The following is a 112,642-nucleotide window of genomic DNA, read 5'->3' as shown; positions in this document are numbered from 1 at the left end:
CACCAACACCGGCAAGACCTCGCTGCTGCGCACGCTGACGCGTGACACCCGCTTCGGCGAAGTCGCCGACAGCCCCGGCACCACCCGCCACGTCGAAGGCGCGCGCCTGCGGCTGGAAGGACGGGCCGTGCTGGAATGGTTCGACACGCCAGGCATGGAAGACAGCATCTCGCTGCTGGAGTACCTGGAAAAGCTGGACAGCCCGCAAGAGCGCCTGGACGGCCCCGCGCGCATCCGCCGCTTTCTCGACACGCCCGCCGCGCATGGCCGCTATGAGCAGGAGGCGCGCGTGCTGGCCAAGATGCTGGACTGCGACGCCGCGCTGTACGTCATCGACGCGCGCGATCCGGTGCTGGGTAAGCACCGCGACGAACTCGCCATCCTGGCCGCTTGTGGCCGGCCCCTGCTGCCGGTGCTGAACTTCGTCAACGCACCCGCGCACCGCGCCGATGAATGGCGCGCCGCCATGGCGCGGCTGGGGCTGCATGCCGTGGTGGAGTTCGACACCGTCGCGCCGCCGCTGGATGGCGAGCAGCAACTCTACGCCAAGCTCGGCGTGCTGCTGGACCGCCACGCCGCCGCGCTGGCCCGACTGTCCGCCAGCCTGGCCGAGCAGCGTCGGACGCGTCGTGGCTCGGCCTACGAACTGCTGGCCGACCTGTTGGTGGACGTAGCCGCCTTGCACGTCGCCAGCGCCAGCGACGAAGCGGCGCTCACGGCCGCCTCAAGCAAACTGCGCGACCAGGTGCGCCAACGCGAACAGACCTGCGTCAACGCCTTGCTGGCGCTCTACAACTTCCGCGCAGCCGATTTCACCGACGATGCGCTGCCCTTGCAGGGCGAGCGCTGGGGCATGGACCTGTTCCATCCCCAGGCGCTAAAGGACATGGGCGTGCAGGTAGGCATGGGCGCCGCCGCGGGCGCCATGGCCGGCGCGGCGGTGGACCTGTTCAGCGCGGGCTTGAGCCTGGGCACCGGCATGCTGATCGGCGCCGCCGCGGGCGGCCTGTGGCAAGGCGTGGAAAAGCTGGGCAAGCGCGTGGCCGGCAAGCTGCGCGGCTGGCGCGAGATCAGCGTCGACGACGCGGTGCTGCGGCTTTTGGCCTTGCGCCAGCGGCAACTTATCGAAGCGCTTGAGCGCCGCGGCCACGCCGCACGCGAGCCATTGAGGCTAGATCATCCGGAGGATGAAGCCTGGCGCAAGGGACCCTTGCCCGAGGCGCTGAAGGAAGCCCGCAGCCGGCCCGAATGGTCGGCCCTGGGCGAGCCCTACGAAGACAGCGACCGCCGCAAGCGCGTGGTGCGCGAATTGGCGAAAACCCTTGCCGACGCGCCGCCGCCCGGCGCCTGAAGGCGGAACCGCCCGCCTGCGCCGCACGCACCATTCCACGCAGCCGGCAAGCAAGTACTAACCCCAATCCAAACCGATTGACGCTTAAACGAATGGGTCTATAACATTCGTTCTGCATCGGCGCGGGTCCGTCCCCGTCATGATAATCACAAGGGGTTGGGTCTATCGTGAAGTCGAAGTCCTGCGCAGTGATTCCCGGCAGCGCCATCACAGGCGGCCCGCGTGCGGTTCGCGCTGCGTATCGCCAGACCCCAATCCGTCTTTCGTCGTAAGCAGCAACGCCATGCCCCGGTTCCCCATGGGGCCGGGGCCCTGTCACTTCTGTCGCGCTATCCGCGCACCACACGGAGCATGAGGGCTATGCGTACTTTTCCCCACCTGAAGCAAGCTGCGCTCGCGGCTGCCGTCGCCGCCTCTTTGGCATTCAGCGCCGGCGCGGCCGCCAAGACCTTACACTGGTCCTACCAAGGCGATGCGACGTCCATGGATCCGATGGCCCTGAACGAAACGTTCACGCTGGGCTTCCAGGGCAACATCTACGAAACGCTGGCCGGCTACGACGGCAACCTGAAGCTGACGCCGCTGCTGGCGGAAAGCTGGGAAAACCCCGAACCCAACAAATGGGTGTTCAAACTGCGCAAGGGCGTGAAGTTCCATGACGGCTCGCCGTTCACGGCCGACGACGTCATCTTCTCCTGGAAGCGCAGCCTGACCCCGGGCTCCGACATGAAGGGCTATGGCGCCAAGGCGTCCGACATCAAGAAGGTGGACGACTACACCATCGAAGTCATCACGCCCACGCCCAACCCCATCCTGCCGCGCGAATGGGTGTTCCTGTACATCATGAGCAAGTCGTGGTCGGAAAAGAACAAGACCACCGAAGCCACCAACGTCAAGGGCGACAACCAGGGCAACTACGCCAACCTGAACGCCAACGGCACCGGCCCCTTCATGCTGACCTCGCGCCAGCCCGACGTGAAGACCGTGCTCAAGCGCTACGACGGCTACTGGAACAAGAACATCAAGACCAACGTCGACGAGGTCATCTTCCAGCCGATCACGCAGGAAGCGACACGCGTGGCCGCGCTGATCTCCGGCGAAATGGACCTGGTGCAGCCGGTGCCCGTGCAGGACTGGAAGCGGCTCGAAGACGCCAAGGGCGTCAAGCCGCTGACCGCACCCGAAGCGCGCGCCATCTTCATCGGCATGGACCAGGACCGCGACGAACTGCTCTTCTCGGACGTGAAGGGCAAGAATCCCTTCAAGGATCCCAAGGTGCGCGAAGCCGTTGTGCTGGCCGTGGACACCAAGGCCATCAACGAGAAGATCATGCGCGGCGCGGCCAAGCCGCTGGGCTCGCTCATCGCCACCGCCATCAACGGCTATGACGAATCCTTCGGCGCGCCGTACAAGCCGGATCCCGAACGCGCCAAGAAGCTGCTGGCCGAAGCCGGCTATCCCAAGGGCTTCACGGTCACCATGGACTGCCCGAACGACCGTTACGTCAACGACGAAAAGGTCTGCCAGGCCGTGGCCGGCATGTTGGCCCGCGTAGGCATCAAGATCAACCTGCTGGCGCAGACCAAGTCCAAGTACTTCGGCAAGATCCTGCTGCAGGCCGGCAACCAGACCAGCATGTACATGCTGGGCTGGACGCCCAGCTCCACCGACGCGCACAACACGCTGCTGAACCTGACCTCCTGCCGCAATGCCAAGACGGCCGCGGGCCAGTTCAACCTGGGCGGCTACTGCAACAAGAAGGTCGACGAGCTCACCGACAAGATCGGCGTCGAAACCGACCAGGCCAAGCGCAACGCCATGATCAAGGAAGCCTTCGAGATCGTGCGCAACGACTATGGCTACCTGCCCCTGCATCAGCAGCCCATGTCCTGGGGCGTGAAGGACAACATCAAGGTCATCCAGCGCGCCGACGACGTGCTCGACCTGCGCGACGTCGTCCTGCCGTAAGCGGCCAGCGACGCGCGAGCCCCGGGCGGCGCATGCCGCCCGGGCGCGCCCGGCCCAGCCCCGGCTCCCGCCATCCGCGGGACTCGCGGCCCGGCGTTATCTGAAACCGAGGGCTCCCGATAATGCTTTCCTTTATTGCGCAACGGCTTATCCAGTCGGTGCTGGTGATGTTGACGGTGGCGCTGATCGCGTTCGCCATGTTCCGCTATGTGGGCGACCCGATAGCCAGCATGGTGGGCCAGGACACCACCCCTGAACAACGCGTGCAACTGCGCGAACAGCTGGGCCTGGACGACCCGTTCGTGGTGCAGTACGCGCACTTCGTCGCCAACGCCGTACGCGGCGACTTCGGCATGTCGTACCGCCATCGCCGGCCGGTCAGCGAGCTGCTCGAAGAGCGCATGCCAGCCACGCTGGAACTGTCCTTCGTGTCCGCCGTGATGGCGCTGGCCCTGGGCATACCCATGGGCATCTATACCGCCCTCAAGCGCCACGGCGTGCTGTCCAAGGCCTTCATGGCGATCTCTCTGGCCGGCATCTCGCTGCCCACCTTCCTGATCGGCATCCTGCTCATCCTGTTCTTCGGCGTGCAGCTGCGATGGCTGCCCAGCTTCGGACGCGGCGACGTGGTCAGCCTGGGATGGTGGACCACGGGCTTCCTGACCAAATCAGGCTGGCTGGCGCTGATCATGCCCGCCATCACGCTGGCGCTGTTCCAGATGACGCTGATCATGCGGCTGGTGCGCGCCGAAATGCTGGAAGTGCTGCGCGCCGACTTCATCAAGTTCGCGCGCGCCCGCGGCCTGCCGGAACGGCTGATCAATTTCCGCCACGCGCTGAAGAACACCATGGTGCCGGTCATCACGATTACCGGGCTGCAACTGGGCTCCATCATCGCCTTCGCCATCATCACGGAAACCGTGTTCCAGTGGCCCGGCATGGGTCTGCTGTTCATCCAGGCCATCAGCATGGTGGACATCCCCGTCATGGCGGCCTACCTGGTGCTGATCGCCTTCATGTTCGTGGTCATCAACCTGGTCGTGGACCTGCTGTACTTCGCCGTGGACCCGCGTCTGCGCGTGCAGAGCAAGTAAAGGACTCATCATGATTGCTCGCATCGCTCCCTTCTTCGCCCGCGCGGCCGACAGCGACCTCTGGCACAGCTTCAAGCGTTCGCCCGGCGCCATCATCGCCGCGATCGTCACGCTGGCCATCCTGCTGGGCGCGCTGTTCGCGCCCGTGGTCGCGCCGCACAACCCCTTCGACCTGGCGTCCCTGAGCATCATGGACGCCAACACGCCGCCATCCTGGGAAGAGGGCGGCAGCCCCGACTTCCTGCTGGGCACCGACGACCAGGGCCGCGACATCCTGTCGGCGGTGCTGTACGGCTCGCGCGTGTCATTGCTGGTGGGCTTCGCTTCCGTGCTGTTTTCGATGGTGCTGGGCGTGACGCTCGGCCTCATCAGCGGCTATGCCGGCGGCCGCGTGGACAGCTTCATCATGCGCATCGCCGACGTGCAGCTGTCGTTTCCGGCCATCCTGGTGGCGCTGCTGATCGACGGCGTGGCGCGCGGCCTGCTGCCGCGCGACATGCACGACCAGCTTGCGCTGTATGTGCTGATCTTCGCCATCGGCATCTCTGGCTGGGTGCAATACGCGCGTACCGTGCGCGGCTCCACGCTGGTGGAGCGCAACAAGGAATACGTGCAGGCGGCGCGCCTCATCGGCATCGGCCCGTTCACCATCCTGCGCCGCCACATCCTGCCCAACGTGATGGGACCGGTGCTAGTCATCGCCACCATCCACCTGGCCATCGCCATCATCACCGAAGCCACGCTCTCGTTCCTGGGCGTGGGCGTGCCGCCCACGGCGCCGTCGCTGGGCACGCTGATCCGCATCGGCAACAGCTACCTGTTCTCGGGCATGTGGTGGATCTCCATCTTCCCCGGCATCGCGCTGGTGGCGCTGGTGCTGTCGGTCAACCTGCTGGGCGACTGGCTGCGCGACGCGCTCAACCCCAAGCTGCGCTGAGGATGCCATGGCCCTGTTGAACATCGAAGACATCCGCATCGAATTCCCCAGCCGCCGCGGCACGCTGGTGGCCGTGGACGGCGTCTCGCTATCCCTGGAAAAAGGCGAAATCCTGGGCGTGGTCGGCGAGTCCGGCGCCGGCAAGTCCACCATAGGCAATGCCGTGATCGGCCTGCTGGAAGCGCCCGGCCGGCTCGCCGGCGGCGCCGTGCTGCTCAACGGCGAACGCATCGACACGCTGAACCCGGCGCAGAAGCGCAAGGTGCGCGGCCGCCGCATCGGCATGATCTTCCAGGATCCGCTGACCTCGCTGGACCCGCTGCAGACGGTGGAAAGCCAGCTGGTGGAAACCATGCAGGTACACCTGGACCTGTCCCACGCCGAGGCGCAGAAGCGCGCGGTGCAATTGCTGGCGCAGGTCGGCATCGACCAGCCAGAACTGCGCGTCAAGCAGTACCCGCACCAGTTCTCCGGCGGCATGCGGCAACGCGTGGTGATCGCGCTGGCGCTGTGCTGCGAGCCCGAAGTCATCATCGCCGACGAACCCACCACCGCGCTCGACGTGTCGATCCAGGCGCAGATCCTGGAACTGCTCAAGAAACTGTGCCGCGAAGAGCAGGTAGGCATGATCATCATCACGCACGACATGGGCGTGATCGCCGACGTGACGGACCGCGTGGCGGTGCTGTACCACGGCAAGCTGGTTGAACAGGGCCCCACCTCCAAGATCCTGGGCGACCCCGACCATCCCTACACGCGCAGCCTGATCTCGGCGGTGCCGCGTCCCGACATCAAGCTGCGGCGCTTTCCGCTGGTGACCTACATCGAGGACGTGAAAAAGCCAACGCAGCCGCTGGATCTGGCCACGCACTGGCTGGGACAGCGCCGCGACTTCGGCGCGCGTAGCGGCGGCCCGCTGGTGCAGGTCAACGACTTGAGCATGCGCTTCGTGCTGAAGAGCGCGCTGCTCAAGCGCAACCAACGCACGCTGGACGCCGTCAAGCGCGTCAATTTCTCCATCGGCGAAGGCGAAGTCTTCGGCTTGGTGGGCGAGTCCGGTTCCGGCAAGTCCACGGTGGCGCGGCTGATCTCCGGCCTTTATACGCCCAGCGAAGGCTCGGTCAATTTCGGCGGCACCGACCTGACCGCGCTCAAGGGCGAAAAGCAGCTGAACCCGTTCCGCCGGCAGATTCAAATGATCTTCCAGGACCCGTTCTCTTCGCTCAATCCGCGCATGCGGGTGCTGGACATCGTGGCCGAGCCGATCCGCTTCCACAAGCTGGCGGCCAGCGAGGCGGAAGCGCGCCGCATCGTCGCTGACCTGCTGGACGTGGTCGGCCTGGGCGACCGCGCCGCCGAGCGCTTTCCGCACGAGTTCTCGGGCGGACAGCGCCAGCGCATCTGCATCGCGCGCGCGCTGGCCACGCGCCCCCGCTTCCTGATCTGCGACGAGCCGACCTCGGCGCTGGACGTGTCCATCCAGGCGCAGATCCTGAACCTGCTGAAGGACCTGCAAGAGGAACTGGGGCTGACCATGCTGTTCATCAGCCATGACCTGCCGGTGATCCGCCAGATGTGCGACCGCGTGGGCGTGATGCGCTACGGCGAACTGCTGGAAGTAGCCAACACCGAAGACCTCTTCGAACGTCCGCAGCATCCCTACAGCCAACACCTGCTTGGCCTCATGCCCCGCCTGCAATCCATGTCCCGCGAGGGACTGGATGTGGCGGGGTAGCGCCAGGCGCAACCCGGAGCGAGACATGACGGCGACACGACAGACCCTGTTCATAGGTGGCCAGGTTTTCGACGGCAAGGGCAAGCTGCTGCCCAATCACGGCGTGCTGGTCGAAGGCCGGCACGTGGCGCGCGTGGCGCCGGCCGGCGAATTCTCCGGCTACGCCGGCGCGACCGTGCGCACCGACGGCATGACCCTGATGCCCAGCCTGGCCGACTGTCACGTCCACCTGGTCTACACCGGCGGCGCCGACCCCAACGCACAACTGAGCAAGCAGGGCCCGGCGCAGATCACGCTGACGGCGCTGGAGAACGCCCAGGCCAGCCTGCGCGGCGGCGTCACCGCGCTGCGCGATTGCGGCGGCAAGGACTATCTGGAATTCGGCGTGCGCGACGCCATCGCGCGCGGCGTGTTCCCGGGCCCCACGATCAAGGCCTCGGGCCGCATCATCTGCATGACGGGCGGCCACGGCAACCGCATCGGCCGCGTCGCCGACGGCTGCGAGGATGTCGTCAAGGCCGTGCGCGAACAGGTTCATGCCGGCTGCGACTTGGTCAAGATCATGGCCACCGGCGGCGTCATGACGCCGGGCGTCAGCCCCATGGACGCGCACTACAGCTTCGACGAAATGAAGGCCGGCGTGCACGAGGCCAAGCGCTTCCGCAAGAGCACCGCCAGCCATGCGCAAGGCACGCTGGGCATCCTGAATGCCGTGCGCGCCGGCATCGATTCGATCGAGCACGGCATCTTCATGGATGACGAGTGCCTGCGCGAGATGCTGGACGCCCAGACCTATCTGGTGCCGACCATTGCCGCGGTCCGCAACATCGTCGCCAACGCCGACAACGGCATCCCCGCCTACGCGGTCGAGAAAGCACGGGCGGTGGAACAGCGCCATCGCGAGTCGTTCCAGATGTACTACAAGGCGGGCGGGCGCATCGCGTTGGGCACGGATGCCGGCACGCCGTTCAACCTGCACGGCGAGAACGCCATGGAGCTCGCCTACATGGTGGAGTTCGGCATGACGCCCATGGATGCGTTGATCGCTGGCACCTCGCGCGGCCATGACCTGATGGGCATGGACCAGCACGGCGCCATCGCTGACGGCAACGTGGCCGATCTGCTGCTGGTGCAGGGCGACCCTACCGAAGACATCATGAAGGCGGCCGACAAACGCTTCCATGTGGCCGTGCTGCGCAACGGCGAGGTGGCGGCGGGCGCCTTGCCGCTCTGAACCGCGACGGGCCTGCCGCGCGAGCCCGAAGCCGGCAATGAAAAAGGCCGCCGCGCCCAGGGCGCGGCGGCCTTCGATGCTAGCGGATGAGCTTGATGCGTCCGGCTTAGCGGGCGCCGCCCATCGCGCCGCTCATGACCATCATCAGGAACTGCTCAACCGGCATCTTCTTGCCGTTGAAGTCGACCTGGCCGTCGGCGTAGTTCAGGTAGGTCACGATGTTGTTGTTTTCAACCTTGGCCATGCCCATGGCGGTAGCCATGGTGCCGACCATTTCAGCCTGGCCCTTGGCGGTCTGCTGAGCCTGCTCGGCCGGCACGCCGCGCACCTGGGGTTCGATGGCCATCAGGTCGCTCAGGTTGCCCTTGGACAGCACCAGCTTGGCGTTGAGCTTGCGGATCGCCTGCTTCAGCGTGTCGGCAAACTCGCCGTCCAGCGATGCCGGCTTGGCCATGTCCAGGTCCAGGTTGAAGGTCGACGTGCCGTTGGCGGTACGCACTTCCAGCGGCGACACAGCCAGCGTCGGGTTGCCGGCCAGCAGCAAGTCGACGTTGGTCTTGACGACCTGCATTTCTTCGTCCGTGAACTGGGGCGACTGCTCTTCGCCCTTGCTCTGCATCATGCGGCGCGAAGCGGCTTCATAAACGTCGTTCAGCGCCTTGAAGGCCTTCGAATCCAGCTTCTGCGCGTCCAGCACCAGCTTCACGCCGGCCATGTCCTTTTCCTGCACGTTGATCATGCCGAAATCCATGGCCATCTTCACGCCCATGAGCGAGTTGGCTTCGGTCATGTCGACGGTGATGGCGGTGTCCTTGAGCTGGACCGGCGGCTTTTCCTTGGACGTGATGGTCCAGTTCTTGAGCGCGACCTTCTGGCTGCCCACGTACATGTCGTTCGAGGCCGGCGTCATGTCGCTGGTCAGGGTCAGGCCGGTCATGGCCATGCTGACGATGTCGCTTTCTTCGGACTCGCCTGCCAGCGTCAGGCTGTCGGCCTTCAGCGCGACCGTGCCGTGCTTGCTGCCGGTGGCGTAGGTCACGTCGCCCTTCATGCCCGAGAACTTCAGGCTGTTGGCGTCCTTGGCGAACTCGACGGGAGCCATGTCGAAGTTGCCGGTGATGTTCTTGGCATAGCTGACGCTATAGGCGCCGGACAGCGGCACCGCGCCCTTGGCGGCGGCGAACCATTCCTTGACCAGGGGCGTCTCTTCGAGCTGGAAGCGGCTGGCAACCATAGCCGGCGCGAACGAACCGGACTTCAGGTTCGACAGCGGGAAAGGACCATGATCCAGGTGCTCGACGAACACGATTTCGTGTTCGATGGCCGGCTTGCCATCGGCGGCGGGCTCGGTGACCTTCACGCGATAGCGCTCGGTGGACGTGAACACGCCGCGCTCGAACGAAACCAGCTCAACTACGGGGGTCACACCCCATTTTTCGCCGACCTTCTTCAGTTCAAGGTTGGCCTGCTCGATCGATTGCTTGACGAAAGCCTCGGCCTTCTGGCCCGTATACCAAGCCGTGCCGGTCCACACTGCGCCCAGCGCGACGACTACGCCCACTATTGCCGATTTTTTCATTGCGATCCTTTATTCTTCAAATGGATGAAAGCGGACGGATTATAGGGATTGCAGCCTAGGGAAAACACTTATTTAGTGCAAAGGCGCTGCAATGTGTTGCTTATTGATACAGAACCGTCCCGGCCAGCAGGTGCTGCAACGCCACATCAGCTACAATCCGCCAGTGCGTTTTGCCAATCTGCGCACGTCCGCTAGGCCCTTCGCTGCCAAGCTTCGCCCATCAGGGCGCTTCCCTTTCTCCTTTATTCGTCCGCCTGGATTGGAGTCTCTCAACTTGAGCGACGGGCTGCCGCTGGAGTTGTTTTGACTACCTCTACCCCTTTTGCCGACCTCGGGCTGGCTGATTCCCTGTTGCGCGCCATTGCCGAAACCGGCTACACCGCACCCACGCCCATTCAAGCCCAGGCCATTCCCCAGGTTCTCAAGGGTGGCGACCTGCTCGCCGCCGCCCAGACCGGCACCGGCAAGACCGCCGGCTTCACGCTGCCCATCCTGCACCTGCTGATGCAGAAAAAGCCCGAGCTGCGCAAGCCCGGCCGCCCGCGCTGCCTGATCCTGACCCCGACGCGTGAATTGACCGCGCAGGTCGAAGAATCGGTGCAGACCTACGGCAAGTACACCCCGCTGAACTCCATGGTGATGTTCGGCGGCGTCAATATCAATCCCCAGATCTCCGCGCTGCGCAAGCCGCTGGACATCCTGGTGGCCACCCCCGGCCGCCTGCTGGACCACTGCGGCCAGAAGACCGTGGACCTGTCCGGCGTCGAGATCCTGGTGCTGGATGAAGCCGACCGCATGCTGGACATGGGCTTCATCCGCGACATCCGCAAGATCCTCGCGCTGCTGCCCAAGCAACGTCAGAACCTGCTGTTCTCGGCCACCTTCTCCGACGAGATCCGCACCCTGGCGCGCGGCGTGCTGAACAACCCGGGCGAAGTCTCGGTCACCCCGCGCAACACCGCCACCGAGCTGGTCACCCAGACGGTGCACATGGTGGAACAGCACCACAAGCGCGACCTCATCAGCCACATCATCCGCGAAAGCGGCTGGCACCAGGTGCTGGTGTTCACCCGCACCAAGCACGGCGCCAACCGCCTGGCCGAAAAGCTGGTCAAGGACGGCCTGACCGCCGCCGCCATCCACGGCAACAAGAGCCAATCGGCCCGCACCCGCGCGCTGGCCGGCTTCAAGGACAGCACCGTGACGGTGCTGGTGGCGACCGACATCGCCGCCCGCGGCCTGGACATCGACCAGCTGCCCCAGGTGGTCAACTTCGAACTGCCCAATGTGCCTGAAGACTACGTGCACCGCATCGGCCGCACCGGCCGCGCTGGCGCCACCGGCGCCGCGGTCTCGCTGGTCGACAACAGCGAAATCAAGCTGCTGAAGGACATCGAGCGCCTGATCAAGAAGACCATCGAGCGCAAGCCCGTGGAAGGCTGGACCCCGCCCGCCACCAGCGCCGCGGCTTTCGACCGCCAGGAACGCGATGAAGACAACCGCAGTCCGCGCGGCGGCGGCGGCCGCAATGGCGGCCGTGGCGGCAACGGCAATGGCGGCCGCTCGCGTCCGGCACAAGGCCAGGGCCAGCCGCGCGCCGCGGCAGGCGGCCGCGCTCCCGCTCCGGCCCGCGCTGGCGGTGAAGGCCGCGCCAGCCACGGCTCGCGCGACGGCAAGCCTGCCGACCGTCCGGCCCACGCCGGCCGCAACGAGGGCCGCCCGCAGCAGAACCATCGCCGTCCGGAAGGCTCCGGCCGCCCCGCAGGCAACGGCGGCTCCGGACGCCCCTCGGGCGCGCCGCGCGCTGCGCTGCTGAGCAAGTAATATCACCGCAACCGCCACCCACGGACCCGCGCCATGCCCTTATCTACCTGGTTGACGTTCTTCCTGGCCTCCTGGGCCATTTCGTTCTCGCCTGGCGCGGGAGCGATCTCGGCGATGTCCTCCGGCCTGAAATACGGCTTCGCGCGCGGCTACTGGAACACGGCCGGCCTGATCATGGGCATCCTGTTCCAGTTCGTGGTGGTGGCGGTAGGCCTGGGCGCCGTGCTGGCCACGTCCGAAATGGCCTTCAACGTAGTCAAGTACCTGGGCGTGGCCTACCTGATCTATCTGGGCGTGCGCCAGATCCGCACGGATGCCGCGCCGGTCACGGTGGACTCCGGCGACCCCAAGGCCGCCACGATCCGTGAACTGGTGCTGCGCGGCTTCCTGATCAACACCATGAACCCCAAGGGCACGGTGTTCCTGCTGGCCGTGGTGCCGCAGTTCGTGGATACCGCGCTGCCGCTGACGCAGCAATATGCAGCGATCGCCGCCACGCTGGCCTTCACCGACCTGGTGGCCATGGGCGTGTACACGCTGCTGGCGGCGCGCGTGCTGCGCCTGCTTCGCAGCGCCAAGCACATCCGCTGGATGAACCGGACCTTCGGCTCGCTGTTCATCCTGGCTGGCGTATTCCTGGCGTCGTTCCGCCGCCATTCCTGAATCCCATGCGCGGGGCATGCGCCGGCGACGGCGCATGCCCCGCGCGTTTTCATGCCCGATACCGGACCGCGCCGGGCCCAAAAGCGGCGCCAAGTAAAATCCTTCCGATCATGAACATCCCTCACGAAGTAGCGCGGCGCCGTACGTTCGCCATCATTTCCCACCCCGACGCGGGCAAGACGACACTGACCGAAAAGCTGTTGCTGTTCGCAGGCGCGATCCAGATCGCCGGCAGCGTCAAGGCGCGCAAGGCTTCGCGCCATGCCTCGTCCGACTGGATGGAAATCGAAAAGCAGCGCGGCATTTCCGTGGCGTCCTCGGTGATGCAGATGGAATACCGCGATTGCGTCATCAACCTGCTCGACACCCCGGGCCACGCGGACTTCTCCGAAGACACGTACCGGGTGCTGACGGCAGTGGACGCGGCCCTCATGGTGATCGACGCCGCCAACGGCGTCGAACCGCAGACCATCCGCCTGCTGCAGGTCTGCCGCGCGCGCAACACGCCCATCATCACGTTCATCAACAAGATGGACCGCGAAGTGCGCGAGCCGCTCGAACTGCTGTCCGAAATCGAAGGCCACCTGGGCATGGACGCCGTGCCGTTCTCGTGGCCGGTCGGCATGGGCAAGGCCTTCGGCGGGGTGTTCGACATCCGCCAGGACCGCATGCGCGTGTTCCGCCCCGGGCAGGAGCGCCGCTCGGACAAGGACGACTTCATCGAAGGCTTGAGCAATCCCGAAATCGCCCGCCGTTTCGGCTCGGCTTTCGAGCAGGCCAGCGGCGAGATCGAACTCATCAATGAAGCCGCTCCTGCCTTCGACCGCGAGCAGTTCCTGGCCGGCAAGCAGACGCCGGTGTTCTTCGGCTCCGCCATCAACAACTTCGGCGTGCAGGAAGTGCTGGACGCGCTGGTCGAACAGGCGCCGCCTCCGGGTCCGCGCGTCTCCATGCAGCGCCTGGTGCAGCCCGTGGAACCCAAGTTCACCGGCGTGGTGTTCAAGGTGCAGGCCAACATGGATCCGGCGCACCGCGACCGCGTCGCGTTCGTGCGCGTCAGCTCCGGCCGCTTCGAGCGCGGTATGCGCCTGAAAGTCGCGCGCACCAACAAGGAAATGCGCCCCAACAACGTGGTGTCGTTCCTGTCGCAGCGGCGCGAGTTGCTGGACGAGGCCTATGCCGGCGACGTCATCGGCATTCCCAACCACGGCGTGCTGCAACTGGGCGACGTGCTGACCGAAGGCGAGACGCTGCAGTTCACCGGCCTGCCGTTCTTCGCCCCCGAGCTGTTCCAGGCCGTGGAAGTGAAGGATCCGCTGCGCACCAAGCAGCTGCGCACCGGCCTCACCCAATTGGGCGAGGAAGGCGCCATTCAGGTGTTCCGTCCCGAGGCTGCCGGCGGCTCCCTGCTGCTGGGCGCGGTCGGCCAGCTGCAGTTCGAAGTGGTCGCCCATCGCCTGAAGACCGAGTACGGCGTGGACGCCCGGATGCTGCCGTCCCGCTACACAATGGCACGTTGGATTACGTCTGAAAACCCCAAGGCGCTGCGCAAGTTCATGGATGCCAATGCCGCCCATATCGCCTATGATGTTGTGGATGCGGCGGCGTTTTTGATCGGTTCTCCCGCGCAGTTGCGCGTGGCCGAGGAACTGTATCCCGATGTGAAATTCCATGCCATGCGGGAGCACGGCGGCAAGGTTTTCGGAGACAAAGCGTAGACCCGTTCGGGTTCCGCACGGCAGATGAGGGTAGCAATGTCTTGGCGTTTTTTATTCGCAACGCTCCTGATCGCGCTTGGCGCGTCGGCCTGGGGCGGAATTCAACTGGGTGATTGGCTGGTGGCGCATGCGCCGGTGGCCGCGCCTGCTCCTGGCCAGGATGCCTCGGCATCCCAGCAGCCCGTACTGGACGCCAATGGCCGTCCTTATGTGGCCCAGCCCCCGCAACCGCGCATCGACGGCACCTTGGGCGTGCCCGACAAGCCGTCCGACCGCGAATGGCAGGTCAACACCGTCTCGCTGTTCGATAGCGTCAGCGATCCCGCGGTGAAGATCTCGCGCGACCGCATCAGCCCGGACCAGGCCCGCGAGATCGCGGCGGCCTCGCACGTGCCGCTGCCTTCGGGCGCCTCGGACGTCAGCACGCTGGACCTGCAAGCGCCGGGCACCTCCACGGCCATCAACGGCGGCCAGGTCCAGGCTGGCGGCTATGGCACCCCGCAGATGGTGCAGGCGCCTCCGCCGCCCCCGAACACCGCGCAAGCGCCCGGCGCCCTGGGCTGGCAGGACGCGCTCAAGCGCGAGCTCGCGCAATGCGCCACGCAAGGTTTCTTCGAGCGCCCCTCGTGCTCCTGGGCCGCGCGCAACAAGTACTGCGGTCCCAACCGCGCCTGGGGCACCATGGCCGAGTGTCCGGCCCGTCCGCAGTAAATAACTGGGCCTGCGATGCAGGCCCGGCAGTACCAAAGAAAATGGCGCCCCGCGGGGCGCCATTTTTCATGACCGGAACATTACTCCGGCACGGACATCTGGCTTTGCAGGTAGTTCTGGATGCCGACCTTGTCGATCAGGTCGATCTGCGTTTCCAGGTAGTCGATGTGCTCTTCGGTATCGTCCAGGATGTCCTGGAACAGATCGCGCGAAACATAGTCGCGGACCGATTCGCAATGCGCGATCGCTTCCTTCACGGTCGCCTGGGCGCCTTGCTCCAGCTTCAGGTCACAGGCCAGCAATTCCGGCACGTCTTCGCCGATCAGCAGCTTGTGCAGGTCTTGCAGGTTGGGCAGGCCGTCCAGCATGAAGATGCGCGCGATCAGACGATCCGCATGCTTCATTTCGCCGATGGATTCTTCGTACTCGTGCTTGCCCAGCTTATCGAAGCCCCAATGGTTCAGCATGCGGGCATGCAGGAAATACTGGTTGATGGCCGTCAGTTCATTGGTCAGTTGCTTGTTCAGAAACTGGATGACGGTTTTGTCGCCTTTCATGATGGACTCCTTGCAGTCAGGCGCGACGCAGATGCATCGCGACAAAGGAGCGCACGATGCCGCGCGTACGCAACCCCGGCAGACTACCACCAGGCGCGGGGCCGCGCCTAGCCTTGCGCTGCATTTGGTAAACCGCTTTAGGAGCGCTACAAGAAAGCGACAAGCTAATGAGAATGAGTATGCGTGCGTGATGCCTTGCATGCCTGCATCAACACCCGCGCGGCCTGACGACGCGCCGCGCACCGGAATTCGCCGACGACGCCGCGCAATCACATGCGGCTACGCGCCCTCGGGCTGCACGAAACACGCCGGCAAGCGGCCGGCGTCGATTCGTTGCGGATCGGCAACCCCGGCCACGGTTGCACGCTAATCGGCGCGCCGCGTGGCCAGCCAGATGCCGAATGCGATGGGGACGATACCCAGCAGGTCCAGCCACGACACGTGCTCGCCCAGCACCAGCCATCCGAACAGCAGCCCGAGCGGGGGCATCAGGAAGTGCAGCGCGCTGGCCGCCGTGGCGCTTGCGCGCCCCAGGATCATGAACCATAGGTAGTAGCCGCCCATCGACACGGCGACGATCATGTAGGCCATGCTCCAGAACAGGCTCGCCGTCATGTGCGCATCGCCGATACTCTCGTACGTCAATGCAAAGGGCAGCATGACCATCGCGCCGGCCAGCGACTGTATGCCTGTTGAGGTCCACAGGCCCGAGGACGGCTTCAGGCGCTTGTAGAGCAGCGTGCCCGCGACCAGCGCCAGCAGGCCTCCCGTGACCAGCAGCGTGCCATGCAGATCCTCCTGCATGCCCGTCAGCCGCGAGCGCAGCACCAGCGCCACGCCCGCCAATCCCAGGCACAGCCCGAGCAGCTTGCGCCATCCCAGGCGTTCGCCCAGCACGGGCCCGGCCAGCACGCCGATGAGCAGCGGGTTGGTACTGATCAGCACCGCAGTGAACGCGGACGACACGGTCGTCATGCCCGACCAGCTCAGGCCCAGGTACAGGGCATTGTTCAGCGCTCCCAGCAGGATCAGCGCAATCAAGTCGCGGCGCGCCGGCATTTTCCAGCCGCCGCTGGCCGCCGCAAGTCCGAGCATCAAGGCCCCCGCAATCAGGAAGCGGATAGTCAGCAAGGTCAGCGGCGGGCAGTCCCGCACCGCGATCTTGGCCGCAGCGAACGCCGAACTCCACAGAAAGCAGAACGCCGCGATGGGCGCCCAACTGATGCCTGGCGAGGCTTGGACTGGCAGGGCGGCGGCAGACAGAGTCGAGGAGACCTTCATGATGAATCCGAAAGTGGGGCGGCCAAGCCGCGGATGCAGCGGATGTAGGGATTCTGCGCGGGCCCCCATCCATTGACAAACTCTTTATTCGGATCGAAAGTATTTAAAAAATGAATGCTTGGAGGCGCCGATGCCAGACCTCGACCTTTTGCACAGCTTCGTCTCCGTCGTGGATGCGGGCGGCTTCACGGCTGCGGGCGAACGCGTGCATCGCAGCCAGTCCACCGTCAGCCAGCAAATCCGCAAGCTGGAAGAAACCTTGGAATGCGCCCTGTTCATCCGCGAGGGCCGTCAGGTCTCGCTGACCGAGGACGGCGAACGCCTGCTGGGTTATGCGCGACGGATGCTGGCCCTGTCGACCGAAGTCCGGGAAGCGGTCAGCGGGCGCAAGCGCGTGGACGTAATCCGGCTAGGCATCCCGGACGATTTCGCGGCCGACACGCTGACCATCCTGGTATCGGAGTTTGCACGGACCCGCCCCGGCGTGCGGCTATCGGTCCGCTGCGACCTGACCTCCGCGCTCACCCGCGCACTGGAACGGGGCGACCTGGACGTGGCGCTGCTCAAGCGCGAGCCCGGCGCGGGCCCCGCGTTGGCCGCCTGGCCCGAGCAACTGCATTGGATCGGCGCCCCAGGGGTGGAGGTTCCGCTGGCTGAGCCCGTGCCGCTGGTCGCATTTCCGCAGGGCTGCATCTACCGCAACCGCGCCATCCACGCCCTGGAAGCGGCCGGCCGCCACTGGCGCATCGCCTACGAAAGCCCGAACCTGATGGGCTTGCAGGCGGCATTGACGGGAGGATTGGGCGTGGCGCTGCTGGAGCGGCGCTGCCTCCTGCCGGACCACCAGATTATCGACGCGGAACTGCCCCCGGTGCCGCCGACCGAACTGGCGCTATGCCTGGCCGACACGGTACGCGAGCCCGCGCGCCAACTGGCGATGGCTATCCGGGAATTTTGCGGGAAAGAAGCAACGCGGCCCGCTGCATGACGGCAGCGAGCCGGAAAGAGACGACTGCCCTCAGGCGATGGCGACCAGGGGAATCGGGAAGCTGCTGTTGGCAGCAGGCGCGCCCGATTCGACCAGGGCGGCCGGAGGATTGACCGGAACGGCGATGGAGCGCACGTCGCACACGCTGGAGCAGCGGCCGCCCGGCAGGTATTCGGCGGCGGTGGCCGCACAGCAGCCGCAGCACGTGGCCACGCCCAGCTCGAATTGCAGGTCGGAAAGCGTCGTCGCACCCCCGTCCACGCTGGCGCGGACTTGGCGTTCGGTGATGGCATTACATACGCAAATGTACATGAGAATAATTATCGAAAATTATTCCGCTACTGGCAAGTCCCGCGCGCAAATAAATTTGCAACCAAAGTGTCACGCAAGTCTTTGAAATCAGGGACGAATTTCCGCAAGTCCGTCCCTGATTACTCAAGTACGATCAGCGGGCGGCCGCCTGCGCCTTGCGCAACGCCGCCGGGGCAATCCGCAGCGCTTCTCGATACTTTGCCACCGTCCTTCGGGCGATGACTATCCCCTGATCGGCCAGCTTTTGCATGATCTGGCTGTCGGACAAAGGCTTGGCCCGGTTCTCATCGGCCACCATCTGGCGGATGAAGGTCTGCACCGCCGTGGCCGAGGTGGCATCCCCGCCGTCCGTCGACACGCCCGTGCCGAAGAAGCGCTTGAGCTCCAATGTGCCAAACGGAGTGAGCATGTACTTCTGCGTTGTGGCCCGTGAAATAGTGGATTCGTGCAAGCCCAGTTCGCCGGCGATGTCCTTCAGGATGAGCGGCCGCATGGCGGCAGGTCCTTGGCTGAAGAAAGCCGTCTGGTGTTGCACGATGGCCTGGGCCACCCGCAGGATGGTGTCAAAGCGCTGCTCCACGTTGCGGATCATCCAGCGGGCCTGCTGCAACTGCGAGTGCAGCCCCGCATGCGCGGACTCCTTCTGGTTGCCCAACATCTGGGCGTACAACCCATTGATCTGCAGCTTGGGCACGGCGGCGCTGTTGAGGGTGACCTGCCAGCCGCCACGGGCCTTGCGCACGATGACGTCGGGCACGGCGTAGTCGGCCGCGGGCACGGTCCAGGCGCGCCCCGGACGCGGCTCCAGCCGCAGGATCAGGGAATGCGCCGAACGGAACGTGGCGTCGTCGCAGCCCACCGCCGCGCACAGGCGCGCAGCGTTGCCTGTCGCCAGCAGCGCGAGGTGTTGCGCGCAGATCTGCCGCGCACAGGCCAGCACCGCGGCATCCGCCGCTTCGGGCAATTGGCCCAGATCGGGGTTGCGCAGCTGCAACAACAGGCATTCGGCCATGTCGCGGGCGCCAATGCCGGGCGGGTCGAACGATTGCAGCAGCGACAGGGCCGCCTTCAGCTCGTCGATGTCCGGCTCCAGCTCGGCCGGCAACCAGCCCAGGATTTCTTCCAGCGGCGATCCCAGGTAGCCGTTCTCGTCCAGCTCGTCGATCAGCAGGCCCGCCAACGCGACGTCACGCGGCGCAGCGCGCGTCAGCATCAGTTGGCCCAGCAGGTGCTCGCGCAGCGTGTCCGGCCTTGCGGCCTCGGGCCGGCTGGAATCTTCGTCGGGGTAGACCCCGCCCGAGCCCGGCATTTCGTCCACCGGGGTCTCGCGTTCGGCGGCGGGTTCGTCGTCCTGCACGGAGGACTCGCGGTCGGACTCCGCCGGCGTCTCGGCCGACGGCGCTTCGTCCTGCCGCTCCAGCAGCGGGTTCTCCGCAAGCACTTGCGAGATCTCGGCTTCGAGATCGAGCGTGGACAGCTGCAACAATCGGATCGATTGCTGCAGTTGTGGCGTCAGCGTCAAATGCTGACCAGGTCGCAGTTCTAAAATTGGACGGGTCATAGGTACAATATTTTGCATGATGAATCTGACTTCGCCCGCAAGCGTCCGCCAGGACTGCCGCCTCATTGGCCAGACCCTGCTCAAACTGGCGCTTCCCCGCCTCATCGTGCGCGCGATCGTCATCGCCGTCGCCGTGGTTATCTGGTATCTGGCCGCCAACTGGATACTGAATTTCGGCCGCACCATGAACTACGAGTTCCTGCACTCCCTGGGGCAACCGACCATGGACATGGTGCAGAAGGTCAACCCCTACATCTGGTGGGCGGTGGCCGGCATCTGGACCCTGATCGTGTTCTTCACGCTGCGCGCCTGGCTGTCCGCCAGCCTGGCCTCCGGCAGCGCCACTCCCGTCGAAACCAGCGTGCTGGCCGACCTGGCGCCCAACCTGTCCGAGGAATCCCTGGGCGTGCTGCGCTGGACCTGGGGCGACCGCCAGGAGCCCTTCACGGTGGGCGACCTGCGCCGCTCCCTGTCTGAAATCCGCCACAACCGCGCCAGCAAGATCGCGATGGTCGCGGAGCAGGCCCGCGTCCTTGAATCGTCCGACCGCAAGCCGCGCGACCCGCGCGACGAAGTCCGCCACGAAGCGCGCAGTGAAGGACGCAGCGACCGCTACGTGGAACCGCGCATCGGCCCGGCCCGGTAAGCCCCCCCCTCACCATTGCCATAGCAGGCCGCCGACAGGCGGCCTGTTTGTTTCAGTCCCTCGCCGGCCAGGCAACGCTGTAACGCGACCCGGCCTTCCCCTATCCAACCCCATTTTTGCCGAATATTCTTCAGCAAAATACGCTGTCTCAAGCCCGCAACCCGCCTCGATACAAAAGCACATTCAGTTGCGCTGGCGAAGAAAATATGTTTGACTAGCAACCTATGGCCGCTCACCGCACCCCCTTCGCGATTGCCACCGGACGCTACGACGCTCCGGTTGCCGGCCTGCGCGCCCGTTTCTCCTCCTACGCGCTATCGCTATACCTACCGATCGGTTGCCGGGCCTAGTGTCCCCGTGGTAGCTCGGCAACCACGCTTGCCACACGCGATTTCCCCCTTTTATCTCTGAATCCTGCCGGTCAATCACGGCAAATCCTGGCACAAGACCGCCATCCGGTCGCGTAGCCGCCCAGGGAAGCATTCCCGGGATTCAAAAGAAACCGATCGAGGTGTAGTAATGATGCTTGCCAACCCCGCCACCAAATACGTCCCCTTCGCGCCCTTTACCCGCGACTTTTCCGAACGCACCTGGCCCAGCCGCCGCATCACCAAGGCGCCGATCTGGATGAGCACGGACTTGCGCGACGGCAACCAGGCGCTGATCGAACCAATGAGCGTGGAGCGCAAGGTCCGCTTCTTTGAACAGCTGGTGAAGATCGGCTTCAAGGAAATCGAAGTGGGCTTCCCGTCCGCCTCGCAGACCGACTTCGATTTCGTGCGCAAGCTCATCGACGAGAAGCGTATCCCGGACGATGTCACCATCATCGTGCTGACGCAGTCGCGCGAAGACCTGATCAGCCGCACGGTGGAATCCGCCGCCGGCGCCAAGCAAGCCATCGTCCACCTGTACAACGCCTGCGCACCGGCGTTCCGCAAGGTCGTGTTCAACATGAGCAAGGACGAGATCAAGAACATCGCCACCACCGGCACGCGCCTGGTGAAGCAGTACATGGCGCAGCACCCGGAAACGCAATGGCGCTACCAGTACTCGCCCGAAGTCTTCAGCACCACCGAACCCGAATTCGCGCTGGAAGTCTCCAACGCCGTGGCTGACGTATGGCAGCCCACGCCCGATTGCAAGATGGTGCTGAACCTGCCCGCCACCATCGAGGCCACCAGCCCCAATCTGTACGCCGACCAGATCGAATGGATGCACAAGAACCTGGCGCGCCGCGACAGCATCGTGCTCAGCGTGCACCCGCACAATGACCGCGGCACCGCCGTGGCCGCCGCCGAATTCGCCGTAATGGCCGGCGCCGACCGCATCGAAGGCTGCCTCTTCGGCAGCGGCGAGCGCACCGGCAACGTCGACCTCGTCACCTTGGCCTTGAACCTCTACACGCAAGGCGTGCACCCGGGCCTGGACTTCTCGGACATCGACGAAGTGCGCCGCTGCGCCGAATACTGCAACCAATTGCCGGTCCACCCGCGCCATCCGTACGCGGGCGACTTGGTCTTCACCGCATTCTCGGGCTCGCACCAGGACGCCATCAAGAAGGGTTTCGCGCAGCAGCAAGCCGACGCCGTCTGGGAAGTGCCGTACCTGCCGATCGACCCGGCCGACCTCGGCCGCAGCTACGACGCCGTCATCCGCGTGAATAGCCAATCGGGCAAGGGCGGCGTGTCCTACCTGCTCGAACAGGAACATGGCCTGGTGTTGCCGCGCCGCCTTCAGATCGAATTCAGCCGCGCCATCCAGCGCGTCACCGACGAGACCGGCCGCGAAGTCACGGCTGACGACGTGCACACGATCTTCAACCGCGAATACCTCGAACAGAAATCGCCGTGGAAGCTGGTACGCCACCGCATCGACGGCAATCCGTCGGCCGGCGAAGGCCAGCATTTCAGCATCGAAGCCGAACTCGAATACAACGGCGAGCGCCGCATCGTGACGGGCAAGGGCGATGGCGCCATCTCGGCCTTCGTGGCCGCGCTGGACGTGCCCGTGCGCATCATGGACTACCACGAGCACGCCATCGGCACCGGCACCGACACGCGCGCCGCTTCCTATGTGGAATTGCGCGTCGGCGAATCCAGCACCGGCTTCGGCGTGGGCATCGACCGCGACATCGTGACGGCCTCGTTCCAGGCCGTGCTGAGCGCCGTCAACCGCCATATCAATGCGGGCGCCGTGGCGGCAACCGAACAAGAAACGGCCGAAACGGCGTGATCCGCAACCCGGCGTAAGGAAACCGCCGAGACCGCGTGATCCGCAACCCGGCGTAAAAAAGCCAGCCTTACCGGGCTGGCTTTTTCTTTGAACGCCGCCGCGCCAACGCGGCTTCAGCCCGCGCGCGGGCGGCTGACGCTCAGCCGCGCGGCCACATGTCGGACGCGCCGATATCCGGCGCGGTGGCGGCCAGCAGCCGCTGGTGGACCCACGCCGCCATCGCCAGCGTCCGGTGGTCGCTGTAGCGCGCGCCGACCAGTTGCAGCCCAACGGGCAGGCCTTGCGGGCCAGTGGCGAACGGCAGACTCAGACTGGGATGGCCGAACACCGTCCAAGCGCGCGAGAACTGCGGATCGCCCGTGCCCAGGTCGGCGAACGGCGCCTCGCCGCTCGCGCTGGGCGCCAGCAGCACATCGTACTTGTCGAACCAGGCATCCACGCGCGCGCGGGATTCGGCGGCGCGCATCAGGTTCTTCTGGTGCTCTTCAGCAGTGATCCGCGAGCCCGCCTCCAGGATGGCCTGGATCTTGGGGCTGAGCTGCGCCGCATGCTCCAGGCGCTCGTAGGCCAGCGCCTGCGAGACTTCAAATGCCATGATGTCGGCATGCAGCTGCACCAGGACGCAATGCTCGGGCGGCAGCGGCACTTCCTCGACCACGGCGCCGGCGCGCGACAGGATGGCTGCTGCCTGCGCGTAGGCTTCCTTGGTTTCGGGCAGGGCATGCCGCCATTGCAGGCTGCGGTACATGCCGATGCGCGGCTTGCCGTCGTACGCCAGGTCTAGCATGCGGGGATCGCGCATCAGCACCGAAGCAAACAATGCCACGTCCGGCACCGAACGGGCAAAGCCGCCAATGGTGTCCAGCGACTCCGCCACGCTTTTGACGCCGGCGCGGGAAATGCTGCCAAAGGTCGGCTTGAAGCCCACGATGCCGCAATAAGACGCGGGGCGGATGATGGAGGCCGCGGTCTGCGTGCCCAACGCGAAGGGCACCATGTCGTCGGCCACCGCCGCGGCCGAGCCGCTGGATGAGCCGCCAGGCGAGTAGGCCTCGTTGCGCGGGTTGCGCGTGGGGCCTGCCTGATAGGTAGCGAATTCGGTCGTCACGGTCTTGCCGACGACGATTGCGCCCGCGCCCCGGCATAACGCCACCGAGGCCGCATCCAGGCCCGGATGGTGACGTTCATAGATGGGCGAGCCGTAACGCGTGGGCAGGTCGACGGTGTCGAACAAGTCTTTCACGCCCATCGGCAAGCCATGCAACACGCCCTGCAGCGCGCCGCGGTCCAACGCCTGCGCGCGGTCGAGCGCGGCCTGCTTTTGCAGCGCGGTCCACGCATGGATGGTGCTTTCGCGTTGTTCGATGCGCGCAAAGCAGGCGCGCACCAGTTGCTCTGCGGTCAATTCGCGCCGTTGCAGCTTGCGCGCGGCTTCCAGCGCGCCAAGTCTGTTCAAGGCAGTAGACATGGTCCTTTCCTCTTTACCGGTACCGCGCGTCTCGCGCGGCAGCAAAATACGCACCCGGTCCCCTTTGACCGAGGATCCGCCTTGTGCACGGCGTCTTGCCGCACAGTCCGGATGGACCGACTCTTGCCATTGTGCGCGCTGCGTCAATTGGGATAAACACCGAAAAAAGCCGTTTTTCCCCGGGAAAATCGCATGCCGCGCCATGGCGATTTGTTGTTGCGTCGGCATCAGCATAGCGCAAACCCGTGCAATACAAAGGTCATATTTGTCGAGTAAGATGAAATCGTTTTCAGAAAACCCGGCAGCAATCCCGCCATGGCCTCGCGCTCGTCGCCCCGCTTTTCCATCATTGAAGTGGCCCGCAAGGCCGGGGTTTCCCCGGCGACGGTTTCGCGCGCGTTCAACCAGCCCGAGATCGTGCATCCCGACACGCTCGCGCATATCCGCAACGTCGCCAAACGCGCGGGCTTCCGGCCCAATCGCGTCGGCCGCAGCCTGCGCTCGGGCAGCACGCGCACCATCGGCCTGATACTGCCCACGCTATCCAACCCCGTGTTCGCCGAGTGCTTCGAAGGCGCGGAACGGCGCGCGCGGGAATCGGGCTACAGCGTCATGCTGACCGCCACCGGCTACGATCCGGCGGTGGAATCCGCGGCGGTCCAGGGCCTGATGGACCACCAGGTCGATGGCCTGATCCTGACGGTCGCGGACGCCGCCAAGAGCGCCACGCTGGACGACCTGGACCACGCCGGCATTCCCTACGTGCTGGTCTACAACGAGTCCGGCGCCCATCCCTTCGCGTCGGTCGACAATCGCGCGGCCGCCAGCGACATGGTGGCCCACCTGGCCGCGCTGGGCCATCGCCGCATCGCCCTGGTGACGGGCCCGCTGACCGCCTCGGACCGCGCCCGCCGCCGGCTGACAGGAGCGCGCGCCTGCGCCAAGCGCCTGGGCCTGGACGCCATCCAGCACATCTCCATGAGCTCGCACACGGGCAGCGATCTGGACGCCCTGAAGGCCGCCCTGCGCGGCAAGCAGGCGCCCACCGCCTTGTTCTGTTCCAACGACCTGCTGGCCACCGCCGTCATTGCGGACCTGGTGGGCCTGGGCCTGTCCGTGCCTGCCGACATTTCGGTTTGCGGATTCGACGGCATGCGCTTCGGCGCCTTGCTGACGCCGCCCCTGACCACCGTGGCCCAGCCTAGTGACGGCATAGGCGAAACCGCCTGCTCGAACCTGCTGGCGCAGATCCAGGGCCAGCCGCCGCATTCCGACCGTCTGCCGCATTGCATCGTGGTCGGCGGCACCGCCGCGCCGGTGCGCCGCTAAGGCCCTTTCCTACAACAATCCTTCATCAGTACACGCGTCATGCTCATCGCACAAATCACCGACCTGCACATGCGCACCCCCGGCGACAAGGCCTACGGCATCATCGATCCGGCGGCCTTCCTGGCGCCCGCGGTGCGCGCGCTCAACGCGTTGACCCCGCGCCCCGACTGCGTGCTGATCACGGGCGACCTGACCGATCTGGGCCGCCCGCACGAATACCAGGTGCTGCGCGAACATCTGCAGGCGCTGGAGATTCCCTACTTCCTGCTGCCCGGCAACCACGACGACCGCGCCCAGCTGCGCGCGGCCTTTCCGGACCACGGCTACCTGCAAGGCGGGGGCCCGTTCATCCAATACGCCATCGAAACCTATCCGCTGCGCATGCTGGCGCTGGACACGGTGGTGCCCATGAAAAGCCATGGCGAGCTCTGCCAGGACCGCCTGGACTGGCTGGCCGCGCGCTTGGCCGAACAGCCCGAGCGGCCCACGCTGGTCCTGATGCACCATCCGCCGTTCCTGACCGGCATCGAACACATGGACGCCATCGGCCTGCTGGCCGGCGCGCCCGAACTCGAACGCATCGTGGCGCGCTTTCCCAACGTGGAGCGCGTGCTTTGCGGCCATCTGCACCGCACGATCTTCCAGCGCTTCGGCGGCACCATCGCCTCCACCTGTCCGGGCACCGCGCACCAGCTCGCCCTGGAATTGGGACCGCGGCCGACGCTGCAGTACATCATGGAACCGCCGGGCTACCAGCTGCATTGGTGGCAAGGGAAAAACCTGGTCACGCATCATGCGGTCATCGGGGATTACCCCGGCCCGTACCCATTCGCCTGAGGCCAAAGCTAGACTACGAAAGTTTGTTCTGCCATACATCCGTCATGTTTGCGCTGCACAATGAAAAGGTTTTCATAACAGGCAACAATGCGGATCTAACTATTAGATCTTCGAGACAGCATGTCATCCATCGTCCTGGATAACCTCACCAAACAGTACGGCAACGCCGCCGCGATCCATGGCGTGAGCTTTACGGTTCCCGCCGGCAGTTTCAAGGTCCTGCTGGGTCCGTCCGGCTGCGGCAAGTCCACCACGCTGCGCATGATCGCCGGGCTGGACACGCCGACCTCGGGCACCATCCACATCGGCGACCGCGACGTCACCCAATTGCCGCCCGCCAAGCGCCGCATCTCGATGGTGTTCCAGTCGTACGCGCTGTTTCCGCACCTGTCGGTGCGCGAGAACATTTTGTTCGGCCTCAAGGTTCGCAAGGAGCCGGCCCGCGACTACGACCGTCGCCTGCAGCGCGTGGCCGACCTGCTGGGCCTGAGCCATCTGCTGGACCGCAAGCCCTCGCAATTGTCCGGCGGACAGCAACAGCGCGTGGCATTGGGCCGCGCCGTGATTTCCGAAGCCCCGGTCTGTCTGATGGACGAACCGTTGTCCAACCTGGACGCGCAGCTGCGCCATGAAATGCGCCGCGAGATCCGCGCCCTGCAACAGGACCTGGGCATCACCATGGTCTACGTCACGCACGACCAGACCGAGGCCATGAGCATGGCCGACCAGGTGGTGCTGCTGCGTGGCGGCAAGATCGAACAGCACGACACGCCGGACGCACTGTATGCGCGGCCCGCCACCGAATTTGCGGCGCGCTTCATCGGCACGCCGCCCATGAACCTGATCGGCTTGGCTTCCCTGCAGGGCGCCACGGTCATCGCCGGCACGCATGGCCCCGCCATTGCCGGCGCCCCAGCGGGCGCCATGAAACTGGGCGTGCGTCCGGAGCACATCCGCATCGACCCCAACGGCATTGCGGCCAAGGTGGAAAGCGTGGAGTACTTCGGCGCGGACTCCATCGTGGTTTGCCGCGTGGGCGACACCAGCGGCGTGGCCGTGCGCGTGGGCGGCCATCTGCGCGCCAGCGCGGGCGAAACACTGGGCCTGTCCTGGCAGGACGGCCAGCAGCACTTCTTTGCCGCCGATTCGGCGGTCATCAACTCCGCCGGCCGCTAGGGCCCGTACACAGGAAAGGAAAACAACATGCGTCGCATCGTACTGAAAACCCTGGCCGCCAGCCTGGCCGCCGCCTGCCTGTCGCTGCCTGCGCAGGCGCAGAACAAGCCCGTCGAGGTGGAGTTCTATTACCCCGTCGCGGTCGGCGGCCCGATCACCAAGATCGTCGACGACATGGTGGCGGATTTCCAGAAGGAAAATCCCGACATCAAGATCAAGCCGATCTACGCCGGTTCGTACCAGGACTCGATCGCCAAGGCGCTGACCGCGCTCAAGGGCGGCACGCCGCCGCAACTGGCGGTGCTGCTGTCCACCGATATGTTCACGCTGATCGACGAGGACGCCATCGTGCCGATCGACAGCCTAGCCAAGAGCGACGCCGACAAGAAATGGCTGGGCGGCTTCTATGACGCCTTCATGCAGAACAGCCGCAGCGGCGGCCATACCTGGGGCGTGCCGTTCCAGCGTTCGACCATCGTCATGTACTACAACAAGAACCTGTTCAAGGCCGCCGGGCTGGACCCCGAGCGCGCGCCCGCGACCTGGGCCGAACTGGTCGAGTACGGCAAGAAGCTGACCAAGCAGGACGCGTCCGGCAACACCACGCAGTGGGGCATCGAGATCCCGTCGGGCGGCGCATTCGCCTACTGGCTGTTCCAGGCGCTGACCACGCCCAACGGCGCGATCCTGATGAACGAAGCCGGCAATGAGGTCTATCTGGACAAGCCGGCCGTGGTGGAAGCCGCGCAGTACTGGCGCGACCTGTCAGCCAAGCACAAGATCATGCCGACCGGCACGATCGATTGGGGCACCACGCCCAAGGACTTCCTGGAAAAGAAGGCCGCCATCGTCTGGACCACCACGGGCAATCTGACCAACATCCGCAAGAACGCCGACTTCCCGTTCGGCGTGGCCATGATGCCGCAGCAAAAGCGCGGCGGCAGCCCCACCGGCGGCGGCAACTTCTATATCTTCAAGAGCGGCACGCCGGCGCAGCAACAGGCCGCGCTGAAGTTCGCGCAATGGGTCACCACGCCAGAACGCGCCGCGGACTGGAGCATCGCCACGGGCTACGTGGCCGTGACCCCGGCCGCCTGGCAAACCGAAAAAATGAAAAAGTACGCGCAGGAAGTGCCGGCCGCCGCGGTCGCGCGCGACCAGCTGGAAGTCAGCGTGGCAGAGTTCTCCACGCATGAGAACCAGCGCGTCACCAAGACCCTGAACGACGCCCTGCAAGCCGCCCTGACCGGCTCCAAGACGCCGCAGCAGGCCTTGACCGACGCCCAGCGCGAGGCCGACCGCATACTGCGTCCCTACAAGTAATCCGACAAGCACGATGAGCCGCTCTTTAAACGCGCTTTATGGCTGGCTGCTATTGCTGCCAGCCATCGTGCTGCTCGCCGCTTTCACGCATTACCCGGCGGTGGCGACGCTATGGCACAGCTTTTTCTCTACCCCCAAGGGCGCGCGTCCCGCGCGCTTCGTGGGGCTGGACAACTACGCCGTCATGCGCGATGACCCGGTGTTCTGGCAGTCGCTCTGGAACAATCTGTGGTTCGCGCTGGGTACCATTCCCACGTCCATCGGCATCGCGCTGATCATGGCGCTATGGGTCAACCGCAACCTGAGCGGGCGCGGTTTCCTGCGCATGGCCTACTTCACGCCCACGGTGCTGCCCATGGTGGCGGTGGCCAACATCTGGCTGTTCTTCTACACGCCGCAGTACGGCCTGATCGCGCAGGTGATGCAGCTGTTCGGCTCGCCCGGCCCCAACTGGCTAGGCAACCGCGAGACCGCGCTGCCCGCGCTGATGCTGGTGACGGTCTGGAAGGAAGCCGGCTTCTTCATGATCTTCTACCTGGCCGCGCTACAAACAGTATCGCCGTCGCTGCGCGAGGCCGCGATGCTGGAAGGCGCGTCGCGCTGGCAGTATTTCCGCCGCATCCTGTGGCCGCTGCTGATGCCCACCACGCTCTTCGTGCTGATCAACGCCTTGATCAACGCGTTCCGGCTGGTGGACCACGTGGTGGTCATGACCCGCGGCGGGCCGGATAACGCCAGCACGCTGCTGCTGTACTACATCTACCAGGTGGGTTTCAGTTTCTGGGACACGGCTTACGCCGCCACGCTGACCGTCGTGTTGCTGGTGGTGCTGGCGCTGACCGCGCTGATCAAGTTCCGCTGGCTGGACCGCAGGACGCACTATCAATGAAAGACAAGCTCGATACCCTGGGCGCCTGGGCGCTCGGCCTGCTGTGGATCCTGCCCCTGGCCTATGCCATGTGGGCGGCGTTCCACCCGCCCGCCTACGCGACCCGCTTCGACCTGTTCGCGCCGCTGACGCTGGACAACTTCGTGCGCGCCTGGAATGCCGCGCCGTTCCCGCGCTACTTCCTCAACACCTTCCTGCTGGTCACCATGGTGCTGGCGGCGCAACTGGTGCTGTCGACGCTGGCCGGCTACGCCTTCGCGCGCTTCGAGTTCCGCGGCCGCGATTTCGTCTTCATGCTGGTGCTGCTGCAGCTGATGATCATGCCGGACGTGCTGCTGGTGGAAAACTACCGCTCCATGAGCCAGCTGGGCATCCGCGACACGGTGTTCGCCATCGGCCTGCCTTACTTCGCGTCGGCCTTCGGCATTTTCCTGCTGCGCCAGACCTTCAAGACGGTGCCGCGCGAACTGGAAGAGGCCGCCCGCATGGAGGGCGCCAACGCGCTACAGGTGCTGTGGAAGGTGTATGTGCCGCTGGCCAAGCCGATCTACGTGGCCTACGGGCTGGTGTCGGTCAGCCACCACTGGAACAACTTCCTGTGGCCGCTGATCATCACCAACTCGGTCGAATCGCGGCCGCTGACGGTGGGCCTGCAGGTGTTCTCGTCGACCGACCAGGGCATCGACTGGTCGGTCATCACGGCCGCCACGCTGATGTCGGCTGCGCCGCTGCTGATCGCCTTCCTGCTGTTCCAGCGCCAGTTCGTGCAGTCGTTCATGCGCGCGGGCATCCGCTAAGGGCCCGCGGCTTTCTCAATAGCCGACCGTCAACCCCGGCAGGTCCACGGTGATGCGCGGGCGCTCCAGCGCCAGCGCCAGGTGCTCGGCGAACTCGCGGGCCTCCTTTTCGTCGCTGGACAGGGTGTCATAGCCGAGCGCGTCGGCCACGCCCAGCACCTTGTCCAGCAGCAGGACCTTGCCGCTGGGGCGCAGCGGCTCGCAGCCCAGCGTTTCCCAGGCGCTGTCGAACCAGTCGCGCGCGTCGCTCTGGCGCTGCGGCGAGGGCTCGACGTTGGCCGAGAGGTCGACCGAACGGCGGGAGTCGAAAACAACGGTGATATCGCTGCGCATGGTGTGATTCCTTAAGGTGGCGTCAGGCGAGAAGCGTAGGCAAAAATCACCGGGCAGATTGTCCGCCCGGCGACATTGGGCTTGCCGGCTTACCAGCCGCGCGACACCTCCCAGGTGACTTCGGCATTTGCCGCCAGGGATTGGCGCATCATATCCAGCAGGGGGAAAGCGCGTTCCTTCAGGCCCACCATGCGTGCCATGGGCGATGCAGGCGCCTTGTCGTCGTCTTCTTCGTCGCTCTTGTCATGGGAACTCTGATAGTCGTCGATGGCGCGCTCGATGCCGCTGATGGCGGGTCCCAGCTGTTCCACGGTGAAAACGCCACGCTCCGGGATCTTGTCTCCGAAGGACTTGCCGGCCGCCTGCAACAGCGCGCCCGCATGGTCGGTCAGCATCAGAACCTCGGCCACGACCTTGGAATGAAAGGTGATCAGCATATTCCAGTCTCCCACATTGATTACTTACATACACTACCGCAACACCCGGGGGCTGCCAACTGGCCCGGGGCAGCAGGTCCGATGGCCGGGCGCCATCCGTCCCCCCAGACCCTCCGGCGCAAGGTTCCCGCCCTGGGCGCAGGCCGGTCCAATGGCCAAATCAAGCTATGATTCAGGAGATTCCCGTGACAGCGGGACCTGACGCGGCCATGAATGCGGCGCGCGCGGTCCGCCCGGCTACGCCGCCCCCTGTCCGCTCCGCCCGACAGGCCCGGCCTGTACGGGCGCGTCCGTCACTAACTCAGAACTTCTCCAGACGCCCATGCTCCTCGAGCAACAAAAACAGCTTATCTCCCTGATCCAGGCCGCCGTCGCGCAAAGCCTGCCCGACGCCGTGGCAAATGTGCTGCTGGAGCGCCCCAAGGTTGCCGCCCACGGCGACGTCGCCACCAACGTGGCCATGCAACTGGCCAAGCCGGCCCGCCGCAACCCGCGCGAACTGGCCCAGGCCATCGTCGACGCCCTGATGGCGCAGCCCGGCGCCGCCGGCCTGATCGAGTCCGCTGAAATCGCCGGGCCGGGTTTCATCAACCTGCGCATCACCGCCGCCGCGCGCCAGGCCGTCATCGCCGCCGTGGCCGAGCAGGGCGCCGCCTTCGGCCGCTCGCCCCGCAGCGGCGAGAAGATCCTGGTCGAGTTCGTGTCGGCCAACCCCACCGGTCCGCTGCACGTGGGCCATGCCCGCCAGGCCGCGTTGGGCGACGCCCTCTGCCGCCTGTACGACGCCATCGGCTGGGACGTCACCCGCGAGTTCTATTACAACGACGCCGGCAACCAGATCCACAACCTGGCCATCAGCGTGCAGGCCCGCGCCCGCGGCCTGACGACCGAATCGCCCGACTGGCCCGTCGACGGCTACAAGGGCGACTACATCGCCGACATCGCGCGTGACTTCCAGGCCGGCGCGACCGTCCACTCCGATGGGGTGGACGTCATCGCCACGGGCGACGTCGACAATCTGGACGACATCCGCGTCTTCGCCGTGGCCTACCTGCGTCGCGAGCAGGACCTGGACCTGCAGGCCTTCGGCCTGGCGTTCGACAACTACTACCTGGAAAGCTCGCTCTATACCTCCGGCCGGGTCGAAGCGACCGTCAAGGCGCTGGTCGCCGGCGGCCATACCTACGAGGAAGGCGGCGCGCTGTGGCTGCGCACCACCGAACTGGGCACGGGCGACGACAAAGACCGCGTCATGCGCAAAAGCGAAGGCGGCTACACCTACTTCGTGCCGGACGTGGCCTACCACAAGGCCAAATGGGAGCGGGGCTTCCATCGCGCCGTGAACATCCAGGGCAGCGACCACCACGGCACCGTGGCGCGCGTGCGCGCCGGCCTGCAGGCTCTGGAAGAGGGCATCCCCAAGGACTACCCGGCCTACGTGCTGCACAAGATGGTCAAGGTCATGCGCGGCGGCGAAGAGGTCAAGATCTCCAAGCGCGCCGGCAGCTACGTGACCATGCGCGACCTGATCGACTGGGTGGGCCGCGACGCCGTGCGCTACTTCCTGATCCAGCGCCGTGCCGACACCGAATTCGTGTTCGACGTGGACCTGGCGTTGTCCAAGAGCGACGAGAACCCGGTCTATTACATCCAGTACGCGCACGCCCGCATCTGCTCGGTGATCAACAATGCCGCCATGCCGGCCGCCGACGTGGCCCAGGCCGATGCCGCGCTGCTGACCGCCCCGACCGAATTCGCGCTGATGCAGCGCCTGGCCGAATTCCCCAACGTGGTGGCGCTGGCGGCGCAGGAACTGTCGCCGCACCATATCGCCTTCTGGCTGCGCGACTGCGCCTCGGACTTCCACGCCTGGTACGGCGCCGAGCGCGTGCTGATCGATGACACCGCCCTGAAACTGGCCCGCCTGCGCCTGGCCTCGACCACGCGCCAGGTGCTGGCCAACGGCCTCGAGCTGATGGGCGTGTCGGCGCCCGAGCGGATGTAACATCGGTTCATGGCAACCAAGCGCAAAACCACCACCCGCCGTTCCTCCGGCGAAAGCGGCAGCACCCTGTACGGCGCGCTGGCCGGCTTGCTCCTCGGCCTGATCGTGGCCGCCGTCGTCGCCTTCTACGTCACCAAGGCGCCCGTACCCTTCGTCGACCGGGCCAGCCGCCAGGGCGACAATGGCAAGCTGCCGGATCCGCGCCAGGCGCCGGACCCCAACGCCGGCCTGTACGGCCGCGACGGCGCCGCCGGCGTCCCGTCCACCGGCCCGACCGCCACGGCGCCCGCGCCGCTGCCGGGCGCAGGCGTGGCCACCGGCCCGGCCACGGGCCCCGCCCCCACCAAGGGCGACGACACCCCCGCCAAGCTGGACGACCTGGGCGCGCTGATTGCCACCCTGCCCACCTCCAAGGGGCCTGCCGTAGCCTCCGCCGCGCCGTCCGCCGCCCCCAGCCAGGCGCCCACGCCGATCTCCAAGGCCGCGCCCGCGCCGGCTCCCAAGCCGGCCGCCAGCGCGTCCGCGGCCAACGGCACGTACTACCTGCAGGCCGGCGCATTCCGTGGTGAAAACGACGCGGAATCCCTCAAGGCCCGCATCATCCTGCTGGGCCTGCCGGTGGCGGTGCAAAAGGCCGAAGTAAACGGCAAGGCCATCAACCGGGTCAGGGTGGGTCCCTTTGCCCGCCTGGACGACATGAACCGGGCCCGCGGCCGCCTGGGCGAGAACAAGATCGAAACCGCCGTGGTGCGCCAGTAATGCGCGCCGCCGCGCCCGCCAGCATTGAACTTATCCGGCCCCGGGCCTGTCTGTAACTTTTTACTCAGGAACCTCTCATCCATGCTGTCCCCCAAGATAATCCGCATCCTGGCCGCGGCCGCGCTGACCGCCACGGCTTTCTTCAGCCCGGCAAGCCACGCGCAAGGCGCGCAGCAATCCATCGCCATCAATCCACCGCTGCCGTCGGACACCCCGGGCAAGATCGAGGTCCTGGAATTCTTCGCCTACACCTGCCCGCACTGCGCCGCCATGGAGCCCATGGTTGAAGACTGGGCCAAGACCGCACCGCCGGACGTGGTGCTCAAGCAGGTTCCGATCGCTTTCAACGCCGGCATGAAGCCGCTGCAGCAGCTCTACTACACGCTGCTGGCCCTGGACCGCCCGGACCTGCACCCCAAGGTTTTCGCCGCCATCCACGGCGAACACAAGCGCCTGTTCGACAAGAAGGCGATGGGTGAATGGGCCGCGACCCAAGGCGTGGACCGCGAGAAGTTCGACTCGGTCTTCGATTCGTTCAGCGTGCAGACGCAGGTGCAGCGCGCCAACCAGCTGGCCGAGGCCTACCGCATCGACGGCACCCCGTCGTTCGCTGTCGGCGGCAAGTTCATGACCTCGCCCGTCATGGCCGGCAACAGCTACGAAGGCGCACTGAAGGAAGTGACCCGCCTGATCCCGCTGACGCGCAACTGATACTTTTCAGCCAGAATACGCAACGCCCCGAGCCGCCAGGCCGGGGCGTTTTTCTTTGCCGTTGGCGCCCGGGCCCGCGCTACACTTTCCGCACAACAATTCGCCGCGATAGCGGCACATAACGGGTGGAAGACAAATGAAGCAGCGATTCCCGCGCAGCCGCGCGATGCTGGGCCTGTGCCTGGCGCTGGCCGCCAGCCTGGCCCAGGCCAATGAAGCCGATGGCGTGAAGATCGGCGTACTCACGGACATGGCGGGCGTCACCGCCGACGCCACCGGCAAGGGCTCGGTCGAAGCCGCCCGCCTGGCCATCGAGGAAATGGGCGGCACCCTGCTGGGCAAGCCCATTTCGCTGGTATCGGGCGACCACCAGCATCGGCCCGACATCGGCAGCAGCATGGCGCGCAAGTGGTACGACACCGATGGCGTGGACGTGATCGTGGACGTGCCCAATTCCTCGGTGGCGCTGGCGGTGCAGGGCATCGCGCGCGACAAGAAAAAGCTGGTGCTGTTCTCCAGCCCCGGCACCACCGCGTTGACCCAGGCACAATGCTCGCCCTACGGCGTGCAATGGACCTACACCACCTACGCGCTCTCGCGCGGGACGGCGACCGCGGTGGTCAACGAAGGCAACAAACGCTGGTTCATCCTGGCGTCCGACTACGCCTTTGGCAAGCAGCTGGCGGCGGACACCGAAACCGTGGTCAAGGCCAACGGCGGCGAGGTCGTCGGCACCGTCTACCACCCGCTGAACGCCTCGGATTTCGCGTCCTTCCTGTTGCAGGCGCAAGCCTCCAAGGCACAGATCATCGCCATCGCCAACGCGGGCGGCGACACCATCTCGGCCATCAAGCAGGCGGCGGAATTCGGCATCGGCGGCGCGCAGCAGCTGGCCGCCATGCTGCTGCTGATCACGGACGTGCACAGCCTGGGCCTGCAGGCCGCGCAGAAAACCTATCTGACGGTTCCGTCCTACTGGGACATGAACGACGGCACGCGCGCCTTCGCCAAGAAGTTCGAGGCCCGCGTGGGGCGTCCGCCCACCTTCCTGCAGGCCGGCGTCTACGGATCGGTGCGCCATTACCTGCAAGCCGTGAAGGCCGCCGGCACGGTGGACGCCGATGCCGTCATGGCCAAGATGAAATCGCTGCCCATCGACGATCCCTTCAGCCTGAATGCGCGTATCCGCGAGGACGGCCTGGTGGTACGCGACATGATGCTGGCGCAGGTCAAGACGCCGGCGCAGTCCAAGGCGCCCTGGGACTACTACAACATCGTGCGCAACATCCCCGGCGCCACGCTGGCCTGGCCCTTGTCGGAAAGCCAATGCCCGCTGGTCAAACCATGACGCAAGCGGTTAGCCCGGCGGCAGTGACCCTGTCCGACTTCGGCAGCTTTTACGCGGGTGGCCGGCAGGTACGCATCGACGGCCAGCCACAGCGCGACATCGCGTTCACGCAGAGCGCGTCGCTGGCCTACGACCCCAACGGCCTGTACCACTTCGAGCAGGCCTACGTGCAGTACTTCATCCCGGCGCGGCTCGCGCATCCGCTGCCCATCGTGCTGTTGCATGGCGGCGGCATGACGGGCGCGATGTGGGAACAGACGCCGGATGGAAGGCCGGGCTGGATGCAGCATTTCCTGCGCCAGGGCCACGCGGTCTATGTCGTGGACAACGTCGAGCGCGGCCGTGCGGGCTGGGCGCCGTTCAAGGAAGTCTGGCCCGAGCCGCCCATCATCCGCAATGCCGAAGAGAGCTGGACGCTGTTCCGCTTCGGGCGCGCCGAGGACTACGCGGCGCGGCGCGCTTTCGAGGGCCAGCGCTTTCCGGTCGCCGTGTTCGACGACTTCATCCGCCATGCAGTGCCGCGCTGGCTGGGCAATAACGATGCGGCGTTGAGGGGGTTCTGCGCGGTGCTGGACCGCATCGGGCCGTGCCTGGTAATGGCGCACAGCCATGGCGGCGAGGTCGCCTACCGCGCGCTGCATGCGCGGCCGGATCTGGTGCGCGGCGTCATCGGCATCGAACCCTCGGGCTTCTCGCCCGAGGTTGCGGCCCAGGCCGTGGCGGACAAGCCATTCCTGTTCGTCTATGGCGACTACCTGGACGCCACGCCGCTGTGGGAAAAGCTGTGCATCACCGGACAGGCCTATGCCGATGAGCTGGCGCGCCAGGGCGCCCGCGTGCAGACCTGGCGCCTGGCCGACATGGGCATTGCCGGCAATTCGCACATGCCCATGATGGACGACAACAGCGACGACATCGCCGCGCGCATCGGCGTCTGGATACGCGGCACGGCCGCCTGAGGCGGCCTCGCCTCGCGCAGCTCAGCCCTGGACGGCCGCGGCCTTTTCCAGCGCCTGGGTCAGGTCGGCGATGATGTCGTCCGGCGATTCCAGGCCGATGTGCAGGCGCACCAGGGCGTTGTCGCCTTCGCCCCAATAGCGGTGCTTGGACAGGTCCTTGCCCGACACCAGCTGCACCAGGCTTTCGTAGCCGCCCCAGGAAAAGCCGATGCCGAACAGCGTCAACGAATCCACGAACACGCGCGCCGCCGCCGGCGACAGGCGCAGTTCGACGGACAGCATGCCGTTGGAGCCGGTGCAATCGCGCTGCCACAACGCGTGGCCGGGATCCTGCGGCCAGGCCGGGTGGAACAAGCGCACCGTCTCGGAACGGCTCTTGAAGAATTCGCACACCTGCAAGGCGTGGCGCGCATGCTGCGCCATGCGGATGGGCATGGTGCGCACGCCGCGCAGGGCCAGCCAGGCGTCATCCGCGCTGATGGAATAACCCATGGCGTACTGCGTGCGGTTGAGCTTGCGGGCGATCTCTTCGTCATTGGTGACGACGGCGCCCAGCATCAGGTCGGAGTGTCCGCCCACGTACTTGGTGCCTGCAATGACGGACACCTGCGCGCCCAGCGTCAGCGGGCGGTAGATGTAGCCCGAGCCCCAGGTATTGTCGGTGGCCAGCACCAGGCCACGACGCTGCGCGAAGGCGGCCATGGCGCCCATGTCCAGCATCTCGAACAGCAGGGATCCGGGCGACTCCACGTACAACAGCTTGGTGGTCGGACGCACCAACTCTTCCAGGTCCTCGCCGGCCGCGAAGTACGTGATCTCGATGTTCATACGCTTGAGCACCGCGTCGTCCAGCTCGCGCATCGGGCCATAGACGCAATCCGAGATCAGCGCGTGGTCGCCGGCCGAGCACAGCGCCATCATGACCATGGTCATGGCCGACAGGCCCGAGGACGCCAGGTAGCAGTGCGTGCCGCCTTCGAGCTGGGTGAAGACCTCTTCCAGCGCCGCATGCGTGTCCATACCCATGCGTCCGTAGGTGGAGGCGCGGCCGCCTGCCGCCTTGCTGCGCTGAGCCTTTTCAAGCGCGGCGAGGTTCTCGAAGCGCACCGTGCTGGCGCGCATCGGCGGCAGGGGCACCGGCGCCGTGCCGGTTTCGGGGTTGAACGGGGCGGTGCCTGCGTGCTGCAGAAGCGTATCGATGTGTTTGGTGGGCATCTTCAGTGGACTGCTTGCGTATGGACAGGGGCGGAATAAAGGCGATCAGGATGAACCATATCAGGCCAGGCGCGGCCTGTCCCTATCCGCCGATCCAGGTGACGGTTTCGGACTGCGAGGCGCGGCTGGTGCGGTAGCTGTTGGCGGGGTGCGCCGTATCCGCATAGCCGAAGGAAATGCCGCAGACCACGCGCCGGTCCGCGGCGATGCCGAGTTCCTCGCGCAGCACTTCCGGGTACATGGCCAGGGATGCCTGGGCTACCGTGGCCACGCCGTTGGCCTGGGCTGCCAGCAGGAAATTGGCCACATAGCCGCCGCAATCCATTGCGCCATATTCGCCCAGCGCCTCGTCGGTGGTGACGATGGCCACGTGCGGCGCGTCGAACAGTTGGAAATTGCGCATTTCCTGGCGGCGGTAGGCCTCGCGGTCGCCGCGCGCCACGCCGACCGCGCCATACAGCTGGAAGCCTGATTCGCGCCGTCGGGCCAGGTACTCGCCCTGGTATTCGCGCGGAAACGGAAAATCCGGCGTGAAGCCAGACTGTTCCGCGCGGCGTTGCAGCGCGCCGCGCAGGCGGTCCGTGCCCGCGCCTTCGGTGATCGTCACCTGCCAGGGCTGACAATTGCACCAGGAGGCGGTGCGCTGCGCCAGGGCCAGGACGCGTTCGATGGTGCCGCGCGCCACCGGCTCGGGCAGGAATGCGCGGCAGCTGTGGCGGGCCTGCAGCCACGCCTCGAGCGAGGCGTCGGGGCGCGCATCGGCGCCCTGCAAGGGTTCCGGGGATTGCGGCATGGCGGTGGGGGGCATGGCGGTTGTCTCTCCTGGTCGGCCCGGCTGGTCCCGCAAGGGACGCATGGGGCATGCATGATGGGCACGTCTTTGCCTTTATGATGCCACTTCCGGCCGCCTAGAGCCGGCCGAACCGTTCCAGGCGACCACTCATGCTGCCCATCGACACCCTGATCGCATTCTTCGGCATTGCCGTCCTGCTGGCCCTGACTCCGGGGCCGGACAATCTGTTCGTGCTGATGCAGTCCGCCATCTGGGGCCGCAAGGCCGGCATGTTCGTGGTGCTGGGGCTGTGCACGGGGCTGCTGGGGCATACAGCCGCCGTGGCCGTGGGACTGGCAGCCGTGTTTGCGGCCTCGCCCATGGCCTTCACCGTGCTCAAGCTGGCGGGCGCCGCCTACCTGGCCTATCTGGCGTGGCAGATCCTGCGCGCGCCGGTCGAATCCGAAGCCGGCAAGCGGCCCGAACCCATGCGGCCCGGTGCGCTGTACCGCCGCGGCATCGTGATGAACCTGACCAACCCCAAGGTGCTGCTGTTCTTCTTCGCCTTCCTGCCGCAGTTCACCTCGCCGGCGCTGGGTCCCGTGGGTTTGCAGACCATGCAGTTGGGCGCGGTCTTCATGGTCGTCACGCTGCTGGTGTTCGGCGCCATTGCGTTCTTCTCGGGCGCGTTCGGTGAACTGCTGCAGCGCTCGGTGACCGCCAAGCGCTGGCTGAACCGGATTGCCGCGTTGGTGTTCATCGGGCTGGCCGTGCGGTTGGCTACGGCCACGCGTTAGGCGGCGCGGCGGCCCATGCGCGCCGCCTTTCTGCCTGCCACGCTCAGACGGCCGAGAACCGCACGATGCCGTCCGCGCCCAGCGCGCGCTTGAGCTTGCCTTCGAAATACAGCGCATGCAGGTGCGCCAGCGCCTCGCCCATGGCGAAGGTCAGCTGGTGCAGGTCCAGCTTGCGCTTGAACAGCACCGGCACGATATCCGTGGTCGATTGCGGCTGGATGGCACAAGCTTCCAGCACTTCCGCCAGGCGGTCGCGATGGTGTTCATGCTGTTGCGCGATGCGCTCATGCAGGCCCTTGAAGGGCCGGCCGTGCGAGGGCAGCACCAAGGTGTCCCTGGGCAAGTCGGCGTAACCATCCAGCGAACGCAGGTACAGGGGCAGGGGATTGGCGTCGGGCTCGTAGTCGAACACGCTGACGTTGGTGGAAATGCGCGGTAGCACCATGTCGCCCGAGATCAGCACGCCGAGATCCGGTGAAAACAGCGAAGCGTGCTCAGGCGCATGCCCATAGCCCACGATCACGCGCCAATCGCGCCCGCCGATGCGCACGTCATCGCCGTGCATGATGCGGGTATAGCGCGCGGGCACGGCCGGCACCAGATTGGGGTAGTAGTTGGCGCGCTGCCGAATCTGCTCTTGCGCGTCCAGGTCGGTCAGGCCGTGGCGGGCGAAGTGGTCCACCGCCGATTGGCCGCCCGGGCCGCCGCCCGCGTCGCCGCGGCGCGAGGACCACAGCGAGGCCACCACGAAGTCCGTCATCGTCATCCACAAAGGAGCACTCCAGCGTTCGCACAGCCAGTGCGCCAGGCCGATGTGGTCGGGGTGCATGTGGGTGACGATGACGCGCAGCACCGGCAGGCCTTCCAGTTCGGTCTCGAACACGCGTTCCCACAACGTCTTCACTTCATCTCGCGTGATGCCGCAGTCGACGATGGTCCAGCCGTCGCGGCCGTCGATGTTGTCGCGCAGCAGCCAGAGGTTGATATGATCCAGCGCGAACGGCAGAGGCATCCTGATCCATTTGACCCCTTCCGCCACCACGTGCGAACGGCCGGGTTCGGGCTGGAAATCAGTCCAGGGATATTGCAGTTTCTGTTCGTTCGGGTTCATTGCCTCTCCTCCACGCTTGACGATCGGGTCAAGTCATCATAATTTACGTTTACGTAAACTGCCATATCTCGCATGTCCCCGTCAACCTGGACTATCTCAGAGCTCTCCCGCGAGTTCGACGTCACGCCCCGCACGATCCGCTTCTATGAAGACCAGGGGATCGTCAGCCCGGCGCGCGAAGGGCGCAACCGCATCTTCGGGCCGCGCGACCGCACGCGCCTGAAGCTGGCCCTGCGCGGCAAGCGCCTGGGCCTGCAATTGTCCGAGATCCTGACCCTGATCGACATGTATGACGGGCCGGGCGACACCGAGGTCCAGCTGCGCCAATACTTGAGCGTACTGGAACAGCACCGCAGCACCCTGGAACAGCAGCGCCGCGACATCGAGGATACCCTGCACGAAATTTCGCAGCAGGAACAGCAATGCCGCGATCTGCTCGCGCAGAAGCCCTAGGAACGTGGGCGTGGGCGCTTTGCAAACCCTTGCGCTGTTCATCCTGACGGCGCTGGCCGAGATCATCGGCTGCTATCTTCCTTACCTGTGGCTGCGCAAGGGCCACTCCATCTGGCTGCTCGCGCCCGCGGCGGCCAGCCTGGCGCTGTTTGCCTGGCTGCTGACGCTGCACCCCACGGCTTCGGGCCGCGTCTATGCGGCGTATGGCGGCGTGTACATCGGCATGGCGCTGCTGTGGCTGTGGGCCGTGGACGGCGTGCGCCCCAGCACGAGCGACTGGCTGGGCGTGGGCCTGTGCCTGGCTGGCATGCTGGTCATCATGTTCGGACCGCGCAGCGCGTAGGCCGCGGCGCGTCCAAGAAAGGCGCCGCGAAACGCCGCGGCCTTGGGACGGCTAAAAAAAACGCGCGTACCCCAGAGGGTCGCGCGTTTCTTGTTGGACAAGGCTTACTCAGCCTTGATATTGCCTTCCTTGATGACCCGCGCATTGTTCGCGAATTCCGCTTGCACCTGCTTGGCGAACGCGTCACCCACGGCCGTGCCCGGCTGCAGGTAGGACTTGGCCAGCAAGTCCTGGAACTCGGCGCTGGCGACGGCCTTGGCCAAGGCGGCCTGTAGCTGCTGCGCAACCGTGGCCGGCAGATTGGCGGGCGCGAACACGCCGAAGTTCGAGTAGTACTGCGCCTGCGGCATCTTCAGTTCGGCCATGGTGGGCACGTCCGGCCAGGCGGCCAGGCGTTCGGGCGCCATCACGGCCAGGGGCTTGAGCGCGCCGTTGGCAACGTGCGGCAGCACCACATCGCTGTTGACCACCAGCAGTTCGACCACGCCGCCCAGGCCGTCGGTCAGCGCCTGGCTGTTGCCGCGGTAGGGCACGTGCAACATCTTGGTGCCGGTCTGGGCCGTGACGGCCGACATGCCGATGTGGGCCACGGTGCCCTGGCCCGGCGTGCCGTAGCGCACGCCGTCCGGGTGCGACTTGGCATAGTCGATCAGGCCGGCGAAGTCCTTCACCGGCAGCGCCTTGGTGGCGACAATGGCGACGGGCGCCACGGCCACGCTGGCCACCGGCGTCAGGTCCTTCATCGGGTCGTAGTTGGTCTTGGCCAAATGCGGGAAGATCGTCAGCGGGCTGGTGGAGGCCAGCAGCAGGGTAGTGCCGTCCGGCTGCGCGCGCGCCACGAAGTCGGTGCCCACGGACGCGCCCGCGCCCGGCTTGTTCTCGACGATCACGGTTACGTTGCTTTCCTTGCGCAGCACGTCGCCCAGGCGGCGTCCGATCGCGTCGGCGCTGCCGCCGGCGGTGTAGGGCACCACCAGCGTGACGGGCTTGGCCGGCCAGTTCTGCGCCATCGCGCCGCTGGCCATGATTGCCAAGGCCGCCCCCGCGGCCTTGATCAGCAATGTCTTCTTTTTCATATCGTCCTAGTAATGTTGCGTGGCACTGCGTCAGATAAAACGAAAAGCATGAAGCACATCAGGCCAGATAGCGTTGCGCCAAGCGTACCCAGTACGACGCGCCAGCCGGAATCAGGGAATCGTTGAAGTCATAGCTGGCGTTGTGCAGCATGCAGGGCCCCAGGCCATGGCCCACCATGCGGTGCTCGCCGTCGCCGTTGCCCAGGAACACGTAGCAGCCAGGCTTTTCCTGCAGCAGGAAGGCAAAATCCTCGGAAGCCATGGCCGGCTCGATCACCAATGCCTTGTCCTGGCCCACCACCTCGCGCATGACTTCCATGCAGAACTCGGTCTCGGCCACGGTGTTCACCAGCGCCGGGTAGCGGCGCTCGAAGAACACGTCGGCCTCGCAGCCGTGCGCGGCCGCGATGTTGCCGGCGATCTCGTTCATGCGGCGTTCGATCAGGTCGACCACGTCGGTGCTGTAGGCCCGCACCGAGCCGCCCAGCCAGGCGCTATTGGGAATGACGTTGATCACGCTGCCGCCGGCCTGCACCTGGGTGATCGACAGCACGGCGGCGTCCAGCGGACGCTTGCTGCGCGTAAGAATGGTCTGCAGGGACTGGCCGATGGCGAACAGCGCGGGCACCGGATCGCTGCAATCCTGCGGCGCGGCGGCATGGCCGCCCTTGCCGCGGACGGTGATCTTGAAGCCGTTGGCGGCCGCCATCATCGGACCGGCACAGACGCCGATGGATCCGGCGGGCAGCCCCGGCCAGTTGTGCAGGCCAAACACGGCTTCGCAGGGGAAGCGTTCGAACAGGCCGTCCTGGATCATGGCGCGGCCGCCAGCACCGCCTTCCTCGGCCGGCTGGAAGCACAGGTAAACGGTGCCGTCGAAGCCGCCTTCGGCCTGCAGGTGGCGCGCGGCGGCCAGCAGCATGGCGGTGTGGCCGTCGTGGCCGCAGCCGTGCATCTTGCCGTCATGGCGCGAACGATGGTCGAACTGGTTCTCTTCCTGCATGGGCAGCGCATCCATGTCGGCGCGCAGCATGATGGCGCGATCCGACGCGCCGCGCTTGATCACGCCGACCACCCCGGTCTTGGCGATGCCGGTGTGGGTCTCGATGCCCCAGCCGCGCAGCGTGTCCGCCACCACCTTGGCCGTGCGGTGCTCTTCGTAGCAAAGCTCCGGATGCATGTGGATGTCACGCCGCAGCGCCACAATTTCGTCCAGATTGGTCAGTTCGAGCACGGCAAACTCCATCGCAATAATTCAGGATTCAAGGATCGGCTGGAATCTTACCCAGGGCCGCTCCCCCGGTAACACGCAATTACCTAGGGATAACCCGACTCCAATTTACGTTTACGTAAACGTAATATTTGCGGTGCATCATTGCCTAGCGATGGCCGATCGGCGCATCATGAGCCACGCGCGGCAATCCGGCGCCGGAGCCAGGCGCCCACAAAATAGTAAGTACCTACTATCACGGAGACAGCGATGAACCTTCCCGGCCTGAACTTCGACCTGGGCGAAGATCTGGACATGCTGCGCGACGCGGTGCGCAATTTCGCGCAGGCCGAGATCGCGCCGCGCGCCGCAGAAGTGGACCGCAGCGACCAGTTCCCCATGGACCTCTGGCGCAAATTCGGCGAGCTCGGCGTGCTGGGCATGACGGCCGATGAGGAATACGGCGGCGCAAAAATGGGCTATCTGGCCCACATGATCGTGATGGAGGAAATCTCCCGCGCCAGCGCCTCGGTCGGCCTGTCCTACGGCGCGCACTCCAATTTGTGCGTGAACCAGATCAACCGCAACGGCACTGCGGCCCAGAAGGCCAAGTACCTGCCCAAGCTGATTTCCGGCGAACACGTGGGCGCGCTGGCCATGAGCGAGCCGGGCGCCGGTTCCGACGTGGTCAGCATGAAGCTGCGCGCCGACAAGAAGGGCGACCGCTACGTGCTGAACGGCACCAAGATGTGGATCACCAACGGCCCCGACGCCGACACCCTGGTGGTCTACGCCAAGACCGACCCCGAAGCCCACCAGCGCGGCATCACCGCCTTCCTGGTCGAAAAGGGTTTCAAGGGCTTTTCCGTGGCGCAGAAACTGGACAAGCTGGGCATGCGCGGCAGCCACACCGGCGAACTGGTGTTCCAGGACTGCGAAATTCCCGAAGAGAACGTGCTGGGCCAGGTCAACGGCGGCGTCAAGGTGCTGATGAGCGGCCTGGACTACGAACGCGCGGTGCTGTCCGGCGGCCCGGTGGGCATCATGCAGGCCGTGATGGACGTGGTCGTCCCCTATATCCATGACCGCAAGCAGTTCGGCCAGGCCATCGGCGAATTCCAACTCATCCAGGGCAAGGTCGCCGATCTGTACACCACGTTGCAGGCCAGCCGCGCCTTCTGCTACCAGGTCGGCAAGAACCTGGACCGCCTGGGCGCCGAGCACGTGCGCCAGGTACGCAAGGACTGCGCCGCGCTGATCCTGTACACCGCCGAAAAAGCCACCTGGATGGCGGGCGAGGGCGTGCAGATCCTGGGCGGCAACGGCTACATCAACGAATACCCGGTGGGCCGCCTGTGGCGCGACGCCAAGCTGTACGAGATCGGCGCCGGCACCAGCGAAATCCGCCGCATGCTGATCGGCCGCGAACTGTTCAACGAAACCGCCTGAGCGCGCCTCCATGATCCGCATGTCCGACGTCCAGCACATCGAACAGGCGCCCGCGCCGGGTCCTTCGCCGCTGGACGTCGCGCGGCTGATCCTGGCGGGCTTCGACCGCCACTACGCGCTGTTCCGCTACAGCGCCCAGCGCGCCAAGGCGCTGTTCGAATCCGGCGACTGGCACGGCATCCAGCGCCTGTCGCGCGAGCGCATCGAGTACTACGACATGCGGGTGCGCGAATGCGCCACCCAGCTGGAAGGCGTGCTGCGCGGCCGCCCGGAAGGCGCGGTAGGCGCCAATGGCAGCGCAGCCCCCACCCTGAGCGACGAGCAAACCGCGTTCTGGCAGCAGATCAAGCAGGAGTTCGTCGGACTGCTGGGCGAGCACCGCCAGCCCGAATGCGCCGAGACCTTCTTCAACTCGGTCTCCTGCCGCATCCTGCACCGTGACTATTTCCACAACGCCTTCCTGTTCGTCCGCCCGGCCATCGCCACCGATTACCTGGACAGCAGCATCCCCTCGTACCGGGTCTACTACCCGGCCACGGACGGGTTAGAGAAAAGCCTGATCCGCATGGTGGCGGACTTCGGTCTGGCGCTGCCCTTTGAAGACCTGCCGCGCGACACGCGGCTGCTAGCGCGCGCCGCGGTCAAGCAACTGCGCGCGACACTGCCGCGCCACGTCGGCCGCCGCATCGCCAGCGACTGCCAGATCCACGCGCTGGGCTCGCTGTTCTTCCGCAACAAGGGCGCCTACATCGTCGGCCGCCTGATCAACCAGGGCACGGTATATCCCTTCGCCGTGGCGCTGATGCGCAACCCGGCGGGCCAGGTCGTGCTGGACGCGCTGCTCTTGGGCGCCGACGACCTGAGCACGCTGTTCAGCTTCACCCGCGCCTACTTCCTGGTGGACATGGAAACGCCGGCCGCGGTGGTGAACTTCCTGTCCAGCCTGCTGCCGCGCAAGCCCAAGGCCGAGCTCTACACCATGATCGGCCTGCAGAAGCAGGGCAAGACGCTGTTCTACCGCGACTTCCTGCATCACTTGGCCCATTCGCGCGATGCCTTCGACATCGCGCCCGGCATCAAGGGCATGGTGATGTGCGTGTTCACGCTGCCGTCCTATCCCTACGTGTTCAAACTCATCAAGGACCGCATCGACAAGGACGGCATGGACCATGCCACCGTGCGCCGCAAGTACCAGATGGTGAAGCTGCACGACCGCGTCGGCCGCATGGCCGACACCTGGGAATACTCGCAGGTGGCGCTGCCGCGCGCGCGCTTCGCGCCGGCGCTGCTGGAAGAACTGCGCCGGCTGGTACCCAGCCTGATAGAGGAAACCGGCGACACGGTGGTCATCCGCCATGTCTACATCGAACGGCGCATGACACCCTTGAACATCTATCTGCGCCAGGCTTCGGACGCGCTGCTGGACCCGGCCGTGCGCGAATACGGGGACGCCATCCGGCAGCTGGCCGCGGCGAATATCTTCCCCGGGGACATGCTCTACAAGAACTTCGGCGTCACGCGCCTGGGCCGCGTCGTTTTCTACGATTACGACGAAATCCAGCGCATGACCGAAATGAATTTCCGGCGCATTCCGCCCGCTCCCAACGAAGAGGCGGAACTGGCTTCCGAGCCCTGGTACGCCATTGGTCCGAATGACGTCTTCCCCGAAGAATTCGGACGCTTCCTGCTAGGCGACCCGCGCGTGCGCGGCGCCTTCATGCGTCACCATGCCGAGCTGCTGGAACCGGACTGGTGGCAGGCCTGCCGCACCCATGTGGCGCAAGGCCGGATTGAAGAATTTTTCCCTTACGATACGGACAGACGCCTGCGTCCGGAATGCCCTCCAGGCGACCACGCGGCCTCGTAACCCCAGAGCTGTCCCGACCCTCACAGGAGCTAGCCATGTCAGATCCCATCGTCATCGTTTCCGTTGCCCGCACGCCCATGGGCGGCATGCTGGGCGCCTTGTCCGGCCTGGCCGCGCACGAGCTGGGCTCGATCGCCATCAAGGCCGCCGTCGAACGCGCCGGCATCAAGCCCGAGCAAGTCGAAGAAGTCATCATGGGCAACGTGCTGCAAGCCGGCCAGGGCCAGGCCCCGGCGCGCCAGGCCGCGCTGGGCGCGGGCCTGCCGCTGGGCGTGGCTTGCACCACCATCCACAAGGTGTGCGGGTCGGGCCTGAAGGCCGCCATGTTCGGCCATGACCTGCTGGCCGCGGGCAGCGCCAATATCGTCGTCGCCGGCGGCCAGGAAAGCATGAGCAATGCTCCCTACCTGCTGCTCAAGGGCCGCCAGGGCTACCGTTACGGTCACAACACCGTGTATGACCACATGGCGCTGGACGGCCTGGAAGACGCCTACGACAAGGGCAAGGCCATGGGCGTGTTCGCCGAGGACTGCGCCTCCAAATACTCCTTCACCCGCGAACAGCAGGACGCGTTCTCGCTGGAATCGCTGCGCCGCGCCCGCGCCGCGTCGGAAGACGGCAGCTTCAAGTGGGAAATCGCCCCCGTGACCGTCGCCGGCCGCAAGGGCGACACCGTGATCGACACCGACGAGGCCCCCACCAAGGCTATGCCGGAAAAAATCCCGACCCTCAAGCCCGCCTTCAAGAAGGACGGCACTGTCACCGCCGCCAACTCGTCGTCGATCTCCGACGGCGCGGCCGCCATGGTGCTGATGCGCGCATCCACCGCCGAGAAGCTCGGCGTCAAGCCGCTGGCCCGCATCGTCGCCCACAGCCAGCACTCGCAAGAGCCGAACTGGTTCACCACCGCCCCCGTGGGCGCGCTGAAGAACCTGTTCGCCAAGACCGGCTGGAAGGCCGAGGACGTGGACCTCTACGAAATCAACGAAGCCTTCGCGGTGGTCACCATGGCCGCCATGGCCGACTTCAAGCTGCCGCACGAAAAGGTCAACGTCCACGGCGGCGCCACCGCCCTGGGCCATCCGATCGGTGCCTCCGGCGCCCGCCTGATGGCCACCCTGGTCGGCGCGCTGCGCAAGACCGGCGGCAAGCGCGGCGTGGCCACGCTGTGCATCGGCGGCGGCGAAGCCGTCGCGATGGCCATTGAAATGATCTGACGCAACGCCGGGAGGCTTCGGCCTCCCGGCTTTCGATGGATTCCGCTGCGCCTTTTTTGCATGGCGTCGTAGCGCGACGGGTCGGTCGCGCGCCGTGCAGGAAAGGCGCAACGAAATCCCTCTTCGATACCGATAGCCTATAAGCATGCCCGGCCCACCGGGCAGCGAGACAAACCGCTCCACGAGCGCCTTCAAATTTCCAACAAGCAGGACGGGTGGAACCCCATGCCCATCATCGAATCCCGCATCAATCCGCGGTCGCAGGACTACACCGACAATGCGCAGGCCATGCAGGCGCAGCTGGATGATCTGGACCAGCAACTGGCCCATACCGCGCTGGGCGGCAGCGAAGCCGCGCGCGCCAAGCACGTGGCGCGCGGCAAGCTGCTGCCGCGCGACCGCGTTGAACACCTGATCGATCCGGGCACGCCGTTCCTGGAACTGTCGCCGATGGCGGCGCACGGCATGTACGGCGGCGAAGCCCCCGGCGCCGGCGTCATCACCGGCATCGGCCGCGTGGCCGGCACTGAATGCGTGATCGTCTGCAACGATGCCACGGTCAAGGGCGGCACCTACTACCCGATGACGGTCAAGAAGCATCTGCGCGCGCAGGAAATCGCCGCGCAGAACCATCTGCCCTGCGTCTACCTGGTGGATTCGGGCGGCGCCAACCTGCCGCAGCAGGACGAGGTATTCCCCGACCGCGAACACTTCGGCCGCATCTTCTACAACCAGGCGCAAATGTCCGCGCAAGGCATTTCGCAGATCGCCGTAGTGATGGGCTCCTGCACCGCCGGCGGCGCCTACGTGCCCGCCATGAGCGACGAGTCCATCATCGTCAAGAACCAGGGCACCATCTTCCTGGGCGGCCCGCCGCTGGTAAAGGCCGCCACCGGCGAAGAGGTCAGCGCCGAAGACCTGGGCGGCGGCGACGTGCACACGCGCCTGTCCGGCGTGGTGGACCATCTAGCCGCCAACGACATGCACGCGCTGCAACTGGCACGCAACGCCGTCGCGCGCCTGAACCGCAAGAAGCCGCAGCCGCTGGCCACCATCCCGGTACGCGAGCCGCGCTACGACCCGAGCGAACTGAACGGCATCATCCCTGCCGACACGCGCAAGCCCTATGACGTGCGCGAAGTCATCGCGCGCATCGTCGACGGCTCCGAGTTCGACGAGTTCAAGGCGCGTTTCGGCCCCACGCTGGTCACCGGCTTCGCACACATCCAAGGCATGCCCGTAGGCATCGTGGCCAACAACGGCATCCTGTTCTCGGAGTCCGCGCAAAAGGGCGCGCACTTCATCGAACTGTGCGCGCAGCGCAAGATCCCGCTGGTGTTCCTGCAGAACATCACCGGCTTCATGGTCGGCCGCAAGTACGAAAACGAAGGCATCGCCCGCCACGGCGCCAAGATGGTGACGGCGGTGGCCACCGCCAACGTGCCCAAGTTCACCGTGCTGATCGGCGGTTCGTTCGGCGCCGGCAACTACGGCATGTGCGGCCGAGCCTATTCGCCGCGCATGCTGTTCATGTGGCCCAACGCCCGCATCTCGGTCATGGGTGGCGAACAGGCCGCCAGCGTCTTGGCCACGGTCAAGCGCGACGGTATCGAGGCTCGCGGCGGCCAATGGTCCGCCGACGAGGAAACCGCCTTCAAGACGCCCATCCGCGAACAGTACGAACGCGAAGGCCATCCCTACTACGCCACCGCGCGGCTGTGGGACGACGGCATCATCGCGCCGGCCGACACGCGGCGCGTGCTGGGGCTGGCCTTGTCGGCGGCCTTGAACGCGCCCATCGAGGACACCAAGTTCGGCGTGTTCCGCATGTAGGGCGGCATGGCCGACCCCATTGCAGCCCAAGAATAATTTCAGCCTGGATGACATCCATGTTCGACACTTTGCTGATTGCCAACCGCGGTGAAATCGCCTGCCGCGTGGCCGCCACCGCCCGCCGCATGGGCATCCGCACCGTGGCGGTGTATTCCGACGCCGACGCCAACGCCCGCCACGTCGCCGCCTGCGACCAGGCCGTGTACATCGGCGGCTCGGAGCCGCGTGCCAGCTACCTGCGCGCCGACGCCATCCTGCAAGCCGCGCGCGATACCGGCGCGGGCGCCATCCACCCCGGCTATGGTTTCCTGTCGGAAAACGAAGCCTTCGCCGAAGCCGCCGAAAAGGCCGGCATCGCCTTCGTCGGACCGCCGGCCTCCGCCATCGCCGCCATGGGCAGCAAGTCCGCCGCCAAGTCGCTGATGGAAAAAGCCGGCGTGCCGCTGGTGCCGGGTTACCACGGCGACAACCAGGACCCGCAATTCCTCAAGACCCAGGCCGACGCCATCGGCTACCCCGTGCTGATCAAGGCCAGCGCCGGCGGCGGCGGCAAGGGCATGCGCGTGGTCGAATCGTCGGGCGCGTTCCTCGACGCATTGGCTTCCTGCCAGCGCGAGGCCGCATCCAGCTTTGGCGACGACCGCGTGCTGATCGAACGCTATCTGCAGAAGCCGCGCCACATTGAAATCCAGGTATTCGCCGACACGCACGGCAACTGCGTCTACCTGTTCGAACGCGATTGCTCGGTGCAGCGCCGCCACCAGAAGGTGATCGAGGAAGCCCCGGCCCCCGGCATGACTGAAGAGCGCCGCCGCGCCATGGGCGAAGCCGCCGTGGCCGCCGCGCGCGCCGTGGGCTACGTGGGCGCGGGCACGGTGGAGTTCATTGCCGAGCCCGACGGCCGTTTCTATTTCATGGAAATGAACACGCGCCTGCAGGTCGAACACCCGGTCACCGAAATGATCACCGGCCACGACCTGGTCGAATGGCAGTTGCGCGTGGCCGCCGGCCAGCCGCTGCCGGCGCGCCAGGAAGACCTGCGCATCCAGGGCCACGCCATCGAGGCCCGCATCTACGCCGAAAACCCCGAGAAGGGCTTCCTGCCGTCCATCGGCACCCTGGCCTACCTAGGCCTGCCGGCGCACACCGCGTTCGCCAACGGCGACATCCGGGTCGACGGCGGCGTGCGCATGGGCGACACCATCACGCCGTTCTACGACCCCATGATCGCCAAGCTGATCGTGCACGGCGCCGACCGCGACCAGGCCCGCGCCCGCATGCTGCAAGCGTTGGCCCAGACGCAGGCCGTGGGCGTGCAGACCAACGTGGCCTTCCTGTCCCGCCTGATGCAGGACAGCGCCTTCGCTGCGGCGGACCTGGACACCGGCCTCATCGAACGCCAGCGCGCCACGCTGCTGCCCGAACTCCAAGCCGCCAGTCCTGCCACGCTGGCCCTGGCCTGCGCCGCCGTGCTGGTGCGCCAAGGCCTGGCGCAGCCGGGCGTCACCAGCGGCAAGCACCCTGCCGATCCCTGGGACGCGCGCGACGGCTGGCGCCTGGGCAACCGCTATCAACGGCATCTGCAATGGGTCGACAACGGCGAAACCCGCCGCGTCACCGTCGCCCGCCAGGGCGGCGCCTGGACGCTGGATTCCGGCGCGGGTCCGCAAGCCTTCCTGTGGCGCGCCCACGCCAGCGCCAACCCCAACCTGGCCTATGGCCTGCGCATCACGCTGGACGGCCATGAAAGCGCCGGCACCGTCGTGCTGCACGCCGACCGCGCCCACGTCTTCGGCGAAGCCGGCGTACACGTGCTGGACCTGTACGATCCGCTGGCGCATTCGCAGGACACGCAGGGCGAACACGGCGGCGGCCTCACGGCTCCCATGCCCGGCAAGATCATCTCGATCTCGGTCAAGGCCGGCGACACCGTGGAAAAGGGCCAGCCGCTGCTGGTGATGGAAGCCATGAAGATGGAGCACACCATTTCCGCGCCCGCCGACGGCAAGGTCTCGGAAGTGTTCTACGGCGTGGGCGATCAGGTGACGGAAGGGGCCGAGCTGGTCGCCATCGGCGAGTAGCCAAGCGCGCCGTAACAAAATCGTCACCCGCCTCGCCGCCTGCGGGTTCATCATGGGCGCTCCTGCTTATCCACGGGAGTACCCATGATGAGTTCAATGCCATCCGAACAGGCGGCGCCCCGCCTGTTTCCAACCCTGCGCTGCCGCGACGCGGAGGCGATGATCCGCTGGCTTACCGGCGTGGTGGGCTTCACCGAACATGCCGTCTACCGCGACGACGGCACTGTGCAGCATGCGGAACTGGCCTACGGCAGCTCCCTCCTGATGCTGGGCCCGGACCGCGACGACGCCCATGGCAAGCTGGTCGGCGATCTGCAAGGACGCCGCACCGACGCGCTGTACCTGGCCGTGGACGATCCGGACGCCCTGCACGCGCAGGTCCAGGCCAGCGGCGCCACCATCGAAACCCCGCCTTATGACACCGCCTACGGCAGCCGCGAATTCGCCTGCCGCGATCCGGAAGGCAATCTGTGGAGCTTCGGGACGTATTGGCCGAAGGTGTAGCGGCAGCGCGCGCCCGCCCCATTCATTTATGCATTTTTCGCAATCATTTATCGAAATAGATTGTCCTTGTTATAAATAAGCAAGGACTCCTATCCTCCTCGTAACGTCATTCGACAGCCACGAGGAGATTCTGATGAGTGCGGTTCTGCAAGCGAAGGCATCGCCGGCAAACATGGTGCCGGCCGGCGTGGACCTGGTGGAGTACTACTACGAGCGCGGCTTCACGGACGGCCTGCCCGTCGTGCCGCCGACCCAGGAAAAGATCGACGAGATCGTGGCCCGGCTGGGCGGTGATGCCCACTTCGTCGAAGCGCGGGTGGCGCCGCGTTGGGGCGAGCTGACGCGCGAAGTGCTGGCCATCAACATGGTGATGGCCGGCTGCAAGCCCGAGTACGCTCCGGTGGTGCTGGCAGCGGTAAAGGCCGTGACCGACCAGGCTTTCAACCTGAATGGCGTGCAAGCCACCACGCACGTGGCCGCGCCGCTGCTGGTTGTGAACGGGCCGATAGCGCGCGAAATCGGCATGAACGGCGGCGTCAACGCGTTTGGCTCCGGCAATCGCGCCAACGCCACCATCGGCCGGGCGCTGCGCCTGATCATGCTCAACGTGGGCGGCGGCTGGCCGGGAGACCTGGACAAGAGCACGCTGGGGCACCCCGGCAAATACACCTACTGCGTCTGCGAAAACGAACTGCAAAGTCCGCTGGCGCCGTATCACGTGGAACACGGCTACAAGGCCGAAGACTCCACCGTCTTCGCGATGGCTGCCGAAGCCCCGCACAGCGTCACCAACCACATCTCGAACGACCCCGAAGGCATCCTCGACACCATGTGCTCGGCCATGAGCACCATCGCGTCCAACAGCGCGGTGCTGGGCGGCCATATCGCGGTGGTGCTGGGCCTGGAACACGCGCAGACCATCGGCAAGCACGGCTGGTCGCGCGCCGACGTGCGCAACTACCTGTACGTCAATCACGGCAACCGCTTCATCGACCTGGCTTATGGCCACCGCTACGGCAAGGTCTACAACCGCAATCTGCCCAAGTACTACAAGCGCAACGACGACACCCGCATTCCCATCGTGCATAGCCCGGAGCACATCCATCTGTTCGTGATGGGCGGCGAGGCCGGCCGCTTTTCCGTGCTGATACCCGGCTGGGGGCATATGAGCACGCCGGTGCTGCGATCGATCGAAGGAGCAAGCGCCGATAGCGGCGACTGCACCAGCGGCGCCTGCGCCATCTGACGCGTCATCCGGATACGACAACCAGGAGATTGGAAATGCTGATGAACAACGGGGAAAAAATCGCGGTGTACGACCCGCGCGGCGCGCTGCGCTTCGAAGATGTGCCGGTATCGGCGCGCAAGAAAAACCTGGCCGGGTTGCGGCTGGGCATACTCGACAACTCCAAATGGAACGCCAACAAGCTGCTGCGCGGCGCGGCGGCGGCCTTGGGCGAGGACATCGCGTTCGCCGAGGTGAACTACTACGTCAAGCACAGCTTCTCCAAGGATGCTGCGCCCGAGCTGATCGAACGCATCGCGGCCGAGAACGACGTGGTGCTGACCGCCATCGGCGATTGCGGCTCCTGCTGCTCGGCCTGCGTGCGCGACTCCATCGCGCTGGAGCGGCTGGGCGTTCCTAGCGCAGTCATCATCACGACCGAGTTCGCCCGCGAGACGGAGCTGACGCGTCAGGCCATCGGCATGAAGGCGCTGGAGCCCGTCGTGATCGCGCACCCGGTCAGCTCCATCACCGCAGAGGAGGTCGCGCAGCGCGTCGTCCAGATCAAGGAACAGGCCCAGCAAGTGTGGCTGGGCACGAAGGCGCCAATGCAGGTCCGCGTAGAGCTGCAATAACAGCGGCCGCCGAGGTGGCGTCTTAGGCGCCGCAGCCGACGGCGCGGCGACAACGGGAGACAGAACGATGGGCGCACTATCGCATTTGCGAGTGCTGGACCTTTCGCGCGTGCTGGCGGGCCCCTGGGCCAGCCAGCTGCTCGCGGATCTGGGCGCGGAGGTCATCAAGATCGAGCGGCCCGGCCAGGGTGATGACACGCGCGGCTGGGGCCCGCCATGGATCAGTGATCCGCAATGGGGCGACGTGGCGCAGTCGGCCTATTTCGCTGGCGCCAACCGCAACAAGAAGTCCGTGGCCGTCGACATCGCCACGCCCGATGGCCAGCGGCTGGTGGCGACCCTGGCCGCGCAATGCGACGTACTGATCGAGAACTTCAAGGTGGGTGGTCTGCAGGCCTATGGCCTGGACTACGACACGCTCAAGCGCAGCCATCCCGGGCTGGTGTATTGCTCCATCACCGGCTTCGGTCAGGACGGGCCCTACGCCAACCGGCCGGGCTATGACTTCCTGATTCAGGGCATGGGCGGCCTGATGAGCATCACCGGCCGAGGCGACGGCCAGCCTGGCGCCGGACCCTTGAAGGTCGGCGTGGCGCTGACCGACATCCTGACGGGCTTGTACGCCACCGCGGGCATACAGGCCGCCCTGGCGCATCGCGACCGCACGGGCCAGGGGCAGCACGTCGACGTGGCGCTGCTGGACGTGCAGGTGGCCGCGCTGGCGAACCAGGCCATGAACTTCCTGGCCAGCGGCTGCGAACCCGCGCGCCTGGGCAACGCCCACCCCAACATCGTGCCGTACCAGGACTTTGCCACCCGCGACGGCCACGTCATCGTCACCGTGGGCAACGACGCGCAATTCCGCCGCTTCTGCGGCGCCATCGGCCGCCCCGACCTGGCGGACGATCCTCGCTACGCCACCAACACGGCGCGGCTGACCGCGCGCGACACGCTGATTCCGCAGATCCAGGCGCAGATGGCGGAACAGCCCAGCGCGCACTGGCTGACCACGCTTGAAACGCTGGGCGTGCCTTGCGGCCCCATCAACGGCCTGGCGGAAGTATTCGCCGATCCGCAAGTCCTGCAACGCGGCATGCGCGTGCCCATGCCCGACGCGCGACCTGGCGGCGCCGAACTGGTCGGCAACCCCTTGCATCTATCGGGCACGCCTGTGGAGTATCGCAGCGCGCCTCCTGTACTGGGCGCCCATACGGAACCGGTCCTGCGCGACATGCTGGGACTGGCGCCAGATGCGCTCGCCGAACTGCGGCGCAACGGCGCGATCGCCGCCGCAACCTGAGTAGCTGTGCCTTACACAAGAATGAGACTAGGGAGACAAACCATGGAACCATGCATTCTGGCGCAGGACCCCTCAAACCCCCTCAGGCGCCGCCTGTTGATCGGAGCCGCGGGCGCAACACTGGGTACGCTTTGCGGCGGCGCCAGGGCGCTGGCCGCCTCCGACTACCCGTCCAAGCCGCTGCGCGTCGTCATTCCCTATCCGCCCGGCGGTCCCACCGACATCGTGGGCCGCATCGTCGCGGCGACCTTGGCCGACAAGCTGGGGCAATCGGTCGTCATCGACAACCGGCCCGGCGCCAGCGGCATGATAGGCGCCGACGCCGTGGCCAAGGCAGCGCCGGATGGCTACATGCTGCTCATCAATGTCTCGGGCCAGCTGGTCAACCCGGCGCTCTACGCCAACATGTCGCATGATCCGCTCAAGGATTTCCGCGGCATCACCAATCTGGCCTCGACGCCCATCCAGCTGGTGATCAGCGCCAATTCACCGGTGCGCTCCGTTGCTGACCTGATCGCCCTGGTGCGCTCGCAACCCGGCCGCCACAACTTCGCGTCATCCAGCAACGGCACGCCTGGACACCTGGCTGGCGAGGTGTTCAAGGCGGCCGCCAAGCTCGACGTCACGCATATCCCCTACAAGGGCAGCGCGCCGGCGCTGACCGATGTGATTGGCGGCCAGGTCACCTACATGCTGGACTCGATGCCCTCGTCCATCAGCCTCGTCAAGGGCGGAAAACTGCGCGCGCTAGCGGTCACCTCGGACCAACGCGTGGCCGCGTTGCCGGACGTGCCGACCTTCGCCGAACTGGGTTATCCCAGCGTCAACCTGACCACCTGGTACGGTATGTGGGCGCCGGCGCAAACGCCGCCGGAACTGGTCGCACGCATCTACCAGCAAGTGAATGCGGTATTGCAGCGGCCCGACGTGCGGGCGCGCCTGGCCGACGCGCAGGCCATGCCCGTGGGCGATACGCCGGAACACTTCGACGCCTATTGCCGTTCCGAAGCGCAGCGCTATGCCGAGATCGTGCGGCTGGCGGGGATCCGGCTGCAATGAGCGCCGCCGACTCCCACCGCCATGCGCGGCTGCTCATTCTCGGCTCCGGACCGGCCGGCTATGCCGCCGCGGTCTACGCCGCCCGCGCCAACCTGAAGCCGGTGCTGATCGCGGGCATGGCTCAGGGAGGCCAGCTCATGACCACGACCGAAGTCGACAACTGGCCCGCCGACGTGCACGGCGTGCAGGGACCTGACCTGATGCAGCGATTCCAGGACCATGCGCTGCGCTTCGGCACCGAAGTCATCGCCGACCACGTGCAGAGCGTGGACCTGTCGCGGCGCCCCTTCACCCTGCGTGGCGAACGCGCGACCTATACCTGCGATGCCTTGATCGTGGCAACCGGCGCAGTCGCGCGCTATCTGGGCCTGGATTCCGAGCAGGCCTACATGGGCCGGGGCGTATCCGGCTGCGCCACCTGCGACGGCTTCTTCCACCGCGGCCGCGACGTATGCGTGGTGGGCGGCGGCAATACGGCGATCGAGGAAGCGCTGTACTTGTCGAACATCGCCCGATCCGTAACCCTCATCCACAGGCGCGGCGCCTTCCGCGCCGAGGCCATCATGCTGGACAAACTCAAGGCCAAGGTCGAACAAGGCCTGATCCGGTTGAAGCTGGACAGTGTGTTGGATGAGGTGCTGGGCGACGCAGGCGGCGTGACGGGGGTGCGTGTCCGACGCCTGGCCGATGGAAGCTGTGTGGATCTGGAGGTGAGCGGATGCTTTATCGCCATCGGCCATCGTCCCAGCACGGAGTTGTTCGAAGGCCAGCTTGCGCTGGAGGACGGCTATATCGTGACGCAAGCTGGACGCAAGGGACTCGCCACCATGACCAGCATAGGCGGGGTGTTCGCCGCTGGCGACGTACAGGACACGGTGTACCGGCAGGCCATCACCAGCGCCGGCAGCGGCTGCATGGCGGCGCTTGACGCGCAGCGCTTTCTGGAACGGTCGGCGGTCTGAGGCCGGTTGGTCTAGGCACCACTACGGCGGCCGCGGCGCGCGGGCGCAACGACCTGCACCCAGTCGCTGCGCAACTGCGCCAGGAAGCCGCTGGCGCTGGGAGTCAGGCCGCGCTCCTTGAGGAACACCACACCGATGGCCTGGCTCAACGCGGGCTTGGTCAACGGCCGCGCCACCAGGTCCGCACTCAACGCGGCCGGCACCGCGCCACCAGGCACGATGGCGATGCCTACGCCGGCCCATACGCATTGCATCACGGTGGCGAACTGGCTGACCGTGACCGCGTGCCGCAGTTGCACGCCGGCAATCGACGCATGGCTGTCGATCAGGCGGCGCGTCTGCGCCTCGCGCGGCAGTGAGACCAGCGCATACGGCGCCAGCTGCTCAAGCGTCACGCCAGTCTGCGTGGACAGCGGATGCTTGCGCGGCATCACCACATGAAAAGCCTCGCGGCCCAGCGACACCACCGAGAAATCCCCAGGCACTTCGTCGATATAGGTGATCCCCATGTCGGCCACGCCGCTGCGCACGTCGTCCAGCACCGTGCCGTGCACGCCCTCGCGGATCTGCAATTCGATGCGAGGCCGCGATTCTCGATAGCGGGCGACGATGCCGGGCAACTGCGTGTAGGCCACCGACATCACCGCCGACACGATGCTGCGGCCCCGCTGCTCGTCGGAGATCTCGCGCATGTTCTCGTAGGAAATGCGCAGATCGGACAGCATGCGGTTCGCCAGCGATACGAACTCCTGGCCCGCCGGCGTGGTTTCAACGCGGCGGGTGGAACGATGGAACAGCTCGACGCCCAAGGCCTTCTCCACCCGCTGCACCGTGCGCGTGAGCGCGGGTTGCGAGATATTCAGCGTCAGCGCGGCGGCGACGAAACTGCCGCATTCGGCGACAGTGCTGATCGCCTGCAATTCGCGCGAACTCAGGTCGGGAAGCGTGGCCATGGGTGGGTTTCCCTGTACGGGTCGATTTATGCAGGAATCGGAATTATAGATTTCACGCATCCGCCTTGTGCATGAATGAGAGCCGCCGTCTTCCGGGACAGACTGGCTTTCCGAAACCCGTCTGCAGGGAGGCTCTTAGTTTCCCGTCAGCGACTTCTCCCTAGAATGCGGGGTTCGGCGCCCGTCACGCGCCCCAAGCGCCATCCCCCATGCCCGCCCCCGATTCCCCCAGTCCGCTTCACCGTCCCGCCTTCCTGCACTACCTGTTTGCGCGCATCGGCGCATCGCTGGCCTTCCAGATCGTCTCGGTCGCGGTGGGCTGGCAGATCTATGCGCTGAGCGGCAGCGCCCTGGACCTGGGGCTGATCGGCCTGGCGCAGTTCCTGCCCATGGCGGCGTTGACCCTGGTGGTGGGCCATGTGGCCGACCGCTACGACCGCCGCAAGATCGTGGCGGTGTGCATGGCGCTGGAGGCGCTGGCCACGCTGGTACTGGCCATCGCTGCACTGCATGGCGTCGGCGGCAAGACGCTGATCTACGCGACCATCATCATCATGAGTTCGGCCCGCGCTTTTGAAGCGCCGACCATGGCCACGCTGATCCCGGCGGTGGTGCCGCGCGAATGGCTGCCGCGCGCGACGGCGCTGGCTTCCTCCGGCGGACAAATTGCGCAGATCGCCGGCCCGGCGCTGGGCGGCGTTGGCTACGGGCTGGGGGCAGGGTGGATCTATTGCGTAGCCGCGGCGCTATACCTGTCCGCCTTCGCGTCCATCGCCACGCTCGTCATCGAGCGCGCTCCGCCGCGCAAGGAGCCGACCACCTGGCGCACGCTGTTCGCCGGCATCACCTTCATCTTTCAGCGCCGCCTGCTGCTGGGCACCTTGTCGCTGGACCTGTTCGCCGTGCTGCTGGGCGGGGCCACCGCCTTGCTGCCCATCTTCGCCAAGGACATCCTCAACGCCGGCCCCTGGGCGCTGGGCGCGCTGCGCGCCGCTCCCGCCTGCGGCGCCGCGCTGATGTCATTGACGCTGGCCCGCCTGAGCCTGGGCGAACACGTGGGCCGGCTGCTGTTCGGCGCGTTGATCGTGTTCGGGTTGGCCACCACGGTGTTCGGCCTGTCGACCTCAATCCCGCTGTCCATCGGCGCGCTGGTGGTGCTGGGCGCGGCAGATGCGGTCAGCGTGGTAGTGCGTTCGTCGCTGGTGCAACTGAACACGCCCGACCATATGCTGGGCCGCGTCAGCGCCGTGAACACGCTATTCATCGGCGCCTCCAACCAGCTGGGCGAATTCGAATCCGGCGTCATGGCCGCGGCGTTCGGCGCGGTGCCTGCGGTGGTGATCGGCGGGGTAGGCACCATCGCCGTGGCGGGGTTGTGGATGCGGTGGTTTCCGGAGCTTAGGAAGCTCAGGAGCTTGCACGCGCCCTGAACCCGTTTGCGTGTTGAACAGTGCATCGAAGCCATCGGCCAGTTCCGCGTAGAGATCGCGCTGCAGCTATCCCCGGCAGCAACACTCGATAATCTTGATACAATAAGAATCATTATCATTTGATCAAGCCATGCCTACGCGCCCGGGTCACAGAACCCGGCGCCGGACATCGACAGGGGCATCATGGGGGAGCGGTTCTTCGGCGTAATCGCCGAGGCGTACAAGTCGTGGAACGCGGAGCTGGTCGGTTTCCTGAACCGGCAGCTCAAGCGTTCGCCCGAGGCCGCCCAGGATTTGGCGCAGGAGACCTTCGCCAAATGGCTGGCCGCGCATCAAGGCGCCGAGCCGCCGGAGAAGCCGCGCGCCTATCTGTACGAGATCGCCCGCAACCTGCTGCGCGATCACTGGCGCCGCGAGAACGTGCGCGACGAACATGTGGTGGCCAGTCTGGACGATCAGGATTTCGAACCGATGACGTGCGGTCTGGCTGCTCCCGCCGGACAACAGCCCGAAGCCCGCGCGGACGCCAGCCAGCGCCTGCGCCTGCTGCAGGCCGCCATCGACGAGATGCCGCCGCGCCAGCGCGAGGCCTTCCTGCTTTATCGGTATGATGAGCTCCGTTGCGAGGACATCGCCGAACACATGGGCATCTCCGTGCGGGCGGTGGAGAAGCACCTGCAACTGGCGCTGGCGCACTGCAAGCGCCGAGTCCACGGCGAAACGCCATGACCCGATCCCTACCTTTGTCCGCTGTCGAAGAGGCCGCGAGCGCATGGTTCATGCGCCGTCGGGAACGCGCGTCCGATGCAGGCGCCGAACAGGCCTTCCAGGCGTGGCTGCGAGCTTCGGCCGAGCACCAGCGGGAGTACGAACGGCTGGAGCAGGTGTGGGAGGACATGGCGGCGCTGCCGCGCCCGGACTCCGCGCCGACGCGTACGCACGCCCAGTCGACTGGCCAAGCTCAGATCCCGCCGCGCACCCGGCCGCAATCCCAGCCCCGCCCGTGGTCCTCGCCCGCCCGCCGCCCCGCCTTCCTGCGCTGGGGCGGCGCACTGGCCGCGATGCTGCTGATCGCGGCCGCCGCCTACCAATACGTGCCCATCAGCTACGAGACCGTGGCCAACGCGTCCACCCAGACCCGCAGCCTGGACCTCTCTGACGGCACCCACCTGCACGCCAACGTGGGCACACGCGTGAGCGTGCGCTACACCCTGGCCGAACGGCATATCCGCGTCGAGGGCGGCGAGGTCTACATCGATGCCGCGCCCGACCGCCGGCCGCTGATCGTGGCCGCGGGCGACGCGGAGCTGCGCGACATCGGCACCGAGTTCAACGTGCTGCTGCTGCCCGACGTGCTGCAGGTCGGCGTACGCAGCGGCGAAGTCAGGCTGAACGCGAAGGGCGCCAACGCCCCCGCCGCGCAGACGCTTCAGGCCGGCGACACGGTGCTGCTGTCGCGCGCCGACGCGCGCCTGTTGCGCCGCCAGCAGGTGCCCGCCAGCGAGATCGGCGCCTGGCAGGGCGGCGTGGCGGTGATGCACGACACCACCTTGCAGCAGCTGGCCGGCTACCTGGCCCTGTACCGCGACGCGCCGCTGCGCTTCGCCGACGAGCGCGCCCGTGGGCTGCGCCTGTCCGGTACGCTGGACCTGCGCCAGCCCGACGCGGTCCTGGACATGCTGCCCGGCCTGTTGCCGGTGACGGTAAGCCGGCGGCCGGACGGTGCCGCCGTGATCAGCAGCCGCTAAAGAGAAGAATTAAGAATTATTTTTAATTAGACAGGTTCGGGTTTTGGCGGCTGGCGCGTCTTCCCCAGTTGAAGATCCACTTCCAGACTGGGGAAAGTCCATGGCGCAACGCCATTTTCATCGTCGGCTGAGCGCCGGCCGTTACGCGCTGCTGTGCGCACTGTCCATGACTGCCGCCTTGGCGGTGCAGGCGCTGGCGCCATCCGCTGCGCACGCGCAAGGCGCGGCCGCGCAAACCTTCGACCTGCCTGCCGGCAACCTGGCCGACGCGCTGGTGGCGCTGGGCCGGCAGGCGCAGCTGCAGGTGCTGTTCAGCCCCGACACGGTGGCCGGCCTGAGCGCCCCCGCCGTATCCGGCGCCATGACGCCGCAGGTCGCGCTGAACCGCCTGCTGGCGCGCAGCGGCCTGGTGGCCGTGCAGAGCGGCTCGGGCTTCGTGGTGCGGCGGCCGGCCGACCCATCCTCCAGCGACGCCACCACGCTGGCCCCCGTGACGGTCACCGGCCGCGACCTCACCGTCACCGAAGGCACGGGGTCCTACACCGCCCCCGCCGTCACCATCGGCAAGAACGCGCAAAGCCTGCGCGAGATCCCGCAATCGGTCTCGGTGGTGACGCGCCAACTGCTGGACGACCAGAACCTGACCACGCTGGACGACGCCATGCGCACCGTCACCGGCATCACGGTGGAAGCGGGCAGCATCGGCGGCAACCATGGCAACTTCTACTCGCGCGGCTATGCGCTGGACACGATCCAGGTCGACGGCGTAAACACGCCGGCCAGCACCGGCAACGACCTGTCCTCGGGTTTCGGACTGGCCATCTATGACCACATCGAAGTGCTGCGTGGACCTTCCGGCCTGTACCAGGGCGCGGGCGATCCCGGCGGCACGGTGAACCTGGTGCGCAAGCGCGCACAGAAGGAATTCGCCTTCAGCGGCCAGGTCATGACGGGCTCCTGGGACCGCTATTACACCGAAGCCGACATCACCGGCCCCTTGGACAGCGACGGCCGCCTGCGCGGCCGCCTGGTGGCGTCCTATGACGACCGCAAATCCTTCGTCGACGGCGTGTACACCGAGAAGCCGCTGTTCTACGGCACCCTGAGCTTCGACCTGACGCCCGACACCGTCCTGACCGCCGGCGCCACGTATCAGCAATACAAGGGCCGCCCGTTCTTCGGCCTGCCCGGCTACACCGACGGCCGCTTGCTGGACGTGCGCCGCTCCACCAACCTGGACCCCAGCTGGAACCACATCACCGAGGAAGTCACCGAGTACTTCGCCGACGTGGACCACCGCCTGGCCAACGGCGGGCGCATCAAGGTCAGCGGCATCTACCGCGAACAGGACGAGCCCAGCCGCGAGTTCGGCTGGTCCGACTGCGCGGTGGACCCGATCACCGGCGACACCTGCCTTGTCAGCTGGAAGTACCGCAGCAACTGGAAGACCTATGGCCTGGACGCCTTCGTGGCCACGCCCTTCGAAGCCTTCGGCCGCCAGCACGAGCTGACCGTGGGCGCCGACTACCGCAACGTCCACAAGAACTTCCGCTACGGCGGCGGCGACAACGCCGACACCAACCTCTACCACCCCAACAACAACATCCCCAAGCCCGACTACCAGTACACCGACGGCAACGACAGCAAGACCGACCAGTACGGCCTGTATGCGCGCACCAATCTGCGCGTGACCGATGCCGCCACCCTCATCGCCGGCGGCCGCTTCACCTGGTGGGAGAATCGCACGCAGAACCGTAACAGCTACTTCAACCAGTTCACCGACACCAATGACAAGATCAACGGCAAGTTCACGCCGTACCTGGGCCTGGTGGTGGACCTTAACGAGCAGTTGTCGGCCTACGCCAGCTACACCAGCATATTCACGCCGCAGACTGTCACCGACGTCAACGGTCAGCTACTGGACCCGCGCACCGGCAAGCAGTTCGAGATCGGCCTGAAGGGCGAATTCCTGGACAAGCGCCTGAACGGCCACGCCGCGCTGTTCCGCATGGAGGACGAGAACCGCGTCATGACGGACCCGGGCAATCCGAACTTCTCCATGGCCGCCGGCAAGATGCGCAGCCAGGGCTTCGAGGCGGAAATCAGCGGCAGCCCCGCGCCGGGCTGGGACATCACCGCAGGCTACTCCTACACCACTACCAAGACCCTGAAGGGCACGGACGAGCAGAAGTCGCAGCAATACGCCTTCATCACGCCGCGCCATACCTTCAACCTGTGGACCAAGTACACCTTCGCCACGGGCACGCTGGAAGGCCTGTCGCTGGGCGCGGGCGTGCGCAGCGTCAGCAGCATGTACCGCCTGAACGGTCCGGTGAAGTTCGAACAGCGCCCGTACACCACCGTGTCCGCGCAAGCCGGCTACCGCTTCAACAAGCACCTGGAAGGCACGCTGACGGTGAACAACCTGTTCGACAAGGTCTATTACCAGCGCGTATGGGCCGCTTACGGCTCGAACTACTACGGCGAGCCGCGCAGCGTGATGTTGAACCTGCGGGCGACGTACTGAGAGAAAGCGCCGCGCGAAACCCATCCCCGTGCAGCAACGGGCGATGGGTTTCGCGCGTTGCAGGACAGTTCTGTCCGCCACGTCTTTCTTGCGCCACACCCATCCTACGATCCCCGAGCAAAACGCCGATTCCGTGGCAGACTAGCCACAGGCGCTCCATGCATTGCAGTCCGACACAATTGGCAAATTGTTGTCCGACGCGGATTGCAACGGGCGATTAGGATGGCGCCGCACAGACAGAGACAGGCGATCACAAGGCTTTCCCGCCTAAGGCCGACAAGAAGATGTCCGACACATGAAAACCATTCAGAAAACCCGCCCCCGTAGCCGTTTGCTCCGCACCACCATGGCCGGCCTGCTGGCGTCCACCCTGGCCGCGCTGTTCAGCCCCGCCGCAACCGCCGCTGAATCCGCCGGCGCCGCGGCGCTGCCGCCCACCGCCCAGGCCGCCGCCATCGCCCCGCCCGACGCGCCCACGGTGATGTATTCCATCTACCAGATCGACGGCAAGGGCGCCGATTCCTACGAAGTCGCCAACGGCAGCATCGCCACCTTTTGGTTCGGCCATGCCTTCGAGCTGGGCGGCACGGGTTACTACACCGGCTTCGTCTGGGACACCCGCGAACGTTATGGCAAGCCCGGCGAAGACGAGGTCGGCCCCGGCACCCAGGTCAACCTGGCCGAAGCCACCTTCACCCTGACCGGCTCCACGGCCGAACGCCCCTGGAAGTTCCGCGGCATGGAGCACACCATCGGCATGTTCGGCGCCTACGAAAAACCGGAAGACGTGGACACCCGCCGCAAGCCGGTGGAATACCGCACGCCCGGCGGCAAGCTGGTGCTGGCCGTGCCCACCGAAGGCTTCGACAACGGCATCAGCTTCAGCGGCTACGCGCTGCTGATCTTCAATCCGGCGGGCCCGGACGAAGGCGCGGGCTGGACCTACGTAGGCAGCATCAACACCGGCGAGGACAACAGCGCGGCCTGCGCCGAGGGCGACGTCATGCCCTGCGTGGCCAGCTCGGGCGAACTGGTCTTTTCCGCGCACGGCGGCAGCGACATGCCGCGCGTGACCGTCAAGCGCAGCGGCACGGAAATCTCCGGACCGGACAAGACCCGCCAACTCGGCGCGGGCGATACGGTCATCTACGCCTACGACGCGGCCAGCAAGAAGTACGCGGAGAAGTAAGGCCGGCGTCGATGCCGACAGGGCGCGCAGAGCGGCTGCGATGCCCACGCAGGCCTGCTTGCGCCTGCGCCGCTACGTGAGATTCAAGCCGCCATCGGAAAGCAGGATCTCGCCGGTCAGATAGTCCGACGCGGCAAGCATGGCGACGGCCTGCGCGATATCCTCCGGACTGGCCGCCCGGCGCATCGGCGCCTTGTCGCGCCACAATGCCTGGGCCTGCGTCCAATCGGCCGTCATCGGCGTGTCCACCAGGCCCGGCGCAACCGCATTCACGCGGATATGCGGAGCCAGCGAAACCGCGAGCAAGCGCGTCACATGATTGAGCGCCGCCTTGGTCGCCGCATAAGGAATGGAAGCGCCTTTGGGCCGGATACCCGCGTGCGAACTCACATTGATCACGCAGGCAGGCCGGCCATGCGCCGCCGCCGCTTGCAACGCGGCCTGCGCCTCGGCCACCAGGCGAAACGGCGCCACCACGTTGACCTCATGCAGTTCATGCCAGATGTCCGGCGTGGCGGCGGCCAGATCCGCATGGGGAATGACGCGGCTGATTCCGGCGTTGTTGACCAGCACGTCCAGCCGCCCCCACGCCGCGACGGTTTCCCGGATCAGCCGGACCCGGTCGGCATCGTTTGCCAGATCCGCCTGCACGTAGACCGCCTCGCCCAACTCGCGCGCCAAGGCATGGCCGGCTTCGGCCGAGCGCCGCGAATGCACGACCACCGCATAACCGTCCCGCGACAGGCGGCGGGCAATGGCTACGCCTATGCCGGAGGTAGAACCCGTGACCAGCGCGACGGGGCGCGTACATTGAAGATTGGACATCGAGGAATCTCTTGCTCTGAAATGCGGCGGTGAGGCTACAACTTAACACCGTGATGAAAAACGCAGCACGACGGCGACGCCGTGCCTAGACTGCCGGGCCAACGTCCTGGCGCGACGCGCCGAGCTCGCCAGACACCCACTCGCAGAACGCACGCGTCAGAGGATCGTCTTCGCTGTCCCGATGCACCAGCCAAGCCCATTTGGGGCCTCGCACGGTCTGCTCCGTCAATGCCGCCAGCGAACCGTCGCGGCTCGAACGCTCGGCCAACAAGCTGCTGACCAGCGCCATGCCCAGGCCCTCACGCGCCGCGTCCAACAACTGTCCCGGGTCGGAGAAATTCATGCCCTGGCCGCGCTGGCCCACGTCGGCGCCACCCTGCGTTTCCCAATGGCTCCAATCCATCTCGCGCTCGCCATGCAGGGTGGCGCGCGTGTCCGCCGCCAGCAGGCGCGGGTGGCAGGCCGGATACAGGCGGTCCTCGACCAGCACGCGGAACGCGCAATCGGCCTGCGGGCCCAGGTCGTCGCGCAGCGCGATGTCTATGGTCTGCTTGGCCATGTCCGGCGCGGCATCACTGGTGTAGAGCCACAGGTCCGCCTCGGGATGCAGGGCGCGGAAGGCCTCCAACCGAGGCAGCAGCCAGTGCCGTGAAAACGCCGGGCTGGTGTTCACGATCAGCTGGTTCGGCTTGCGGTACTGGTCCAGCCTGCGGATGCCGGCCGCCAACTGCTGCAGCATGGCCTGCGTCGTGCCCAGCAGATCCCAGCCCGCATCCGTCAACGACACCGCGCGTCCCTGGCGGAAGAATAGCGGCTGGCCCAGATAGTCCTCCAAGCTGCGCACCTGCTGGCTGATCGCCGACTGCGTCAGATGCAACTCGTCGGCCGCCTTGTGGAAACTGCCCAGCCGGGCGGCCGCCTCGAAGCCGCGCAGCACGTTCAGGGGAGGCCATTGCTTAAGCATATCGATAAGCCCTGCTAATCATAATTCCGCTAAATATATCGCTTGTCCAGGCGATTTGGCGGGAAATACACTGCAATTCATGAGGTGCGCACCTTTGACTCCGACATAACCATTTTTTATCGATCATCCAGAATTCCAGGAGCCCCACGTGCCCACCCGCCGCCAACTCATCCAACACACCGCCACGCTCATGGGCGTCCACGCCGCCGCCTCGCTGGGTTTGGGTCTGCTCGCATCCGGCGCGCGGGCCGCGTCCGCGCCACGGTGGCACATGCCGGACGAAGGCGCCCCCCAGGCCCGCGCCTTCATCGCCTTCGGCGCCCAGGACGCCATCTGGGAAGACTTCACCGCCGACGTCCAGGCAGCGCTCGGCCGCATCGCCCGCGCCATCGCCGCGCACCAGCCCGTCACCGTGTTCTGCCGCAGCCGCGAACGCAGCCTGGCCGAACGCCATTGCGGCACGGACAACGTCAGCTTCGTCGAAACCCGGCTGGACGACATCTGGATGCGCGACATCGGCGCCAACTTCGTGCTCGACGGCCAGGGTGCAGTCACCGGCGTGGACTTCAACTTCAACGGCTGGGGCAACAAGCAGCGCCACGCCGCCGACGCCAAGATCGCCGCTGAAACCACCGAGGTCACGGACACCGAATACCTGCAAAGCGAACTGGTCGGCGAAGGCGGCGGCATCGAAGTCGACGGCCGCGGCACCGGCATCATGACCGAGAGCAGCTGGATCAATGCCAACCGCAATCCCGGCTGGAGCAAAGCGGAAGTCGAGGAAGAACTGAGGCGCTGCCTGGGCTTGCGCAAGATCGTCTGGCTGCCCGGCATCAAGGGGCGCGACATCACCGACGCCCACGTCGATTTCTACGCCCGCTTCGCCCGGCCCGGCGTGGTGGTCGCCAACCTCGACATGGATCCCGACTCCTACGACTACGCGCTGACCCGCAAGCACCTGGAGATCCTGCGCCGTGCGACGGATGCCGACGGCAAGCCGCTGGAAATCCACACCATGAGCCCGCCGCTCAATCCGCGGCGCAGCAAGTTCCTGCGAGACAACCCTGACTTCGCCGCCGGCTACATCAACTACTTCGTCATCAACGGCGCCGTCATTGCGCCGGAATTCGGCGATGCCGAAGCGGACGCGAAGGCACGCGATCTGCTGGCGCGTTTGTATCCGGGCCGCAAGGTGGTGCAGCTGGACATTGATGCCATTGCATCAGGCGGCGGCGGGATCCATTGCGTGACGAATCAGTTGCCGGCGGCGTAGTGCCTGAGGTTCCGCAAGGGGTCTTGCGGGGCCGCTTTCCGGACACCGTTGCGCCATGGCGGCCATGGTAGAGTCGTGCGTCCTTCCTGTCGCACTCCATCACGTCGCCACGCATCACAACCAGGCTGGCCCATCCGGCAGCAGGCCGGAACCCGCAAGGCAGGCGTGGCAACCCTATTGCGGAGCGGAGCATGAACACCCAGACCACGGCTATCACCCCGGCGCATACCGCCTTGCTGGTCATGCACTACCAGACCGACATCATGGAACTGTTCCCGTCGGTCGCCCCCGCCTTGCTCAACAACACCCGCCAGCTGTGCGACGCCGCGCGACGCGCGGGCGTCAACGTTTACTTCGCCAAGATCCACTTCAGCCCCGGCTACCCGGAAGTCAGCCCCTTGAACAAGAACGGGCAGGGCATCAAGCAGCTGGGCCTCTTTGTCCACGACCGCATCTCGCCAGAACTCGGCCGCCGCGAAGACGAACCCGTCATCATCGCCCACCGCGCCAGCGTGTTCTTCGGCACCGACCTGCAAGTACGGCTTTCCGCGCAAGGCATAGACACGCTGATCATGGTCGGCGTCGCCTCCACCGGCGTGATGCTGTCATCCATCGCGCATGCCAGCGACGCGGACTATCGCTTGCTGACGGTCAAGGACTGCTGCTACGACCCGGACCCGATCGTGCACCAGCACCTGTTCGCCACGGCGTTTGAATCGCGCACCACCGTGCTGTCGCTGGACGATGCCTTGTCCTTGCTGGCGTAGCGGACTGCTAAAAAAAACCTGCCTCCATGCCCCCTGAAGGTTCATCTTCGCCGTCCATCATGTCTTTTCGAACCATACCCGCAGAACCTTACGCGCCACGCCGCATGGCATTCATCGAGCAATGGCGCGAAGACGACCAGGCCATCAAGGCGTACGCGATACAGCGCAATCCCGATCCAGCTGTTCCGTTGCTGCCTGCCGAGATAGCCATGGCCGCCCGCAAGACCGCGTTGAGCGCAGTACAAGACGCCGCAAGCGATCCGCGCGCAACCGGCCTGGGTTTCTGCATCGTGCACGTGGGCGAGGAGGCCGTCTGGCTGCTGGTGGACTGGTGGATTTCCGGCGGCATCCTGTGCCAACAGATGTACTCCGCGCCGCTGCATCAGCCTGAGCAGTTTCAGCCCGTGCAGGGGCCGTTCATTGCATGCGTATGGGAGCTGGAGGTGACCACGCACGAGCGCGACGCGTGGATGCGGCATGTGCTGCGAGAGACGCCGGATATCAACGCGTATGTGGCCGACGTGCTGCCGGCGGGCAGCTATTGAGACGGCCTCAAACAGCGCTGCGCTTATTTCCTGAGATAGGACTTCTTGCCGCTATCGGTGTAGCAGTACGTTCCGCCCCGTGGCCCGGTGCAGTATTGGCCATCGCGGCAGCTACACGCGCCATTCGAGCCAGACGCCGAGGGCTTGGAAACAAGGGGCTGTGCGTTGGAATCCGGACTTGAACACACGCGCTTGGATGCGCTGATCGAACCGTCGCGGCACAGAAACTGTTCCCCGACGCAACGCTCCACGCCGCCCTTCTTTCCGGAACAGGGATAGTTCGCCGAATGGGCCGTTGCGGCAAACAGCAGGGCCGCCAACAACAGACCAAGACGCATCGTCATCCCCTTGGAAGAGCGGCGGAAGCCGTAGGCGATCAGCTATCGCAACGGCCTTCGGCCGCCAGATTCACTTCGGATTTGGAGATCACCCGCTTGCCTTCCTCTTCCGTCACCTGCTCCACGCCGGCGCCGCCCACGAATACGCCCACCTTGATGAATTGGCGCACGAAATAATTCTTGCCCGCTTCCATCATCACCATCAGATCGTTCGGCGAAAACTCCGATTCGGTGGAGACTTTGTGCTGCTCGTTGCCGGCGACCTGCGTGTAGAAGAACACGCGGTCCGCGGTTTCACCCAGGCACTTGCCGTTGACGTACACGTCCTTCTTCAGCGCCTTGCCCACAAAGCTGTCGCGGTAGACATACAGGCCGGACTTTCCTTCGTCCGGCGCCGGGAACGATTTGGCCTGCTTGTTTTGTTCAGCTGGCGCCATCGGCACATTGGCGCAACCCGCGATCGTCATCACGCAAGCGGCAGCGGCCGCCAGCTTCAACATCTTTTTATTCATGTGATTCATCTTCTTCAGCTTAGTTATCTGCCGCTTCCTGCCCTCCGCAGGGGAACGGGCAAATGTATCCAAGATATTCTAATAATGTCACATGAATACCAAATAAGCTATCTCGCAGTAGGAAATACTGCTGTTCCGGGATTAGAAATGGCAGACTACGACTCCCCGGCGACATCGCAGCCTGACATCTCCCTCGCCCATGAATAAGACCGAAGGCGCAACCTTCCTAATGGCACACGACAAGGGCAGCTCGCACTTCAGCGATCTGCACTTCCACGACTGCACCTTCGACAACTGCGCCCTGTCCATGGTCAAGATCCCACCGCGCATGTCGCGCGTGCAGAACGTGCGCCTCTCTAAATGCCGAGCGGTCAACTCGATGGTCCAGCCCTGCATGTTTGAAGACGTGCTGATCGAGGACTTGTCCACCAACCCCATCTTGCTGGTGTGGGCCCCGTTCTTTCGACGGGTCAAGCTGGTGGGCAAGATCGGCAAGCTCAATCTCAACCTGACGCCCACCGCCTTCTGCAAGGACGACCGCCTACTCGATCAGTTCGAAACCGCGCGCGCCGCCTTCTACGCAGAGACGGATTGGGCATTGGATATCAGCGAAGCCAAGCTGCTGGGCCTGCGCTGCGAAGGCGTGCCGCTGCACCTGATCCGACGCGATCCGCAGACGCAGGTCATCGTGGACAAGCAGGGACGTTATCCGGGGTATGAGGCGTTGGGAGTGGATTTCTGCCGGGCGTTCCCGGGCATCGCCAGCATGCTGCATGGCTTTGACGAATCGCCCAATCCATCCATGCTGCTGACCGCCTCGCTGGCCGCGCCCAAAGCACGCCGGGACGAGGAGAAGGGCGCGATCAGCGAACTCAGGACTTTGGGATTTGTGGAAGAGAGTTCGGCGTAGTCCTGCGCGCAAGCCCGCTGCTCAGCGAGGCTACCGAAAGTACGGCGCAAGCCAGAACCACGCCGCAACACTTATCCCCAACCATAGCGCCACGATCATCACCGCACCCGCCAGACTGCGCGGCTTCTCACCCTGCGACTGCATCCAGGCGTCCGCCTGGCCTCGGCATTCCTGCAGCACATCGGGCGGCAACAGTTTGATGGCCAGCCAGATCAGGCCGGGCAATAACAGCACGTCATCGATGTAGCCCAACACGGGGATGAAGTCGGGAATCAAATCGATGGGACTGAGCGCGTACGCCACCACGAACAGGCCCAGCGCCTTGGCGTACCAGGGTGTGCGGGCATGCTTGCCGGCAAACCATAGCGTCAGGCCGTCGCGCTTGATGCGCTTGGCCCAGGCTTTCAGGCGATCGCTGAGGTTCATGCGAGGGAACGGGATCTCGTGCCGAATAGCCGTGAATGGCCGTAGTCTGCCACACCTTTTCCGCTCCGGTGACGGGTCAGGTCAGGGCTTGCGATCGATCACAATCCGATTGCCATCCCGGCTGCACGTCAACGTATCCCGATACACCGCGCACACCTGATCTACCAACGCTGACCAGCATGCGCCGCTGACCGGTTGAGAGATTACGACGGTCTCGGCTCCGCCCTTCAAAAGAATATCGGCGCCCGAGTTCCGGCGCAGCCCCTCGGCGATCGAACCTAGTGTGCGGGGAGCCCCTGAAAATTCCTCCGCATTGGCGGGAAACCTGTCGTTCAAATGCCAATAAATCCCTCCGACCAACGCAATGGAGACGAGTATCAGGAACACGCCGACCGGCCCTTTCAAACCATACTTGTCGATGAACGCTTCCACCTCGGGCTTGGTGGTAGTCGTAGGGGAGGGCCTGGGTCGAAATAACAGATACAGCCCAAACACGAACAAGATCAGAGCCACCACAGCGGTCAGGCAAAGCATGGCCCAATCCAGTCCGGGCAGTTCTCGCATGCATGTCAAATCCATGGTTGATCACCGTTTCTCGTCGGAGAAGAACAACACCAGTAATTGCGACACTTGCTTGTAATCCATCAGCACATAGCCTCGCCCGATCTCAAACTGGAAGCCCTCCGTCCACTTCACCGAAAGCGGCGGCCTTTTTCCCTGGAATACCTCCGATATGACGTTGCTGTACTTCCTGGAAAAAATGACGATCTCGTTATCGATCTGCTTGACGGGCAACTCCGCGATGACGACGGTCTGTCGAAACAAGCTGCCTCGCGCCAGGACCGGCAGGGCGCTTTCAATGAAGCCGCTCTCACTCAAGGCCGACGTGTCTCCCGATTGCGCGAACGCCAGATAGCGGGGGAAGATCTGCGCCGCGGATTGCAGCTGCGCTTGGTACGCGTCCTGCCCAAGTATGGACGTGAGAACCGCCTGATTGGCCCCAATACCCGAGAAACCGTATTCGCACTTGCGTCCGCCGGCATACCGCTGCACGGTGCACGTCCCGTTGACGCTATAGGCCTCGTATTGCCCGGATGAGAAGCGGCATTCACAGTATTTCGCCGGCGCAAGCGGCGTTGGAACCGGGGCGTTCTGGCCAGTGCCCTGCGCTTGCGCGGTGGCGCCCAACGCCATGAACAAGGCCCCAATGACGGCCAAAGCGTGCTGGATGAATCGAGAGTGCGGCATGGGTACACCTCGCTTTATTCAACCACCTGAACGGGATAGTCGAGCTTGCCGCACATTTAATAACGATCCCGCGCGGTCTGGGCGAGGATTAATCCATCAGGAGTGATCCAGAAGTGCGCGCCCCAGCGCATGTGGACTACGACGCCCCGGGCAAAATCCGTAGTCTGGCGCCGTTGCGGCCGTGCCTACAGTGGCTGACAGCCACCGCTCACGCCTGCGACGCCTGGAACCGCCCGCGCCTCAGAACGGCTTCACCACCACCAGCACAATGATGAGCACGAGCGCAATCGCCACCAGCGGCAACAGGTTTACACGCGCCGTTCCCACACCGCCACCCGCAGCCTCAACCGTCCGCCGCAGCCGCCCGGCCTGCATTCCATGCGCCGCAGCCAGCCCCAACACCAACGCCAGCTTCACCGACAGCCAGCCGCTGCCAAACCACCCCGCGCTCGCCGCCAGATACACGCCCGTCGCCAACGCCCCTACCATCGCCGGCGTGGTCAGCGTGCGCTCCCATCGGCGCAACAAGCGCAATCGCGCCAGCTCCTGCGGCAACGCCGGCCCAGGCAGTTTCGCGGCTGCCGCCAACACGAACCCCTGCACCACCATCCCCGCCACCCAAAACAGCATCAGCGCGATGTGCAGCGACTTGATCAGCAGATACCCCATCGCTCACGCCCTTCTGGCGGGTGCCACGGCGCGGTCCAGTCTGCGCGCGATCACATAGCCGCCGAACGGCACCAGCGTCGCCAGCAAGGTCAGCAGCAGCCGCTTGCGCGGCCAGTCCTGCGCCGACGCCACATTGCACGCCAACGCGATGTAGACCATGAATGCAACGCCATGCACCGGCCCGATCCACGACACCGGCGCCGGCACCCCGGCCAGATGCTTCAACGGCACCGCGACGCCAACCAGCGCCAGCAGCGTCGTCCCCTCCAGGACCGCCGCCCACTTGAACAGGGAGTGTGTCGAACCGCCGGAATCTTTCATGGAGAAGGCCACCGCAACGCAAAGGGAACCGGCATTGTCCGGGCTGGCGCAATCGCCTGCCATTGGCCAAAATGCCAATCTTCGAAAGAAATCCGCCAACCGTGCGATCGGGCAGATCTGGCCCTTCGCAACCGCCGGAACCCCAGGCATGCCCAAGAAAGCCCCTCATCGCATCGCCGTGCTCGCCTTCGACGGCCTGGTCGCGGGCGACCTCGCCGCGCCTTGCGAGATCTTCCAGCTCGCCGAAACCCTCGATGGCCGCCGCCCCTACGACGTGCAAGTCTGCGCCAGCAAACCCCGCGTCAAAACCCACGCCTTTGACCTGCACATCCGCGCCCGCCTAGACGTGGCGCGTCACGCGCACACCCTCATCGTGCCCGGCCTGGCCGACCCGAGCCGCGATGTCCCCCGCGACATCCTGGACCTGATCCGCGACGCCCACGCCGCAGGCGCCCGCATCGCCTCCATCTGCACCGGCGCCTTCGCCCTGGCCGCCAGCGGCATCCTCGACGGCCTCAAGGCCACCACCCACTGGAAAGCCGCCGACCAACTGGCCCGCCGCTACCCCGCCATCGACGTCAACCCCAACGTGCTGTTCGTCGACAACGGCCAGATCCTCACCTCCGCCGGCGCCGCCGCCGGCATGGACCTGTGCCTGCACATGATCAAGCGCGACCACGGCGCCGCGGTCGCCGCCAACAGCGCCCGGCTGGCCGTGGTGCCGCTGGAACGCGCTGGCAGCCAGGCGCAGTTCATCGTCCGGCCCATGCCGGCCTCGCACACCGACCTGACGCCGCTGCTGCACTGGATCGAGAGCCAGCTGGCGCACAGCCTGACCGTCGCCGCGCTGGCCGCGCAGGCGGCAGTGAGCGTGCGCACCTTGAACCGGCGGTTTCAGGAACTGCTCGGAGTCAGTCCGTTGCAGTGGGTGATCCAGGCCCGCGTGAACCGCGCACGCGGGATGCTGGAGACCACGGACCTGCCGGTGGAGCGGGTGGCGATGGAGGTGGGATTCGGGTCAGCGGTATCGTTGCGGGAGCATTTCACGGGGATCGTGGGGACGAGCCCGATGGGGTATCGAAGGGCATTTCGGCGGGTGGCGTGATGAGGCCGCCATCCCCTTTGGCTTTCCAGAACCCATCATGCGATAATTGATAACGATTCCCATTTATTCACAGCACAAGCCGTGGACTCAACGCGTGACACCTGCTTTTCCACCATCTACAAGAGCGACCATCCCTGGCTGGAGCGCCGCCTCCAGAACGGCCTGCGCAATCGCGAGGATGCCGAGGATGTCGCCGGAGAGACCTTCACCCAGTTGCTCTGCCTTCCCGCGCTGGAGCAATTGAACGAACCTCGCGCGATGCTCATCACCATCGCGCGGCGCATCACATGGCGGCTGTGGCGCCGGCGTGAGCTCGAACAAGCCTGGCTGGAGATGCTGCGCCTGCAGCCCGAACCCCTGGAGCCCTCGGCCGAAGAGCGGGTACAGACCCTACAGTCCTTGCAGGCGCTCGACACAGCGCTGGACGGTCTTTCTTCCAAGGCCAGGATGGCTTTTCTCTACAGCCAGCTCGACGGCATGACGCATGTGGAAATCGCCGCGCGGCTGAAGGTTTCTCCCACCATGGTCCGCAAGTACATCGTCCAGGCCCTGCGCCGTTGCTGCGAGGTGTTTGGCGTATGACGCCCCTGGATATGCGCAGCCGCGACGCGGCCATCGAATGGCAGGTCTGTCTGTCCAGCGGCCAGGCCAGCGATGCCGACCGCAAGGCCTTCGATCGGTGGTTGGCGGAAAGCCCGAGCCACGGCGCGGCCTGGCAGCGGCTGAACGCGGCGCTGGACGGCACACTGCATCGCCTGCGGCCCGGACTGCTGGCCGACGGCAACCCGCTGCGGCGTTCGCTGGTCGGGCCGCAACTTGCGCAGCGCCGCAGGCTGGGCAAGCTCGTCCTGGCGGGCGGGACCGTGCTGCTCGGCGCCGGTGTCGCGGACCGCTATGTGCCGCTGCGGCATCTGACGGCGGGCTATGTGACCCGCACCGGTGAACGCCGGCGCGTGGCCTTGCCTGACGGCAACATGATGGAGTTGGACGCGCGCAGCGCCGCCACGCTGGACGGGCAGCACGGCGTACAGGTGTCTTCTGGTGCCGCCATCTTTGAGGTGGCGGCAGGCCAGGGGCTGCAAGTGCGTCTGCCCCATGGCGAAGTCCGCTTCGCCCAAGGCCGCGCCATGGTGCGCTGCGCGGCCGAACGCAGCTTCTGCCTGGCCCTGAGCGGAACGGCCGAGGTCTCCACACTTGCCGGTATCCGCCAGCACTTGGCGCCTGGCCAGAGCGTCTGGTTCGACGCACAGCAGATCGATGCGGCGCAGGACAACCAGGCGTATGCCGCCGCCTGGAGCAACGGCGAGCTTGAAGTCCACGACGAACCGTTGCAGACCGTGGTCGATGCCCTGGCCCGGTATCGGCCGGGCTGGCTGCGGACCTCACCCCAGGCGTCCCGCCTGCGCGTCACCGGCCTGTTCCCGCTGGACGATAGCGACCGCGCCCTGGCGGCGCTCACGCATACCCTGCCCATCCGGCTGCAACGGCTGAGCAATTGGTACGTCATGATCGATCTCGCCTGAAAATTTTTTCTGCGCCCGGTGTTTTTTTGCCGGCGCCGATGCACATACATGGAACGCGTGCTCACGCATCCACGGAGTGTTCCATGCTTTCCCTCAGGTTTCCGGCTGCCTGCGTCATCGCAGCCGCCGCCAGCACCGCCCATGCCCAGGCGCTGCGCCAGTATGATTTGCCCGCAGGCCAGCTGGATGTCGCGCTGACACAGATCGCGCGCATCGCGGGCGCGGTCATCTCGTTTCGCGCCGAACTGGTGGCGGGCAAATCCGCGCCGGCCATCTCCGGCCGGCTGACCGTCGACGAAGCCACCGCACGCGCGCTGACCGGAAGCGGGCTGGAACTACGGCGCACGCCGGACGGCAGCCTGACCGTGGCGCCATCAGGCACCACGACGCTCTCGCCGGTGACCGTCGAGGCGGCCACGCTGGGCGTGACCGAGGGCACGCATTCATACACCACGCCGGTGATGGCCACGGCCACCAAGTTCGCGCTTTCGCCGCGCGAGACGCCGCAATCGGTCAGCGTGGTGACCCGCCAGCAGATCGAGGACCGAGGCTTCCAGTCGCTGGACGATGTGGCCCGCGACACCACCGGCCTGACCACGCGCCAGATTGGCGGCGGCGAGCGCACGCAGTTCTTCTCACGCGGATTCGAGATCAGTTCATTCCTGGCCGACGGCGTGCCGCTGGCCTACGACTACGACACCCAGGGCGTGGCGACGCTGGCCATGTACGATCACATCGAAGTGCTGCGCGGCGCGGCCGGCATGATGACCGGCGCAGGCAATCCCTCGGGCACCATCAACCTGGTGCGCAAGCGCGCGACAGCGGTGCCGCAGTTTTCGGTGACCGCCAGCGCCGGCAGCTGGGACAACTATCGCGGCGAAGTCGACGGGTCGGGCGCCTTGAACGAAAGCGGCACTCTGCGCGCACGCGGCGTCGTGGCCTATCAGGACTCGGATACCTTCAAGAAAGCCTACGAGCATCAGCGCCAGCTCTATTACGGCACCATCGAAGCCGACCTCACGGCAAACACCACGCTCAGCATCGGCGGCTACTACAACCGCGAAGACAACCCCGGCGCGGATTGGAACGGCCTGCCGACCCGCCGCGACGGCAGCTTCTACGACTTCAACCGTTCGACCCGCCTGTCGCCGGATTGGGCCTATTGGAACAAGGAAAACACCAGCTTCTTCGCCGAACTCGATCATCGCTTCGACAACGGCTGGTCCGGCAAGCTGACCGCCCGCACGCTGCGCGCCAAGATGAACATGCTGGGCAGCTACCTCTATCCCCTGGAGAACTCGACGTTCTTCGGACAAGGCTTGGGCCAGTACAACTACGACAAGACCCAATACAGCGTCGACGGCTACCTGAGCGGCCCGTTCACGCTGCTGGGGCGCACGCATGAACTGGTGCTGGGCGGCAGCTTCCTGAAGTACAAGGACGACGACGGTCCTGGCGGATGGCCGTTGGGCTATGACATGACGGTCGATCCCGAACACTGGGACTCCAGCGCCGTCGAAAAGCCCGCGTTCGTCTACCCCTGGTCGCGCAAGGGATTCCAGCGCCAGATGAGCGGCTATGCCACCACCCGCCTGAGCCTCGCCGACCCGCTGACGCTGATGCTGGGCGCCAGACTGGACTGGTATGAATACGACATGACGCTGAAGTCCGGCGACTACGTCAGCCCGCCCGCGGCCTACAAGGTCAACCACGAACTGACACCCTACGCGGGCCTGATCTACGACCTGGACGGCCACCATTCCGTCTACACCAGCTGGACCAGCGTATTCCAGCCGCAAAACTACCAATCAGCCAGCGGCGCCCCGCTGGATCCGGTCATCGGCACCAATCTGGAAGCAGGGATCAAGGGCGAGTACTTCGACGGCCGCCTCAACGCCAGCGCGGCGGTCTTCCAGATCCGCCAGCGCAACCGTCCTGTCGCCCTGACCACGTCCTCGTGCGGCCCAGGAGTGATCGAATGCTATGCGCCCTCCGGCAAGGTGGAAAGCCGAGGCGTCGAATTCGAAGTGGCAGGCGCAATCACGCCGGGCTGGCAGGTGTCCGCCGGCTACACCTACAACCAATCCAAGTATCTGGAGGACTCGGGCAACCTCCGGGCTGGCGCAGCGTATGACACGCAAACCCCGCGCCATCTGCTCAAGCTCTCGACCATGTACACCTTGCCTGGCTCCTTGAATGCCTGGCGCGTGGGCGGGGCGATGCGCGTGCAAAGCGCGATCAGCTTGCCTGCCTACAACGTGCGCCAGCCCGGCTACAGCATATGGGATGCCGTGGTGGCTTATCGAGCCAGCCCGAATCTGGATCTGCGCCTGAACGTCTACAACCTGTTCGACAAGTACTACTACCAGGCGATTGGCAGCAACCAGGACAACAACCACTTCGGCGCGCCGCGGTCGTTCTTGTTGACGGCGAAGTACACGTTCTAGGGTTAGGACGTGGCTGGGAGGATCGTCAGGGATAAAGGCGTCAGACGACGATTTCGCTACATGTGGCTGGCGTCACGGTAGTCTGGCCTCTTTATTCGCAGGTCTGACGACAGTGCTGTCGCTGGACGAGATCTTGCCCTTGCCCTTGCTGGCCTAGCTGAAGAGGAGGCCAGGCATGGTGTGCCGGGCGATCCTATTTCTGGACATCCTGCCGCTGACGCTGGTACGTGTCATAGGATTTGGACGCGTCGCTCTGGCAACGCTGTCGTTCCTGGTTGTCGGCGATCTTATTGCAGTCATTCTGTTGCCAGGATTGACCAGTGTCATACAACTGGCGGGACGAGCAAGCCGCCCCCGCGGCGGCCACTACGATGCAGACGAAGATCAGGGCGTAGCGCAAGGGAGTCTCCTGAGAGCGCGGCGTGAGATTGGCGGATGTAGTCCGCGTATGACGGGCGGGCTGCAGGGTTACGGTTTACTTTTTTTCGACCGGGAGCGCCACATTCATTCGCATGCGATCCCTCTCTGCACGTGTGCAGGCGGGCGAATCAGGCTCTGCGCGGGAATCCCGGGCTCCATGTGCAGGCGCCAGATTCATCGGCAACGTCAGGCCGCCTGCAAGGCCTGCTTATCCCGGCTGCGGCTACCTGATGCGGTTTCAATAGCACGCCAGCTTCGAATCCCGGATCGTGACCTGACAGAGGGTGAACGCCCGTCGGCGTGGCTGAGGGTATCCGCAAGTCCGGAAGACGCCGCACAGAGTAGACTGGCCGCCTGTCCATCCGTATCGAGTTCTACTCCATGCTAGTCAAAGCCCTACGTGTCGGCCTGGGTCAAATCATCGTGCTGGGCGATGCCCTCACGCGGCCCCGCCCGCAACAGCGCTCCGCGCAAGGCCAGGCCACGGTCAACACCGAAGCGGCCAAGCTGTCGCTCTACCAATTCCACGCCTGCCCGTTCTGCGTCAAAACACGGCGCGCCATCCATAAGCTCAACGCGCCCATCGCGCTGCGTGACGCCAAGGGCGATCCCGAAGCGCGCGCGCAACTGCAGGCAGGCGGCGGCAAGGTGAAGGTGCCGTGCCTGCGCATCGACGATGCAGCGGGCACGCGCTGGATGTACGAGTCCAGCGACATCATCGCCTACCTCGAACAACGCTTCGCCAGCGTGGCCTGACGGGAGCGCATGGGCATGCCCCGCCTGCCTCGCCTGTTTCTCATCACCTTGGCCGCCATGGGTGCACTGGCCGGCTGCGATTCCTCGTCCTTGAAACCCGCGCCGCCCGGATCAAAACTCAACGCCGAAGCCATCGCCACGCGTGACACACCGCCGGAGCTGCAGTTCAAGGGCGTGCTGGCCGGGCAGCCCGTGCATCTGCTGGTGCATGAATGCAAGGTGTACAAGGTCGAGCCGACCGAAGGCGAGAACGTGAAGTGGACGCTGGTGCTTGAAGGCGACTTCTCTCTGCTGCCGACCCTCTGCGTCCAGCAGCGGCTGACCGAGAGCAAGGGGGTGGTGACGGCGTTCCTGGGGCGACAGGCGTTTGGCGCGGGTGGGTGTTGCACGGGGACGCCGGAGTATCGGTCCAAGGATGGCGTGAATTGGAAGCCGCGTTGAGTGCGGGCGTTGTGCTCGCCGGCGCTGACTACGCCGTATCTCAAAGGAAAGCCGCTGATGGCAAATGACGACCGCAGCCTGATCATTCCCAGAAGAACGCCCGAATCAGCGGCCATGACGGCCAACATCAAACGCGCGATGACGATCACCGCCGCCCTCAACCGCCTGACCTTCAACGACGCCGCCGAAGTCCGAGCCTTGTTCAGCGAGCTGATCGGCAAGACGGTCGATGAGAGCTTCCTGTTGATCCCGCCGTTCTATACGACCGGCGGCCCCGACATCAGCGTCGGTCGCAATGTCTTCGTCAATCAGAACTGCACTTTCTATGACCTGGGTGGGTTGAGCATTGCCGATGACGTGATGATCGGGCCGAACGTCAGCCTCATTACGTCTGGCCATCCGATCGAGCCTTCGCGGCGTCGTGACTTCGTCACTGCGAAGCCCATTGTGATCGAGAGGAATGTCTGGATCGCGGCGGGTGCGACCGTTGTTGGTGGCGTGACTGTGGGCGAGAACTCGGTGATCGCGGCGGGTTCGGTGGTCACCAAGGATGTGCCGGCGAATACGCTGGTGGGTGGGAATCCGGCAAGGGTGATTCGGTCGATTGCTGAATAGGGCGGGCGCGTGCGCCGCGCCTCTAGCTGCTGAGTTTGGCTACTGGATCGACGACGGCGCGCCGTGCGTGACGTCGCCGAGATCCGCATCCACTTCGCAAAAGCGCGCCTGCGCCAGCATGGCATCGGTCAAGGTGCCCAGGTGATCGCACAAGCCTTCCACTCCACCCATCAACGCCGCCACCGTCCAGGCGTCCAACGGCTGCCCGCCAGTTGCGTCGGGCTCGGATGCGCTGTTGCCGACCATGCGGGCGATGGCCTCGATGGCGTGGCGGGCTCGGTCTATGTGGTGGAGCTGGGAGAGGGGCACTGCGCCGAGTTCGGGGTCGGATTCGACGGACCAGGGGTTTTGGGTGAGGGGGTGGGATTGCATGACAGGCTCCAAAGACAAGTTAGGCCTGCTCCCCACTTCCAAATGGGGTGGGCGGGCACATGGCAAGGTTGGAAGACCGGCGTCTTTGGAAACCGGCGTGCGCGAACGCACCCTCGCCAGGGCCCGCCCATAGGGACGTGCAGAGGCGCACGGACGTGAAAATGCCGCCTGAGCGGCGGCGGTCCGCCAAAGACATTGCCGGCTTCCAAACCGGGCTACCGGTGGTGCGGTAGTGGGGGGAGTATACCGGGCGGGGATAGAATTACTTGGCGTGAACGACGAATTTGCCACTGGATGCTGGCGGTCCTATCGGAGCAGGACGTCGACTCTCAGCCTATGAAAGGCGATGGTTGAATCGCCCCTATAGCTCTGCGGGCTATCGGCCACGCTGTACGCAGCCACCCGTCAGAAACAGGCATTCGTGGCACAAGCCTGCACATCTGCTGTAGGTCCGGGTCTGAGCGGCAAGGTATCCGTACTCGTCTTGGGTGTGCGCAGGTGGGCCGACCAACTCTGGTGAAGAGATCAACATTGAGACAGGTGACAGAGACGAGAATGACCGTCGCTCATCTTTTGAATGATGCTAGACAGATCTAAGGCAACGCACGTCTGCGCGATGAAACGCGGTTATCCAGGTCCAGCCCCCTTAAGACAGGCGACTGTGTATACTTTAAGGTCAGTGAAGGAAGGGCCAACTCCCTTCACTGCGTGAGTGACTGGCTGCCATTAGCACCTTAGCGGTCGACAGGCACGACTAACGGGAATGCCCGCTTGCCGACTTGTGACGCGTAGAGCTTCTGGCCGTTCCTAAGGGTGATCCACGGACGGAACACCACCTTGTATCCCTCAGGGACCGGCAGCGGCAGCCTCAATTGCTTCACGCATTTTCACCTCCTTTCCACCGTCACAACGGTGGCAGTTGTATGGGCCCAGTCACTCATTGGGTGCCCACCTAGGCCTCTCAAACGCTTGCTCCCGCAAAGATTGGGCGTTTGAGAGGCTTTCCTTTGCCCCCCGACAGCGGCAGGCGTGGCCGCCGGGTTCGGCTCATCTTGTCATTCTTGAGTCTCCTTGCTTTGCGCCTCCTTCGCGGCTTTGAACCCCTTCCAACGCTTGATATATACGGAGATCATGCTCTGCAACATCTCCCAATCATCGGCATCTAAATCTCGGGGAACAATTACACGAACGCTGGGTTTGTTTGGTATAGGGATCTCGAACCGTTCCACGTCTTCGCCATCGCCTTCTTCCACTTCTGGCGTGAGACCTACGTTGTTGTCTGACTCTCGAACGGAAATTGCCTTGGCCAATTTTCTAGCGCTTTTGCCATTTCCCTTCGGTGCTGGGGGAGCCTTCATGTGTGGCGATACTTTCACGTCGGCGGCCTTGGCAAGTGCCAGGAAGAAAGCAATGCTCTTAGTGACAGTGCTCCCGCTTATGCCTTGGTCCCGAAACTTCTGGGTCAATTGCGCAGTGGTCGCCGTCTCCAAATGAAAGTCAGAGTCACCCTTCAAGAAGGGGTAGCCCTTCTCGAAGAGCTGCTTAAACGTCTCCTGGCGCCCCTCATCACTCGCCATGACCAACGTTCGCATGGCCTCCGTAGGACGTTGGGCTTCGTCAATGAGCTCGAACGATCGCAGAGCGGCCAAAACAGACGAGACCAATGACCCCGATGCAGATCCCATCAGGCTTCGGTCAATTCGAGACGGCACGCCGGTATCACGCAATTTGTTCAGAAAATTCGTGAACGCAGCAAAAGAGACATACGCGGGCAAAACTGCTCTTGCGACGGATTCACTCATGTCCATTCCCCAATATTTGGTTGCCAAATTCTAGCAAGCATCACGAGACTCAAGCAACAGACTCAAAGCGCATAGAATATTAATTTCAGAAAAAAGGAAAACATTCATATGAATCAATAACTTATATGATATTTATGTTTTTTTATGCCGATGGAGACCTGCGAAAAAGTGAGTTTTTCGTCGTTTCAGCATATCAACTAAGGGTAAATACCTAGTCAAGAATTGGCTTCATGAAGCCTTCGATTCGATTGCCTATAAACAATGGCGTGCGATCACAGTCTTGAACGGCGAAGTATGTGCTCTAGGTTGATGTGTGAGCGAGGAAGTCGTGTTCCTCACGCGAACGGATTAGGAAGCGGCTCAGAACCAGATGCAATCAGCTCATATCACCTATAAATCAGCTCACTTCTGCTAAATTGAGCTGATTCGACTCTTCGACTCGTACCATGACTGTCCGCGAAGACATTCTTCAGTTGCTGCGCGCCCAACAGCACAACCAGGTCCCTTGGTTGAGTTCTAGCGAACTGACCTACCGAACCAGCGTCAGTTGGTCCACGGTAAAGCGCCAGTTGGAAAACCTGCGCAAGGTGGGCGCGGTGCTGCGCGAGGGGCAAGGCCGGGCGACACGCTACCGGATTGCCGACGAAGCTCGCGCATCGACGCTCCCAACAACGCAGCAAGCAGAGCCGGCGTCCAATGCAACCGGGATGCTCTGGTCCCCGCGCGGACTGGCGCTGCTGGCCCAGCTTCGACAACCGTTGTCGGCGCGTGCGCCTGTCGGATACGAACGCGCCTTCGTGGAAACCTATGTGCCAAACCAGAGCTCCCTGTTGCCACCTTCGCTGGCTCAAGACTTGGCCGACGAAGGCCGCATGCCAGGTCAGTCGCCAGCCGGGACTTACGCGCGCCGCGTACTGGAGCCACTACTGCTCGACCTGTCCTGGTCATCCTCTCGACTGGAAGGCAACCGGTATTCTTTGTTGGCCGCACGGGAACTCTTCAAGCACGGAACTGCGGGGGAAGATCTGGATGCAGTGATGCTGCTCAACCATAAGAGGGCCATCGAGTTCATGGTCGATGCGGTCCCCGCACATGGTCTTACGTCCGCCGTGATCGGCAACCTTCACGCGATCCTGCTGGAGGAACTATTGGCCAATACCGACGGCCTGGGCCGCATCCGCCAGATCGTGGTCAACATCGGGGACACGACTTACGTGCCGCTCCAGGCGCCCTTGTTGCTGCAGGAAATGTTCGACCAGATTGTGGAGAAAGCTCGGCTTATCAAGAACCCGGTCGAAGCGGCATTCTTTCTGTGGGTAAACCTTGCATATCTTCAGCCTTTCGAGGACGGTAACAAGCGGACCAGCCGCCTAGCAGCCAACATTCCGCTGATGCTTTACAACTGCGCGCCGCTGTCCTTCCTGGACGTAGAGATACAGGACTACGTCTACGCCATGTTGGGGGTCTATGAATACGGCGACGTGACGCTGGCGACAGAGCTGTTTGCCTGGGCCTATCGGCGCTCGATCCGCAAGTACGCCGTGCAACTGAACGCTGCGGGCGTGCCGGATCCGGTGCGATTCCGATTCAGAGAAAAACTGAACGAAGCGATTGGCCGGGTACTACGTGATCAGCAAACGGCCGACACCGCAACAGCAGCGCTGGGCCTATCCGAAGACGATGTTCCATTATTCCGCCCGATACTGGCGCAAGAACTGCGCATACTGGACGTGTACAACTGCGCTCGCTATCGCTTGTCGATGGACCTAGTCCAACAATGGGTCGAGGCCGGGCGGCCGCACTGATGCAAACCAGTGGAACAAGAGCCGCAAACATTGCGGCTCTCTAGTCCCGACACCGACAGATGTGAATCAGGGCTTACACCCCAACCACTCAGGTATTGTCTTTCACCACAGTGCTTGGCCCATTGGTCTTCACAGACGCAATCCCCGCGTCCCGAGCCGCAGCGCTCGAATACATTTCACTGCGTCCAATGGACTGCCCATTCGCCGCACTCAACGAGAAATAAGGCGAACCGTTGGTGGCCGTCTTGCGCTGATAGCGTTCATCGATCGGCGAATTCTGCCGAACGGACGCAATGCCGTCCTGAGCGCTCGCTTTGGTGGTGTAGCGCTCGCTCGTCAAAATGACTTCATGATTCCCGGCTTTCAGATTGAACATGTACTGATCGCCGCTGCGCTTCAACTCGTAGTAACCGCTCATGGAAACCTCCAATATCTGGCTAGTTCAACAATGGGTCGATACTGCGATGCACACACATGAATGCCGGTTGATGATAGTCCATGCATTACATTCAGGACATGCCAAAGACAAGGGCCGCTAATTGCGGCCCTTGTCGTCACTGCTTAACGTATCGCTTCGATTACGCCTTGCGCACCTGAGCAATCAGCCCATCCAACTGCGTCAGCATCGTATCGATTTCTTCCGCCGTCACATTCAACGCCGGCATGAAGCGCAGCAGGTTTCCGCGCGGAGCATTCAGCAGCAAACCATTAGGCGCCAGATTGCGCGCGGCTTCAACGATGGCAGGACCATCATCACGATCCATCACCAGCGCACGCAGCAGACCCATCCCACGCTCGCCATTCATGCCCCACTTGGCCGACAAAGCCAGCAGGCCTTCGGACAGCTGCTTGGCGCGAGCGTTGACCGATTCCATGAAGCCCGGCGCAGCCAGCGCGTCGAACACAGCAACACCAACAGCAGCCATCAGCGGGTTGCCGTTGTAGGTGCCGCCCTGGTCGCCGTGCGAGAACACGCACACTTCCTGACGAGCCAGCAATGCAGCCAGCGGCACGCCGCCGCCGATGCCCTTGGCCAGGGTCATGATGTCCGGCACGACATCCGATTGCTGGTAAGCAAACATGGTGCCCGTACGCCCCATGCCGGTCTGCACTTCATCAACGATGAACAGCAGCTTGTGCTCGTCGGCCAGCTTGCGCAGGCCTTGCATGAATTCCTTGGTGGCGGGGATGACGCCGGCTTCGCCCTGGACGGGTTCGAGCATGATCGCGACGGTCTGGTCGTCGATCAGCTTGCGCACGGATTCCAGGTCGTTGATTTCGGCCTTGGGGAAGCCTTCGACCTGCGGGGCGAACATCTTGTCCCAGCCCGGCTTGCCGGACGCGGACATGGTGGCCAGCGTGCGGCCGTGGAAGCCGTGGTTCATGGTGACGATCTTGTAGGCGCCGTTCTTGTTGACCTGGCCCCATTTGCGCGCGAGCTTGATGGCGCCTTCGTTGGCTTCGCCGCCGCTGTTGGCGAAGAAGACGCGGTCGAAGACCGAGGCGCCGGTGAGGCGCTCGGCCAGTTCGATGGAGGGCAGGTTGTAGAACGCCGGCGAGGGGTTCATCAGCAGCTTGGACTGGTCCAGCAGGGCCTTCTGCATTTCCGGGGCGCTGTGGCCCAGGGTGTTGACGGCCCAGCCCTGGACGAAGTCCAGGTATCGCTTGCCCGCGTGATCCTCCAGCCAGGATCCCTGGCCGCGCACGAACACGAGGTCCGGGCGGGAGGTGATCTCCATGAGGGCGTTGGTCTTGAACTGGCTGAATTCCATGGCGGTTCCTGCGGAATGAGAGAACAGGGGGTGAGAAAGTAATTGGACGATGCCAATAGGCGAATTTAGCACCGACGGGGGGATGCTATCGTGACACACCCCCTGCCGATCCGCCCGGGCCGCCTCAAAAGGGCTGACAACGCGGGCGCTCTATTTTATGCAACAGGCGCGACCCCGCGCGCAGCCCTTTGTCGCTTTTTACTGACCAATCATGAAACGTATTCTTTCCAGTCTTGCCGCCGGCCTGGCGCTGGCGACGGCCGCGGCCACCGCGCATGCCGATTATCCCGAGCGCCCCATCCGCCTGATCGTGCCGTTCCCGCCCGGACAGGCGACCGATATCTTTGCGCGCGCGCTGGCCGAAAAGCTGGGCGCGGCCGTCAAGCAGCCCATCGTGGTGGAGAACCGCGCGGGCGCGGGCAGCAATATCGGGATGGAGCAGGCGGCGCGCGCGACGCCGGACGGCTACACGCTGGTGATCGCGGGCTCTGCCGCGGCGGTGAACCAGACGCTGTACAAGACCATCAATTACAGCCTGACCAAGGACTTCGCGCCGGTGTCGGGGGTGTTCTCGGTGCCGCTGATGTTCCTGGCGACGCCGGCTTCGGGCATTACCTCGCTCAAGCAGCTGGTGACACAGGCGCGCGCCAATCCGGGCGAGCTGGCCTATGCCAGCGCGGGCATCGGCGGCACGCAGCATTTGTCGGCCGAGATGTTCAAGGCGGCGGCGAAGATCGACATCCGCCACATTCCGTACAAGGGCAGCGGCCCGGCGCAGGCGGATTTCCTGGGGCATCAGGTGCCGTTGATGGTGGACTCGGTGACTGCCGGCCTGCCGCATGTGCAGAGCAAGAAGGCGGTGGCGCTGGCGGTAACGACGGCCAAGCGCCTGCCGCAGCTGCCGGACGTGCCGACCGTGGCGGAATCGGGTTATCCGGGTTTCGAGGCCATCGGCTGGGCGGCGGTGCTGGCGCCGCGCGATACGCCGGCCGAGGTGACGGGCTATCTGAGCAAGCAGATCGGCCAGGTGCTGAACTCGCCCGACATGCAGAAGTTCTTTCGCGACCGCGGCGCGGAGCCGATGCCGCTGACGCCTGATGCGACGGGGGCCTTCATCGCGGGCGAAGTGACGAAGTGGGGTGAAGCGGTGAAGCAGTCGGGCGCGCAGGTCGACTGACGGACGCGCAAGACGACTTGCCCGCAACAAACCGCCCCCCATCGACGGGGCGGTTTGCATGATGGGCAGAAGTAAAGCTATCGCGGCTTAAGCCGGATCACCCGGCTGGCCCGGCCGTCCGGGCTCGCCGGGTTGCCGGGGCTTTTCTGCGGGCTGCCCCGGATTGCCGGGCACTTCCGGCGGAATGCGACCCGGGTCGACGTCATCGGGACCGGGTTGGCCCGGCACTTGGCCGGGCGCCTGCTTCTCCGGCGCGCCGCCGGGTTCTTGGCCGGGACGCTGGGACGGGTCGATGCCGGGTTGGTTGGAGGGATCGCCGGGCTTCTGGTTCGTGTTCATGGAACTCTCCTGAAGATTCACGCAAAGCGTTTCACGCGAAGCAGCACGCGTATCGGTGCAGGACCACGATAGAAGCCTGGTCCGCGCACGCCCAGATCACGCGGGACGACTTTATCTAGTACTTTCTTCCTATCTTGCGGCCGCGCGCCAGCGGCCCGGTTTTGCACACCGAGGAGTCAGGATGAAGAAGACCGCCACGGCGTTCACGACGGAACGCCGCCATCTGCTGGAAATCATCGACGGCCTGATCGAGGGCATCATCCTGCTGGACCAGGACAAGCGCATCGTCTGGGCCAACGACACGGCGCTGGCCATGCATGGCGCGACCGATCTGGCCGCGTTGGGCGGCACCGCCGCCGGCTACCGCAAGGCGTTTACGCTGCACTATCGCAACCATCGCGCGCTACGCGCGGCGCAGTACCCGCTGGACCGCGCGCTGGCGGGCGATGCCTACAAGGATGTGGTGGTGGAAGTGACCAGCCGGCGCGATCCGGCGTTCAGCCGCATGCATCAGGTGCGCAATCTGGAGCTGCGCGATGCGCAGGGCGTGGCGGAAGGCATGGTGCTGGTGCTGCTGGACGTGACCGAGCGCTACAACGCGGAAGAGCGCTTCGAAAGAACCTTCAACGCCAATCCCGCGCCGGCCGTGATCTGCTCGCTGGCAGACCTGCGCCACATCAAGGTCAATGATGGATTTCTGGCGATGACCGGCTACAAGCGCGAAGAAGTGCTGGGCAAGACGCTGCGCCAACTGGACGTGCTGGGCGACACGCCGCAACGCGACGATGCGCTGCACCGGCTGGCGGAAGGAACCACCATTCCGCAGACGGAAACCACCATTGCGGTGCGCGACGGCGGCACCAAGCTCGTGATCGTGGCCGGCCAGCCCATCGAGGTCGCGGAACAGCCTTGCATGCTGTTCACCTTCAACGATCTGGAGCCGCGCCGCAAGGCCGAGACGGCGCTGCGCGATAGCGAACAGCGCTTCGCCACGGCGTTCCGGCTGGCGCCCGTACCCATGACGCTGAGCAGCACGGAAGGCAAGCTGCTGGAGGTCAACGATGCCTTCGTCGCCACGACAGGTTATGACGCCAAGACCTTGGCGCGCGACGAGGACGCGCTGGCACAACTATGGACTGACCCGCAGGCCTACGACCGCGCCATGGCATCGCTGGAGCAGGGCGCCAGCGTGCGCAGCCAGGAGATGGCGCTGCGCACGCGCGAAGGCGCGCTGCTGGACTGCCTGGTATCGGCCGCGCCGGTGTCGATCCAGGACCAGCCCTGCGTGCTGGCGGCGATCCAGGACATCACCGAGCGCAAGCGCAGCGAGGTCGAGCTGATGGAGGCAATCGAGACGGTCATGCAGGACACCTCGTGGTTCAGCCGCACCGTCATCGAGAAGCTGGCGCAGATCCGCACGCCCCAGGGCGCGCCGCAGGGGCAGAGCGAACTGGCCGATCTGACGCCGCGCGAACGCGAAATTCTTGGCTTGATGTGCCAGGGCCACACGGACCCGGAGATCGCGGCCAGCCTGCATTTGTCGCGCAATACGGTGCGCAATCATGTGGCGGCGCTGTACAGCAAGCTGGACGTGCACCGGCGCAGCGCCGCCATCATCTGGGCGCGGCAGCGCGGCATCGTGGGCTATGAAAAGCCGGCGCGCAAGCAGGCGCAGAAGCAACCTGACAAGCAGGCTCAAAAGCGAGTCCACAAGATTCGGTAGAAAAGTACCAGCCGATCTGATGCGCGCGCTTCTTACGCGCGCGCCATGCGCTTCCTATAGTGGGTTCGTCCGCCGCTGGAGTCTGGGCCCGAACGAGGTCCTCCGGCGCGGTTTCACGCAACCTGGAATTAGGAGCGACAACATGGATAACGACCGCATCAAGGGCGCAGCCAAGGAAGTCAAAGGCTCGATCAAGGAAACGGCAGGCAAGCTGACGGGCAACCGCGAGACGGAAGCCGAGGGCAAGGCGGAGAAAACCGTGGGCAAGGTGCAACGCAATGTAGGCGAAGCCAAAGATCAGGCACGCGACTTGCTGAACAAGAAATAGCGCGGCTGCCCTTCGGCATGACCCGCTACGCTCATGAACGCCGAAAGGAGAAAAAAATGACGCATCGAATCTGGCTTGCGCTGCTGCTGGCAATAACCGCCATCACGGCCGGCTGCAACACCATGGAAGGCGCCGGCAAAGACATCGAACGCGGCGGGGAAAAGATCCAGCAAAAGGCCCAGTAGGCCTGCAGGAACCCGTGCTCGGCTGGCGCGCTTGATGGCGCGCCGGCCATTTTGCGTTCGGATGTCCTGATTCAGCGCGAGAAGCCGCGCGCCGAAATTTCCCAGATGTCCTGCACCACCCCGTCCTTGAACACGACCAGGCCGTCGTGCAGGTTGAAGGTCGGGTCTACGTGCGCGGGCACCAAACGCAACACGGTGCCCAGCGCGGGCGCAGTGGCGCCGGACTCGACCCGCACCACGCTGTGCTCGTCGTTGATGGCGATGCAGGTCAGACCGGACTCGCCATAGACGGCGGGCGGGCCGCACTCGGCGGAAGCCGATTTCAGGCCGGCGTCCAGCACCACGCGGTCGGGCGTGGGCGTGCTCATCACGGTGGACAGCAGGAACAGGCTGTTCTGGAAGGTGAGCGGGCCGCCCCATTCATTGGCGCCGTAGTCGCCGTCCATGAAGGCATAGGAGCCGGCCTGCAATTCGGTGTAGACCCCGCTGGCGGCGTCGAACTCCACGCTGCCGGTGCCGCCGCCGGTGATGGTGTCGCAGGCGATGCCGCTTTCGCGCAGCAGCTGCGCATAGGACGCGGCGATGCGCGCGGCCTGGCGGGAGACGGTGGCGCGCTCTTCGCGCGTGCGGTAGTGCTGCACCGAGCCGTGATAGGCCTGCAGGCCCGCGAAGTTCAGGCCCGGCAGCGCGCGCGCCTGCTGCGCCAACGCCAGCACGGTCGCATCGTCGGACACGCCGCAGCGGCCCTGGCCCACGTCCACTTCCACCAGCACGTCGATCTCGGCGCCAGCCTGGACCATGGCGGCGGAGAGTTGCGCCAGGTTCTGGGCGTTATCCACGCACACGCTGATCTTGGCCGCGCGCGCCAGCTGGCCCAGCAGCGCCATCTTGGCCGCGCCGACGACTTCGTTGCTGATGTGGATGTCATGGATGCCGGCGGCCACGAAGGGCAGGGCCTCGCTGACCTTCTGGCAACAGATGCCGCGCGCGCCCAGCGCCAGTTGGCGCAGCGCGATCTGCGGGCATTTGTGGGCCTTGGCGTGCGGTCGCAGGGCCACTTCGTGGCGGTCGGCCCAGGCCTGCATGGCGCGCAGGTTGGCTTCGAAAGCAGTCAGGTCCAGCGCCAGGCTGGGGGTATCGACGCGGGCAAGGGGATCGCCCGGCTGGGCGGCGGGGGGCAGCGCAATGCCGCGTATGACTTCCTGGGACATCTTGGAAACTCCGTTATCAGCACTGCAGGGATGTAAGCGCAAACCATAACCAAAGCGGGACCGCCCATAACCTTGGGCGATGCGACCCCCTGGAAAACCATAGCCCTGTAATCATTGGCTACAGGGGACGGGCATGACAGAATTTCATCATAAAGAAGCCCCCGAGGGGAGGCACGTTTTTGCCGGGGGAATTCGCCCAACGGCAGAAATTACATCACTGATACCCGTCAGCAAGAATCGGAGAAGCTCGCATGAAACTCAAGAATTGGATCACCGCCCTGACCATTGCGGCCGCCGCCGTCGGCGCCGCCGGTTCGGCGCAGGCCCAGCAGTTCTTCCGCATCGGCACCGGCGGCACCGCCGGCACCTACTATCCGGTGGGCGGCATCATCGGCAACGCCGTGTCGCAGCCGGGCAAGCTCATTGCCACCGCGGTGGCTTCCAACGGCTCGGTCGCCAACATCAACGGCATCATGGGCGGCTCGTTCGAAGCGGGCTTCACGCAGTCTGACGTGGCCTTCTGGGCCTATAGCGGCACCGGCACCTTCGAAAGCAAGCCCAAGGCCCAGGACCTGCGCCTGATTTCCACCCTGTACCCGGAAAGCATCCACCTGGTGACGCGCAAGGGCTCGGGCATCAAGGGCGTGGCGGACCTGAAGGGCAAGCGCGTGTCCATGGACGAGCCGGGCTCCGGCACCCTGGTGGACGTGCGCTTGATCCTGGGCGCCTACGGCCTGACCGACAAGGACATCAAGGCCGAGTACCTCAAGCCCAACCAGGCCGGCGACAAGCTCAAGGACGGCGGCCTGGACGCGTTCTTCTTCGTGGGCGGCGCCCCCGCCGGCGCGATTGCCGAACTGGCCTCCACCGGCAGCATCGAACTGGTATCGCTGGTCGGCCCGGAAATCGATGCGCTGCGCGGCAAGCAGGAATTCTTCACGCCTGACGTGATCACCGCCAACACGTACCAGAACATTCCGGAAGTGAAGACCATCTCGGTCAACGCGCAGATGGTCACCTCGGCCAAGATCCCGGACCAGGTGGTGTATGACGTCACCAAGGCGCTGTACAGCGACGCCACGCGCAAGACGCTGGACGCCGGCCACGCCAAGGGCAAGCTCATCACCAAGGAAAACGCCGTCAAGGGCGCGGGCATTCCGTTCCACCCGGGCGCCGAGAAGTTCTACAAGGAAGTCGGCCTGTTGAAATAAGCGAGCCGATGCTTCTTTCACGGATAGACCACGGCGCAATCTGAAACGTCGTGCTTGAGCAGGGCCGCCACGAGCGGCCCTGCTTGCTGTATCACCTGAGACTCACGGCGATGGAAATAGACCACGAGAAGACCCAGCAGCTGGCGGAAAAGTACGATTCGGAAATCCGCTTCCGGCCGCTGGACAAGACGGCTACCTGGATCGTGTCAGGCCTGCTCGTTACCTTATCCCTGTTTCACTACTACACCGCCGGCTTCGGCCTGCTGCGCGAGGCCACGCACCGCGGCGTGCACCTGGCCTTCGTGCTGAGCCTGATCTTCCTGGTGTTCGGCTTTTCCAAGTCGCACTACCAGCGCCAGCCCAAGTCCACCTGGTATTCACCGGGCGGCATTCCGCTGTACGACTGGATCATCGCCATCGCGCTGGCGCTGTCGGTGCTGTACATCCCCTACATCTTCGAGGACCTGGCGTTCCGCGTGGGCAATCCCATGCCCATGGACGTGCTGATGGGGTCCATCCTGCTGATCGGCCTCTTGGAGGCCACGCGCCGCGCCATGGGCTGGCCGCTGCCCATCATCGCCATCGTGTTCATGGTCTACGCCATGTTCGGGCCGTACTTCCCGGGTCTGCTCAAGCATGCCGGCAATACGTGGTCGCAGGTCGTCAACCACATGTATCTGACCAGCCAGGGCGTGTATGGCGTGGCGGTCGGCGTGGTCGCGACCTATGTCTTCCACTTCGTGCTGTTCGGCGTGCTGGCCACCCGCATCGGGCTGGGCCAGCTGTTCCTGGACGTGGCGTCGACGGTAGCGGGGCGTTATGCGGGCGGGCCGGCCAAGGTGTCGGTGTTCGGTTCGGCCATGTTCGGCATGCTGTCGGGCTCGTCGGTGGCCAACGCGGTCACGGTGGGCTCGCTGACCATTCCGGCGATGATCCGCATCGGCTATCCGCGGCATTTCGCCGCGGGCGTGGAAGCGGCCAGCAGCACGGGCGGGCAGATCACGCCGCCCATCATGGGCGCGGCTGCGTTCCTGATGATCGAGTTCCTGGGCATTCCGTACCAGCAGATCGCCATCGCGGGCATCTTCCCGGCCTTCCTGTACTTCTTCGGCATGTTCATGCAGGTGCACTTCGAGGCCAAACGCGAGGGGTTGCGCGGCTTGACCGAAGAAGAAATGCCCAAGCTCAAGCAGTCGTTCAAGATGCGCTGGCCGACGCTGATCCCGCTGGTCCTGCTGATCGGCGTGCTGGCCAGCGGCCGCACGCCTTATCTGGCAGCGTTCGCGGGCATTACCGGCTGCATCCTGGTGGGCCTGCTGAATCCGTTCCAGCGGCTGCGCTGGCGCGATCTGTACGAAGCCTTCGAGACCGGCGCCAAGTACGCGCTGGCGGTGGGCGCGGCCGCGGGTACGGTGGGCATCGTGATCGGGGTTGTGACGCTGACCGGCGTGGGCTTCAAGATCTCGTACATCGTGATCGCGGCCTCGCAGGTGCTGGCCAGCGGCGCGGCCATGGTGATCCCCGATACCATCGCCAATATGCAATCGCTGACGCTGGTGGCGGCACTCATCATGACCGGCATCGTCTGCATCCTGATGGGCTGCGGCGTGCCCACCACGGCGAACTACCTGATCATGGTGGCGGTGGCCGCCCCCACGCTGGTGCAATTGGGCGTGCAGCCCATCGCGGCGCACTTCTTCGTGTTCTATTTCGGCATCCTGGCGGACATCACGCCACCGGTGGCGCTGGCTGCGTATGCGGCGGCCGGGATGGCGGGCAGCGATCCATTCAAGACCGGCAACACGGCCTTCAGGCTGGGCATCACCAAGCTGATCGTGCCCTTCGTGTTCGTGTTCTCGCCGTCGCTGCTGATTTCGGTGCAGGGCTTCACCTGGTACGACTTCTTCGTGACCCTGTTCGGTTGCATGGTCGGCCTGGTGCTGCTGTCGGCGGCTTTCTCGCGTTACATGCTGGTGGGCATGAAGAGCTGGGAGCGCTGGCTGTGCACCATCGGCGCCTTGCTGACGATCCTGCCCGGGCTAACCAGCGGCCTGATCGGGCTGGCGATCTGCATCCCGGTGTTCATGCGCCAACTGGCGCAACTGAAGCTGGAAAGCGCCCCCAAGGCCGCCTGACGAAACGGCCTGCACACAAAAAGGGGCGGATCCGTGAGGTCCGCCCCTTTTTGCTCAGAATCATGAATATTGGCAGCATTTAGGCTGAAAATGTGCGCGTGTTGTCGCAAGGTGACGCCATACAACATTCCACCTTCCCGCCGGTTGCCGGGCTATTTAAATCAGCGTAAAGTAAAATTCATGTTTGCTGGTCTGCCGATCTCCGGGCCGACTGTGCACACAGGCACAAAACTGCGCCATATGTTCGATATCCTGGTTTATCTGTACGAGAATTACTACACGCCGCAAGCCTGTCCTGCGGCCGACGTGCTCGCAAAGCGGCTTGCCGCCGCCGGTTTCGAGCACGAAGACATCGACGACGCCCTCGGCTGGCTCTACGGCCTGGCCGAAACCACCGAACGTTGCGTCGATCTCGCCCAGGCCCCCGCTACCGGTACCCGGATCTACACCGACAACGAATACCAGCAGCTCGGCACCGAATCCATCGGCTTCATCGCCTTCCTGGAATCGGCCGGCGTGCTGCCCGCGCCGCTGCGCGAAATCGTCATCGACCGGGGCCTGGCTTCGCCGGAAACGCCCGTGCCGCTGTCCAAGATCAAGATCATCGCCCTCATGGTTCTCTGGAGCCAGGAAGCCGAGATCGACAATCTGGTCCTGGAAGAGCTGCTGGACGAAGACGGCACGCGCCTGCTGCATTGACCGGCATCCGCCTCGCTTGATGCCGTTGCCCCCACCCCGCGCGCAAGGCCGCGCGGGCATCCCATCGTGAATTACGTCGGCCGCTTCGCCCCGAGTCCCAGCGGCCCGCTGCATGCGGGTTCGCTGGTGGCCGCGCTGGCCAGCTGGCTGGACGCGCGCGCCCAGAACGGACGCTGGCTGCTGCGCATCGAGGACGTGGACACGCCGCGCACGGTACCGGGCGCGGCCGAGGTCATCATGGGACAGCTGGATGCGCTAGGCCTGACCTGGGATGGCGACATCATGTGGCAATCGCGCCGCAACGACGCCTATCAGGCCGCCTTCGACGCCCTGGCCGCGCGCGGCCTGATCTACGGCTGCGGCTGCACCCGGCGCGAAATCGCCGATTCGGCGTTGCGCGGCCAGACCGCACCCGGCGCCGATGGCGAGCGTCCGTATCCCGGCACCTGCCGCCATGGCCTGCCAGAAGGCCGCGTGGCCCGCGCCTGGCGCGTGATCATGCCGGAAGGCGTGGAACACTTCGTGGACCGCTGGCTGGGGCCTCAGGAACAGGACGTGGCGCAGGCCGTGGGCGACATCGCTCTGCGGCGGGCTGACGGCCTATGGGCCTACCAGTTGGCGGTGGTGGTGGACGACGCCGCGCAAGGCGTGACCGATGTGGTGCGCGGCGCGGACCTGCTGAGTTCCACGGCGCGCCAGCGCGTGTTGGGCCGGCTGCTGGGTCTGCCGCCGGTGCGTTACCTGCACGTGCCGCTGATCCTGGACCCCGCCAGCGGCCTGAAACTGTCCAAGCAGAACGGCGCCCCACCCATCGACACCGGTGCGCCCCTGGCGGCGCTGGCGGCCGCCTGGCGCGCCTTGGGCTTCGGCCCCATCGACGCCACGGACCGCAGCTATTTCCTGCGGGAAGCCACCGCGCAATGGGCGCGGCGCTTCCCGCTGCCCGCCGTTACAGCGGCTTGAGGTCCTGGTCCAGCATCCGCACGAGCAGCGCCTCGCCATTATCCGCCACGCGCAGTTCGCCGTACTTGGCGACCTGATAGCGCTCGGCCTGGCCTTCCGGGAAGAAATAGGCGTTGGTCACGATGCGCACGCTGTTGTCGCGGATGCGATAGCGCAACGGCACTTCCCCATCCGTATGCGGATGCGTGTCGGGCTGGATGCGTAGCGGCTGGCCCACGCCGCGCGCGTCGGTCTGCAGCATCACATAGCCGTCCGGCTCGTAGCCCATGATGGAGTCCTCGGCCTCGGGACGCTCGCCACCCAGCCGCAGGCGCGTGACTTCCCGGCTGGCCGCGAAATTCAGCGCCATGTAGTCGCCCTGCATCAGCGAACGAGGATCCACCGGGGCCAGTTCCAGGATGACCACTTTGCCGGACGCCAGCAGCTTTTCACGCTGCCAGATGCCGCCGTTGGCAACCACCAGCACCAGCGCCAGGCCGCCCAGGATGGCCAGCGTGCGCCAGCGCAACGGCGCCGACACCGGCGGCAAGGGAACACGCCGGCTGGCCGGCAGCGTGCGCATCAGGCGCGGCACCAGCCACACCAGGGCACGCAGCACGAACAGCAGCAGGGCAGCGCCGCCCAGCCACAAGGCTTTTTGCAGCAGCGGCACATCCAACTGGTAGTAATAGACGCCCAGGTAGGCCAGCAGGCTGATCACGCCGAACACGACCAGGCGCGACTGGTTCAAGCCGAAGCCCAGCAGCAGCCAGGCCAGCGCGAAACCCACGCCAGGACTGGGCAGCCAGAACAGTGCCAGGATCAACAGGGCTATCGGGACGCCCCAGGTGACGCCCGCTGTCAGCACGTGGCGGCGGGGCCACAGCACCGCAAAGGCAGCCGCCACGGGCAATAGCGCGCCTGCGATAACCAGCACCGCCGTATGCGGATTGAGCTGCCACATGGCGGGCAGCTGCTGGGCGGAGAGGCCGCCCGCCAGCCACACCATGCCTTGCACCGACAGCAGGAAGGCCCAGGCCAGCGGCTGCAACGCATGGGCGCGCTTGCCGCCGAGACGATGGCTGACGCTGAAAATGACGGCGGTGGCCCAGGCGCCGGTCACGGCGATGGGCAGCCAGACGAAGGTGGCGCGCATGACGTCGAAGCCCAGCCAGGCGTCCAGCAGGTCTTCTCCGCCCAGGTCGGGCGACAGGCCGCGCCAGATCAAGCCCGCCCCTGCTGCCGCGATCAGCAGGCCGCTCAGGAAGCGCAGGATGACGTCGGGACCCACCGCGTAGACCGTGGCCGCCATCAGCAGCACGAATACGCAGGCGCTGGCGAAGGAGGTCGAGCTGGATAGTCCGAAGATGATCAAAATTTGCCCAGCAAAGGCCATGGCCGTGCCGCACTGGCGCCAGAACGGACCCGCATCGCTGCGCAGCACCGCCACGCCAGCGGCGCACAGCACCAGCCCGACCACCAGCGCGCCGCTTTCAGACGTGATAAAGCCCGAGAAGGCGGCGAACACCAGCAGCAGCAGCGTCGCCAGCCAGGCGCTCAGGCCCAGCAGGCACTGCACATACCAGGGCGGATCCACCTGGGGAGCCGGAGCGGCCGCCAGTTGCGCGACCGGCGCGCCGGTCTCGGCCGGGTCCACCGAATTGCCTGCCGAGGCTGCGGCCGGCTCGGCATCCGCAGCTACGGCCACCGCGGCCTGGGGATCGCCGGCCAGCCGGCGCAGCCAGCGCGCGGCCCAGACGGCCTCGGCCATCAGCAGCGCCGCCAGCGGCAAGGCCGCCCAGACGCCGGGCTCCAAGCGCAGCAGCCATTCGCCCGCCACCCTCAGCGACACGCAGATGACGCCGGCGGCCAGCATGGCCAGGATGATCAGATCGCGCCGGCCCTTCTGATAATAGAAGCCCAGGCCCAGAGTCACCGCGACCCAGGCGATGCCGTTATAGAGGCCCAGGCCGCGGCCCAGGAAGTCGCCAAGCATCTGGGTCAGCACCAGCACGCTGATCGCCAGGGCGGCCAGGACCCGCGGACCGACCAGGGTGCTGGCGCGCCAGCGGCGGGCAGCCAGCTCCCAGCCCAGCAGCAGCAGCAGGTTCAAGCCGGCCATCATCAGGCCGGGCACGCCCGGGCCGCCGAATATCAGCATCCAGGAGAACACCCGCTCGCCCAGCCACAAGGCCATGGCGACATTCAGCACCAGCGCCCACAGCAGCCAGACGGCCTGGCTGCCGGCGGCCAGCGCCCAGGGCAGCAGCAAAAGCGCCCACCAGGCGAACAATTCCCAGGTGTCGGCGCCAGTCTGGTAAGTTTGGCCTAGTAAAGCGAGCAGCGCGCCAAGCAGAATGCCGGCCAGGGCGAGCAGGGCGCCCGGTATGGTGCGGCGCGCGCCGGGACTGGCCCGCAGGCGCAATCCGGCCCAGGCGGCGGCCAGCGCACAAACCGCCAGCAACCCCTGGACGCCGGCGAAGCGCTGCACTTTCGTCATGTCCTGCCAGTTGGCGGCGACCCAGCAAACCGCGGCGCTTCCCAGCAGCAAAACACCTAGCCAGAGGGTGCTGCGCGCCAGAAATTGACGCCAAGCGTGTAGTTCGGATCCCGCTTGTCTTTCAGTGCCGACTTGCATCTGGCGAATCTCCGATCTTATTATCCGCGCTACTACGGCGGGACTGCCGCCACTGGATACACATGAATAAAACGCTGATTATTGCCGAGAAGCCCTCGGTGGCCCTTGATATATCACGCGCCTTGGGAGGCTTCGCGCGGGAGGGCGACTATTTTGAAAGCGAACGTTACGTCCTCGCATCGAGTATCGGGCATTTGCTCAGCTTGGTCGCGCCCAACGATCCGGTCAAGGGGAAGTGGAGCTTCACGCACCTGCCCGTGATTCCGCCCGAGTTCGAACTGGGCCCCACCGACAAGAAATCCGCCGAACGGCTTAAGCTGCTGGTCCGCCTGGCCAAGCGCAAGGATGTCGACGCCATCATCAACGCCTGTGACGCCGGGCGCGAGGGCGAACTGATCTTCCGCTACATCATTCAGTACGCGGGCGTGAAGAAGCCGATCCAGCGCCTCTGGCTGCAGTCGATGACCCAGGCCGCCATCCGCGAAGCCTTCGCCAACCTGCGCGACGACTCCCAGCTCAAGCCGCTGGAAGCCGCCGCCCGTTCGCGCGCCGAGGCCGACTGGCTGGTGGGCATCAACGGCACGCGCGCCATGACCGCCTTCAACAGCAAGGACGGCGGCTTCTTCAAGACCCCGGTCGGCCGGGTGCAGACGCCCACGCTGGCCATCGTGGCCGAGCGCGAGGAGCGCATCCGCCGCTTCGTGCCGCGCGACTACTGGGAAGTGCGCGCCACCTTCGTGGCGGCCGCCGGCCTCTACGAAGGCCGCTGGATCGACCCGCAATTCAAGAAAGACGACCGCGACCCGGAAAAGCGCGAATCGCGCCTGTGGTCGGAAGCCGCCGCGCAAAGCGTGGTGGCCGCCTGCCGCGAACAACCCGGCAACGTCACGGAAGAATCCAAGCCGTCGACCCAGATGTCGCCGGCCCTGTACGACCTGACCTCGCTGCAGCGCGAAGCCAACGGCCGCTTCGGCTTTTCGGCCAAGACCACGCTGGCGCTGGCGCAGACCCTGTATGAACGCCACAAGGCGCTGACCTACCCGCGTACCGATTCGCGCTACCTGCCCGAGGACTACATCGCCACGGTGCAGGAAACCATGCGCGCGCTGGCCAAGGGCGGTTCCAACGCCGTGGGCGGCCTCTCGCGCCACGCGGAAACCGTGGTCGGCAATCAATGGGTCAAGCCGAACCGCCGCATCTTCGACAACAAGAAGGTGTCGGACCACTTTGCCATCATCCCCACGCTGCAGATCCCGCACGATCTGAGCGAGGCCGAGGCCAAGCTGTACGACCTGGTGCTCAAGCGCTTCCTGGCGGTGTTCTTCCCCGCCGCGGAATACCGCGTGACCACCCGCATGACCGAAGTGCAGGGGCACCGCTTCCGCACCGACGGCAAGGTGCTGGTCAGCCCGGGATGGCTGGCCGTCTACGGCAAGGAAGCCCAGGGCGAAGACGCCAACCTGGTGCCCGTGGCGGACGGCGAGACCGTGCGCACCGAGGACGTCGAGGCCGTGGGTCTCACCACCAAGCCGCCGGCGCGCTTCAACGAAGGCACCCTGCTGTCGGCCATGGAAGGCGCCGGCAAGCTGGTGGACGACGAGGAACTGCGCGAAGCCATGTCCGAGCGCGGCCTGGGCACCCCGGCCACGCGCGCCGCCATCATCGAAGGCCTGCTCAACGAGGTCTACCTGCGCCGCGAAGGCCGCGACCTGGTGCCCACCGCCAAGGCGCGCCAGCTGATGACGCTCTTGTCCGGCCTGGACGTGACCGAACTGACCTCGCCGGAACTCACCGGCGAATGGGAACACAAGCTCAAGCAGATCGAGCAGGGCGGCCTGGGCCGCGAGGCCTTCATGCGCGAGATCGCGCAGATGACGCAGGTCATCGTCAAGCGCGCCAAGGAATACGAGCGCGACACGGTGCCGGGCGACTACGCCACGCTGCAGACGCCGTGCCCCAAGTGCGGCGCCGTGGTGAAGGAAAACTATCGCCGCTTTGCCTGCACCGCTTGCGACTTCTCCATCGGCAAGCACCCGGGCGGCCGCACCTTCGAGCTGCCGGAAGTCGAAGAGCTGCTGGCCAAGCGCGAGATCGGCCCGCTGCAAGGCTTCATCAGCAAGATGGGCCGGCCGTTCGCCGCCATCCTGCGCATCAGCGATGAATTCAAGCTGGAGTTCGACTTCGGCCAGAACGATGAAGACGACAGCGAAGCCGTGGACTTCTCCGGCCACACGCCGGTGGGTTCGTGCCCCAAGTGCCAGTCGCGCGTGTTCGAGCACGGCATGAGCTATGTCTGCGAGAAATCCGTCGGCCCCGAAAAGAGCTGCGATTTCCGTTCGGGCAAGGTCATCCTGCAGCAGGAAATCTCGCGCGAGCAAATGGAAAAGCTGCTGACCAACGGCCGCACCGACCTGCTCGACGGCTTCGTCTCCAGCCGCACCAACCGCAAGTTCAAGGCCTTCCTCGTCCGCCAGCCGGACGGCAAGATCGGCTTCGAGTTCGAGCCGCGTCCTGAAAAGCCGGGCCGCGCGCCCGCCAAGACGGCTGCAAAAACCGCGACCAAGACCGCCGCCAAGAAAGCGCCGGCCAAGAAGGCTGCGGTGAAGAAGACTGCATCCAAGACGGCCACGAAAACAGCCGTCAAGAAAGCGGTGAAGAAGGCAGCGCCGAAAAAGACCGCCGCATAGCAGGGGAGCCACGCCTCTTCCGCGTATCGCGCACAACGCCCGGGCAACCGGGCGTTTTCCATTGTTGGACGCCAGTTGCTGGGGTATTGTCTACGCCAAACCGCTGCAACCAGACCTATTCCGAGGACGACATGAGCAACAGCCCCGCTTCCACCACCCGCCGCCGCGTGCTGGCCGCCGCAGGCGCGCTGGCCGGCATCAGCCTGGTCAACGGCCGCGTCGCGTTCGCGCAGCCCAAGCTGGGCCGTATCGTCTACGGCCAGGGCAGCATCGACCCGTTCTTCGCCGCCGGCTACGTCGCGCTGAAGAAGGGCTATTTCGGCGAGGGTGGGCTGGAAGTCGAATACCTGAATTCGCAAAGCGGTCCGCGCACCAACCAGTTGCTGGCCGCGGGCCAGATCGTGTTCGGCGCCACCGCCGCGACGGCCGCCCCCGCGCTGACGCTGGCCGGCAAGCCCGCCACGCTGGTGTTCGGCTTCGACCGCAAGCTCACCTACGCCAACGTCATCGTGCGCCGCGAAGACTTCGAAAGCGGCAAGATCAAATCGTTGAAGGACCTGGCCGGCAAGCGCGTGGGCGCCACCCAGCCGCAGTCCAGCACCTGGCTGATGGCGCTGTACCTGATGCAGAAGGCCGGCGTGGCCGACAAGGTAGACATCCGCCCGCTGGGCGACCTGGCGACCATGCTGGGCGCGCTCAAGACCGGCTCCGTGTCCGCCAGCATGGCCACCATGTCCATGATGGAACAGGCTCAGCAGGAAGGCTGGGGCGTGCCCATTTTCGACGCTACCACTGAAAGCTCGTGGAACGAATTCATGGGCGGCGACGTGCCCGGCATCGCGGCCCTGACCTTGCAGGACACCATCCAGAAGCGACCCGAAGTGGTGCAGGCCTTCGTGACCGGTCTGGTCCGCGCGCAGGACTTCATCAGCGCCAACAGCGCCGCGGCCGTCACCGACGCGATCTACGACGATTACCTGAACGCCTTTCCGCGCGCCGCCATCGAGAAGACGCTGGGCGTCTACAAGGAAACGGTGTTCCTGAAAGACAACATCATTACCCAGGACGCCTATGACCGCATGACGGCCATCATGGGCGACGGCCGCCAGTTCTCCAACGACGAGATCAAGACCGTGCCCTACGACCGTTGCGTGAACATGAGCTTCGTGCGCCGCGCCCGGGGCCTTTGATGATCACGCTGGACCGGGTGGGCAAGGCCTACCAGACGCGCCAGGCCACCACGCACGCGGTGGGCGAGGTCAGCCTGACGATTCCGGAGGGCGAGTTCGTCTCCATCGTCGGCCCCTCGGGCTGCGGCAAGAGCACGCTGCTGAACATGATCGCGGGCTTTCTGCGTCCGACCACCGGGACCATCCGCGTGGACGGCCGCGTGGTCGACGGGCAGGTGCCGCCGGCGCTGGGCTACATCTTCCAGAAGGACACGCTGCTGCCCTGGTTCAGCGTGCGGAAGAACGTGGCGCTGGGCCTGAAGTTCCAGGGCGTGTCCGCCGACAAGATCGAGCGCCGCGTGGCCGAGCTGCTGGAAATGGGCCACCTGAGCCAGTTCGCCGATGCCTTTCCGCACCAGCTGTCGGGCGGCATGCGGCGGCGCGTGGCGCTCTTGATGAGCCTGGCGGTCGAGCCGCGCATCCTGCTGCTGGACGAGCCCTTCGGCGCGCTTGACACCCACACCAAGACGCACCTGCACCGCGAACTGATCGAGATCTGGCGCAAGCTGGGCCAGACCATCGTCATGGTCACGCACGACCTGGACGAGGCCATCCTGCTGTCCGACCGCGTGGTGGTGCTGTCCGGTCCGCCCAGCCGCGTGCTGCTGGACGAGCGCATTGAGATCCCGCATCCGCGCGACGTCTTCACGCTGCGCGAAACGCCGCAGTTCGTGACCCACGTGCAAAGCCTATGGAGCGTGCTGGGACAGCAGTTCCGCGCCGCCGCCTGAACCGATACGCGTCATGACCACCACCGATTCCGCCGATTCCCTGCAGGACCAGCTGCGGCTGGACCGCCGCGCCAGCATCGCGCGCCGGCTGCGCATCACGCTGTGGCAAGTGCTGATCCTTGCCATCATCCTGGGCTCCTGGGAAACCCTCACGCGCATCCCCTGGTTCACCCAGAACACGCTGTTCGATCCTTTCTTCATCAGCCAGCCCTCGCGCGTGGCCGTGCGCCTGTGGGAATGGCTGCAGCCCGGCCCGCGCTCGGTCTGGCCGCACCTGTGGCTGACCCTGCAGGCCACCATGGTGGGGCTGCTGGTGGGTGTGGGCAGCGGCTTCGTGGTGGGCATGACGCTCAGCCGCAGCCGCTTCCTGGCCGATGTGTTCAATCCTTTCATCGTGGCCTTCAACTCGATGCCGCGCATCGCCTTCGTGCCGCTCATCACCATGTTCTTCGGACTGGGCCTGGCCTCCAAGGTGGTGACGTCCTGGTTCGTGGTGTTCTTCCTGGTGTTCTTCAACACCTACAAGGGCGGGCGCAGCGTGGAGCGCGAACTGGTGGACTTCTGCCGCACGTTGGGTGGTTCGCCGCGCCAGATCCTGTGGCGGGTGCGCATCCCGACCGCGGCCGCGTGGACCTTCGCGGCCTTGCCCAATGCCATCAGCTTCGCGCTGATCGGCGTGGTGCTGGCGGAGTTCGTCGGTTCCACCACGGGCATGGGCTATCTGATGATCACCGCGCTGGCGACGCTGAACGCCACCGACATGTTCGCGGCGGTGACGCTGCTGTCCATCGTCGGCATCGCGCTGGTTTATTGTGTGACCTGGCTGGAACGGCGGCTGCTGCACTGGGCGCCGGAGTTCCGGGAATAGGTAGATCCGCGCTGCCCTGATTGAGACGAAGCACTTTGGACGACTGACATGAATACGCTGCCGTATTTGCGCAACTTCGACCTGACGGGACAGGTCGCCCTGGTCACAGGTTCTGCCCGCGGGCTGGGCTTCTGTATCGCCCGAGCATTGGCCGGCTGCGGCGCGCGCGTGCTGATCAACGGCCGCAACGCCGAGGCCGTCGCGGCCGCGGCGGGTGAACTGACTGCCGCCGGCCTGGACGCGCATCCGCTGCCGTTCGACATCAGCGACGACGCCGCCATGGAACGCGCTTTCCTGGACATAGACCGCGACCATCGCCGCCTGGACATCCTGGTGAACAACGTCGGTGCGCGCAACCGCAAGACTCTGCGCGACACCAGCCCGGCCGAGATCCGCGAGCTGATCGACACCGACATGGTTGCCGGCATGCTGCTGGCCAAGTTCGCCGCCGAGCGCATGGTGCGCCAGGGCAGCGGCCGCCTGATCGCGATTACCTCGGTGGTGGGCGAGCTGGCGCGCGCGGGCGATGCGGTCTATCCCGCGGCCAAGCAGGGCCTGACGGGCATGGTGCGCGCGTTGGCGGCGGAATTCGGCGGCTACGGCATCACCAGCAACGCCATCGCGCCGGGCACCTTCGCCACGGAAACCAATGCGGAAATGGTGGCGGACCCTGCGGTCGGTCCCCGGATCGCCGAACGCAATCCCATGGGCCGTTGGGGCGAGCCAGAGGAAATTGCAGGCGCCGCCGTGTTCCTGGCCTCGCCCGCGGCGTCATACGTGAACGGGCACGTGCTGGTGGTGGACGGCGGCTTGTCGATCCAGTTTTGAAGCGAACTAATGGGCTGCTCCAGCAGCCCATCGGCAATCAGGTCGTCTCGTCCTGATACCAGACGCCTTCCGCCAGCATCATCTTCTGATGCCCATGGCCTGCCGGCATCATCGGGAAGCAGTTCTCCTGCGCCGTCACCGCCACGTCCAGGAAGTAGGGGCCGTCATGCGCCAGGCACTCGGCCAGCGCGGCGTCCAGCTGTGCCGGATCGTCCACCCGGGCCGCGCCCCAACCGAAGGCGCGCGCCAGCGCCACGAAATCGGGCAGGGAGGCGTTGTAGCTATGGCTGTAGCGCCCGCCATGGATCAACTCCTGCCATTGCCGCACCATGCCCATGTAGCCGTTGTTGCACAGCACGACCTTGACGGGGGTCTGGTGCTGCATGGCGGTGGACAGTTCCTGGATGTTCATCAGCACCGAGGCGTCGCCGCTGACGCAGACCACGGTCTTGTCGGGATGGGCGACTTGCGCGCCGATGGCGGCAGGCACGCCGTAGCCCATGGTGCCGGCGCCGCCGGAGGTCAGCCAGCGGTTGGGCTTGTCGAAGCGCAGGTATTGCGCGGCCCACATCTGGTGCTGGCCCACGTCGGTCGAGACAATGGCGTCGCGGTCCGCCAGCGCGGCGTTCAGGCGCGACATCAGGTGCTGCGGCAAGATCGCGTCGGCCGCCGGGGTATAGCCCAGGCAGTCCTGGGCACGCCAGGCGGCGATGCGCTTGTACCAGGGCGCCAGCCGCGCCGCGTCCATGGGCTCGTCGCCAAGTTCGGCGCGCAGGGCGCGCACCAGCGGCAGGCAATCGCCCACCAGCGCCACGTCCACGCGCACCACCTTGTTGATAGAGGCGGGGTCGATATCGATATGGATCTTGCGCGCGTGCGGGCAGAACTCCGACAGCTTGCCGGTGATACGGTCATCGAAACGGGCGCCGATGCAGACCACCAGGTCGGCGTTGTGCATGGCCAGGTTGGCCTCGACCGTGCCGTGCATGCCCAGCATGCCGACGAACTGCGGGTCGGACGCGGGGAACGCGCCCAGGCCCATCAGGGTCAGGGTGCAGGGCGCGCCGGTGTGGCGCACCAGATCGGTGTAGGCCTCGCAGGCCTCGGGGCCGGCGTTCACCAGCCCGCCGCCGCCGTAGAAGATGGGCCGCTTGGCCTGGGCGATCAGCGCGGCGGCGCGGCGCACGGCCGACTGCGGCAGCTTGGGCGCCAGCTTGCCCGCCTGGCGGCGCGCGCGCAGCGCGGCCAGCTTCTGTTGCGAAGGCATGGCATCGTCATCCGCGTCGCGCGGCACGGCCAACTGCACGTCCTTGGGGAAATCCAGCAACACCGGGCCGGGCCGGCCCTGGCGGGTCAGTTCGAAGGCGCGGGCCACTACGGCACCCACGTCGTCCACCGAGCGGACCTGGGTGTTCCACTTGGTCACCGAACGCGAGATGCCGATGGCATCGCATTCCTGGAAGGCATCGGTGCCGATGGCTGCCGTCGCGACCTGGCCGCTGATACAGAGCACCGGGATCGAATCGCACATGGCGTCCAGCAAGCCGGAAGTGGTGTTGGCCATGCCGGGGCCGGACGTGACGAAGACCACGCCCGTGCGGCCGGTGCTGCGGGCGTAGCCCTCGGCCGCGTGAACGGCGGCCTGTTCGTGGCGCACCAGCACGTGACGCAGGCGCGGCTCGGCGTAGAGCGCGTCGTACAGCGGCAGCACCGCGCCCCCGGGATAGCCGAAGACGGTATCCACGCCGTGGGCGATCAGCGTATCGAGCAGAATTTTCGCCCCGTTGTGAGCGGGGCGTTCAGTGGCGGCAAGCGCGGTGGCGGCGGTGGGGTGCAGGCGATCGTTCATGCTATCCATCTTATTCGTAGATCGGAAGAATATTTATCTTCTTTTCCACGAATAACGGCTGGACGGAGTAAATTTATCTTTGATTTGAAGGAATCAAAGAAAATGAACCTGGACAAGTTTGATCTCGCCATTTTGAAGGTGCTGCAGGACAACGCGCGCGCCAGCCTGAACGACATCGGCGCGGCCGTGGGCCTGTCGTCCACGCCGTGCTGGAACCGCATCAAGCGCATGGAAAGCGCCGGGGTGATCCGCGGCTATACCGTGGACATCGACCCAGCCAGCCTGGGCTTCATGGACACGGTGATCGTCCACGTCACGCTGGAGAGCCACAGCGAGGAAACGCTGTACGAGTTCGGCCGGGCGCTGGCGCAGATTCCCGAGGTCCTGGAAGCCTTCCTGGTCTCGGGCGACTACGACTATTACATCCGCATCGCCGTGCGCGACACCCGCGACTACGAGCGGCTGCTGCGTGAACAGCTCTACCGCATCCCGGGCATCCGGCACAGCAAATCCTGCTTCGTGCTGCGCCGGTTGAAGGAAACCAAGCTGCCGTTGACCGGGTTGGCGGAATAGGCGCGCCTCAGCGCAGCACGAAGTCCACCGGCACGGCGGGCTCGGGCAGGGGCCGCACGCCCAGGCCTTCCAAGAGGTCGATCTCGATCACGCGGGCCAGCGCCGACAACGGCAGGTCGTTCTCATCCGAGCCGAACGGGTCTTCCAGTTCGTCGCCCACCGCGTCCAGGCCGAAGAAGGTATAGGCCACGATGGTGACGGCCGCCGGCATCATGTATTCCAGCGTGCCCACCAGGCCGAAAGGCAGCAACAGGCAGAACAGCCAGGCCGTGCGATGCAGCAGCAGCGAATAGGCGAAGGGCGAGGGTGTGAACTTGATGCGCTCGCAGGCCGCCTGGATGGCGGCGCAGGCGGCCACGCGCTGGGTCAGCGCCTGGTACAGGATGTCGCTCAGTTCGCCGCGCCGCAGGCAGGCCGCCAGGTCGCGGTTGATGGCCATGAGCAGCGCATCGGGCACGTTACGGCAGCCAGCCAGAATCTCGGCCTCGTCCTGCTGCACCCAGGGGCGCGCAGCAGCAGCCATGTCTTCCTGGCGCAGCCGCGCCGCCAGCGCGTAGCCGAAGCCGATGCAACGGCGCACAATGCGTTCCTGCACCGGGTTGGCGGTGCTGGCTGCCAACAGCACCGCGCTTTCGCGCGCCAGGCTGCGCGCCTGCACGATCAGTTCGCCCCATTGCTTGCGCGCTTCCCACCAGCGGTCGTAGCAGACGTTGTTGCGAAAGCCCATGAACACGGACAGGGCCAGGCCGAACAGCGAAAACGGCACCGCCGACAGGTGGGCGGGCGAGAACCACTCCTGGTGGTACATCCACACCACCAGGCAGGACAGCGCCGTGATGACCAGGATGCGGCTGAGGATCCGGGGAATGATGGAGCCGCGCAAGACAAAGAACAAAGCCAGCGCGGAAGGACGCGGACGGACGATCATGGTGCTAACCAGGAGGAACAAGGCGGCGCACACTATACGCCCATCAAGCTGTCAAATACGCGCCGATATAATTCTGTTTCGTCTCACCGCCACTTCCACTGATCAATGACCAACGAAGACACTCCGATCAAGCCCTGGTATGCCGTCCGCCGCTCCAAGCTGCACGGCAACGGCGTCTTCGCCGCGCGCAAGATTCCCGCAGGCACGCGCATCGTCGAGTACGGCGGCGAACGCATCAGCGCCAAGGAAGCCGACCGCCGCCATCCGACCAATCCGGACGATCCCTTCCACACTTTCTTCTTCGCGCTCAGCTCCGGCCGCGTGATCGACGGCGGCGACAACGGCAACGACGCCCGCTGGATCAACCATTCCTGCGAACCGAACTGCGAGGCGCAGGAAGGCAAGCACGGCAAGCGCGTCTACATCGTCGCGCTGCAGGACATCCCGCGCGGCACCGAGCTGTCGTACGACTATGGCCTGGTGCTGGACGGCCGCATCACCAAGAAGTTGAAGGAAGGCTACCGCTGCCTCTGCGGCACGCCGCCGTGCCGTGGCACGATGCTGGCGCTGCCGGCCAAAAAGAAGAAGAAGGAAGCGGCTGACCAGCCCGAGACCGTCGAAGCAGCCTCCTGATCCTGGCGGGGTCGGACCCCGCCTTACCCCGAAGACCCCAGGCGCAGCCGGCGTATTCCGGCCCCGCCCGCGGACAGGCGTACAATCCCCCAGGTCGTTAACACGACATGCAGTACGTCTTCAGGGCGGGGTGTAATTCCCCACCGGCGGTATGCCATGCAATGTGGCGAGCCCGCGAGCGCCCGGCGTCCTTCACGGATACCGGGGTCAGCAGATCTGGTGAGATGCCAGGGCCGACGGTCATAGTCCGGATGAGAGAAGATGTGCCGGCACAACGGTAGCACCGGGCGCACCCGCGCCTGGACTGCCGTATTGCGTTCGGCTGTCGAGTAGCCCTGAAACGTTTTTCGCCCCTTTTAACTTGCGAGAGCGTTTCAAATGTCCAACGTTACCCTTACCCCGCAGTCCCCCATCCCCAGCCTGGCTTCGCAGCCCTTCGCCGCGCGTTTGCAGCGCGCCCTGCATCATCTGCGCCTGGGCCGTCCGGTCATCCTCATGGATGATTTCGATCGCGAGAACGAGGCCGACCTGATCGTGGCCGCCGACAAGCTGACGGTACCTGTCATGGCCCAACTGATCCGCGACGGCAGCGGCATCGTCTGCCTGTGCCTGCCCGGCGAAACCCTGGACCGGCTGGAGCTTCCGCCCATGGTCCAGCGCAACCAGAGCCGCTTTGCCACCGCCTTCACGGTTTCCATCGAAGCGCGCGAAGGCGTCAGCACCGGCGTGTCGGCCGTGGATCGCGTCACCACCATCCGCGCCGCCATTTCGCCGTCGGCGCAGAGCGAGGACATCGTCAGCCCGGGCCACGTGTTCCCGCTGCGCGCCCAGCCGGGCGGCGTGCTGACCCGCCGCGGCCACACTGAAGGCTCGGTGGACCTGGCGGTGCTGGCCGGCCTGCGTCCGGCCGGCGTGCTGTGCGAACTGATGAATGCCGACGGCACCATGATGCGCGGCGCCGCCCTGGAACGCTACGCCGCACAGCACGGGTTGGTGGCACTGACCATCGCGGAACTGGCCGACCATCTGCAACAGCTGAAGGACGGCCAGGCCGAAGCGATCGACGATGAAGTGCTGGAGATGGCCGCGACGGTCTGATCCTTGCGCAGGCGGCGCCGGGTCCGGCGCCGCCATTTTTTTACCTCCGCGTCCTGAGCGCCATGGCGACGACCATCGCCGCCAGCGCGCAAGCGCCACCCATCGCATACACCGCGCCGTAGCCTTGCTCGCCGGCCAGCCAGCCGGCTGCCGGACTGCTCAGCCCCAAGGCCACGTCCAGGAAGGCCACATACGCCCCCATGGCTGCGCCCCGGCTTGCCGCGGGCACGCGGCGCACGGCTTCGACGCCGAAGGCAGGGAATGCCAGCGAGTAGCCCGCACCCGTCAGCAGCGCGCCGGCAAAGGCCCAGGCCGGTGTGGTTCCGGTCCAGATCAGCCATTGCCCTGCGGCTTCAATCAGCGCGCACACGAGCGCCACACGCGCACCGCCCAGCTTGTCCGGCAGGCCGGCAAAGAACACGCGGGCCAGAATGAAGCCCACGCCGAACGCCGTGAACATCCACGCCGCGCCGTCCCAACCCCTTTGCGAGAACAACAGGCTCACAAACGCGGTGATCACGCCGAAGCCGACGCTGGCCAGCGCCAGGCCCACGCCGGGCAGCAGCACCAGACCCAGCACTTTGTAGAAAGGCGTGCGCACGCCGCCTGCCGCGCGCACCCCGCGCAACGGCAACACCAACGCCAGGGCCGCCAACGGAATCAGCGCCGTGGCCCAGGCGATGCCCGCAAAGCCCGTAACGCCGTAGAGCCGCATGCCGGCGGGCGCGCCCAGCGCATAGGCGGCGTAGATCGCCACGCCGACCCAGGCCATCACGCGGCCCGCGTTCTGCGGCCCCACGCGGCCCACGCCCCAGCTCAGGGCGCCAGTGACGATGAGGCTTTCGGCGCAGCCCATCAACGCGCGTCCGGCCAAGAGCGCGGCCAGCGCCGCCTGCGGCCTCGCCGACAGGTCGTCGGCCAACAGATAGAACAAGCCCGCGATGGAGCCCAGCACGAAGCCGCCCACCACGGCGCGCTTGGCGCCGCGACGATCGGCCAGCGAACCCGCATAGGCGCGCGACAGCAAGGCGGCGGCGAACTGCAGGCCCGCCACCA

The 112,642-nt window shown here is 65.5% G+C and carries 105 protein-coding genes and 1 riboswitch (2 of these 106 cut by a window edge); of the genes, 71 read left to right on the top strand and 34 right to left on the bottom strand.

Annotated features, from left to right (window positions below; genetic code table 11):
• From AC3WOB_RS17920 to AC3WOB_RS17895, 6 genes are all read left to right on the top strand, one after another.
• A protein-coding gene (locus AC3WOB_RS17920) for a GTPase/DUF3482 domain-containing protein (protein ID WP_492275761.1) crosses the window boundary here: on the top strand, positions 1-1,351 show its 3' portion. It extends 38 nt beyond the left edge of the window; only the last 1,351 of its 1,389 coding nucleotides appear in the window; its start codon lies beyond the left edge, outside the window; the stop codon is at positions 1,349-1,351.
• Positions 1,352-1,711: 360 nt separating this feature from the next.
• The gene (locus AC3WOB_RS17915) at positions 1,712-3,319 is read left to right on the top strand and encodes an ABC transporter substrate-binding protein (RefSeq protein WP_013390918.1); all 1,608 of its coding nucleotides are present in this window, start codon (positions 1,712-1,714) and stop codon (positions 3,317-3,319) included.
• A gap of 122 nt (positions 3,320-3,441) precedes the next feature.
• Entirely contained in the window at positions 3,442-4,413 is a 972-nt protein-coding gene (locus AC3WOB_RS17910; protein WP_013390917.1) for an ABC transporter permease, read from the top strand.
• Between the two features lie 10 nt (positions 4,414-4,423).
• Complete coding sequence (locus AC3WOB_RS17905) at positions 4,424-5,350, top strand: ABC transporter permease (RefSeq protein ID WP_013390916.1); 927 nt, start codon at positions 4,424-4,426, stop codon at positions 5,348-5,350.
• Between the two features lie 7 nt (positions 5,351-5,357).
• Positions 5,358-7,085, top strand: a complete 1,728-nt coding sequence (locus AC3WOB_RS17900) for a dipeptide ABC transporter ATP-binding protein (RefSeq protein ID WP_013390915.1) — start codon at positions 5,358-5,360, stop codon at positions 7,083-7,085.
• Between the two features lie 25 nt (positions 7,086-7,110).
• A complete protein-coding gene (locus AC3WOB_RS17895; RefSeq protein ID WP_013390914.1) occupies positions 7,111-8,319 on the top strand; it encodes a metal-dependent hydrolase family protein in 1,209 nt (402 codons plus the stop codon).
• Positions 8,320-8,425: 106 nt separating this feature from the next.
• Here AC3WOB_RS17895 and AC3WOB_RS17890 read toward each other — a convergent pair whose 3' ends face one another.
• Positions 8,426-9,898 (bottom strand): YdgA family protein, encoded by a 1,473-nt coding sequence (locus tag AC3WOB_RS17890; RefSeq protein WP_013390913.1) that lies wholly within the window; start codon positions 9,896-9,898, stop codon positions 8,426-8,428.
• A 303-nt stretch (positions 9,899-10,201) separates the two neighbouring features.
• Between AC3WOB_RS17890 and AC3WOB_RS17885 the strand changes: the two genes are divergently transcribed.
• From AC3WOB_RS17885 to AC3WOB_RS17870, 4 genes are all read left to right on the top strand, one after another.
• Entirely contained in the window at positions 10,202-11,722 is a 1,521-nt protein-coding gene (locus AC3WOB_RS17885) for a DEAD/DEAH box helicase (protein WP_492275760.1), read from the top strand.
• A 33-nt stretch (positions 11,723-11,755) separates the two neighbouring features.
• Complete coding sequence (locus AC3WOB_RS17880) at positions 11,756-12,385, top strand: LysE family translocator (RefSeq protein ID WP_492275759.1); 630 nt, start codon at positions 11,756-11,758, stop codon at positions 12,383-12,385.
• Positions 12,386-12,495: 110 nt separating this feature from the next.
• A complete protein-coding gene (locus tag AC3WOB_RS17875; RefSeq protein WP_013390910.1) occupies positions 12,496-14,103 on the top strand; it encodes a peptide chain release factor 3 in 1,608 nt (535 codons plus the stop codon).
• Positions 14,104-14,127: 24 nt separating this feature from the next.
• On the top strand, positions 14,128-14,814 hold the full coding sequence (locus AC3WOB_RS17870; protein WP_193353239.1) for a hypothetical protein: 687 nt from the start codon (positions 14,128-14,130) through the stop codon (positions 14,812-14,814).
• Between the two features lie 80 nt (positions 14,815-14,894).
• Here the strand turns inward: AC3WOB_RS17870 and bfr are convergent, their stop codons facing one another.
• Both bfr and AC3WOB_RS17860 read right to left on the bottom strand, forming a co-directional pair.
• A complete protein-coding gene (gene bfr, locus AC3WOB_RS17865) occupies positions 14,895-15,371 on the bottom strand; it encodes a bacterioferritin (protein WP_013390908.1) in 477 nt (158 codons plus the stop codon).
• 366 nt (positions 15,372-15,737) lie between these two features.
• Entirely contained in the window at positions 15,738-16,652 is a 915-nt protein-coding gene (locus AC3WOB_RS17860) for a DMT family transporter (protein ID WP_013390907.1), read from the bottom strand.
• A 130-nt stretch (positions 16,653-16,782) separates the two neighbouring features.
• On the opposite strand from AC3WOB_RS17860, the gene AC3WOB_RS17855 reads away from it, so the two are divergent.
• Complete coding sequence (locus tag AC3WOB_RS17855) at positions 16,783-17,640, top strand: LysR substrate-binding domain-containing protein (RefSeq protein ID WP_013390906.1); 858 nt, start codon at positions 16,783-16,785, stop codon at positions 17,638-17,640.
• Positions 17,641-17,670: 30 nt separating this feature from the next.
• Here the strand turns inward: AC3WOB_RS17855 and AC3WOB_RS17850 are convergent, their stop codons facing one another.
• Together AC3WOB_RS17850 and rpoN are read right to left on the bottom strand one after the other, a co-directional pair.
• Positions 17,671-17,952 carry a (2Fe-2S)-binding protein gene (locus AC3WOB_RS17850; protein ID WP_013390905.1) on the bottom strand — a complete coding sequence of 94 codons (282 nt, stop codon included), beginning with the start codon at positions 17,950-17,952 and terminating at the stop codon, positions 17,671-17,673.
• 133 nt (positions 17,953-18,085) lie between these two features.
• A complete protein-coding gene (gene rpoN, locus AC3WOB_RS17845) occupies positions 18,086-19,513 on the bottom strand; it encodes an RNA polymerase factor sigma-54 (RefSeq protein WP_492275758.1) in 1,428 nt (475 codons plus the stop codon).
• 16 nt (positions 19,514-19,529) lie between these two features.
• Here rpoN and AC3WOB_RS17840 point away from each other — a divergent pair, with 16 nt between their 5' ends.
• Both AC3WOB_RS17840 and leuA read left to right on the top strand, forming a co-directional pair.
• Entirely contained in the window at positions 19,530-20,159 is a 630-nt protein-coding gene (locus AC3WOB_RS17840; protein WP_013390903.1) for a hypothetical protein, read from the top strand.
• A 519-nt stretch (positions 20,160-20,678) separates the two neighbouring features.
• Positions 20,679-22,391 (top strand): 2-isopropylmalate synthase, encoded by a 1,713-nt coding sequence (gene leuA, locus AC3WOB_RS17835; protein WP_013390902.1) that lies wholly within the window; start codon positions 20,679-20,681, stop codon positions 22,389-22,391.
• A gap of 139 nt (positions 22,392-22,530) precedes the next feature.
• Here leuA and AC3WOB_RS17830 read toward each other — a convergent pair whose 3' ends face one another.
• A complete protein-coding gene (locus AC3WOB_RS17830; RefSeq protein ID WP_013390901.1) occupies positions 22,531-23,859 on the bottom strand; it encodes an amidase in 1,329 nt (442 codons plus the stop codon).
• A 315-nt stretch (positions 23,860-24,174) separates the two neighbouring features.
• Here AC3WOB_RS17830 and AC3WOB_RS17825 point away from each other — a divergent pair, with 315 nt between their 5' ends.
• The 6 genes from AC3WOB_RS17825 to AC3WOB_RS17800 all read left to right on the top strand — a co-directional run bounded on the left by AC3WOB_RS17825 (position 24,175) and on the right by AC3WOB_RS17800 (position 30,210).
• Positions 24,175-25,188, top strand: a complete 1,014-nt coding sequence (locus AC3WOB_RS17825; RefSeq protein WP_013390900.1) for a LacI family DNA-binding transcriptional regulator — start codon at positions 24,175-24,177, stop codon at positions 25,186-25,188.
• 39 nt (positions 25,189-25,227) lie between these two features.
• Entirely contained in the window at positions 25,228-26,025 is a 798-nt protein-coding gene (locus tag AC3WOB_RS17820; RefSeq protein WP_013390899.1) for a phosphodiesterase, read from the top strand.
• Positions 26,026-26,145: 120 nt separating this feature from the next.
• Positions 26,146-27,201: an ABC transporter ATP-binding protein gene (locus AC3WOB_RS17815; protein ID WP_492275757.1), complete on the top strand. Its 1,056-nt coding sequence runs from the start codon at positions 26,146-26,148 to the stop codon at positions 27,199-27,201.
• Positions 27,202-27,228: 27 nt separating this feature from the next.
• A complete protein-coding gene (locus tag AC3WOB_RS17810) occupies positions 27,229-28,524 on the top strand; it encodes an ABC transporter substrate-binding protein (RefSeq protein ID WP_013390897.1) in 1,296 nt (431 codons plus the stop codon).
• Between the two features lie 13 nt (positions 28,525-28,537).
• The gene (locus AC3WOB_RS17805) at positions 28,538-29,413 is read left to right on the top strand and encodes a carbohydrate ABC transporter permease (protein WP_013390896.1); all 876 of its coding nucleotides are present in this window, start codon (positions 28,538-28,540) and stop codon (positions 29,411-29,413) included.
• A complete protein-coding gene (locus AC3WOB_RS17800) occupies positions 29,410-30,210 on the top strand; it encodes a carbohydrate ABC transporter permease (RefSeq protein ID WP_013390895.1) in 801 nt (266 codons plus the stop codon). The genes AC3WOB_RS17805 and AC3WOB_RS17800 overlap by 4 nt, the downstream gene beginning before the upstream one ends.
• Before the next feature lie 15 nt (positions 30,211-30,225).
• Here AC3WOB_RS17800 and AC3WOB_RS17795 read toward each other — a convergent pair whose 3' ends face one another.
• Positions 30,226-30,543, bottom strand: coding sequence for a hypothetical protein (locus AC3WOB_RS17795; protein WP_013390894.1), 318 nt, complete (start codon positions 30,541-30,543; stop codon positions 30,226-30,228).
• A gap of 89 nt (positions 30,544-30,632) precedes the next feature.
• On the bottom strand, positions 30,633-30,980 hold the full coding sequence (locus tag AC3WOB_RS17790; RefSeq protein WP_013390893.1) for a DUF1840 domain-containing protein: 348 nt from the start codon (positions 30,978-30,980) through the stop codon (positions 30,633-30,635).
• A 322-nt stretch (positions 30,981-31,302) separates the two neighbouring features.
• Here AC3WOB_RS17790 and argS point away from each other — a divergent pair, with 322 nt between their 5' ends.
• The 5 genes from argS to AC3WOB_RS17765 all read left to right on the top strand — a co-directional run bounded on the left by argS (position 31,303) and on the right by AC3WOB_RS17765 (position 36,762).
• A complete protein-coding gene (gene argS, locus AC3WOB_RS17785) occupies positions 31,303-32,985 on the top strand; it encodes an arginine--tRNA ligase (protein WP_013390892.1) in 1,683 nt (560 codons plus the stop codon).
• Positions 32,986-32,994: 9 nt separating this feature from the next.
• Positions 32,995-33,744 carry an SPOR domain-containing protein gene (locus AC3WOB_RS17780; protein ID WP_013390891.1) on the top strand — a complete coding sequence of 250 codons (750 nt, stop codon included), beginning with the start codon at positions 32,995-32,997 and terminating at the stop codon, positions 33,742-33,744.
• 81 nt (positions 33,745-33,825) lie between these two features.
• Positions 33,826-34,455: a thiol:disulfide interchange protein DsbA/DsbL gene (locus tag AC3WOB_RS17775; RefSeq protein WP_013390890.1), complete on the top strand. Its 630-nt coding sequence runs from the start codon at positions 33,826-33,828 to the stop codon at positions 34,453-34,455.
• A 136-nt stretch (positions 34,456-34,591) separates the two neighbouring features.
• Positions 34,592-35,803, top strand: a complete 1,212-nt coding sequence (locus tag AC3WOB_RS17770) for an ABC transporter substrate-binding protein (RefSeq protein WP_013390889.1) — start codon at positions 34,592-34,594, stop codon at positions 35,801-35,803.
• On the top strand, positions 35,782-36,762 hold the full coding sequence (locus AC3WOB_RS17765) for an alpha/beta hydrolase (RefSeq protein ID WP_041652053.1): 981 nt from the start codon (positions 35,782-35,784) through the stop codon (positions 36,760-36,762). The genes AC3WOB_RS17770 and AC3WOB_RS17765 overlap by 22 nt, the downstream gene beginning before the upstream one ends.
• Positions 36,763-36,783: 21 nt before the next feature.
• On the opposite strand, the gene AC3WOB_RS17760 is transcribed toward AC3WOB_RS17765, so the two are convergent.
• A complete protein-coding gene (locus AC3WOB_RS17760) occupies positions 36,784-37,977 on the bottom strand; it encodes a trans-sulfuration enzyme family protein (RefSeq protein ID WP_013390887.1) in 1,194 nt (397 codons plus the stop codon).
• An 82-nt stretch (positions 37,978-38,059) separates the two neighbouring features.
• Positions 38,060-38,785 carry a nitroreductase gene (locus tag AC3WOB_RS17755; RefSeq protein ID WP_492275756.1) on the bottom strand — a complete coding sequence of 242 codons (726 nt, stop codon included), beginning with the start codon at positions 38,783-38,785 and terminating at the stop codon, positions 38,060-38,062.
• 134 nt (positions 38,786-38,919) lie between these two features.
• Here AC3WOB_RS17755 and AC3WOB_RS17750 point away from each other — a divergent pair, with 134 nt between their 5' ends.
• On the top strand, positions 38,920-39,546 hold the full coding sequence (locus tag AC3WOB_RS17750) for a LysE family translocator (protein WP_013390885.1): 627 nt from the start codon (positions 38,920-38,922) through the stop codon (positions 39,544-39,546).
• 43 nt (positions 39,547-39,589) lie between these two features.
• On the opposite strand, the gene AC3WOB_RS17745 is transcribed toward AC3WOB_RS17750, so the two are convergent.
• Complete coding sequence (locus AC3WOB_RS17745) at positions 39,590-40,657, bottom strand: MBL fold metallo-hydrolase (protein ID WP_013390884.1); 1,068 nt, start codon at positions 40,655-40,657, stop codon at positions 39,590-39,592.
• A 72-nt stretch (positions 40,658-40,729) separates the two neighbouring features.
• On the opposite strand from AC3WOB_RS17745, the gene AC3WOB_RS17740 reads away from it, so the two are divergent.
• Both AC3WOB_RS17740 and AC3WOB_RS17735 read left to right on the top strand, forming a co-directional pair.
• Entirely contained in the window at positions 40,730-41,110 is a 381-nt protein-coding gene (locus AC3WOB_RS17740; RefSeq protein ID WP_013390883.1) for a MerR family transcriptional regulator, read from the top strand.
• A 10-nt stretch (positions 41,111-41,120) separates the two neighbouring features.
• Positions 41,121-41,453, top strand: coding sequence for a YnfA family protein (locus AC3WOB_RS17735; RefSeq protein WP_013390882.1), 333 nt, complete (start codon positions 41,121-41,123; stop codon positions 41,451-41,453).
• Between the two features lie 104 nt (positions 41,454-41,557).
• On the opposite strand, the gene AC3WOB_RS17730 is transcribed toward AC3WOB_RS17735, so the two are convergent.
• Complete coding sequence (locus tag AC3WOB_RS17730; RefSeq protein WP_492275755.1) at positions 41,558-42,529, bottom strand: Bug family tripartite tricarboxylate transporter substrate binding protein; 972 nt, start codon at positions 42,527-42,529, stop codon at positions 41,558-41,560.
• 58 nt (positions 42,530-42,587) lie between these two features.
• Positions 42,588-43,763, bottom strand: a complete 1,176-nt coding sequence (locus AC3WOB_RS17725) for a M20 aminoacylase family protein (RefSeq protein ID WP_492275754.1) — start codon at positions 43,761-43,763, stop codon at positions 42,588-42,590.
• 246 nt (positions 43,764-44,009) lie between these two features.
• On the opposite strand from AC3WOB_RS17725, the gene AC3WOB_RS17720 reads away from it, so the two are divergent.
• The 11 genes from AC3WOB_RS17720 to trxB all read left to right on the top strand — a co-directional run bounded on the left by AC3WOB_RS17720 (position 44,010) and on the right by trxB (position 57,871).
• Positions 44,010-45,188, top strand: coding sequence for an isovaleryl-CoA dehydrogenase (locus AC3WOB_RS17720; protein ID WP_207473911.1), 1,179 nt, complete (start codon positions 44,010-44,012; stop codon positions 45,186-45,188).
• A gap of 10 nt (positions 45,189-45,198) precedes the next feature.
• Entirely contained in the window at positions 45,199-47,055 is a 1,857-nt protein-coding gene (aceK, locus tag AC3WOB_RS17715) for a bifunctional isocitrate dehydrogenase kinase/phosphatase (RefSeq protein WP_492275753.1), read from the top strand.
• Positions 47,056-47,090: 35 nt separating this feature from the next.
• The gene (locus AC3WOB_RS17710; protein WP_492275752.1) at positions 47,091-48,272 is read left to right on the top strand and encodes an acetyl-CoA C-acetyltransferase; all 1,182 of its coding nucleotides are present in this window, start codon (positions 47,091-47,093) and stop codon (positions 48,270-48,272) included.
• A 225-nt stretch (positions 48,273-48,497) separates the two neighbouring features.
• Positions 48,498-50,105 carry a carboxyl transferase domain-containing protein gene (locus AC3WOB_RS17705; protein WP_013390876.1) on the top strand — a complete coding sequence of 536 codons (1,608 nt, stop codon included), beginning with the start codon at positions 48,498-48,500 and terminating at the stop codon, positions 50,103-50,105.
• A 56-nt stretch (positions 50,106-50,161) separates the two neighbouring features.
• The gene (locus AC3WOB_RS17700) at positions 50,162-52,186 is read left to right on the top strand and encodes an acetyl/propionyl/methylcrotonyl-CoA carboxylase subunit alpha (protein ID WP_492275751.1); all 2,025 of its coding nucleotides are present in this window, start codon (positions 50,162-50,164) and stop codon (positions 52,184-52,186) included.
• Between the two features lie 84 nt (positions 52,187-52,270).
• Entirely contained in the window at positions 52,271-52,690 is a 420-nt protein-coding gene (locus AC3WOB_RS17695; protein ID WP_013390874.1) for a VOC family protein, read from the top strand.
• 133 nt (positions 52,691-52,823) lie between these two features.
• Positions 52,824-53,936 carry a hypothetical protein gene (locus tag AC3WOB_RS17690; RefSeq protein ID WP_492275750.1) on the top strand — a complete coding sequence of 371 codons (1,113 nt, stop codon included), beginning with the start codon at positions 52,824-52,826 and terminating at the stop codon, positions 53,934-53,936.
• Positions 53,937-53,971: 35 nt separating this feature from the next.
• Positions 53,972-54,550: a UGSC family (seleno)protein gene (locus tag AC3WOB_RS17685; protein ID WP_492275749.1), complete on the top strand. Its 579-nt coding sequence runs from the start codon at positions 53,972-53,974 to the stop codon at positions 54,548-54,550.
• Positions 54,551-54,617: 67 nt separating this feature from the next.
• Positions 54,618-55,850, top strand: a complete 1,233-nt coding sequence (locus tag AC3WOB_RS17680) for a CaiB/BaiF CoA transferase family protein (RefSeq protein ID WP_492275748.1) — start codon at positions 54,618-54,620, stop codon at positions 55,848-55,850.
• A 42-nt stretch (positions 55,851-55,892) separates the two neighbouring features.
• Positions 55,893-56,909, top strand: a complete 1,017-nt coding sequence (locus AC3WOB_RS17675; RefSeq protein WP_492275747.1) for a Bug family tripartite tricarboxylate transporter substrate binding protein — start codon at positions 55,893-55,895, stop codon at positions 56,907-56,909.
• Positions 56,906-57,871: a thioredoxin-disulfide reductase gene (gene trxB, locus AC3WOB_RS17670; RefSeq protein ID WP_013390869.1), complete on the top strand. Its 966-nt coding sequence runs from the start codon at positions 56,906-56,908 to the stop codon at positions 57,869-57,871. The genes AC3WOB_RS17675 and trxB overlap by 4 nt, the downstream gene beginning before the upstream one ends.
• 11 nt (positions 57,872-57,882) lie before the next feature.
• Here trxB and AC3WOB_RS17665 read toward each other — a convergent pair whose 3' ends face one another.
• A complete protein-coding gene (locus tag AC3WOB_RS17665) occupies positions 57,883-58,824 on the bottom strand; it encodes a LysR family transcriptional regulator (protein ID WP_013390868.1) in 942 nt (313 codons plus the stop codon).
• A gap of 209 nt (positions 58,825-59,033) precedes the next feature.
• On the opposite strand from AC3WOB_RS17665, the gene AC3WOB_RS17660 reads away from it, so the two are divergent.
• The 5 genes from AC3WOB_RS17660 to AC3WOB_RS17640 all read left to right on the top strand — a co-directional run bounded on the left by AC3WOB_RS17660 (position 59,034) and on the right by AC3WOB_RS17640 (position 65,718).
• On the top strand, positions 59,034-60,254 hold the full coding sequence (locus tag AC3WOB_RS17660; protein ID WP_492275746.1) for an MFS transporter: 1,221 nt from the start codon (positions 59,034-59,036) through the stop codon (positions 60,252-60,254).
• 183 nt (positions 60,255-60,437) lie between these two features.
• Positions 60,438-60,983 (top strand): RNA polymerase sigma factor, encoded by a 546-nt coding sequence (locus AC3WOB_RS17655; RefSeq protein ID WP_013390866.1) that lies wholly within the window; start codon positions 60,438-60,440, stop codon positions 60,981-60,983.
• On the top strand, positions 60,980-62,002 hold the full coding sequence (locus AC3WOB_RS17650; RefSeq protein ID WP_492275745.1) for a FecR family protein: 1,023 nt from the start codon (positions 60,980-60,982) through the stop codon (positions 62,000-62,002). Before AC3WOB_RS17655 ends, AC3WOB_RS17650 begins: the two co-directional genes overlap by 4 nt.
• Before the next feature lie 100 nt (positions 62,003-62,102).
• Positions 62,103-64,529 carry a TonB-dependent siderophore receptor gene (locus AC3WOB_RS17645; protein ID WP_492275744.1) on the top strand — a complete coding sequence of 809 codons (2,427 nt, stop codon included), beginning with the start codon at positions 62,103-62,105 and terminating at the stop codon, positions 64,527-64,529.
• A 295-nt stretch (positions 64,530-64,824) separates the two neighbouring features.
• Entirely contained in the window at positions 64,825-65,718 is an 894-nt protein-coding gene (locus AC3WOB_RS17640; RefSeq protein ID WP_492275743.1) for a hypothetical protein, read from the top strand.
• A gap of 72 nt (positions 65,719-65,790) precedes the next feature.
• On the opposite strand, the gene AC3WOB_RS17635 is transcribed toward AC3WOB_RS17640, so the two are convergent.
• Entirely contained in the window at positions 65,791-66,543 is a 753-nt protein-coding gene (locus AC3WOB_RS17635) for an SDR family NAD(P)-dependent oxidoreductase (RefSeq protein WP_492275742.1), read from the bottom strand.
• A gap of 85 nt (positions 66,544-66,628) precedes the next feature.
• Positions 66,629-67,507 carry a LysR substrate-binding domain-containing protein gene (locus tag AC3WOB_RS17630; RefSeq protein WP_492275741.1) on the bottom strand — a complete coding sequence of 293 codons (879 nt, stop codon included), beginning with the start codon at positions 67,505-67,507 and terminating at the stop codon, positions 66,629-66,631.
• A 148-nt stretch (positions 67,508-67,655) separates the two neighbouring features.
• Here AC3WOB_RS17630 and AC3WOB_RS17625 point away from each other — a divergent pair, with 148 nt between their 5' ends.
• From AC3WOB_RS17625 to AC3WOB_RS17615, 3 genes are all read left to right on the top strand, one after another.
• Positions 67,656-68,780: an agmatine deiminase family protein gene (locus tag AC3WOB_RS17625; RefSeq protein ID WP_492275740.1), complete on the top strand. Its 1,125-nt coding sequence runs from the start codon at positions 67,656-67,658 to the stop codon at positions 68,778-68,780.
• 191 nt (positions 68,781-68,971) lie between these two features.
• The gene (locus tag AC3WOB_RS17620) at positions 68,972-69,547 is read left to right on the top strand and encodes a cysteine hydrolase family protein (RefSeq protein WP_492275739.1); all 576 of its coding nucleotides are present in this window, start codon (positions 68,972-68,974) and stop codon (positions 69,545-69,547) included.
• 59 nt (positions 69,548-69,606) lie between these two features.
• Complete coding sequence (locus AC3WOB_RS17615; RefSeq protein WP_492275738.1) at positions 69,607-70,092, top strand: hypothetical protein; 486 nt, start codon at positions 69,607-69,609, stop codon at positions 70,090-70,092.
• 23 nt (positions 70,093-70,115) lie between these two features.
• On the opposite strand, the gene AC3WOB_RS17610 is transcribed toward AC3WOB_RS17615, so the two are convergent.
• Both AC3WOB_RS17610 and AC3WOB_RS17605 read right to left on the bottom strand, forming a co-directional pair.
• Complete coding sequence (locus tag AC3WOB_RS17610; protein ID WP_207467042.1) at positions 70,116-70,430, bottom strand: YdcA family protein; 315 nt, start codon at positions 70,428-70,430, stop codon at positions 70,116-70,118.
• A 38-nt stretch (positions 70,431-70,468) separates the two neighbouring features.
• Positions 70,469-70,942: a DUF2846 domain-containing protein gene (locus AC3WOB_RS17605; protein WP_492275737.1), complete on the bottom strand. Its 474-nt coding sequence runs from the start codon at positions 70,940-70,942 to the stop codon at positions 70,469-70,471.
• A gap of 229 nt (positions 70,943-71,171) precedes the next feature.
• On the opposite strand from AC3WOB_RS17605, the gene AC3WOB_RS17600 reads away from it, so the two are divergent.
• A complete protein-coding gene (locus AC3WOB_RS17600; protein ID WP_492275736.1) occupies positions 71,172-71,852 on the top strand; it encodes a hypothetical protein in 681 nt (226 codons plus the stop codon).
• A gap of 30 nt (positions 71,853-71,882) precedes the next feature.
• Here AC3WOB_RS17600 and AC3WOB_RS17595 read toward each other — a convergent pair whose 3' ends face one another.
• From AC3WOB_RS17595 to AC3WOB_RS17575, 5 genes are all read right to left on the bottom strand, one after another.
• Complete coding sequence (locus AC3WOB_RS17595; protein WP_492275735.1) at positions 71,883-72,278, bottom strand: YkvA family protein; 396 nt, start codon at positions 72,276-72,278, stop codon at positions 71,883-71,885.
• An 81-nt stretch (positions 72,279-72,359) separates the two neighbouring features.
• Positions 72,360-72,842 carry a hypothetical protein gene (locus AC3WOB_RS17590; protein WP_492275734.1) on the bottom strand — a complete coding sequence of 161 codons (483 nt, stop codon included), beginning with the start codon at positions 72,840-72,842 and terminating at the stop codon, positions 72,360-72,362.
• Between the two features lie 21 nt (positions 72,843-72,863).
• The gene (locus AC3WOB_RS17585; protein ID WP_492275733.1) at positions 72,864-73,526 is read right to left on the bottom strand and encodes a hypothetical protein; all 663 of its coding nucleotides are present in this window, start codon (positions 73,524-73,526) and stop codon (positions 72,864-72,866) included.
• A gap of 240 nt (positions 73,527-73,766) precedes the next feature.
• Positions 73,767-74,195, bottom strand: a complete 429-nt coding sequence (locus AC3WOB_RS17580) for a HemJ family protein (RefSeq protein ID WP_492275732.1) — start codon at positions 74,193-74,195, stop codon at positions 73,767-73,769.
• Positions 74,196-74,198: 3 nt separating this feature from the next.
• On the bottom strand, positions 74,199-74,516 hold the full coding sequence (locus AC3WOB_RS17575) for a DUF3817 domain-containing protein (protein ID WP_207467049.1): 318 nt from the start codon (positions 74,514-74,516) through the stop codon (positions 74,199-74,201).
• Positions 74,517-74,664: 148 nt separating this feature from the next.
• On the opposite strand from AC3WOB_RS17575, the gene AC3WOB_RS17570 reads away from it, so the two are divergent.
• From AC3WOB_RS17570 to AC3WOB_RS17555, 4 genes are all read left to right on the top strand, one after another.
• Positions 74,665-75,621 (top strand): GlxA family transcriptional regulator, encoded by a 957-nt coding sequence (locus tag AC3WOB_RS17570; RefSeq protein ID WP_492275731.1) that lies wholly within the window; start codon positions 74,665-74,667, stop codon positions 75,619-75,621.
• An 81-nt stretch (positions 75,622-75,702) separates the two neighbouring features.
• Complete coding sequence (locus tag AC3WOB_RS17565; RefSeq protein WP_054455669.1) at positions 75,703-76,203, top strand: sigma-70 family RNA polymerase sigma factor; 501 nt, start codon at positions 75,703-75,705, stop codon at positions 76,201-76,203.
• The gene (locus tag AC3WOB_RS17560; protein ID WP_492275730.1) at positions 76,200-77,144 is read left to right on the top strand and encodes a FecR family protein; all 945 of its coding nucleotides are present in this window, start codon (positions 76,200-76,202) and stop codon (positions 77,142-77,144) included. The genes AC3WOB_RS17565 and AC3WOB_RS17560 overlap by 4 nt, the downstream gene beginning before the upstream one ends.
• Positions 77,145-77,227: 83 nt before the next feature.
• The gene (locus AC3WOB_RS17555; protein ID WP_492275729.1) at positions 77,228-79,591 is read left to right on the top strand and encodes a TonB-dependent siderophore receptor; all 2,364 of its coding nucleotides are present in this window, start codon (positions 77,228-77,230) and stop codon (positions 79,589-79,591) included.
• Between the two features lie 193 nt (positions 79,592-79,784).
• On the opposite strand, the gene AC3WOB_RS17550 is transcribed toward AC3WOB_RS17555, so the two are convergent.
• Complete coding sequence (locus AC3WOB_RS17550; protein WP_207467051.1) at positions 79,785-79,991, bottom strand: hypothetical protein; 207 nt, start codon at positions 79,989-79,991, stop codon at positions 79,785-79,787.
• 401 nt (positions 79,992-80,392) lie between these two features.
• Here AC3WOB_RS17550 and AC3WOB_RS17545 point away from each other — a divergent pair, with 401 nt between their 5' ends.
• Genes AC3WOB_RS17545 through AC3WOB_RS17535 form a run of 3 tightly spaced genes read left to right on the top strand, consistent with a single transcriptional unit; the run spans position 80,393 to position 81,823 of the window.
• Positions 80,393-80,767, top strand: a complete 375-nt coding sequence (locus tag AC3WOB_RS17545) for a glutaredoxin family protein (RefSeq protein ID WP_313387650.1) — start codon at positions 80,393-80,395, stop codon at positions 80,765-80,767.
• Between the two features lie 15 nt (positions 80,768-80,782).
• Positions 80,783-81,208 carry a hypothetical protein gene (locus AC3WOB_RS17540; protein WP_492275728.1) on the top strand — a complete coding sequence of 142 codons (426 nt, stop codon included), beginning with the start codon at positions 80,783-80,785 and terminating at the stop codon, positions 81,206-81,208.
• Between the two features lie 57 nt (positions 81,209-81,265).
• Positions 81,266-81,823 carry a sugar O-acetyltransferase gene (locus tag AC3WOB_RS17535; RefSeq protein ID WP_492275727.1) on the top strand — a complete coding sequence of 186 codons (558 nt, stop codon included), beginning with the start codon at positions 81,266-81,268 and terminating at the stop codon, positions 81,821-81,823.
• Between the two features lie 39 nt (positions 81,824-81,862).
• Here AC3WOB_RS17535 and AC3WOB_RS17530 read toward each other — a convergent pair whose 3' ends face one another.
• Both AC3WOB_RS17530 and AC3WOB_RS17525 read right to left on the bottom strand, forming a co-directional pair.
• The gene (locus AC3WOB_RS17530) at positions 81,863-82,195 is read right to left on the bottom strand and encodes a hypothetical protein (protein WP_492275726.1); all 333 of its coding nucleotides are present in this window, start codon (positions 82,193-82,195) and stop codon (positions 81,863-81,865) included.
• 1,055 nt (positions 82,196-83,250) lie between these two features.
• The gene (locus tag AC3WOB_RS17525) at positions 83,251-83,997 is read right to left on the bottom strand and encodes a DUF5343 domain-containing protein (RefSeq protein WP_492275725.1); all 747 of its coding nucleotides are present in this window, start codon (positions 83,995-83,997) and stop codon (positions 83,251-83,253) included.
• Between the two features lie 446 nt (positions 83,998-84,443).
• Here AC3WOB_RS17525 and AC3WOB_RS17520 point away from each other — a divergent pair, with 446 nt between their 5' ends.
• Complete coding sequence (locus AC3WOB_RS17520; RefSeq protein ID WP_492275724.1) at positions 84,444-85,802, top strand: Fic family protein; 1,359 nt, start codon at positions 84,444-84,446, stop codon at positions 85,800-85,802.
• Between the two features lie 88 nt (positions 85,803-85,890).
• Here AC3WOB_RS17520 and AC3WOB_RS17515 read toward each other — a convergent pair whose 3' ends face one another.
• Together AC3WOB_RS17515 and AC3WOB_RS17510 are read right to left on the bottom strand one after the other, a co-directional pair.
• On the bottom strand, positions 85,891-86,220 hold the full coding sequence (locus AC3WOB_RS17515) for a YegP family protein (RefSeq protein WP_088143618.1): 330 nt from the start codon (positions 86,218-86,220) through the stop codon (positions 85,891-85,893).
• Positions 86,221-86,380: 160 nt separating this feature from the next.
• Complete coding sequence (locus AC3WOB_RS17510; RefSeq protein WP_492275723.1) at positions 86,381-87,574, bottom strand: acetylornithine transaminase; 1,194 nt, start codon at positions 87,572-87,574, stop codon at positions 86,381-86,383.
• Positions 87,575-87,785: 211 nt separating this feature from the next.
• On the opposite strand from AC3WOB_RS17510, the gene AC3WOB_RS17505 reads away from it, so the two are divergent.
• Entirely contained in the window at positions 87,786-88,751 is a 966-nt protein-coding gene (locus tag AC3WOB_RS17505; protein ID WP_447917175.1) for a Bug family tripartite tricarboxylate transporter substrate binding protein, read from the top strand.
• Positions 88,752-88,838: 87 nt separating this feature from the next.
• Here AC3WOB_RS17505 and AC3WOB_RS17500 read toward each other — a convergent pair whose 3' ends face one another.
• Positions 88,839-89,090 carry a hypothetical protein gene (locus AC3WOB_RS17500; protein ID WP_492275722.1) on the bottom strand — a complete coding sequence of 84 codons (252 nt, stop codon included), beginning with the start codon at positions 89,088-89,090 and terminating at the stop codon, positions 88,839-88,841.
• Positions 89,091-89,271: 181 nt separating this feature from the next.
• Here AC3WOB_RS17500 and AC3WOB_RS17495 point away from each other — a divergent pair, with 181 nt between their 5' ends.
• The 3 genes from AC3WOB_RS17495 to AC3WOB_RS17485 all read left to right on the top strand — a co-directional run bounded on the left by AC3WOB_RS17495 (position 89,272) and on the right by AC3WOB_RS17485 (position 91,326).
• Positions 89,272-90,813: a helix-turn-helix transcriptional regulator gene (locus AC3WOB_RS17495; RefSeq protein WP_492275721.1), complete on the top strand. Its 1,542-nt coding sequence runs from the start codon at positions 89,272-89,274 to the stop codon at positions 90,811-90,813.
• Between the two features lie 142 nt (positions 90,814-90,955).
• Positions 90,956-91,141, top strand: a complete 186-nt coding sequence (locus AC3WOB_RS17490; RefSeq protein WP_013390838.1) for a CsbD family protein — start codon at positions 90,956-90,958, stop codon at positions 91,139-91,141.
• Between the two features lie 56 nt (positions 91,142-91,197).
• Complete coding sequence (locus AC3WOB_RS17485) at positions 91,198-91,326, top strand: entericidin A/B family lipoprotein (protein ID WP_013390837.1); 129 nt, start codon at positions 91,198-91,200, stop codon at positions 91,324-91,326.
• Positions 91,327-91,397: 71 nt separating this feature from the next.
• On the opposite strand, the gene AC3WOB_RS17480 is transcribed toward AC3WOB_RS17485, so the two are convergent.
• On the bottom strand, positions 91,398-92,537 hold the full coding sequence (locus AC3WOB_RS17480; RefSeq protein ID WP_492275720.1) for a DSD1 family PLP-dependent enzyme: 1,140 nt from the start codon (positions 92,535-92,537) through the stop codon (positions 91,398-91,400).
• Between the two features lie 251 nt (positions 92,538-92,788).
• On the opposite strand from AC3WOB_RS17480, the gene AC3WOB_RS17475 reads away from it, so the two are divergent.
• The 4 genes from AC3WOB_RS17475 to gluQRS all read left to right on the top strand — a co-directional run bounded on the left by AC3WOB_RS17475 (position 92,789) and on the right by gluQRS (position 97,545).
• The gene (locus AC3WOB_RS17475; RefSeq protein WP_492275719.1) at positions 92,789-93,748 is read left to right on the top strand and encodes a TAXI family TRAP transporter solute-binding subunit; all 960 of its coding nucleotides are present in this window, start codon (positions 92,789-92,791) and stop codon (positions 93,746-93,748) included.
• Between the two features lie 110 nt (positions 93,749-93,858).
• Positions 93,859-95,883: a TRAP transporter permease gene (locus tag AC3WOB_RS17470; protein ID WP_492275718.1), complete on the top strand. Its 2,025-nt coding sequence runs from the start codon at positions 93,859-93,861 to the stop codon at positions 95,881-95,883.
• A 240-nt stretch (positions 95,884-96,123) separates the two neighbouring features.
• On the top strand, positions 96,124-96,582 hold the full coding sequence (locus AC3WOB_RS17465) for a Smg family protein (protein ID WP_042795808.1): 459 nt from the start codon (positions 96,124-96,126) through the stop codon (positions 96,580-96,582).
• Between the two features lie 66 nt (positions 96,583-96,648).
• Positions 96,649-97,545, top strand: coding sequence for a tRNA glutamyl-Q(34) synthetase GluQRS (gene gluQRS, locus AC3WOB_RS17460; protein ID WP_492275717.1), 897 nt, complete (start codon positions 96,649-96,651; stop codon positions 97,543-97,545).
• Here gluQRS and AC3WOB_RS17455 read toward each other — a convergent pair.
• Positions 97,532-100,162, bottom strand: a complete 2,631-nt coding sequence (locus tag AC3WOB_RS17455) for a GDYXXLXY domain-containing protein (protein WP_492275716.1) — start codon at positions 100,160-100,162, stop codon at positions 97,532-97,534. The genes gluQRS and AC3WOB_RS17455 overlap by 14 nt on opposite strands.
• Positions 100,163-100,224: 62 nt before the next feature.
• On the opposite strand from AC3WOB_RS17455, the gene AC3WOB_RS17450 reads away from it, so the two are divergent.
• The 5 genes from AC3WOB_RS17450 to AC3WOB_RS17430 all read left to right on the top strand — a co-directional run bounded on the left by AC3WOB_RS17450 (position 100,225) and on the right by AC3WOB_RS17430 (position 106,505).
• Positions 100,225-102,849, top strand: coding sequence for a DNA topoisomerase III (locus AC3WOB_RS17450; RefSeq protein WP_492275715.1), 2,625 nt, complete (start codon positions 100,225-100,227; stop codon positions 102,847-102,849).
• A gap of 131 nt (positions 102,850-102,980) precedes the next feature.
• Positions 102,981-104,039 (top strand): ABC transporter substrate-binding protein, encoded by a 1,059-nt coding sequence (locus AC3WOB_RS17445; RefSeq protein ID WP_088143606.1) that lies wholly within the window; start codon positions 102,981-102,983, stop codon positions 104,037-104,039.
• A complete protein-coding gene (locus tag AC3WOB_RS17440) occupies positions 104,039-104,809 on the top strand; it encodes an ABC transporter ATP-binding protein (protein WP_492275714.1) in 771 nt (256 codons plus the stop codon). Before AC3WOB_RS17445 ends, AC3WOB_RS17440 begins: the two co-directional genes overlap by 1 nt.
• A 13-nt stretch (positions 104,810-104,822) precedes the next feature.
• The gene (locus AC3WOB_RS17435; protein WP_332016140.1) at positions 104,823-105,677 is read left to right on the top strand and encodes an ABC transporter permease; all 855 of its coding nucleotides are present in this window, start codon (positions 104,823-104,825) and stop codon (positions 105,675-105,677) included.
• Between the two features lie 48 nt (positions 105,678-105,725).
• The gene (locus AC3WOB_RS17430) at positions 105,726-106,505 is read left to right on the top strand and encodes an SDR family oxidoreductase (protein ID WP_424241455.1); all 780 of its coding nucleotides are present in this window, start codon (positions 105,726-105,728) and stop codon (positions 106,503-106,505) included.
• 37 nt (positions 106,506-106,542) lie between these two features.
• Here the strand turns inward: AC3WOB_RS17430 and ilvB are convergent, their stop codons facing one another.
• The gene (gene ilvB / locus AC3WOB_RS17425; RefSeq protein WP_492275713.1) at positions 106,543-108,363 is read right to left on the bottom strand and encodes a biosynthetic-type acetolactate synthase large subunit; all 1,821 of its coding nucleotides are present in this window, start codon (positions 108,361-108,363) and stop codon (positions 106,543-106,545) included.
• 93 nt (positions 108,364-108,456) lie between these two features.
• Here ilvB and AC3WOB_RS17420 point away from each other — a divergent pair, with 93 nt between their 5' ends.
• Positions 108,457-108,927 (top strand): Lrp/AsnC family transcriptional regulator, encoded by a 471-nt coding sequence (locus tag AC3WOB_RS17420; protein ID WP_013390823.1) that lies wholly within the window; start codon positions 108,457-108,459, stop codon positions 108,925-108,927.
• Positions 108,928-108,934: 7 nt separating this feature from the next.
• Here AC3WOB_RS17420 and AC3WOB_RS17415 read toward each other — a convergent pair whose 3' ends face one another.
• Positions 108,935-109,855, bottom strand: coding sequence for a bestrophin family protein (locus AC3WOB_RS17415; RefSeq protein WP_207467103.1), 921 nt, complete (start codon positions 109,853-109,855; stop codon positions 108,935-108,937).
• Positions 109,856-109,960: 105 nt separating this feature from the next.
• Between AC3WOB_RS17415 and AC3WOB_RS17410 the strand changes: the two genes are divergently transcribed.
• Both AC3WOB_RS17410 and ribB read left to right on the top strand, forming a co-directional pair.
• Positions 109,961-110,488 (top strand): SET domain-containing protein, encoded by a 528-nt coding sequence (locus AC3WOB_RS17410; protein WP_088143602.1) that lies wholly within the window; start codon positions 109,961-109,963, stop codon positions 110,486-110,488.
• A gap of 112 nt (positions 110,489-110,600) precedes the next feature.
• Positions 110,601-110,755, top strand: a riboswitch (FMN riboswitch).
• 111 nt (positions 110,756-110,866) lie between these two features.
• Positions 110,867-111,586: a 3,4-dihydroxy-2-butanone-4-phosphate synthase gene (gene ribB / locus AC3WOB_RS17405; protein ID WP_088143601.1), complete on the top strand. Its 720-nt coding sequence runs from the start codon at positions 110,867-110,869 to the stop codon at positions 111,584-111,586.
• Positions 111,587-111,626: 40 nt separating this feature from the next.
• Here the strand turns inward: ribB and AC3WOB_RS17400 are convergent, their stop codons facing one another.
• Positions 111,627-112,642, bottom strand: partial view of an arabinose transporter gene (locus AC3WOB_RS17400; protein WP_492275712.1) — the 3' portion only. Its footprint extends 184 nt past the window's final position; the window shows 1,016 of its 1,200 coding nt (coding positions 185-1,200); the start codon falls outside the window, past its right edge — the gene reads right to left on this strand; its stop codon occupies positions 111,627-111,629.

Source organism: Achromobacter sp. FW305-C-30-7 (genome assembly GCF_058783105.1).
Note: the sequence above shows the minus strand (reverse complement) of the source record. Positions and strands in the feature narration are given on the sequence as shown.

What these genes read in the sequence shown, in the direction of transcription:
- AC3WOB_RS17855 (WP_013390906.1), top strand. Translation starts at nt 16,783, where the DNA reads ATGCCAGACCTCGACCTTTTGCACAGCTTCGTCTCCGTCGTGGATGCG.
- AC3WOB_RS17480 (WP_492275720.1), bottom strand. Translation starts at nt 92,537, where the DNA reads ATGTCCCAGGAAGTCATACGCGGCATTGCGCTGCCCCCCGCCGCCCAG.
- AC3WOB_RS17575 (WP_207467049.1), bottom strand. Translation starts at nt 74,516, where the DNA reads ATGAAAGATTCCGGCGGTTCGACACACTCCCTGTTCAAGTGGGCGGCG.
- AC3WOB_RS17730 (WP_492275755.1), bottom strand. Translation starts at nt 42,529, where the DNA reads ATGAAAAAGAAGACATTGCTGATCAAGGCCGCGGGGGCGGCCTTGGCA.
- AC3WOB_RS17895 (WP_013390914.1), top strand. Translation starts at nt 7,111, where the DNA reads ATGACGGCGACACGACAGACCCTGTTCATAGGTGGCCAGGTTTTCGAC.
- AC3WOB_RS17410 (WP_088143602.1), top strand. Translation starts at nt 109,961, where the DNA reads ATGACCAACGAAGACACTCCGATCAAGCCCTGGTATGCCGTCCGCCGC.
- AC3WOB_RS17740 (WP_013390883.1), top strand. Translation starts at nt 40,730, where the DNA reads ATGTCCCCGTCAACCTGGACTATCTCAGAGCTCTCCCGCGAGTTCGAC.
- AC3WOB_RS17890 (WP_013390913.1), bottom strand. Translation starts at nt 9,898, where the DNA reads ATGAAAAAATCGGCAATAGTGGGCGTAGTCGTCGCGCTGGGCGCAGTG.
- AC3WOB_RS17605 (WP_492275737.1), bottom strand. Translation starts at nt 70,942, where the DNA reads ATGAATAAAAAGATGTTGAAGCTGGCGGCCGCTGCCGCTTGCGTGATG.
- AC3WOB_RS17655 (WP_013390866.1), top strand. Translation starts at nt 60,438, where the DNA reads ATGGGGGAGCGGTTCTTCGGCGTAATCGCCGAGGCGTACAAGTCGTGG.
- AC3WOB_RS17800 (WP_013390895.1), top strand. Translation starts at nt 29,410, where the DNA reads ATGAAAGACAAGCTCGATACCCTGGGCGCCTGGGCGCTCGGCCTGCTG.
- AC3WOB_RS17530 (WP_492275726.1), bottom strand. Translation starts at nt 82,195, where the DNA reads ATGCAATCCCACCCCCTCACCCAAAACCCCTGGTCCGTCGAATCCGAC.
- AC3WOB_RS17420 (WP_013390823.1), top strand. Translation starts at nt 108,457, where the DNA reads ATGAACCTGGACAAGTTTGATCTCGCCATTTTGAAGGTGCTGCAGGAC.
- AC3WOB_RS17910 (WP_013390917.1), top strand. Translation starts at nt 3,442, where the DNA reads ATGCTTTCCTTTATTGCGCAACGGCTTATCCAGTCGGTGCTGGTGATG.
- AC3WOB_RS17450 (WP_492275715.1), top strand. Translation starts at nt 100,225, where the DNA reads ATGAATAAAACGCTGATTATTGCCGAGAAGCCCTCGGTGGCCCTTGAT.
- AC3WOB_RS17430 (WP_424241455.1), top strand. Translation starts at nt 105,726, where the DNA reads ATGAATACGCTGCCGTATTTGCGCAACTTCGACCTGACGGGACAGGTC.
- AC3WOB_RS17745 (WP_013390884.1), bottom strand. Translation starts at nt 40,657, where the DNA reads ATGAACCCGAACGAACAGAAACTGCAATATCCCTGGACTGATTTCCAG.
- AC3WOB_RS17505 (WP_447917175.1), top strand. Translation starts at nt 87,786, where the DNA reads ATGAAACGTATTCTTTCCAGTCTTGCCGCCGGCCTGGCGCTGGCGACG.
- AC3WOB_RS17555 (WP_492275729.1), top strand. Translation starts at nt 77,228, where the DNA reads ATGCTTTCCCTCAGGTTTCCGGCTGCCTGCGTCATCGCAGCCGCCGCC.
- leuA (WP_013390902.1), top strand. Translation starts at nt 20,679, where the DNA reads ATGATGCTTGCCAACCCCGCCACCAAATACGTCCCCTTCGCGCCCTTT.
- AC3WOB_RS17900 (WP_013390915.1), top strand. Translation starts at nt 5,358, where the DNA reads ATGGCCCTGTTGAACATCGAAGACATCCGCATCGAATTCCCCAGCCGC.
- AC3WOB_RS17470 (WP_492275718.1), top strand. Translation starts at nt 93,859, where the DNA reads ATGGAAATAGACCACGAGAAGACCCAGCAGCTGGCGGAAAAGTACGAT.
- AC3WOB_RS17540 (WP_492275728.1), top strand. Translation starts at nt 80,783, where the DNA reads ATGCCCCGCCTGCCTCGCCTGTTTCTCATCACCTTGGCCGCCATGGGT.
- AC3WOB_RS17645 (WP_492275744.1), top strand. Translation starts at nt 62,103, where the DNA reads ATGGCGCAACGCCATTTTCATCGTCGGCTGAGCGCCGGCCGTTACGCG.
- AC3WOB_RS17455 (WP_492275716.1), bottom strand. Translation starts at nt 100,162, where the DNA reads ATGCAAGTCGGCACTGAAAGACAAGCGGGATCCGAACTACACGCTTGG.
- AC3WOB_RS17770 (WP_013390889.1), top strand. Translation starts at nt 34,592, where the DNA reads ATGAAGCAGCGATTCCCGCGCAGCCGCGCGATGCTGGGCCTGTGCCTG.
- AC3WOB_RS17595 (WP_492275735.1), bottom strand. Translation starts at nt 72,278, where the DNA reads ATGAACCTCAGCGATCGCCTGAAAGCCTGGGCCAAGCGCATCAAGCGC.
- AC3WOB_RS17815 (WP_492275757.1), top strand. Translation starts at nt 26,146, where the DNA reads ATGTCATCCATCGTCCTGGATAACCTCACCAAACAGTACGGCAACGCC.
- AC3WOB_RS17820 (WP_013390899.1), top strand. Translation starts at nt 25,228, where the DNA reads ATGCTCATCGCACAAATCACCGACCTGCACATGCGCACCCCCGGCGAC.
- AC3WOB_RS17795 (WP_013390894.1), bottom strand. Translation starts at nt 30,543, where the DNA reads ATGCGCAGCGATATCACCGTTGTTTTCGACTCCCGCCGTTCGGTCGAC.
- AC3WOB_RS17840 (WP_013390903.1), top strand. Translation starts at nt 19,530, where the DNA reads ATGATGAATCTGACTTCGCCCGCAAGCGTCCGCCAGGACTGCCGCCTC.
- AC3WOB_RS17650 (WP_492275745.1), top strand. Translation starts at nt 60,980, where the DNA reads ATGACCCGATCCCTACCTTTGTCCGCTGTCGAAGAGGCCGCGAGCGCA.
- AC3WOB_RS17780 (WP_013390891.1), top strand. Translation starts at nt 32,995, where the DNA reads ATGGCAACCAAGCGCAAAACCACCACCCGCCGTTCCTCCGGCGAAAGC.
- AC3WOB_RS17415 (WP_207467103.1), bottom strand. Translation starts at nt 109,855, where the DNA reads ATGATCGTCCGTCCGCGTCCTTCCGCGCTGGCTTTGTTCTTTGTCTTG.
- AC3WOB_RS17665 (WP_013390868.1), bottom strand. Translation starts at nt 58,824, where the DNA reads ATGGCCACGCTTCCCGACCTGAGTTCGCGCGAATTGCAGGCGATCAGC.
- bfr (WP_013390908.1), bottom strand. Translation starts at nt 15,371, where the DNA reads ATGAAAGGCGACAAAACCGTCATCCAGTTTCTGAACAAGCAACTGACC.
- AC3WOB_RS17485 (WP_013390837.1), top strand. Translation starts at nt 91,198, where the DNA reads ATGACGCATCGAATCTGGCTTGCGCTGCTGCTGGCAATAACCGCCATC.
- AC3WOB_RS17880 (WP_492275759.1), top strand. Translation starts at nt 11,756, where the DNA reads ATGCCCTTATCTACCTGGTTGACGTTCTTCCTGGCCTCCTGGGCCATT.
- AC3WOB_RS17585 (WP_492275733.1), bottom strand. Translation starts at nt 73,526, where the DNA reads ATGCCGCACTCTCGATTCATCCAGCACGCTTTGGCCGTCATTGGGGCC.
- AC3WOB_RS17720 (WP_207473911.1), top strand. Translation starts at nt 44,010, where the DNA reads ATGAACCTTCCCGGCCTGAACTTCGACCTGGGCGAAGATCTGGACATG.
- AC3WOB_RS17825 (WP_013390900.1), top strand. Translation starts at nt 24,175, where the DNA reads ATGGCCTCGCGCTCGTCGCCCCGCTTTTCCATCATTGAAGTGGCCCGC.
- AC3WOB_RS17690 (WP_492275750.1), top strand. Translation starts at nt 52,824, where the DNA reads ATGAGTGCGGTTCTGCAAGCGAAGGCATCGCCGGCAAACATGGTGCCG.
- ilvB (WP_492275713.1), bottom strand. Translation starts at nt 108,363, where the DNA reads ATGGATAGCATGAACGATCGCCTGCACCCCACCGCCGCCACCGCGCTT.
- AC3WOB_RS17675 (WP_492275747.1), top strand. Translation starts at nt 55,893, where the DNA reads ATGGAACCATGCATTCTGGCGCAGGACCCCTCAAACCCCCTCAGGCGC.
- AC3WOB_RS17620 (WP_492275739.1), top strand. Translation starts at nt 68,972, where the DNA reads ATGAACACCCAGACCACGGCTATCACCCCGGCGCATACCGCCTTGCTG.
- AC3WOB_RS17680 (WP_492275748.1), top strand. Translation starts at nt 54,618, where the DNA reads ATGGGCGCACTATCGCATTTGCGAGTGCTGGACCTTTCGCGCGTGCTG.
- AC3WOB_RS17830 (WP_013390901.1), bottom strand. Translation starts at nt 23,859, where the DNA reads ATGTCTACTGCCTTGAACAGACTTGGCGCGCTGGAAGCCGCGCGCAAG.
- AC3WOB_RS17435 (WP_332016140.1), top strand. Translation starts at nt 104,823, where the DNA reads ATGACCACCACCGATTCCGCCGATTCCCTGCAGGACCAGCTGCGGCTG.
- AC3WOB_RS17630 (WP_492275741.1), bottom strand. Translation starts at nt 67,507, where the DNA reads ATGCTTAAGCAATGGCCTCCCCTGAACGTGCTGCGCGGCTTCGAGGCG.
- AC3WOB_RS17465 (WP_042795808.1), top strand. Translation starts at nt 96,124, where the DNA reads ATGTTCGATATCCTGGTTTATCTGTACGAGAATTACTACACGCCGCAA.
- AC3WOB_RS17510 (WP_492275723.1), bottom strand. Translation starts at nt 87,574, where the DNA reads ATGGAATTCAGCCAGTTCAAGACCAACGCCCTCATGGAGATCACCTCC.
- AC3WOB_RS17545 (WP_313387650.1), top strand. Translation starts at nt 80,393, where the DNA reads ATGCTAGTCAAAGCCCTACGTGTCGGCCTGGGTCAAATCATCGTGCTG.
- ribB (WP_088143601.1), top strand. Translation starts at nt 110,867, where the DNA reads ATGTCCAACGTTACCCTTACCCCGCAGTCCCCCATCCCCAGCCTGGCT.
- AC3WOB_RS17760 (WP_013390887.1), bottom strand. Translation starts at nt 37,977, where the DNA reads ATGCCCACCAAACACATCGATACGCTTCTGCAGCACGCAGGCACCGCC.
- AC3WOB_RS17905 (WP_013390916.1), top strand. Translation starts at nt 4,424, where the DNA reads ATGATTGCTCGCATCGCTCCCTTCTTCGCCCGCGCGGCCGACAGCGAC.
- AC3WOB_RS17685 (WP_492275749.1), top strand. Translation starts at nt 53,972, where the DNA reads ATGCTGATGAACAACGGGGAAAAAATCGCGGTGTACGACCCGCGCGGC.
- AC3WOB_RS17705 (WP_013390876.1), top strand. Translation starts at nt 48,498, where the DNA reads ATGCCCATCATCGAATCCCGCATCAATCCGCGGTCGCAGGACTACACC.
- AC3WOB_RS17570 (WP_492275731.1), top strand. Translation starts at nt 74,665, where the DNA reads ATGCCCAAGAAAGCCCCTCATCGCATCGCCGTGCTCGCCTTCGACGGC.
- AC3WOB_RS17870 (WP_193353239.1), top strand. Translation starts at nt 14,128, where the DNA reads ATGAGGGTAGCAATGTCTTGGCGTTTTTTATTCGCAACGCTCCTGATC.
- AC3WOB_RS17850 (WP_013390905.1), bottom strand. Translation starts at nt 17,952, where the DNA reads ATGTACATTTGCGTATGTAATGCCATCACCGAACGCCAAGTCCGCGCC.
- rpoN (WP_492275758.1), bottom strand. Translation starts at nt 19,513, where the DNA reads ATGACCCGTCCAATTTTAGAACTGCGACCTGGTCAGCATTTGACGCTG.
- AC3WOB_RS17765 (WP_041652053.1), top strand. Translation starts at nt 35,782, where the DNA reads ATGCCCGCTGGTCAAACCATGACGCAAGCGGTTAGCCCGGCGGCAGTG.
- AC3WOB_RS17805 (WP_013390896.1), top strand. Translation starts at nt 28,538, where the DNA reads ATGAGCCGCTCTTTAAACGCGCTTTATGGCTGGCTGCTATTGCTGCCA.
- AC3WOB_RS17615 (WP_492275738.1), top strand. Translation starts at nt 69,607, where the DNA reads ATGTCTTTTCGAACCATACCCGCAGAACCTTACGCGCCACGCCGCATG.
- AC3WOB_RS17610 (WP_207467042.1), bottom strand. Translation starts at nt 70,430, where the DNA reads ATGCGTCTTGGTCTGTTGTTGGCGGCCCTGCTGTTTGCCGCAACGGCC.
- AC3WOB_RS17525 (WP_492275725.1), bottom strand. Translation starts at nt 83,997, where the DNA reads ATGAGTGAATCCGTCGCAAGAGCAGTTTTGCCCGCGTATGTCTCTTTT.
- AC3WOB_RS17810 (WP_013390897.1), top strand. Translation starts at nt 27,229, where the DNA reads ATGCGTCGCATCGTACTGAAAACCCTGGCCGCCAGCCTGGCCGCCGCC.
- AC3WOB_RS17535 (WP_492275727.1), top strand. Translation starts at nt 81,266, where the DNA reads ATGGCAAATGACGACCGCAGCCTGATCATTCCCAGAAGAACGCCCGAA.
- AC3WOB_RS17755 (WP_492275756.1), bottom strand. Translation starts at nt 38,785, where the DNA reads ATGCCCCCCACCGCCATGCCGCAATCCCCGGAACCCTTGCAGGGCGCC.
- AC3WOB_RS17445 (WP_088143606.1), top strand. Translation starts at nt 102,981, where the DNA reads ATGAGCAACAGCCCCGCTTCCACCACCCGCCGCCGCGTGCTGGCCGCC.
- AC3WOB_RS17790 (WP_013390893.1), bottom strand. Translation starts at nt 30,980, where the DNA reads ATGCTGATCACCTTTCATTCCAAGGTCGTGGCCGAGGTTCTGATGCTG.
- AC3WOB_RS17700 (WP_492275751.1), top strand. Translation starts at nt 50,162, where the DNA reads ATGTTCGACACTTTGCTGATTGCCAACCGCGGTGAAATCGCCTGCCGC.
- AC3WOB_RS17750 (WP_013390885.1), top strand. Translation starts at nt 38,920, where the DNA reads ATGCTGCCCATCGACACCCTGATCGCATTCTTCGGCATTGCCGTCCTG.
- argS (WP_013390892.1), top strand. Translation starts at nt 31,303, where the DNA reads ATGCTCCTCGAGCAACAAAAACAGCTTATCTCCCTGATCCAGGCCGCC.
- AC3WOB_RS17640 (WP_492275743.1), top strand. Translation starts at nt 64,825, where the DNA reads ATGAAAACCATTCAGAAAACCCGCCCCCGTAGCCGTTTGCTCCGCACC.
- AC3WOB_RS17520 (WP_492275724.1), top strand. Translation starts at nt 84,444, where the DNA reads ATGACTGTCCGCGAAGACATTCTTCAGTTGCTGCGCGCCCAACAGCAC.
- AC3WOB_RS17600 (WP_492275736.1), top strand. Translation starts at nt 71,172, where the DNA reads ATGGCACACGACAAGGGCAGCTCGCACTTCAGCGATCTGCACTTCCAC.
- AC3WOB_RS17515 (WP_088143618.1), bottom strand. Translation starts at nt 86,220, where the DNA reads ATGAGCGGTTACTACGAGTTGAAGCGCAGCGGCGATCAGTACATGTTC.
- aceK (WP_492275753.1), top strand. Translation starts at nt 45,199, where the DNA reads ATGATCCGCATGTCCGACGTCCAGCACATCGAACAGGCGCCCGCGCCG.
- AC3WOB_RS17475 (WP_492275719.1), top strand. Translation starts at nt 92,789, where the DNA reads ATGAAACTCAAGAATTGGATCACCGCCCTGACCATTGCGGCCGCCGCC.
- AC3WOB_RS17440 (WP_492275714.1), top strand. Translation starts at nt 104,039, where the DNA reads ATGATCACGCTGGACCGGGTGGGCAAGGCCTACCAGACGCGCCAGGCC.
- AC3WOB_RS17495 (WP_492275721.1), top strand. Translation starts at nt 89,272, where the DNA reads ATGAAGAAGACCGCCACGGCGTTCACGACGGAACGCCGCCATCTGCTG.
- AC3WOB_RS17775 (WP_013390890.1), top strand. Translation starts at nt 33,826, where the DNA reads ATGCTGTCCCCCAAGATAATCCGCATCCTGGCCGCGGCCGCGCTGACC.
- AC3WOB_RS17580 (WP_492275732.1), bottom strand. Translation starts at nt 74,195, where the DNA reads ATGGGGTATCTGCTGATCAAGTCGCTGCACATCGCGCTGATGCTGTTT.
- AC3WOB_RS17660 (WP_492275746.1), top strand. Translation starts at nt 59,034, where the DNA reads ATGCCCGCCCCCGATTCCCCCAGTCCGCTTCACCGTCCCGCCTTCCTG.
- AC3WOB_RS17590 (WP_492275734.1), bottom strand. Translation starts at nt 72,842, where the DNA reads ATGCGAGAACTGCCCGGACTGGATTGGGCCATGCTTTGCCTGACCGCT.
- AC3WOB_RS17560 (WP_492275730.1), top strand. Translation starts at nt 76,200, where the DNA reads ATGACGCCCCTGGATATGCGCAGCCGCGACGCGGCCATCGAATGGCAG.
- AC3WOB_RS17860 (WP_013390907.1), bottom strand. Translation starts at nt 16,652, where the DNA reads ATGAAGGTCTCCTCGACTCTGTCTGCCGCCGCCCTGCCAGTCCAAGCC.
- AC3WOB_RS17490 (WP_013390838.1), top strand. Translation starts at nt 90,956, where the DNA reads ATGGATAACGACCGCATCAAGGGCGCAGCCAAGGAAGTCAAAGGCTCG.
- AC3WOB_RS17875 (WP_013390910.1), top strand. Translation starts at nt 12,496, where the DNA reads ATGAACATCCCTCACGAAGTAGCGCGGCGCCGTACGTTCGCCATCATT.
- AC3WOB_RS17710 (WP_492275752.1), top strand. Translation starts at nt 47,091, where the DNA reads ATGTCAGATCCCATCGTCATCGTTTCCGTTGCCCGCACGCCCATGGGC.
- trxB (WP_013390869.1), top strand. Translation starts at nt 56,906, where the DNA reads ATGAGCGCCGCCGACTCCCACCGCCATGCGCGGCTGCTCATTCTCGGC.
- AC3WOB_RS17915 (WP_013390918.1), top strand. Translation starts at nt 1,712, where the DNA reads ATGCGTACTTTTCCCCACCTGAAGCAAGCTGCGCTCGCGGCTGCCGTC.
- AC3WOB_RS17635 (WP_492275742.1), bottom strand. Translation starts at nt 66,543, where the DNA reads ATGTCCAATCTTCAATGTACGCGCCCCGTCGCGCTGGTCACGGGTTCT.
- AC3WOB_RS17695 (WP_013390874.1), top strand. Translation starts at nt 52,271, where the DNA reads ATGATGAGTTCAATGCCATCCGAACAGGCGGCGCCCCGCCTGTTTCCA.
- AC3WOB_RS17500 (WP_492275722.1), bottom strand. Translation starts at nt 89,090, where the DNA reads ATGAACACGAACCAGAAGCCCGGCGATCCCTCCAACCAACCCGGCATC.